Origin of the sequence: Pantoea sp. EKM10T (genome assembly GCF_011800685.1) — a bacterium.
Taxonomy (GTDB): domain Bacteria; phylum Pseudomonadota; class Gammaproteobacteria; order Enterobacterales; family Enterobacteriaceae; genus Pantoea; species Pantoea agglomerans.
Genome location: NZ_JAALEU010000003.1, coordinates 228,190 through 343,532, shown reverse-complemented (window position 1 = coordinate 343,532; position 115,343 = coordinate 228,190). Strand labels below are relative to the sequence as shown.

Here is a 115,343-nt window from a genome sequence, read left to right as displayed (position 1 = left end):
AAAAGCCGCCGGCAGGCGGATAGAGGTTGGTATGTGCCTGCTGTTCAAGATAAATCAGCGTACCGCCTTTGACCGGTGCAGCCACCGCGTTAAAGGTCAGAGTCCCGGCAAGTAAAGTAAAAACCAGCGTTTGTGCGCGTGGTTTAAGGGGAAATAACGTCTTCATGGTGAATTCCTTTGTTATCAATTGCCTCAGCAGGCGGAATCATCATCGAATGACGCAACACACAGATAAAGTAACGATTTGGTCAAAGCTTATCTGAAAAAAATAAATGCGGGATTGGGCGGGATGTAATCTCTTTATTTCAGTTGCAGGATGGCAAATAAATTTCTGCCATCCTGCCGGGTAATATTTTATCAACGGCAAACAGCGGATTAATCAGGGAACGCTATTCCGCGCACAATTTCCGCTGGTCTGCACGCAGAAAAGCGCTGACCAGAACCAGCCACAGCAGACCGCAGATCAGGTTCACCACACTGAAGCCGCCGGTGCCGTAACTAAAATAGGCGGTTTTGGCTGCTTCAATGCCCAGCGCAATAATCAGAATACTCACCATGCCGAGCATCGCTGCCACGCTGCCTTTTCCGGCGCTGCTGGAAAAAAGCGTCATGCGATAAAGTCCGGCGCTGACCAGCCCGGCGCCGAAGCCGTAGAGGCTAATTCCGGCAGTCAGCCACAGATAGCTTTGCGGATTTAGCACGGTAGCGGTTACTGCGATTGCCAGCCCGCAGACCACCGGCCAGGCACCGAGCCGTAACGGCTGTTCAATGGGCAGACGGCTGGATAAGCGTCCCAGCGTCAGGTTGCCCGCAATCATGGCGGCGAAGACCGGCAGCTGTAACAACGCATAGCCGATGCGGCTGAGTCCCGCATCGTGGATTAATATCACCGGCGACAATGCGACCCATGCGATGCAGGGCACGGTGACCAGCCCGATGGCCAGCGAGCCGCGCATCACCTGACGATCCTTCAGCAATGCCGCGTAACCGCTGATAATCGATCGCAGCGACAGCGGTTTCTGCCGGTCACCTGCAGTTTCGGGCATCGCATACCACAGACCTGCCAGCGCCAGCGCCGCAATAGCGCCAATCAGCCAGAACAGGGTGCGCCATTCACCCACAGTAAGAAAAGCCGCGCCCGCCAGCGGACCGGCCAGCGGGGCCAGCAGGGCGACGTTGGCCATCAGCGCCATCATTTTGATACTGAGCGATTCCGTAAATGCCTCCTGCACCGCCGCGTAGCCTACCGCGCCAATAAAACAGAGGCTGACGCCCTGCAGAAAACGCAGCAGGACGAACTGCTCAATGCTTTGCACCCAGTGCGTCGCCACACACGAGAGCATAAAAAAGGCCACGCCGCTAAGTAGCACCGGACGCCGCCCGATACGGTCAGAGAGGGGGCCAAGCAGCCATTGCAGCATAATGCCACCGGCCAGATAGGCGGTGAGCGAAGTAGAGACCCACTCCGGCCCGACCTTAAATTCCTGAGTCACCAGCAGCATGCCGGGCTGGATCATGTCGTGAGCGATATAGGTAGCGAACTCAAACAACACCAGCGACAGCGGGAAGATCAGATGTCGTCGGGTCAGTTGCGCGACCGGTTCGAAAGAAACCATTACGGATACCTGCGATAAAGCCATTAAAAAAGCGGCCACCAGGGTGACCGCATAATTTCAGCGTGACGGTGTAACGCTTATCGCCAGCGGGCAATCGGGTTGTTCAGCGTTCCGGCGAACTTGAGATTCTCAGCGGGATCGGCGAGGTTTATCATCTGCTGGTTATTCGCCAGCTGCAGGCGGTTCAGACAGGAGCGGGTAAACTCCGGCGCGAACATGTCATAGCGCGCGAACTTAGTGGCATGCTCCGGGTGCGCCTGCTGGTAATCCTTCACGCACTGCGCCACCGCCTGCCAGAACTCTTCCTCCGGCAGCGTTCCTGACTGATGCAGAATCGCGCTGATAAAGCGGAAGATGCAGTCAAACACATCGGTGAAGATCGAGAGCAGCTTCAGGTTCTCCGGCACATCCACCGCCAGACGCTGCACGCCTTCCGGCAGCACCGCATCCGGATTCATCACGGCGATCTCTTCGCCAATATCCTTCATGTATGCACTGACCGGCACGTTGTTCTCCAGCAGCATGATGAGGTTTTCACCGTGCGGCATAAACACCAGGTCATGCTGATAGAAGCAGTGCAGCAGCGGGCTGAGATAGCAGGTCAGGTAGCGTTCTATCCACTGCTTCGCGGGCAAACCAGAATCCGCTATCAGCGCTGGCAGCAGTGCCTGCTGATGGTGATCGACGTGCAGGAAAGAGGCCATGGTCATCAGACGCTGGCCGGACTGCAGGCTGGCCGCAGGATTATCCCGCCACAGCGCTGCGAACATCTTTTTATAGGCGGAGTCGCCTTTGATCGCCTGCTCATAGTAGCGGTTGTGATAGCCGACCGCCGCGACTTCGCGCAGGATGCGGAAATCACAGCGATTCAGCCACGCATCGCCAGCAACCAGTTGTTCCAGCCAGCCGTTTATCGCAGGCGTTGTCGCCATATAGTAGGGGGACAGTCCGCGCATAAAGCCCATGTTCAGCACCGACAGGGCGGTTTTCACGTAGCGCTTCGTGGGCTGGCTGCGGTTAAAGAAGGTGCGGATCGACTGCTGCGCCTGGTAAGCATCGTCTCCGGTGCCGAGATAAACAATATCGTGACTGGCGATGTCCGCCGCAAATACGGTCAGCAGTTTGTTCTGCCACTGCCACGGATGCACCGGCATCAGGATATACTCCTCAACCGCCAGCCCTTTATTCACCAGCTGCGCAGTAAACTGCTCCAGGGTGGTGTCGCCCAGTTCATCACGCATCAACTGCTCATAGCTCAGCTCGCTGAGGCTGGAGAAATGGGCGTTGCGGCGATGAACCGCGACCCAGATGAGGTGAACGGGCGCGGCGGCCTCGGGCGCATACGCCAGATAATCATGGGCATCGAAGCCAATACGCCCGTTGTTCGCAACAAAGCAGGGATGGCCTTCGGTCATCGCCGCTTCCACCGTCTGGAAATCGGCTGAGACCAGCGCCTGGCTGTCAGGATTATTCTTCTGCAGCTTATAAACGCTGCTGCACAGCGTGCTGCTGATCTCTTCCATGTAGGTCGCCAGCAGCGCCTGTGTAATACCGATCTCCCCGTTAAACTCCACGATAAACTTCAGCGCATCCAGCGGCAGATCACGACCGTTCTCCTGCTTGCGCAGTGAGCCGGCATCGATTTCCCAGTGATCCAGCGCCAGCCGCGACGCCCGGAAATGGTAGCTCGCTTCACCGCCTGGCACCGCAAGCTGATAGCTGCCGTCGCCCGACTCCTGTGGCGTAATGATTTTCTCATGCGCGAACTCGGCAATCGCTTTACGGATCAGCATGCGGTTTGCCTGCGCCCAGTGGTCGCCCGTCAGATGTGTACCGTTCATCAGCGAAGAGGGGGTGTTCATAGTCTGCGACTCCTGCAGTAACGCGTGTTGATAATCTTCCCGCTGGCAAAAGGCCAGCCAGGCGGTTTTATGACCCATGTCGATGGTGTGCTGATAGCGGAACCCGGCACGCTTATTCAGCACGTGAATCTTCTCATTGCGCACATCTGGCTCTACCACCACGCGGCGCACCTCGGGGCGGCTGAACATGTAGTCCATCACCAGCGTGAAGACCTGCCAGCTGAAGGCTCTGATCGGCTGGCTGGCGGGGGCAATCAGAATATGCATGCCGTAATCATCGGGTGCGGCAGGATAAAATTTGCCGACCTCATCGTCGCAGGCGCGATAGCACTCAATCAGGCAGACCGGCTGGTCGTTGCAGCAACCAATCAGCGCAGCATGGGGATCGGCTGCAGTCAGCGTCTGGTAGAACTCAGCGACCTGATTCAGGCTCTGCTGCTGCATGCCCCAGAAGCGGGCGTAATCGCGGGTGACCCAGCGATGAATCAGCGGCGCATCGCTGGCGAGCATGGGCCTCAGGGTGAACTGGCCTGCGGGGCGGGCGGCGCTGAACAGTGTTTGTGAACTCATCTCAGTGCTCCGATTTAGCCGGGAAGGTCTGGAAGGCAATCTGACGCTCGATCGGGTAGACCTCGCGTCCGGTCAGTTCGCGCAGCAGCACCGAGTTGCGGTAGCAGGCCATGCCGAGATCCGGCGTAACAAAGCCATGGGTGTGCAGTTCGGCGTTCTGCACGAAGATCTGATTGTGATAATCGATGCTGTAGTTGCGCTGCACGTCGTAGCGGCCTTTGTCATCCCAGCGCAGGCGGGCGTTGATGCCCTCTAAAAACATCGGTGGCTGGTAGTGATAGCCGGTCGCCATCACCAGTCCTTCGGTGCGACGGGTGAAGGTGCAATCCTGCTCCTCCTGATGCAGCGTCAGCTCGAACTCTCCCTGTGGCAGCCAGCGCATAGCGGTCAGCGCCGAGTGAGTAAACAGGTTAACGTTCAGATCGCCATCGAGCTGTTTTACATACATCAGGTCATAAATGTCGTTAATCAGGCTGCTGTTGATGCCTTTGTAGAGATTCTTGTGGCGCGCATTCAGTTCGTCACGGGTGCTGGCGGGCAGCGCGTGGAAATAGTCGACCCACTCCGGCGAGGTCATCTCCAGCGTGAGCTTGGTGTACTCCAGCGGATAGAAGCGCGGCGCGCGGGTGATCCAGTTGAGCTGATAGCCAAAGCGGTCGATATCGGTCAGCAGGTCGTAGTAGATTTCTGCCGCGCTCTGGCCGCTGCCCAGCACGGTGATGGAACGCTTCTGCTGCAGTTCCGCTTTGTTGACCAGATAGTGGCTTGAGTGCGTCAGGCGCTGGCGGTGCGGCTGGCTGCACTCCGGCATCCAGGCTTTAGGCCCGGTGCCGAGGATCAGATGTCGTGCCAGATAGTTCTGTTTCTGACCATTCCGGGTGTCGGTCACCTGGAGTTGATAGACGCCAGCCGCCTCATCGTAGCTGACATACTCAACGTGGCTGTTCCAGCGCAGATTAGAGAGCCGTGAACTGGCCCACTGGCAGTACTGATTATACTCTTTGCGCATCAGGAAGAAGTCTTCACGGATATAAAAAGAGTATAATTTCCCCTTTTCCTTCATGTAGTTAAGCAGGCTGTAAGGGCTGGTCGGATCGGCGAGCGTCACCAGATCGGCCATAAACGGCGTCTGCAGATGGGCATTTTCCAGCATCATGCCGGTGTGCCAGTCAAAGCCCGGGTTCTCATCCAGGAAAAGACCGTTCAGTCCCTCAACCGGCTCACTCAGACAGGCCAGACTCAGGTTGAAAGGGCCGATACCGATACCAATAAAATCGTAAACGGAATTATTCATTTCAGAGCTCTCACTGTTTCGCCGCGTTCAGCGCAGACGCACGTACCTGCTCGCGGCCATAGTGCGCGATCAGGCTTAGCACATCTTCGATGTCGGCGATGGTCGTGGTGGGATTTAACAGGGTGAATTTCAGGTACTGACGCCCATCGACTTTGGTTCCTGCAATCACTGCGTTGCCGGAGCGGAAGAGCGCTTTACGGATAGCGGCGTTGATTTCGTCGATCTGTGCGTCGCTGGCGTTTTTGCCGGGCACGTAGCGGAAAATCTGGGTGGTCAGCTCAGGCGCGTGCAGCACTTCGATAGCAGGATGCGCAGTTAACCGCTCATGAGCCGCCTGTGTCAGCTCTATCAGCGTATCGAAAGCGTCTCCCAGCGCCGCCGGACCCATCACGCGCAGGGTCAGCCACATTTTCAACGCATCAAATCGGCGGGTGGTCTGAATGCTTTTGTTGACCAGATTCGGTGTGCCTTCCTGCTGGGCGCTGAGCGGATTCAGGTAATCTGCATGGTGCGTGACATGCTTCAGATTGTGGCTGTCCCGCACAAAGAACGCACCGCAGCTGACGGTCTGGAAGAAAGATTTGTGATAATCGACGGTGACGGAATCAGCCCGTTCAATGCCATTCAGGCGTGAGCGATGATTCTCTGAGACCAGCAGCCCACAGCCGTAAGCGGCGTCAACGTGCATCCACAAACCATAATTGTCACAAAGACGGGCAATCTCCGGCAGCGGATCGATGCTGCCAAAGTCCGTGGTGCCGCTGGTGGCAACCACAGCAATCGGGATCAGCCCTTCACTGCGACATTTCTCGATCTCCTTAGCCAGGCACGCTGCGTCCATACGGTAGTGGGCGTCGTGATCAACGGCGATAACTGCGTCATAGCCCAGCCCTAAAATCGCCATCGATTTCTGGATGCTGAAGTGGCTGAGTTTTGAGGTAAACACTCGCCATTTCGACGCGGTCTCAGGCAGGCCGCGATGCTTAATCAGATGCCCCGGATGATGTGCCGCGCACCAGCTATCACGCGCCAGCAGCATTGCCATCAGGTTGGATTGGGTGCCACCGCTGGTGAAGATCCCATCAGATCCGGCAGGCAGGCCGATGCGGCCAAGCGTCCAGTCGATCACCTTCTGCTCAATCAGCGTACCGCCTGCGCTCTGATCCCAGGTATCGACCGAGCTATTCACCGCCGCCATAATCTGCTCAGCCATCAGAGAGGGCAGCACGACCGGGCAGTTCAGGTGCGCCAGGTATTTAGGGTGGTGAAACCAGACGGCGTCACGAAGATAGAGCTGGCTCAGCTCTGTCAGGGCGTCATCGTTGTTACCCAGCGGACGATCGAGATCGACCTCACTGAATTCCGCCGCCAGTTCATGGGGCAGGATACCGCTGAAAGGCTTCTCAACGCCGGTAACGGTACGGGTCATCAGCGCCAGCACCTCCTGAGTCTGCTGCGACCAGGCCGCCAGTTGCTGATCGTTAAAAATAGCCGTTTCGGCACCGCTGGCGTTGGATGCTGGCGCGAGATCCTGTGCCGCCTGAGTGGATGAGCGTAAAAGCATGTTCAGTTCCTGTGCGTTAATACCAGTGACCCTGCCGACGTAAGGTCAGCAGCGTTGGATGTCCGCTCAACAACTCCAGTAAACATAAAACTAACTAACCAGATAAAAACCCTGACCATTAAGTGGATTAGTGTTTTCACCTTAAAAAGAGTAAATACCGCATATTATTTGTGGATTTGGCAGCGTTAAACGCTTTGTTATATGCGGATGAGAGTGTAAATGTTAATCATTATCATTCAAATGTTTTGTTGTTAAATTTTATTTATTAGTATGTCTAATGTTGAAAATGTGATGTTGATCACTTTTCTGGATCGGAATAGTCCTTTTTTTACTAGGTTTAGCGCCAGCAATTCATTCAGAACTCATCTGCGTGTGTTCCATGTTGGAAACATTAGCTTTGTGGGTTAGAATGTTTCCAACATGGAAAGTTTGAGAGAAAAATGCATATCATCTCAAGAGGGCCGTTCAGGGAAGCGGCAATAATTTATCCAAATCATGCCTCCGCACTGGATGCGGCTTATCTGGTCCTAAGGGACGAAAACTTTGCCACGCCAGATGCGCTGAAAATTCGCTTTCAGAGCCTTGACCGCATGAAGTACCGGGAAAAGTGGTGGGTAATCGATGTGGGCGGAAACAGCCTGAGAATCATGTTTTATGCTGACTTTGATCGCGGCAAAATTTTTATCAAACACATCGTGACGCATGCGGAATATGACAAGCTGGTGAAGAAGTACCGGGAGAGTAAAGAATGATTACCGAAGCAATCCAGGCGACCAATGACCTGGTCAGAATTGTTCCCTTTCTGGGAGGCAGTACCGATAAAAGGGACTACGAGCAGGCGCTGGAACTGGTTGAATATCTGGTTGAGCACCAGCCGGACAGCCCGTTAGTAGAGATACTGTCTGATAAAGTCGCCCGATACGAAAACAGCGCCCCTGAGTTCGCTGCGTTTAACGCGCGTACTGATGCTATTCCGCGCGGAGTAGCACTTTTGCGAGTCATCATGGATCAGCACGGCCTGACTCAATCCTCTTTTGCGGATGAAATAGGGCAGCGCTCTTATGTCAGTCGTATCCTGCGTGGTGATCGTCCTTTGACGGATAAACATAAAGCCCGACTGGCAGCGCGTTTTAACCTGCCGTTTGAAGCATTCGCTGAATAACTTAGCCTGAACTTATATGAGTGCGGTTTTTTTTCTGGAAACTGAATGATGAAGGTATTCCGCAAACAATCAGAAAGCGCTCATTGCCCTTTCTGGTTGCCATTAAGCGTTACTATTACCCTGCATTCGTTTCTACAGGCACCTTCTTTTTAGCCGTAAAGTTATAAATCACTAACAAGCCAAAAATGCCGGTGATAATCATGGTGATGGTTCCCTTATCCATAAAGTGAGCCATATTACCCAGCAGGATGCCGGTGACGCCGAAGTCGGTATCCGAGAAGGTGGTGTTGGTAAGCCCTATCTGTCCGAGTACCGGCAGCAGGGCGACAGGCAGGAAGGTGATTAACAGGCCATGAGCAAAGGCACCGCAAATCGCACCACGCTTGCCGCCGGTCGCATTACCAAACACGCCAGCCGTAGCGCCACAGAAGAAGTGAGGAACCACACCCGGCAGAATTAATACCCAATGCAGCTGACCGAGAACAAACAACCCCACCAGGCCACCGACAAAGCTGGAGATAAAGCCAACCAGCACCGCATTCGGGGCGTAGGGGAAGACAATCGGGCAATCCAGCGCCGGTCTGGCTTCCGGAACCAGTTTTTCTGAAAAGCCGGTAAAGGCAGGGACAATTTCAGCCAGGATTAAGCGCACACCCTGCAGAATGATAAAGACACCCGCCGCGAAGGTAATGGCCTGGATAAAGGAGTAAACAAGGTAGTTCTGACCATTGCTGAAATTAGCCTCTACATAGTCTTTACCGGCAGACACCGACAAGATTAAGTAGATAATCATCATCGTCAGAGAGATCGAGATGGTACTGTCACGCAAAAAACTGAGGTTTTTTGGCATGTTCATCTCTTCGGTGGATTTAGATCCTTTGCCTACCAAAGAGCCGATCCAGCCTGATAAGACATAGCCAATTGTCCCGGTATGCGCCAGCGCGACATGGTCGCCACCAATGATCTTACGCATATAGGGCTGGGCGATCGCCGGGAAGGTGGCCATCAGAATGCCCAACAGCAGTGACCCGGTGTAAATAAGCTGAATACCTTCAAAACCAGCAACCGATAAAATAATCGCGATCATACAGGCCATATAGAACGTCACATGTCCTGAGAGGTAGATATATTTCAGTCGGGTAAAGCGGGCGACTACGATGTTGGCGACCATGCCGAAGGCCATGATCATCGTGGTAGGCGCACCATATTTTGCCAGAGCGATAGAGACCATCGCTTCGTTATTAGGAATGATGCCCTGAACATCAAACGCATGTTTAAAAATGTCGCCCAGTGGCGTCAGTGAACCGACCAGAACGGTCGCACCGCCTGCCAGCACCAGGAAGCCCAGAATAGTTTTTACCGTGCCCTTGATAACATCAGGAAACGGCTTCTTCTGCGCAATCAGTCCGAAAAATGCCACCAGTCCGACTAATATAGAGGGCACTTTCAGCACGTCGACGACGAACTGCAAAAGATTTTGAGTAAACATATTAACCTCGAGGGTAAGGTGTTTATCTAATTATTAGCGTCACTTTTTATCAAAATACTCACGTATTTTCTGCTCCACTTCTTTCAGGTCAATGATGTTATTAATGATGATGACCTTCTGTTCAGGAAGGTTTGCGCTATAAGCAATGTCTTTGGCCATAACAAAAACATCCGCCACATCGGGGGTGACAGAGCCGAGATCCGAATGTTCCACTTCAGCTTCAACACCGATCGTTTTAAGCACTTTCTTGATGTTCATTTCCATCATGAAGCTGCTGCCTAAACCTGAACCACACACCGCCATAATTTTCATATCAAACCTCATTAATTAATGATTAAAAGTCGCGTTTCAACGGGCAGACTAAACGCCTGATAAAATCGTCATGAGCGCTTCTTTACTGCTCGCATTGAATATCTGCGCCATGATCTCTTCATCGGACAGCACTTCCGCCAGTTGGGAGATCATTTCGATATGGCTATTACTGTCCGGTGCGGCAAACATGAAAATAGCCTTCACCGGGTCGTTCTCTTCGGAGTCAAATTTCACTGCTGTACCCAGCAGCACAATCGACAACCCCAGTTTGTGTGCGCCTTGTTCCGGGCGTGCGTGGGGCATGGCAATCTGGGGCGCGATGACAAAAAAGGGGCCGATCTCCTCTTTTTGCTGAATAATCGCATCAATATAATCCTGCGATATTGCGCCCTCACTGAGCAGAGGACGTCCCGCAATAACTAACGCTTCCTGCCAGTCAGTCACGCTTTCGACGTACTGGATTTTCTCGTTATTTAACCACTTAGCCAGGTGTGACATCGTCTTACTCCTCCTGTTTAAATGCGCAATAAAATTTAACTAAACGCATAAACCGTGTGGCGTTTGCCTGCTCCCGGTTGCGCATAACCCATCTCATATAAAATTTTCTCAACCGGAACAGGGCCTGTTATGCATTCCGATTTTTCATAAATTCCTGAGTATCTACAGTCAGTTTCCCTCAAAAACCCCGTTATCACTTTTTTAGATAAACTTTTTGTCAGCAGAGCGATACAAAAATCGAATGTAGTAAAAGGAGGTAACATCCTTAAAAGTCATGATTTTCATGGAGTTATTAAAAAAATATTTTCTCATTGTTCAGATGGGGTTATATTTCACAACGGTCATCACATCTGTACATGTTAAAGGTGTCTAGTCATCCTGATGATGTCCTTCGACGTGTACGGACACAACATGTAAAGTTAAAATATTGCTTATCAGGCTTAACATCAGTGCCAATTTGATAAGTTGATCACATATTCAGCTAGCGGAAGTGGTACTCATCCGGCAATGTCAGGCAGAACTGTACTGACACGGATTAGAGGGAGTCTGTCCTTCACTCAAACGGGAAGAAAGCCAATGGTTGATGGCATTACTGAAAAACAAAAAGAGGTTGTTGATTACATCCTCAATAAAATTAAGGATGATGGCCTTCGACCCGGAGAGAAACTGGATACCGAAATATCAATTGCCAAAAGTATCGGCATTACTCGCGCAACGGTGCGTGAAGCCACACGCATTCTGGTGGAGCAGCAGAGAATTTACCGGGTTAAAGGGTCGGGTATTTTTGTCGGTTCCACGGAAATGAGTAGCCAGGCGAACCGATATCATGTGCTTTCACCTTTTGATTATCAGGCGCAAAGAAATGGTCATAAAGGTGTAAGGAAAATCATATCGGTCAGCATAATCAAGGTTCCTTCTGCTGATATCGCTCAGGCGCTGCGTATTAAAAACAGCGATCAGATCTATAAAATTTTACGCCTGATGTGTTTCGATGACATCCCGGTAGCTCTGGAACATATTCACCTGCCGGTTAATATGTTTAGCAGCATGGAGTTCAGCAAGCTGGAACTGTCAAAATATGCCTACATTGAAGAAGTTACCGGTAAGAAAGTGCAGCTAAGGGACCAGCATTTAACGGCCGTCAATCTTACGGATACACAGTCGCTTACTCTGCTTAATTTAGCTGAAGGGGATGCTGTCATTCAGCTTAATGAAACTGTTTATCTCGACGACGGCGTTCCATGTGAAGTCAATGTGGCGCTTATCAACACCCGATTTTTCCCGTTGAAACAAAACTCGCAACGGCCTTAGAAAAATACGCTTTGGACACCTGTTTTTACGCATATCAACGCTATTACTTTGCGCAGACATCGACAGGCAAGCGATCCTGAATCAGCTGACTCCGGGATGGAGTTTGCGCTTTGGCATGTAAGCAAGTGTGCCAGGCAGCATGCTTTAATCAGCCGCTCTCGGTACCATCAGACAAAATGATCTTTCATCTAAAAATAAAGTTGTTCAATATCATTATGATTTTAATGTACATGAGTAATTACTTGATGGCTTAACTTGTTTTTTCGCTAAAAAACCCAAAGAAATGCCATCACTTGATTGATATCAAAAACCCTTCCAATACTCTCTTGCTAAAAAGATATAACAGATGATTATTACACTGTCTGATAATAAAAGGGAGTTTGTAATGACTATTCCAGTTTATCTATGGCTTATGGATGATAGTGGTAAAACCATAAAAGGAAGCGTTGATGTAAAAGGCAGAGAGGGAAGTATAGAAGTTAGCGAACTAATGCACTCTATTGAACAACCCACAGATACTTTAACCGGAAAAATCACTGCAAAATGCTTACATAGTTCATTCTCATTTATGAAAGAAATTGACAGTTCTTCTCCCTGGCTTTACAAAGCCCTGTGTACAGGGAAGACATTAAAGTCAGCAGTATTTAAATTCTATAGAATAAATAATAACGGACAGGAGGAGGAGTATTTTAGAACCAGCCTTGAGAACATTAAGGTTACAGAAGTAGATTCCCTGATGATGGATGTTAAAAAACACCAGTGGGCCAGGCACAATCATGCTGAGTTTATTGATTTTTCCTATAAAAAAATTACATGGCATTATCTGGACGGCAATGTCATTTATTCTGATTCATGGAACGAGAGGAATGGATAATGGCATGGGAATATGATGTCACAACACACACCTTCAGCCGCAATGGTGAAACATACACCGCAGATTACGCCGGGGCGACAGGTTATAAGAATGATTTTTCTCAGGAGTGCGTAAGCAGCAAAGGCCCACTACCCAGGGGCAGTTATACCATTGGTTCTCCGCATAATTCAGTTCATACCGGAAAATATACTCTCGACCTCACACCCGCTCTGAGCAATGCCATGTGTGGCCGCTCTGCGTTTCGCATTCATGGAGCAAGTAAGAAGCATCCGCTGGATTCATCTGAAGGTTGTATAATCGCTTCACTCAGTGTAAGAAAAAGCATATGGGCAAGTGGTGACAGGGAGTTAAATGTTAAATGAAATCACTTCTTATCATTACAATATTTTCTCCTGCTGTGATGGCTACTCAGATGACTGGCTTCGGCGCCAGTTATTATGATGACAAATCATCCGTCACTTATCACGACACACGCAAAGACTTAGTTCCCGAAGTAATCATTGGTGACAGGCTTTTTGCAATGGAGTTTAGCCGCCTTGAAGACATTGCAAAACAGACCGGAGCTGTGGTTAACCAGGATAATCAGGCATCGTGGCTCTGCCTCACATCCAGAAATGTAAACTTCTGGTTTATTTCGGATAATGAGATGGGGCAGGGAGACTTAACGACGATAGCCATTGCGAGCGAGGGAACGAAAAAAGAGTGTTCTGAATATAAAGGGTATTTGAATGTCTCTGTTACAGGTATCCCTTTACTCAACGCATCTTCAGACACTCTGTTCTCGACGTTCTCCAGTAAGCCAGAAGAGAAAATTAACCAATATTGCAATGATTCACGTCGATACGGAGAATTTACTCAGTTGAATTGCCTTCAATATTATCGTGAAAACAGCACAATCAAGGGCGTAATGATCAGCCAGGTTACGGCCAGTTAACAATATTCCGGAGGCTACATGCTGTGTAGCCTCTGACTTGTACGAATGCTTACAAGACTTATTTGCCAGCCTCATTTTTCTGCCCCGTTAAGAGTCGACTCAGTAATGCTCAATCCCTGATGAATGAAATTCCTGCAGTCGTGGCTAACAACTGTCATCTCTCCATACGTAAGACGATTTTCTGCAAACCTTTGCCATCTAACCGATTTTACTCACATGAATATCAGGCATCGAATAGCGTTATACGCAAAATATCTGCCTGATTTCCCGTTTCAGAGCCCGTTTTCCCTCTTTCACTTCTCACTGTTCTCCATTATGACGAAATCAATAATGCATAAAACAATATGATGTTTTACCAATGATCGACTGCGCAGCACACTGGTCTGCAACCGGAATAAACAAGGACCAGGTGAATGGCATATCGATTAAGTCTGTTAGATAAAGCGCCCGTGCTGCAGGGTGAATCACCCACCGCGGCGCTGCAGCGCACGCTGCAGATGGCGCAGCGGGCAGAGGAGTGGGGTTATCACCGCTTCTGGCTGGCGGAACATCACAACACCGCGCAGCTGGCCAGTCCTTCACCTGAGGTATTGATTGCCTGGATCATTGCCCAGACACGACATATTCGCGTCGGATCGGGCGGCGTGATGTTGCAGCACTACAGCCCTTATAAAGTGGCAGAGAACTTTAATCTGCTCGCTTCGCTGGCGCCGGGCCGCATTGACCTCGGCGTGGGCAAAGCGCCGGGCGGACTTCCACTCTCCACCCATGCGCTGCAACAGGGTGTTGATGCCGCTAAAAAAGGGAGCTTTGCCGAACAGCTTCAGCTGCTGGATAGCTGGCTGAAGCCCGGTCAGGCTGATCCTGACGATGAGGGTTTAGCCGCCACGCCACTGCCGTCACGTCCGGCGAACCGTTTTCTGCTGGGTGCCAGTGAAGAGAGCGCCCGTCTGGCCGCGAGTCTGGGCTGGCAGTTTGTCTTTGCCGCTCACCTCAATGGCGACCGCCAGTTACTGGAGCATGCGCTGAGTACCTACTCCCGCCTGAGCCAGGGTCAGCGCGCCCTGGTGGCCGTGCAGGTGGTGGTAGCCGACTCACCCGCCGGGGCTGACCTGCTGGTAGCCAATCTTCGTCACTACCATGTAGCGGTGAAAGATGGCCCCAGCGTCAACGTCGCCAGTCTGGAACAGGCGGAGCGCTATGTGCGTCAGGGCGGATACCGCGATTATCAGATTGAGCCGCGCACGCCGTCACTTCTGAAAGGCACGGCGGCGCAGGTTCATGCCCAGCTGGACGCGCTGCATCATAATTTTGACATTGATGAGTTTGTTATCGACACGCCGATTACTGAGCCGGTTGCACGTCTGCAGTCACTTGAACTGCTGGCCACGCATCATCTGGTCGCAGCCTGAATCCCCGTCAGTGGAGAGTCATCATGAACCCTGAGTCACAACTGATTGAATGGCGACGCGAACTGCACACCTGGCCGGAGCTGTCGGGTCAGGAGTTCGCCACCACCGCGCGACTGCGGGGCTGGTTGCAGGCGGCGGGCATCCGGCTGCTGGACTATCCACTGGAAACCGGCGTGGTGGCAGAAATTGGCAGCGGAGAGACGGTGATCGCGCTGCGCGCCGACATCGATGCGCTGCCGATCCATGAGGCGAGCGGGGTGCGTTTTCACTCCCGCCATCCTGGCGTGATGCACGCCTGCGGCCATGACCTGCACAGCGCGGTGATGCTGGGTGCGGCGTTACAGCTCAACGCACAAGCCGATCGGTTAGCTGGCCGGGTGCGCATCCTGTTTCAGCCCGCTGAAGAGATAGCGCGCGGGGCGCGTCATTTCATTGAGGCAGGCGTACTGGATGAGGTGCAGGCTATCTTCGGGATGCACAACGAGCCTTCGCTGCCCGTCGGCACCTTTGCCACCCGCAGCGGGGCGTTCTACGCGAATGCTGACAAATTTATTATCCACGTCACCGGCAAAGGCGCACATGCCGCGTATCCGGAGCAGGGTGTCGACAGCATTGTGACGGCCAGCCAGATTATCCAGGCGTTACAGGGGCTCACCAGCCGCAGCTTCAATGCCCTGGACAGTCTGGTACTGAGCATTACCCGCATCGACGGCGGCAAAAGCTGGAATGTATTACCCGGCGGCGTTGAGTTTGGCGGCACGGCCCGAACCCACGATTTACAGGTGCGCGCCGAACTGGAACAGCGGGTGCGCACGCTGGTTGAGCACTTCGCCGAAGCCAATGGCGCGCAGGCAACCCTGAGCTGGCATCCTGGCCCGCCAGTGCTGATCAACGATGCGCACTGGGCGACCTTCAGCAGCGAAGTGGCGCAGCAGGCGGGCTATCGGGTGCAGACCGCCGATCTCCATCTGCTGGGTGAGGATTTTGCCTTCTATCTGCAACAGGTGCCGGGGGCGTTTGTCAGCATCGGCAGCGCCAGTGACTTTGGTCTGCACCATGCCAGCTTTACCCCGGATGAGGCGCTGATTGCGCCCGCCGCCGACTACTTCGCCCGACTGGCTCGCCAGGCGCTGCAACATCTTAACGCGCGATGTCGGGAAGCCATTCTGAACTGAATTCATCTGCAACCCGTTACAGCACGATGGTTCTGACCACCGTCGTCGGGCATCGCTACGACTAAAAAAGAGAGAGCATCATGACCACAAGACAACTTCGGCTGGGTACCATTCTGCATGGCGCATCGGGAAACATGTCTGCCTGGCGCCATCCGGCGGCGCAGGCCGATGCCAGTATTAATCTGGATTACGCCAAAAAAATCGCCCGCAAGGCGGAGCAGGGCAAACTCGATTTTCTGTTTGTCGCCGACGGGTTGTTTATTAACGAAAAGTCGATCCCGCACTTTCTGAATCGCTTTGAGCCGCTGACGCTGCTCTCGGCGCTGGCGGGCGTCACTGAACATCTGGGGCTGGTTGGCACGGTATCGACCTCTTACAGCGAGCCCTTCACCGTGGCGCGTCAGTTTGCCAGCCTTGATCACCTCAGCGGCGGGCGTGCGGGCTGGAACGTGGTGACGTCACCGCTGGAAGGCTCGGCCAAAAACTTCTCGCGTCAGCAGCACCCGGAGCACGCATTGCGTTACCGCATTGCCGATGAGTATCTGCAGGTGGTGAAAGGATTGTGGGATTCGTGGGAGCAGGATGCTTTTGTACGTGATAAGGCCAGCGGACAATTTTTCGATCCGGCGAAGCTGCACACGCTCGATCATCACGGTGATTTCTTCCAGGTGCAGGGGCCGCTGAACATCGCCCGCACGCCGCAGGGTCGTCCGATTATCTTCCAGGCTGGCGCGTCCGACGACGGTAAAAAACTGGCAGCGCGTCATGCTGACGCCATCTTCACCCATCAGCCGACGCGTGAAGAGGCGCAGGCATTTTACCAGGATGTGAAACAGCAACTGGTGGCGAATGGCCGTCAGCCAGACGATTTGCACATCTTCCAGGGTGTCAGCGTGATTGTTGGCGATGATGCCGAGGACGTGGAACGCCAGTATCAGACCACGGCGGCGCTGGTGTCGATTACCGATGCGCTTAACTACCTCGGGCGTTTCTTCGACCATCACGACTTCTCTCAGTACCCGCTGGATCAGCCGTTCCCGGATATCGGTGACATCGGTCAGAACAGCTTCCGCAGCACCACCGACGAGATCAAACGCAAAGCACAGCAGCATGGGCATACCCTGCGCCAAGCCGCACTGGAAGCGGCAACGCCACGCCCGCTGTTTCACGGCACGCCGGAAGAGGTGGCGGATGGCCTGCAGCTCTGGTTTGAAACCCAGGCTACTGACGGCTTCATCATTAATGGCGGCACGCCCGATACCTTTGAACGTTTTGTTGACCGCGTGGGGCCGATTTTGCAGGCTCGCGGTCTGACGCGCCGCGACTATCCGGGCAGCACGCTTCGTGACAGCTTCGCCCTGAAACAACCCGTTAATCAGTTCACCTCACAATAAGAGCACAAGCCATGAACAAAACATCGCGTCTTATCGCCCTGCTTATTCTGGCGGCCAGTAGCCATGCGCTGGCTGAAGATACCAGCGTCTCCTATAACGGCCAGCGCGTCAGCCTTGAAGCTAACAAAGCGCCGATCAATACCGTGAAGAATCCGGAGGCGATCGCGCAACTGCCTGCGGGTCACCATTTTGTGGTGCCGGGTTCTTTTACCGTGGCAGTCGCAGCGCTGAACTCCCCGCCGTTAACGGTGTTTTCCGATGACAATAAAACCCTGCTTGGCAGCGAAGTGGATATTGCCCGGCTGGTGGCTGACAGCCTGGGATTAAAACTCAACGTGGTACCAGCTTCATGGGAAGACTGGCCGCTGGGCGTGGCCTCGGGCAAATATGACGCGGCGATCTCCAACATTACCGTGACCAAAGATCGTAAAGAGAAGTTCGACTTCGCCACCTACCGCAAAGATTCACTGGGCTTTTATGTCAAAACCAGCAGCCCGATAAAGTCACTGACCAAAGCAGAAGATATTGCCGGGCTGAGGATCATTGTGGGATCCGGCACCAATCAGGAGGCGATTCTGCTGGCGTGGGATAAAGAGAATCAGGCAAAGGGACTGAAAGCCTTTACGCCGGTTTATACCAAAGATGATGCCGCTCAGACGCTGGCTCTTCAGGCTGGCCGGGCTGATGCCTACTTTGGTCCCAATGTGATTGGTGCCTGGAAAGCGGCACTGACCGGTAAAACCCGTCTGGTCGGCAGCGTCGATGGCGGCTGGCCCAAAGCGGCGCACATTGCCGTTACCGTGAAGAAAGGCAGCGGCCTGGCGGAACCGATCAGCACCGCGCTGAACGGCGTGATCGGCAACGGTGACTATCAGAAGGTGCTGAACCGCTGGGGTGAAGGTGTTGAGAAGATCGATCGTTCTGAAATCAATCCCGCCGGGCTGGGCGACTAAGGAGCTGACCATGAGTGAATCCACTTTTCGCGAAGTTTCACCCGACGCGCCGGAATTGCAACCGATCCTGGGCGGCCTGTTTGGCGAATATTCCGCACGCTATGGCGACTATTTTTCCCGTCGTAACGAGCTGGAACAGGAGCTGACCGAATGGTATCTGCCGCCGCAGGGGCTGTTTATCGTGCTGGAGCGTGACGGCGAGATCATCGCGATGGGCGCTTATAAACCCTATGACCCGCAGACCGCCGAGCTGAAGCGCATCTGGACCCGCAGCGATCTGCGGCGTCAGGGGCTGGCGCTGGTGGTGTTACAGGAGCTGGAGCGTCGCGCCTTACAGGCGGGATATCAGCGGCTGTTTCTCACCACCGGCTTCCGTCAGCCGGAGGCGGTGCGGCTCTATACCGGTCACGGTTATCAGCCACAGTTCGATCTCAGCGGGGATCTGGAGCGTTATGGCCAGCCGCCGCACGACGGACGACTGCGTTTTATCAAAGTGATCGGCGTCTATAACGTCGCCGCGGCGAGTTAAGGAGTGACCATGAGCAAACATCAACATCTGCAGGTGGTGCCGGCACGCTACCCGGCACGCACGGCAGGGGCTATCGTTGCGCTGTTTATTCTGGCAGGCGTGGTGCAGTCAGTGGCCTTTAATCCGCGCTGGGAATGGAGCGTGTTTGCCCGCTGGTTCTTTGATCCGGTGATCCTCCACGGTCTGGGCCAGACGCTGCTGCTGACGCTGCTGGGTACAATATTCAGTCTGTTTCTGGGCGGTCTGCTGGCGCTGGCACGGCTCTCCTCATCGTGGCTGCTGAGCACGCTGGCATGGGGTTATATCTGGCTGTTCAGGTCACTGCCGCTGATTGTGGTGCTGATCATTCTTTATAACTTCTCCTATCTCTACGACACCCTGTCTGTCGGCATTCCGTTTACCGGCCTCTCCTGGGGGGCGTATCAGACGATTAACGTGCTGGGGCAGTTTCAGGCAGCCGTTATCGGTCTGACGCTGGTGCAGGCGGCCTACAGCGCGGAAATTATTCGCGGCGGGATCCTCGGCGTCGATCACGGTCAGGTAGAGGCCGCGTCCGCGCTGGGTCTCTCTGCCACACGCCGCACCTTCCGCATCATTCTGCCGCAGGCGCTGCGCGCCATTATTCCCACCGCGTTCAACGAGATCATCAGTCTGGCGAAAGGCACATCCGTGGTTTATGTGCTGGCGATGCCGGAGCTGTTCTACACCATCCAGATGATCTACAACCGCAATCAGGAAGTAATCCCACTGCTGATGGTCGGTGCCGCCTGGTATCTGATTATCACCACCGTGTTGTCCGTGATTCAGTACAACGCCGAACGCTGGATGGCCCGCAGTGTCACCCGTGAACCGCAACCGTCGCGCTGGCGACAATGGCGCAACCGCGTCACGCCACTTCATCCGACCGAGGAGATCAGCCATGTCCGAAGCCATTGATTACCGCACCTCACACACTACCGGTGCCATCAGCATCACCGGCGTCAGTAAACGATTTGGTAAACATAAAGCGCTGGATGATGTATCGCTGTCACTGGCACCGGGGTCCGTCACGGTGATCCTCGGGCCGTCCGGCTCCGGTAAATCCACGCTGCTGCGCACCATCAATCATCTGGAACGGGTCGACGAAGGATTTATTCAGATTGATGGCGACTACATCGGCTATCAGCAGCGCGGCAATAAGCTGTATGAACTGAAAGAGAAGGCGATTCTGCGCCAGCGCATCAATGTCGGCTACGTGTTCCAGAACTTCAATCTGTTCCCACACCTCAGCGTGCTGGATAACCTGATTGAAGCGCCGATTGCCCATCGTCAGTTAACGAAACCGGAAGCGATACAGCGTGCAGGCGAACTGCTGGATATTGTGGGCCTGCGGCATAAAGCCGATGCGTGGCCGCGTCACCTGTCGGGCGGGCAGCAACAGCGCATCGCGATTGCGCGTGCGCTGATGCTCAATCCACGGGTCATGTTGTTCGATGAGCCGACCTCTGCGCTGGATCCTGAACTGGTGGGCGAAGTGCTGGATGTAATTAAAAAGCTGGCGCGTTCCGGCACTACGCTGGTGATTGTGACGCATGAGATCGGCTTTGCCCGGGAAGTGGCGGATAACGTGGTCTTTATGGTGGATGGCCGGATTGTGGAACAGGGCAGCACCACCCAGGTGCTCAATAATCCGCGTCATGAGCGCACCCGCCGTTTTCTGGCGCGCGTGTTATGAGGGCATTAACGTTAACGGTTCTGACGCTGCTTCCGGCGCTGGCCTGTTCTGCGGCTGAGAAGCTCGATGTCCTGCAAAACGAGACGCCGATTCATGCCCCGGCCAATCCGCAGGCTATTGCTCAAATTCCGGACAATTACCGCTTTATTGAACCGGGCACCCTGACGGTCGCTACCTCGGCGACCAACTCGCCGCCGCTGTCGCTGCTGGCGTCTGATAACGTCACGCGGATCGGCAGCGATCCCGATATCGCCCGACTCCTTGCTGATAGCCTGGGGCTGAAACTCAGGCTGGTTCCGGCTTCCTGGGAGGACTGGCCGCTGGGCATCAGCGCCGGACGCTATGATGTTGCGATGTTCAATATTGCCGTGACCGAAGAGCGCAAGAAGAAGTTCGATTTTGCAACGTATCGCGCCGACAACCACGCTTTTGCGGTGAAAAGCGACAGTCATATCAGCAAAATTAATAGTCCGGCGGATATTGCCGGTAAGCGGATTATCGTCGCCTCGGGCACCAATCAGGAGCGTATTTTACTGAGCTGGGATGAGCAGAACCGGGCTAAAGGTCTGCCTGCGGTAACGCCGATTTACCTGACTGATGATGCCTCCGCGACGCTGACGCTACTGTCGGGACGGGCAGATGCGATGTTTGGCCCTCACTCGATGGCGGCCTGGAAAGTGGCGTCACGCGGACAGACAAAGCTGGTTGGCAGCGGACCGTTTCGCGCCTGGGTCGCCGTGACCACCAAAAAGGGCAATGGCCTGGCACCCGCGCTGCAGGCTGCGCTGGATGGCACCATCGCAGGCGGGCAGTATCAGCAGGTGCTGGCACGCTGGGGCGAACAGGATGAGGCCATCACTCAGTCCACGGTGAATCCACCCGGCATTGTTTACTGAGTCTGCAGAACCGGCTCGCCTGCTGCGGCCGGTTCTGCGCACTTCAACCTGATGAGCACAGAATTGAACTACACTCTCCAGCGTTAGTGATTTATCCTGCCCGCCTGTTTCCGTAAAATCCTCACTGCGTGGCGGAGTAATTGACCTGGAAGCCCCATGAAAATCAGATTCCTTTCTGCCAATGAGCAAAAGCTGGCGGAGGTGCGCAAAATACTCGAACCTGTCGGGGTCGAAGTTCTGCCCATCGCCCGTCGCATCGAAGAAATTCAGACTGAAAACGAACTCGACCTGGTGCGCGACAAACTGACCAAAGCCTTTTCGCTGATTGGGCGACCGCTGTTTGTGGAGCATACCGGCCTCTATCTGGATGGCCTCAATGGCCTGCCCGCCGGTCTGACCCGCATCTTCTGGAACCGCCTGGACGCTGAGCGCTTTACCGCGCTGGTACAGGGGCTCGACAGCCAGGCCGTGACGGCCAAAACGGTGCTGGGCTACTGCGATGGCCGCAAAATGTACCAGTTTTCGGGTGAACTGCGCGGCACTATCGCCGCGAAACCTGCCGGAACGCGCGGCTTTCAGTGGGACTGCGTCTTTATTCCCGAAGGCTATGAGCAGACGTTTGCTGAAATGGGCGAACTCAAGAATGAGATCTCGATGCGGCGCATCGCGCTGGATCGCTTCGCCACCTTTTTAAAAACCTCGCGGGGCATGGCATGAAACCTGAACTCAAACGCGCCTATGATTCCGGCAAACTGATTCTGTTTGCCGGTGCCGGTATTTCGCGCAATTTTGGCCTGCCCGAGTGGCATGAACTGATTGCGCATCTTGCTAATGAGCTGGGTTACGATCCAAAAATCTTCAATACCTATGGCACGCACCTGTCGCTGGCGGAGTATTACAAACAGAAAAAAGGTTCGCTTGGCCCGCTGCGCAGCTGGATGGATCGCGAATGGCATCGCCCCGATATTGATGTCCGCTCTTCTGAAATTCATACCATGATTACCCAGGGTAACTTTTCGCGTATCTACACCACCAATTACGATCGCTGGCTGGAAGCGGCGCATGAAGCGCACGGCGTACCCTATTATAAAGTGGCAAACGCCGCGGACCTGGTTTCTCTCACTGAAGATAAGCGTCACATCATCAAGCTGCACGGTGATTTTGATGATGACACCTCAATCGTGCTCGATGAGAGCAGCTATTTTGAACGCCTCTATTTTGATTCGCCGCTCGACATCAAACTGACTCACGATGTGATGGGCAACTCAGTACTGTTTGTCGGCTACAGCATCAGTGATTTCAATATTCGCCTGCTGTTTTACCGTCTGACCAAGATGTGGGGCCGCACCGGGCTGGCAACCGCCCGGCCAAAATCGTACCTGTTCACTAACCGGAACAACCCGGTGGCCAAAGAGGTGCTGGGGCAGTGGGGGATTGAGGTGATCGTCTCGGAAGAGGACGATCCCCGTAAGGCATTGGCGATGTTTCTTGAAGAGCTGCTGGTGTAGCCGCCGGCCCTCGCGGCGGAGAATGCGTCAGGAAAAATGAAAAAAGCCTGTGCCAGGTTAAGGTTAGCCCGTGCACAACCGATAAACTCTATTCTCTGCTGGCAAAGCAGGATCGGCATGATATACTGTATGTATACACAGTACCTGAGGGCGAGAAGATGGCTGTTGAAACAAAATTTGTAGTAGTCAGAAAGGGTGAAGAGAAGATGACGTTTGCCAATAAGAAAGAGGCCGATGCCTACGACAAAATGCTCGATATGGCCGAAGCCTTCACCGACTGGCTGTTACAGCATCAACCTGCACTGGAAGAATCTCAGGCGGAAACGCTGGGCCTGCTGATTGCAGAGCAGAAAGATGCCGTTCAGCATATTCTGCGCACCAGCAAACTGCCGGAAGCGGCAGCAGCACCCGTCTCTCAGCCAGAAGCTGTCTCAGACGACAGCGCGGATGAGTCGCAGGAAGAGCCTGCTGCAAAGAAAGTACGCGCCGTTAAAGCTGCGTAATCTCAACAGCGCCGGAAGCGAACCTTCCGGCGTTGCTGTTTCTGAATAGCGGTTTGAGCTGTTCTCCTGCTAAATCCTTTACAGATAGTCTTCCTTCCACTCTTTTACCCTGCATAACGGGCTCTGACGCTCAACAGAACGATTTCACACGTTAAAAACTTTTCGTCCGATAAATCAAAACATTGTGATCAGTGACAAAAGCGTTCAAAGCGGTGTGTTTTTAGTCGCTAAATGGCAGTTAATGAACACTGCAGTCCATTAGTCGCTTTTTCAGACGACCTTCCTCGCATGACCATCTTCCTTCCATAACGTGAGTTTTCATTCCACTGAGCGTCATACCCCTTTTGCTGCCCGGAACCGCACCCTGGGCTTTAATACTGGTCTCGTCCGGCGGGTATCGCCACACGCAGGATGCCTGGGTGACTGAACTCAACACGGTAGTCACTTTTTAAGTTAATAAGAGGATTTCGATCGCTGTCACGCTTTTTGCCCTGACAGATTGAGGTCACGACTAAAACTGATAGAGTTCCCGAACTGGATTGTTACTGCTTAGGCAGGCAAAACCTGACTTCTGGCCTCTGTCGGATGTCAGGTTTTTTTGTTTCTGGGGTTCCGATGAAAATCGCCAAAATTCTTAATAACAACGTGGTGATGGTTCAGGATGAGCAGGGACGCGAACAGGTCGTGATGGGGCGTGGACTGGCTTTCCAGAAGCGCATCGGTGACAGTCTCAACGCTGCGCACATTGAGAAGGTATTTGCGCTGCAAAGTGATCTGCTGGTACGTCGTCTGGAGGAGTTGTTACACCAGATCCCTCCTGAAGTGATGACCACCTGCGACCGCATTATTGATCTGGCAACACAACGTCTGGGGACATTGCAGGAGAGCTTGTATATCACATTGACCGACCACTGCTACTTTGCCATTGAAAGGCAGAATAAAGGTCTGGCGATTAAAAATGTGTTGCTGTGGGATATCAAACGCCTCTACCCCAAAGAGTTCGAACTGGGTCAGGAGGCCAGAGCTATTATTTCCCGTCGTCTGAATGTCGAGCTGGCAGAGGATGAAGCCGGGTTTATCGCGCTGCATCTGGTAACGGCGCAGCTCAATAATGAAATGCCGGAAGTGATGCATGTCACCCGGGTTATGCAGGAAATTCTGCAACTGGTGAAGTATCAATTGCAGCTGGAGTACAACGAATCGTCGCTGAGTTACCAGCGTTTTGTCACTCATCTGAAGTTTTTTGCTCAGCGGATGCTGACGCGTACCGTGGTGGACGATGACGATGTATCGCTGCATACAGCAGTAAAAGATAACTATCCCAAAGCCTGGAAATGTGCGGTGAAAATCGCGCAGCATCTGCAACAAAGCTATCAGCGTGATCTGACCGCAGAAGAGATCATGTTTCTCGCCATTAACATCGAACGGGTGAGAAAAGAGGGGCAATAAGCTCCATAAACCGGATTGTTACTGCTTTACGCAGGCAAAACCTGAGCGCGGCCTCTGAAAGGAGGACGTTCTCAGGTTTTTTTCATTTTTGGCTCAGTTAACTGATGTCCGCAGGCATCGGTTGTAAGGAAATCGAGATGGAATATCACACGCTGGCGCAGGATATCCTCAGCCATATTGGTGGCCGGGAGAACATCGTTAGTCTGGTTCATTGTGCCACCCGGTTACGCTTCAAACTGAAAGACAACCATAAAGCCGATGCTGAAGGACTGAAGAAAAATCCGGGCGTTATTATGGTCGTTGAAAGCGGCGGGCAGTTTCAGGTGGTGATTGGCAACCACGTTCATGATGTCTGGCAGGCTGTGCGTAGTGAAGCTGGGCTTGCTGATGAGCTTTCTGCAGCAACAGAAGGGGAAAAGACCGGGGGTAATGTTTTCAACCATCTGATCGACATTGTGTCAGGCATTTTTACCCCGTTTATCGGCATTCTCGCCGCCTCAGGGATCCTAAAAGGTTTACTGGCGCTGGCCGTGGTCTTTGGCTGGCTTTCTGTTGAAAGTGGAACGTATAAAATCTGGTTTGCAGCCAGTGATGCCCTGTTTTTCTTCTTTCCTCTGGTGCTGGGCTACACCGCCGGGAAGAAATTTGGCGGCAATCCCTTTATTACCATGGTGATTGGCGGGGCGCTGACCCACCCGACGATGATTGCAGCTTTTAATGCCAGCCAGCAGTCCGGTGAAATGACGGACGCGTTTCTCGGCATCCCTGTAACCTGGTTTAATTACAGTGCGTCGGTTATCCCGATTATTCTCGCTGCATGGGTTAGTTGCTGGCTGGAAAAACAGAGCAGCCGGCGACTTCCCGCCTCCATGAAAAACTTCTTTGCGCCACTGATCTGTCTGAGCGTCACCGTGCCGCTGACCTTCCTGGTGATTGGCCCACTGGCCACAGGCTTAAGTCAGATACTGGCAAACGGTTACCAGTGGATTTATGCGCTGGCACCCTGGCTGGCTGGTGCCGCCTTGGGCGCGTTGTGGCAGGTCTGTGTGATTTTTGGTTTGCACTGGGGACTGGTGCCACTGATGATCAACAATCTTGCCGTACTGGGGCATGACTCAATGCTGCCCATGCTGTTGCCTGCTGTCATGGGCCAGGTTGGCGCGGCGCTGGGGGTGTTTCTGCGCAGTCGGGATGCACGACAGAAGATGCTGGCGGGTTCATCCGTGACCGCAGGGATCTTTGGTATCACTGAACCGGCCGTCTATGGCGTTAATCTGCCGCTGCGCCGTCCCTTTATCTTTGGCTGCGTGGCGGGCGCTATTGGCGGTGCCATTGTCGGCCTCAGCAGCACCCACGTTTATTCATTTGGTTTTGCCAACATCTTTACCATCGCACAGATGATCCCACCTGGCGGTGTGGATTCCACGTTATGGGGCGGTATTGCCGGGACGCTACTCGCGCTGACACTGGGTTGCGGCATGACGCTGGTAGCGGGCATGCCCCGAAACACGGCGCCAGACGCAGCGCTCCCGATTACCCCTGGCGAAGATGACATTCTGTCACCGATGACGGGCACCGTTCTGGGGCTTGGTCAGATTCCCGATCCAACCTTTGCCAGTGGCCTGCTGGGACAGGGTGTGGCCATCATCCCTTCTGATAATAAAGTCATTGCGCCTTTTGCGGGAGAGGTGGCCTCCCTGTTTCAGACCCGTCACGCCATAGGGCTGCTGAGTCACAGCGGGATTGAGCTGTTGATCCATGTGGGTATCGATACCGTCAGGCTCGACGGCAAACCTTTCACGGCACATGTAAAAGTGGGCGACACGTTCAGTGCCGGCGATCTGCTGCTGGAGTTCGATCGTCAGGCCATTCTCGATGCCGGATATGACCTGGCAACACCGATCATTATCACTAACAGCGATGAGTATCCTGAGGTGATGACCGTGGCAGGGACTGCGGTCACTGCAGGTACGCCTTTACTCAGCGTCACTCGTCAATAAAAGGAGAACAGGATGAAAACTTTCCCGGATTCATTTTTATGGGGCGGTGCTGTTGCCGCTAATCAGGTTGAAGGCGCATGGCGGGAAGAGGGCAAAGGCCTCTCGACCTCTGACGTTCAGCCACAGGGAATTTTTGGCCCGGTATCGGAGCGCGTTGAGGGCAGCCGAAGCCTCAAAGACATCGCGATCGACTTTTACCACCGCTATCCGGACGATATCAGGCTGTTTGCAGAGATGGGGTTCAGCTGTCTGCGGGTTTCAATCGCATGGACGCGCATATTTCCGAACGGTGACGAGCAACAACCTAACGAGGCCGGTCTGGCCTTTTATGACCGGTTATTCGATGAGCTAGCCGCACATCATATTACCCCACTTGTTACGCTGTCACATTATGAGATGCCCTGGCACCTGGTGAAGCAGTATGGTGGCTGGGGTAACCGTCAGGTGATTGGCTTCTTTGAGCATTATGCCCGTACGGTGTTTGCCCGCTACCGGCAGAAAGTCAGACTCTGGCTGACCTTTAACGAAATTAACATGTCGCTTCACGCACCAATGACCGGTGTGGGTCTGCCGGAAACCAGCAGCAAAGGTGAGGTGTATCAGGCGATTCATCATCAACTGGTCGCCAGTGCGCTGGCGGTGAAAGCCTGCCGCGAGATTAACCCGGACGCCAGCATTGGCAATATGCTGCTGGGAGGGCTGGTCTATCCACTCAGTTGTAAGCCGGATGATGTGCTTGAAGCGCTGCAGGAGAACCGGAAATGGCAATTTTTTGGCGATGTTCAGTGCCGTGGTGTTTATCCGGGTTATATGTTGCGGTTCTTCCGTGAGAATAATATTCAGCTGGATATCACGGATGCCGATCGCCAGATACTTCAGTCGACCGTCGATTTTATCTCGTTCAGCTATTACATGTCCGGCTGCGTGACCGCCGATGAGGCGCTGAATCAGCAGATGCGGGGTAACATTCTGAGCATGGTGCCCAATCCTCACCTGCAGAGTTCTGAATGGGGCTGGCAGATTGATCCGGTGGGTTTGCGGACCTTGCTGAATCTGCTGTGGGATCGTTATCAGAAGCCGCTGTTTATTGTTGAGAACGGACTGGGCGCCAAAGACATACCGGATGCAACGGGCGTCGTGCAGGATGACTATCGCATCAGCTACCTCAACGATCATCTGGTTCAGGTGCGTGAGGCCATTGACGATGGCGTGGAGGTCATGGGTTATACCAGCTGGGGGCCGATCGATCTTGTCAGTGCATCAAAAGCCGAATTGTCTAAGCGTTACGGTTTTATTTATGTTGACCGCGATGATACCGGGGAAGGTTCGCTGGCCCGCAGCCGGAAGAAAAGCTTTTACTGGTATAAAGAGGTCATTGCGACCAACGGGGCTTCACTTAAAGAGTAATTCCCGCACTCAGGAGTACATCACAACGATCGCGATGTACTCCCGGTTAGCAGTCAAAACAGCCCGGCTCAGGGCTTCTCGTGGGTGTTAACCTGATAGCGGGTACTCCTGCCTCCGCCTTCGAGCCGGTAAAGGCAGCCTTTTTCAACCAGATCGGCCAGATGACGGGTCGCGGTGGCTTTACTCACTTTGGCGACCTTCTGATACTGGCTGGCGCTGATCCCCAGTTCGAAACCCTGCTCGCCGCCATCCAGCAGCCGGTTCAGCACTTTCACCTGTTCCGGACTTAATCCCATTCCCTGATGCCGCAGCCAGAAACGCGCTTTCATCTGAGTGCGATCGATGACGTTCATCGCCTGTTGCAGACTCTCATCCAGGATATCAAGAAACCACACCAGCCAGTGGGTGATATCCAGGCCGCCTTTCTGCGTCTGCTCAAGGATGCGGTAATAACCGGCACGCTGAGTCAGAATGGCGGGTGACATGGCATACAGCCGGATGCTCTGACTGTCGGCCTGCGCCAGCGCCAGATCGGTTAACGCACGCGTGATACGACCATTACCATCATCAAAAGGGTGCAGGGTGACAAACCAGAGGTGGCAGATGGCGGCGCGCAGCAACGGGTCCAGCATCACATCATGCTGACTGCTGTTGAACCACTCAATAAACTGCGCCAGCTGCGGCTCCAGTCCCTGTCGCGGCGGCGCTTCAAAATGCACCGTGGGACGATCGATGCGACCTGAGATGACCTGCATCGGCTCACTGCCGCGCAGTGTGCCGACGCTCAGGCGCTGCACCGTCCACTCATCGGCCGGGAAAAGCCAGCGATGCCACTGACAGAGACGCTCAGGCGTCAGCGGCTGGCTGCGGTTGTTGATGGCATCGAGCATCATGGCAGCCAGGCCTTCTGAACGATCGGAGACCGGATAGGGCTGCTCTTCCGTCACGCCTAACCGACGCGCCAGCGATGAGCGGACCGATTGCACGTTGACCCGCTCCTCTTCAATCGCGGAAGAGGAGAGGATATTGCTGAGCAGGGTATCCAGCGTCTGGGTTTCACTGTCTGAATGCAGGCTGGCACGGCCCAGCAGCAATCCGCGCTGCTGCTGCAGATGGCGCAGGCGCGGTAACAGCACGGCGTCCTGCCATTGAAAATGGGGCCAGTCCGGCTGTTGCCAGATCCAGGTAACGCTCATAATCGGCTCACGCTAAGGGTGGATGAGCCGAATAAAGAAGGTTATTCGGCTCACAGAATGAGTCGATAATAGCGAATATTTGGCTCACAGGCTAATCACGCGGAATTATGGGCAAAAAAAAGGACCCGAAGGTCCTGTTTGCTTAGCGGGAGAACTGCATAAAGGTGTCTGAATAGTAGTGAACGATCCAGGCGACATACGCCAGCCAGACAACCATCCCGACAGCTAATCCTGATTTACCGATCATTGTTCTATCTCCACTGCGATAAGGGGGCTACAGCAACTGTTGACATAAACTGACAGTAATGGCGGGCACCAGTATTGTTGCAGATCAAAAAAAGGCCGTTCATTCGCAGCGCCATAATCCCTTTGCGATCAACTTCCCGTAATCACGCGCTGTGAGACCCCCATCACGGCGGGGAAATGGCCATTAAAGTTCAAAAAAACGCCGCCGATAGATGATCTCAGGAGCACCATAACTACAAGGAGGTATTGAGCCAGGTAAATTTCAGGGGAAGCACTATGGTCAGTCAGTTAACACATAAGAAAAGAATGAGTACCCGTGCCCAGATGCTGATCATGGGTGGTTTAACGATAGTGCTGGGATTTACCGTGACAATTGGGGTTCTCAGCTGGCAATCCGGTAAAGAGCAGAAGGCGCTGGCCGAACAATATCTGCAGCAGATTGCGCAGAGCCGTGCCTTACAGGTGCAGCAGGAATTGAGCCATGCACGTGATGTCGCGAGTCACCTTGGACAAAGTCTGATTGCCTTGCCCCACGTTGGTATTACCGATCGCAAAGCGGCCGATAAGGTGATGGAGTATGCGCTGCGTGCTAACCCTGACTATCTGTCGATGTCAGTGATATTTGAACAGAATGCGTTTGATGGCCGGGATGCTGATTTTGCTTCACAGCCAGGTCAGGCACCGCAGGGCCGTTATGCCTTTTTTGTCGATCGTGACGCGTCAGGTACTTACTCGATGCATCCGCTGCTCTCCTATCTGACACCGGGTCAGGGCGATTACTATCTGATCCCGCAAAAAACACAAAAAGATACGCTAACCGAACCCTATAGCTATGCCTACAACGGCGTACCGACGTTGCTCACCTCCGTCGCCGCCGCGATTATCGATCAGGGCACCTTAAAGGCGATTGTTACCTCTGACATTTCACTGGCATCACTGCAACAGAAAGTGAATCAGATTAAACCCTGGCAGGGAAGCGGCTATGCGCTGCTGCTTTCTCACGGCGGGAATGTGGTCTCTTCGCCGGTGAAAGATGAAGCCGGGAAGCCCTGGAAAGGCGAAAAAGAGGGTTTTACGTCAAAAGTCGTCCAGCGATTTGATGCCGTGCTGGGTGAAGACGCTTTGGTCACCTGGCAGCCGGTGGTGATTGGTAACAGCGACAAACCCTGGTATCTGGGCGTGGTGGCACCAGTCAGTCAGGTGATGGCCGCCTCAAACCGGCAGCTGATGTGGGCGGTGATCCTGATGGTCGTGAGCGTTCTGCTGGTCGGGACGGTGCTGGGCATGCTGTTCAGCCGTAAAGTGTTGCGTCCGATTGGCGGTGAGCCGGCTGAAGCGGCGCATATTGCGCTGGCCGTCGCCGATGGCAAGCTGGATAACGCGATTGTGGTGAAAAACGGCGATCGCAGCAGCCTCTTTTTCGCCCTGGATACCATGCAAAGCCAGCTCCGGCAGATTGTCGGGCAGATTAAAGATTCCAGTGAATCAGTACGCCAGGGAGCGGGTGAAATTGCCAGCGGAAACCTCAATCTGGCGTCACGCACCGAACAACAGGCCGCCGCGCTGGAGCAGACCGCAGCCAGCATGGAGCAGATCAGCGCCACGATTCGCCTGAATGCCGATAACGCGCAGCAGGCGACCAGCCTGACTGAAAACGCTACCCACATCGCCAGTCGTGGTGCCTCGCTGGTGGGTGAGGTGGTGCAGACCATGGCGCAGATCGACGACAGTTCGAAAAAGATCGGCGACATTACCACCATGATCAACAGCATCGCCTTCCAGACCAATATTCTGGCGCTGAATGCGGCGGTGGAGGCTGCACGTGCCGGTGAGCAGGGACGCGGTTTTGCCGTGGTGGCTTCTGAAGTGCGTAATCTGGCCCAGCGCAGCGCGAACGCGGTGAAAGAGATCGGCGCACTGATTGAAGAGTCGAGCGTGCGGGTCGAGAGCGGCGTCCGGCTGGTAAACGATGCCGGTAAAACCATGCAGGAGATGATGCAGGCGGTGAATTCGGTGCAGGGGATTATCGGTGAGATTGTTACAGCATCAAGCGAACAGGCGCGTGGCATCAGTCAGGTAACGATTGCCGTCAATGAAATGGATGGCGTCACCCAGCAGAACGCCGCGCTGGTGCAGCAGATGTCGGCTGCCGCCAGTTCGCTGGAAGATCAGGCGCAGCAGCTGTCACAGACGGTGGAGCAGTTTCATCTGGCGTAAGCAGGCGTATGTTTCCTGATCCAGACTCTGCTTCACAAAATAAACCCGCCGCTGGCGTAATGCTGATCAGTTAAGATTAGGTTTGTAAAGGCTGTCACGGTCAAACGTGGCAGCTTTTTTTCCGGGCGAGCGAGCCGCAGTGCGGGCCAGCGCACCTCTGCTGCTGCCGGGCCGTCCTCGCGCCGCTCACGCGGTACCTTCGGCTTTGACGTCGTGCCGACGAACCGTTCGGGGATCGGCCCTCCCTGGCCAGCCCCTGCCCGGTACCAGACTGCGTTATCATCTGTCGCTTAACTGACTGGCATTAGCCGCTGGCGGGTTTATTTTTATCACTGTTCCGTCAGCCGCACACCGCTGCTGGCATCAAACAAGTGCATTTTATCCGGGTTAACAGTCACCGGCAGCGTGCCGCCAGGCACGGCATCGCTGCGGCCTGTCAGTTGCATATGCAGCGGGAAACCCTGCCAGTTCAGATGTAGCAGGGTCGATTCGCCGGTGATCTCAACAATATTGACCGCCGCCGGTTGCCCGCTGGCATCAAAAATCAGATCGTGGGGTCGTACGCCAAGCGTGACCGGCTGATCGGCCTGCTGCTGTGCCGCACTGTGCCAGCGACGCGGCAACGGCAGCCACTGCTCGCCACAGCAGACGCCAGGCAGACCATCGCGTGTCTGGAAACGGGCATCCAGCAGATTCATTGGCGGTGAACCGATAAACCGCGCCACGAAGGTGTTTACCGGGCGGTCATAAATCGCCAGCGGCGCACCCTGTTGCACAATGACCCCTTCTTTCATCACTACAATCTGATCCGCCAGCGTCATCGCCTCAACCTGATCATGGGTAACATAGACCATAGTGGTTTTGAAACGCTGATGCAGCGACTTAATCTCGGCCCGCAGCTCCATGCGTAACTGCGCATCAAGATTAGAAAGCGGCTCATCAAACAGAAACACCTGCGGATTGCGCACCATGGCGCGGCCCATCGCCACGCGCTGCCGCTGTCCACCCGACAACGCTCTTGGATAACGCTGCAGCAGCTGATCGATGCCGAGAATGCCGGCAATGCGGGCGATTTTGCTTTTTTGCTCCTCGCGCTTCACCTTTTTCACCTGCATGTGAAACGCCAGATTCTCCGCGACGGTGAGATGCGGATAGAGCGCATAGCTCTGAAACACCATGGCGATATCCCGGTCAGCAGGATCGAGATCGTTAATCTGTTTTTTATCCAGCATGATCGCCCCGTCAGAGACGGTATCCAGACCGGCAAGCAGCCGCAGCAGGGTTGATTTGCCGCAGCCGGAGGGGCCAACCAGCACAGTGAAACTGCCATCAGGGATGGTTAAATCCAGCGGGTGCAGCACGCTCTGTTTACCGTAGCGCTTCGCCACCTGTACAAGTTCAACACTGGCCATGTTCAGCGCACCTCATTTGATAGTTGGAGTTGTTGCCAGCTGGGATAGCGGCGCGGAGAGCTGCTTATCGCCTGTGATGCCACTTCAATGCCCCAGCGCAGCGCCGTGTGCGATGGCTGGTGATAGAGCAGTGCAGTAAGAAAACCGGCATTAAAACTGTCACCGGCACCAATGGTATCTACCACCGTTACCGGCTGGGCAGCAGCATACTGCACAGAGGCGGCAGACCAGAGACGTGCGCCCTCTGCGCCACACTTAATCACACAGCCGCCGCGACCACTGAGCCGGGCTGCCAGCTGTTTACCGCTTTCATCCAGCAGTTCTGCGCCCGATAAGCCCAGCGCTTCCACCTCATTCAGCAGCAGCCAGTCACAGTCCGCTAACCAGTTGCCAATCTGTAAGCGAAGCGCATCGCTCCAGCCCGCAGGCGGCCAGCCGGTATCCACGGCGACACAGAAGCCACGCTGTTGCAGCGCGGCCAGCAGCGCCGGGTAGTGATCATAGAGTTCCAGACAGAGAAAGGTGCCGCACAGCAGTACGATGTCGCCCGACGTCGCCTGCGACGGCAACTGGGCCAGCACATCGTCCGCGGTCAGCACGGTAATATGGCCGTGATTGCTGAGAAACGAGCGTTCGTTGTCGGGATGGGTCACGCCTACCGTCAGCGAGGTTTCACAGGTATAGCGCGGCCAGTATGCAGCGCTATGAGGAAAGTGACTGGCGAGCCAGTGACTGAAGCCATCGTCGCCCTGATTGGCAATGGCCCGATGCGGCACCTGCATCGCCTCCAGCGCCAGCGCACAGTTACCTGCGGACCCGCCGGGACGTAACTCGCTGTGCTGCAGCATCACTTCCGTGCCGCGCTGCGGCCAGTCGCTGAGCGTACTCATGATTAAATCAACATTTATATTGCCCACCACATAGAGGGTGGGCGTGAGGGTAGTGACCATAATTATCCCTTACTTCCGCCGCTGGTGAGACCGCTGACCAGCGTCTTCTGCAACCAGATGGCAATAAACAGTGGCGGCACCGAAGCCAGAATGCCGATTGCCGCGATCAGTCCGTCATCGGTCGCGCGTCCGGCGGTAAAACCGGCAATCGCGACCGGCAGGGTCTGTGCCGAAATATTGCTGGTGAACAGCAGCGCGTAGAAAAACTCATCCCAGGCGAGCAGCCAGCCGAACAGCGCGGCAGCGCCCAGCACCGGCTTTGCCAGCGGCAGCGTAATGCGCAGCAGAACCTGCCAGAAGCGCAGGCCATCAAGCCGTGCTGCCTGTTCGATATCACGTGGCAGTGAGTCGAACTGGTTCTTCAGCATCCAGGTCAGAAACGGCAGGATCAGCGAACAGTAGACCATCACCAGGCCGGGACGGGTGTTGAGCAGCCCCAGTTGTTGCAGCAGAAAGTAGAGCGGCAGCACAAACGCCACGGGCGGCACCATATAGATTGCCAGAGCGCCGGAAAGCCAGGCATCACGACCACTGTAGCGTGAGAAGCTGAACGCCGCGGGTATCGCCAGCAGCAGCGAGATCGCTGTGGCCACCGTCGCTACCAGCAAACTGTTGCCCAGCGCGTGCAGAAAAACGTTGCCGGGCTGATTCGGTGCCAGCGAAACCAGCCCCTGATAGCGACTGAAATCCCACTGACGCGGCAGCCACTCCAGCGGCACGCGGGAGAGATCGCTGGCAGAACTGACACTCATCAGAAACAGCCAGCCCATCGGGGCCAGAATGCTGACGGCGACCAGCAGCGCAGCCCCGTAACGCAGGACCCGTCGCAGTTTAGTTTTCATAAGCGGTACTCCGGCGGCGCTGATGCCATAACATCAGCAGATAGAGCGTGATCAGAAGGGCGCACATCAGGGTCATCAGTATCGCGTAGGCGGCACCGCTGCCGGCACGCAGATAGCTGAACGACTCCTGATAAACGAAAAAGCTCAGGGTCTTGGTGCTGTCCACCGGGCCGCCGCGCGTCATCACGTAGATGATGTCGAAGATTTTGAAGGCATCGATGGTGCGTAACACCAGCGCGACGCCGAGCGGTGCAACAATCGCCGGGAAGGTAATCGCCCGGAAACGCCGCCAGGCGGAGGCACCGTCCAGTCGTGCCGCTTCAAACAGATCCTCGGGGATCGACTGCAGCGCCGCCAGCACCAGCAGGGTGACCAGCGGATAGTTTTTCCAGATATCCGCAAACATCACTGCATTGAGCGCCGCCTCCGGCGATCCCAGCCAGCTGCGATAACCGTCAATGATACCGAGCTGGCTGAGCAGGGCGTTGATGCTGCCGTAATCAGGGTTGAAGTTGAGCCGCCACATCATGGCGTTGACGATGGTCGGCAGCGCCCACGGCAGAATCACCAGCACCCGCAAAACGTTGCGCCCGGTGAATTTCTGATTCAGCAGCAGCGCCACCAGCACGCCGATAATCCCTTCAACGGTGACAGACACAAGGGTGAAATAGAGTGTGCGCCAGATCGATGCCCGAAAGTCGGGATCGCTAAGCGCATAGAGATAGTTTTCCAGCCCAATCCAGGCAGGCGTTTCACCACTGCCAATCAGCGCAGCATCGGTAAAGCTGAGCCAGATGGTACGCAGCAGAGGCCAGGCGGTTAACAGCAGCATCACCAGCAACATGGGTGCCAGCAGCACCCATGCCTGACGCTGTTCGCGTTGACGCAAACTCAGCATCGTGACTCCTTAACGCAGCCGGGCGGCGCTTTTATCAACCGTCGCCATCGCGTCCTGCGCCGGGGCTTTACCCAGCAACACCTGCTGTAACTGCTGTTGCAGCTGGTTCGACAGACGGGAATAGTCAGCGGTCTCCGGACGTGACAGCATCACGTTTAGTGATTTGTCCGCCGCGGCGATCAGGCTCTCCTGATCCTTTTTCACCGCCTCATCCTGATAAGAGGATTTCCAGATCGGCAGGCTGAGCTTCGCATACTGGTTTTGTACCGGCTGTGAGGTCATGTACTGAATGTACTGCCAGGCCTCGTTGGCATGGGTGCTGCCTTTGGTGATCCCCAGCCCCATTGAGCCGTTTACCGCCCCCACTTTTCCTGGCGCATCGCCGGGCGCAGGCATGATCCCAACGTCGCCCGCCACTTTGCTCTGCTTCGGATCGTTCGCCATGTTGTACATGTAGGTCCAGTTCAGCGCGAAAGCCGCATCGCCATTAGAAAACGATTTACGCACATCCTCTTCCAGATATTCACGCGACGCCGGGTTACTCAGGCCCTCATCGAGCGAGCTTTTCATCAGGTTAAGCGCCTTGAGTGAAGCCGGGCTGGAGAAGTTAAGTTTGCCGTTCTGATAGAACTGACCACCAAAGCCTGAAACAAGCGTGGTGTAGTCACACACCAGCGCCTCAGCCTGGGACCAGCTCCAGACCAGCGGCCAGGTGACAATCTTTTTATCCTTGATGATCTTCGCGTCATCCAGCACCTGCTGCCAGGTCTGTGGCGGCGTGGTGATGCCCGCTTTAGCCAGCATCGCTTTGTTGTAGTAAAGGTATTTGGTGTCGAGGATCCACGGCATACCCAGCGTTTTACCTTTGTAAACCACGGTGTTCATCGCGCCCGGGAAGACCTTCTCTTTATCCTCTGGCGTAATGCGTGCGCTGACATCCTGCAGCAAATCGAAACGGGCGAATTCCGCTGGCCAGATGGCATCGAACAGCACCACATCATAGCCATTGCCGCCCGCGCCACGCGCTGCCACAATCTTGTCGTGCAGCGCCTCATAAGGAACAAACTCCAGATTGACGGTGACATCCGGGTGCTGCTTCTGAAAATTTTGCGTCATCGCGCGGATATCATTTTCGCTGTAAGCCGCCTGGGTCATAAACAGGGCATTGATCTGGCTGGCCGCCGCCGCGCTGCCTGCGCTTAACATCAGTAAGGCGGCAAAACCGGCTTTTAGTTGGGGTGTGTAACGCTGTGACATGGTCTTCTCCACTGTGCAGCAACAGGCTGTCGGTTAATTAAATCAATTTGATTGATTTAATCGGGGGCATAATTTTGGTCAGTGGGTGAACTGACCTGTCTGAATCTAAGCAAACGGCGTGCCACAGTGCCGGAGGGCATTGCAACAAAGCCGTAACAACGCTAAAACTCAGACTGCGCTTTTATGGCAAAATTGCCTATCCTGATGCGCGAGAATTGCGTGCGGCATCAAAGATATTGTTTGCCCGATTGCATTCGGAGACCAATACTGTCGGGTCCCGCTGAAATGGAAAACAACATGAAAACCTCGGGTACCAACCTTGAACATGCGCGGGCGCATAACCGACGTGTGGTGATTGAAGCCATTCGCCTGCACGGTGAACTGACCCGTGCCGAACTGGCCCGCATGACGGCACTGACGCCGCAGACCGTCTCGAATATCGTGGCGGAACTGGAGCAGGCCGAACTGCTGACCAGCCGCCAGCCGCGCCGCAGCGGGCGTGGTCAGCCCTCAATTCCGGTTACGCTCAATCCCACCAGTGCCTGGTCGATCGGCATCCATCTTGATCACCAGACGCTGCTGCTGGTTCTGGTCGATCTCAGCGGCGAAGTGCGTTTCCGCCGCCTCGTTCTGGTGCAAAAGCCTCAGCCTGCTGCCACCCTGGCGTGCATTGCCAGCGTGCTGGAGGAGATGCGCGCCTTCCTGGGTACTCAGTGGCAGAAAGTGCTGGGGATTGGCGTGGTGATGCCAGGGCCTTTTGGTGTGGAGGGCATTTCATCAGTGGGGCCGACCACGCTGAACGGCTGGGAGCAGGTCGATATCGAGGCTGAACTCGCCACCATCAGTGGTCTGCCGGTGACGCTGGAAAATGATGCTACGGTCGCCGCCATAGGCGAACGCTTTCACGGCACAGCGCGCCACCTGAACTCCTTTATCTATCTCTATATCGGCACCGGCCTGGGCGCGGGGATCTTCACCGATGGTCATATCTATACCGGCCACGCTCATAATGCGGGCGAAATCGGACACATTGTGGTCGAGCCGGGCGGTCGCGACTGCTACTGCGGAAATCAGGGCTGTCTGGAGCGTTACGTCTCGCTGCAGGCCGCTTATGAATTCTGCGGTCTCGATCCAATGCGGGCGCTGCCCGAAGATCTGTTGCAGATTGAACCCGCGCGTTTTACCGCATGGATTGAGAATGTGACGACGCCGTTGCGTCAGGCGATCAATATTCTGGAGTCGGTGTTTGATGCTGAGGCGGTAATTATTGGCGGGATGATGCCTGCGCCGTTGCTGGAGCAGATGGTGCAGCGATTGCCGCCGCTTTATCAGTCGGTGCGCGGACGCTATCTTAACGATATGCGACTAAAAATTGGCATGACCGGCAGCGATACAGCCGCTCTCGGCGCCGCCGCTTTACCGATTTTCGATGAATTTAATCCGAAGTTTCAGGTGCTGATGAAGTAGTCAGGGAAAAGGGCGCTGCTGCAGGCAACAGCGCCACAGGCATTAACCCGGGTAGATACCGCGATCTTTACGCGCCATCAGAATACGCTCACAGGCCACGATATAGGCCGCGGTACGCAGCGAGCAATCTTTCTCCTTCGACTTTTCCCAGACGTGTACCATCGCTTCCGTCATGATCTTGTCTGAGCGACGATTGATCTCATCTTCGCTCCAGAAGAAGCTGGCCATGTCCTGAACCCACTCGAAGTAGCTGACGGTCACGCCACCGGCATTACAGACCACGTCCGGCACCACGATAATGCCGCGGGTGGCCAGCATGTCATCGGCATCCGGATAGGTCGGGCCGTTTGCGCCTTCCAGCACGATTTTGCAGCTCAGGACTTCAGCACGCTCGCGGGTAATCTGACCTTCCAGCGCCGCCGGGATCAGAATATCCATCCCTGTGGTCCAGAACGCCTCTTTATCAATGCTCTGCGCACCAGGGAAACCGGCAATCTGCTTATTGGCGATCTGCCATTCGGTCAGGGCAGCCATATTGATGCCATCAGCATTAAACAGCGTCGCGGTGTGATCCTGAATCACTACCACACGAGCACCCGCCTCATCAAACAGACGTGCCGCTTCGCTGCCGACGTTACCGAAGCCCTGGACCGCAACGCGTGCGCCTTCAATTTCAATACCTGCACGGCGTGCCACTTCGCGTCCCGTAATAAAGACGCCGCGACCGGTGGCTTTTTCACGCCCCAGTGAACCGCCCAGATGAATCGGTTTGCCCGTGACAACGCCGGTAATCGTTGTGCCGTGGTTCATGGAGTAGGTATCCATCATCCACGCCATCACTTTGCTGTTGGTCCCGACGTCTGGCGCAGGAATATCTTTTTGCGGGCCGATGATGATGCCGATCTCGCTGGTGTAACGGCGGGTCAGTCGCTCAAGTTCACCGTCGGACAGTTTGAACGGATCAACGCGGATGCCGCCCTTAGCGCCGCCATAAGGCAGGTTAACCGCCGCGCATTTGATGGTCATCCATGCGGAGAGCGCCATCACTTCATTAAGGTCGACATCCGGATGGTAGCGAATACCGCCTTTTCCTGGGCCGCGCGAAAGGTTGTGCTGAACGCGATAGCCTTCGAAATGGCGAATTGAGCCATCATCCATCTGGAGAGGAATATCAACAATCAACGCACGTTTTGGATGACGCAAAGTATCTATCCAACGTGAAAGATCGCCCAGATAGGGCGCAACCCGGTCGATTTGCTGTAAATAGGTGGACCAGGCAGATGTGCTGCTTTCAGACGCATAAGATAACTTATCCATAAAAAACCTTTCTTAATGAAGTTATTTATTGTGTGGAGCCGTGGATGGAGAGCGCATTGCATTGCGCCGACATAATCTAACACTACTGAAACAAATAAGATGTGGCATCAGCCATGACACAACGCAGTAATGCCCTGTTTTGGGGCAGGGTAAGTGAATAGATTAGTATTGCTGGCCCCTTACAGACGAATAAAGATGCGCGTGGAGTGCGTAATTTCTGCATAGGACAGGAAATATCGCTATCTTTCAAATCTTTGAGGGCGTTCAAAAAGTTAAATAATTGATCGTAACCATGTTGACTTTACTGCACCAATTAAGTGCATGAGAATAAGTAATCAAAGGATTACATAAAGTAATGGATTGGACGTTAATAGCGCAGGCTAATCAGGTATTTAGAAAGGAGAGAGGGTCAGGGCTGGGGAAGGGAGAATAACGGGCCAGCGCAGTGGCTGGCCAGAATGAGTTTTACTGATGCAGAGCCTGCTCGGCTTCTTTCAGTTCCTGGCGAGCGTCAGCCAGTTTATCTTCGCGCTTCTGGATCTTGCTGGCGCTGCGGCCTTCTGCTTTCGCTTTAGCCAGTTCCTGTTCGCGTTCCTGTACCTTCAACTTTTTCTCTGCCACTTTTTCCTGACGCTGCTTTAGCAGACTGCTTTCGGTACAGTTCTGATTTACTTCGCTAAGCGCTTTTTCAAGGCCGGCAACCTGATGGGTATTATTGTGCTGGCGGGCAAAAGAGAGCTGGGTCTCAATCTCCTGCTTTTTGGCTGCACAACCGGTCAGGCCAGAGGCCGCGTGAGCAGCAGTAAAAGTGAGTGGTAACAGGAGAAGGCTGAAGGTCAGTAAGGTCTTTTTCATCTTAGTCTCGTCAATGAGTCAGGGTTGTGGCACCAGTATACGGAACCACCTTAAGAGATTCTTAACGAAAAAAATTATTTACTGGCGCGGAAAAACAGGGGTAAAGAAGGTGCTGCCTGCTGTCAGGCAGCGCTGGAGGCGTTGGATTGGGCAAATTGCAGGTTACAATCAGGTCCACTGAGCATTACCGGATGGCCATCCAGACTCTGCTGTTCAAAATAGTCCTGCATCTGCTGGCTGATGCCGGCACCACACCACATCACATGATGCTGATGAAGGTCGGTTTTAACGGCTGGCAGCCCGGTTGCACGCGAGTCAACCTCGACATTAAAGCCCATCGCAGTAAGACGAATGGCTTCAAGCCAGATTTCGGTTTTATCAAGTACGCTCACCGCTTCCAGAAACAGAGGAATAGAAGATTCGTTGCGCGCTGAGGCGCGCATGACTTTATCCGCCTGCTGCTGCACGGTTTGCTCAAAACGGTTGAGGCGACGTGACGCTCCCCGACGGAGATCGGCGTAAAGCCAGGCGCTCAGCGGCCGCAGCAGATTAATGACGAAATCATCACCGCTATAATGGCTGGACATCGTGTGCATCTGGCGTGAAAGCGACAGCGGTGTGCCAAATTCCAGTTGCCAGAGCAGGTCGCCTTTGCGCGCCGCCCAGCCATAGGTGGTGACCGTCGAAGCAGCCTGCTGACCTTGCCAGATTTCGTCGAGCGTCGCGCCAGTCGCTGTTAAGCCAACCAGGGTCTGGATTTCACTGAGGTGATGATCACTCCAGCGTTCCTGATACTGCTGCGGCGTCAGTAATCCCTGCTTCATCCAGCTCTTCAGGTTAGCGGGATGGGTGCCGGTTATGGCGCAAACAGTATCGGTGGTATAAGAATGCATATCGTGCCCTCTGTAGAGGGGAAGGCCGCCGGGATTAACCGGGGATGAACCACCACTATGAACCTTATAACAGTCAATTAATAGAGGCAGAGTTAAGGCAAATCGGCGCTATGTGCCTGTGACGCTACGCTTATTCGTTGTTATTCTCCGATTAAATTTATGCTGATCAGCAGGTTAAAAGCGCTGCGATCAGGCAATAAAAATACTGTGTATTTATTCAGTAAATATTCTTTACGCAAATATACCGGGAAATCGGTACTTTTAAGCCTATTTTAAGAGCATGCCGACTCTTATCCCCCTTACATCCTCCCGCTAAATTGCTAAAATAGCGGGTTCTGATGATCAGGAGAAAGAGTGCCCAATGCGTTATCGTTTTAGTCTCGCCGTTGTAACGGTTGCTGCTGTACTGACTGGCTGTGCAAAACATGCCGCCAGCGATGCGCCAGATGAATTTGCTGCTGGCCCGACGCAGATTGATGTCTCACACATCAAGACCCGCGCAGATGATGGCTCCAGTGTATTCCTGACTGTAGATGGTAAAGACGCCGGCAGATTACCTAACGGCGAAAGCATGCTGCTGCATGTTCCGGCCGGAAAACACCAGGTCGGTGGCTATGTCCCCACTCTGTTTGGTATGGGTCGGGTGACCATTGCACCGGTAGAAGTGACCACGTCACCGGAAGATGTTAAAAAAGTGGCTTATACGGTCACACGCAACAAAGCGACCTTTGTTGAGAACAAGGACGAGCAGGGCTGAGTGGATGACGGCGGAGAGCTGCGCTCTCCGCTGGAAGGGCAGGCGCTATAAGCCCAGTTCGCTCAGTGAAGGATGGTCGTCAGGGCGTCGGCCCTGCGGCCAGTGAAACAGCCGCTGTTCTTCACTGATTTTCAGATCGTTGATGCTGGCATAACGCTGCTGCATTAAACCCTGCTCATCAAAGGCCCAGTTCTCGTTGCCATATGAGCGATACCACTGCCGTTGCTCGTCATGCCATTCATAGGCGAACCGCACCGCAATCCGGTTCTGGTCAAAACTCCACAACTCTTTAATCAGCCGATACTGCTGCTCCCGCTGCCATTTTTGCTGCAGGAAGGCGATGATTTCTGCCCGGCCGGTCAGAAAGGTATCGCGATTGCGCCATTTACTGTCCGCTGAATAGGCCAGAGCGACTCGCTCCGCATCCCGGCTGTTCCAGCCATCCTCAGCCAGCCGGACTTTTTCAATCGCCTGTGCAGCCAGGGTAAATGGCGGTAGAGGCGGACGTGTATTTTCCAACTTTCTCTCCTTAACAGCGCAGGCAAACGCATTGTCAGCATTCGTTACAATCGTATCAGAGTTCCAGGGCGTGAATCTGGCAGACGGCACGCGCCGCTTCCTGACCTTTTTTCACGAAATGCTGAGTATAGAAGTCGATAAACTCGGCCGATGGCTGGAAATTATGCGGCGTGAGTGACACCGAGAAGACGGGCACATTGGTTGCCAGCTGTGCCTGCATCAGACCACTTACCACAGCCTGCGCGACGAAATCATGGCGATAGATGCCGCCATCCACCACCAGTGCTGCACAGACAATCGCATCGTAGTTGCCGGTCTGCGCCAGGCGTTGCGCCAGCAGCGGCATTTCAAAAGCGCCCGGAACATCCCATGTTTTAATCTCGTATGAGGTACCGCGGCTTTCCAGTTCCTGTTCGAATCCTGTCAGAACCTGAGAAACGATTTCGCTGTGCCAGTTAGCTTTAATAAAGGCGACTTTCAACGGCTGCATGACTTACTCCAGTAAAAGGTGACATCCAGTGGTAACGGGCCAGATTGCGCCCCTGCACCCCGAATCAAAATAGTGAGCCCGGCAGGCCAGTAACCTGCTGACAGCCTTCACTATACTGTAATGTAAAGAGTCTGTGTCCATCATTGTGATTATATGTAAATAACTGAGCGATGGATTACCCGCTTATGCTGCCGCAAAAGCCCGCAACGCCTCCTGCAAGGCACTCAACACACACGCTTCAGCCCGCCAAACCGCCTCACACCCTGTTGTTTGCGTAACAGCTTCCAGTTACGTTATTGCTTAAATAAAATACTGGATATTTGAACAGGTGTTTGTATAATTAATCGACTGCCCGCCGGGTATTGGTAGCGTTAGCTAGGGGTGAACCCATGATGATTTCAACTGAAAGCCTCAAATCTCTGGAACAATCGGTCACAATGAGCAGTCGTGAACTGGCTCAGATGACCGGTATTACACACGGAGAAGTGAAGCGGTTAATCAAAAGTCTGGAGACGGCTCAGCGTCTCTCCCAGCCGCTCAGCGTGAATGAGTATGAGCGGGAAGGGGAAGTGCGTCAGGAGTACCGTCTGTGCAAGCGTGACTCGCTGCTGGCCGTGGCACGCCTGTCGCCAGGCTTCACTGCAGAAGTGCTGGATCGCTGGCAGGACCGCGAGAAGACGACCCATCTGCCTGACTTTACCAATCCGGCTGAAGCCGCTCGCGCCTGGGCTGAGCAGTTTGAACAGCGTCAGGCGGCGGAGCAGCAGCTGGCTCTCTCGGCACCCAAGGCGGCGTTCTTTGATAACTTCGTTGAGGTTGATGACTCGCTGGGCTTTCGGCAGCTCTGCAAAATGCTGAAAGTGAAAGAACCGGAGTTTCGCCAGTTTCTGCTGGAGCGCAACATCATGTATCGCGCAAAAGGCACCCTGACGCCGCAGCACTACCATATGCAGGCCGGCTACTTTACGCTGCATACCGGCACGGGCGAAAATCAGCACGCTTTCTCTCAGGCACGTTTTACGTCTAAAGGGGTGAAATGGGTCGCCAGTCTGTGGGCAGGGCACCTCTCTGCTCAGCCAAAAGGCGCAGCTGCGTAACCGTTCCTGTGATCTTGCGGGCTGGCGCGGATTTATAAGTGCTGGCAGATGTGCCTGTAAAAGTGCAGATATAAAAAAGGCCGCAACAGAGTGCGGCCTTTTTTGATCGTTAATGATCGATTATCGGGCAACTCACCAGCCTTTAATCGCATCACCCTTGTAAACTTCTTCGGCTTTGGCCGCCACCTCCGGTGACTGCAGCGCTGACTTCAGCTTCTGAATTTTATCGCTGTCTTTATTATCTTCACGTGATACCAGCGCATTGACGTAAGGCGATGAGGCACTTTCCATAAATAAGCCATCGCGGTGCGCTGATAATCCAGCCTGAGCCGAGAAATTAGTATTAATGATCGACAGGGTCACGTTGGGATCGTCTAAGGTGCGGGTCAGCTGTGGGGTGTCCACTTCAACCAGCTTCAGATTTTTTGGATTTTCGATGATATCCAGTGAGGTCGGTAAATAACCCACATCCGGTTGAAGTTTAATCAAACCCTGCGCCTGCAGCAGCAGCAGGCTGCGTCCCAGCGTGGTGGCTTCGTTAGAGATGGTGATAGTGGCACCATTCTGCAGCTCACTGATGTTCTTGATTTTGTGCGAATAGGCAGCAATCGGGAAGACGAACGTTTTACCCACTACCGCAAACTTATAGCCGCGCTCTTTAGACTGTGATTCCAGATAAGGCAGGCTCTGGAAAGCGTTAGCATCAACTTCTTTGTTATTCAGCGCTTCATTTGGCAGCACATAGTCATTGAAGTTAAGCACTTCGACATCCAGCTTGTATTTATCTTTCGCCACCTGCTTTACCACCTGCCAGATTGCTTCATCAGGCCCGGTATTAATCGCAACTTTAACTTTGTTGTCGTCATCTTTTGAGCAGGCGGATAATAGTAGAACAGAACTGGCGAGTAATGCCGTAAACAGACCTTTCATTATCAGAAATCCCTCAGGTGGTTGATGGCTTCAAAGATAATACAGAACTCACAGGTTGCGTACTGACTGAGGAATATATCTTATAACCACAACGCGAATATTGAACATTAATTAATCAGCAATTCAGCCAGTCCGCTAATGGCCGGTTTTCATCCCTCTGTTCGCTGGCGGAAAATTCCTGTTAACAGGCTTATTAAAACGCAGGCGGGCATCAACACAGTTTTCTTCTAAGCTTAATTATCGGTCACTACTGGCATTCTATTGATTATTAACAGGGATTAACCATGTCGAAGCAAGATAACGGGATTAACGCGGTTGAAGTAATGCGCAGCAGCCAGGCCTGGAACGGTGACGTTCTCGAGGCCTATCCCACCGGCGAACCTGAGCTGACCGTTATGCGGCTCTCGCTACCTGCCCATACGTCATTGCCCTGGCATACCCATCCAATGCCGAATGCGGCGTTTATTCTTTCCGGCACCCTGATTGTTGAGGATAAAGAGAGCGGCGAACAGCGCACCTTCCATGCGGGTGAAGCCCTCAATGAGACGGTCAACAGTGCGCATCGCGGTTACACACTGGATGAGCCAGCCGAACTGGTGATTACCTATGCCGGTGTAAAGGGGCAGGAACTGACCGAGCCACTGCCGGGCGAGCCGGAAGAGTTTTAAGCGCACTTACTTCATGACGCATCACGGTAGTGTCGCCCGCTGCCATTTAAAAACCCTGCTCAGACTTGATTCGGATCAGTAAAGGGTGCGCCTGCACAGACCAGGATTAAACGCTCTCTGCTTCATCCACACCAATTAAAAAGGAATTTTCATGGATAAGAATGTTGCTCTGCTGCTTGCCCCAGGCTTTGAAGAAGCTGAGGCTATTATCACTCTCGACATCCTCTCACGCCTGGGCGTTCAGGTTACAACCCTGGCCTGTCAGCCCTATCGCGAAGTGAACAGTTATCATCATGTGAAGGTTGTCGCCGATGAGCTGCTGGAGGCGAATCGGGAGCGATTATTTGATGCGGTGATTGTGCCGGGTGGTCCTGACGGCAGCAAAAATCTGGCGGCAAATGCGGCAGTGATAGATTTTATTCGCCGCCATGATGAGGCGGGCCGCCTGGTCTGCCCAATCTGCTCCGCAGCGGCCAGAGTGCTGGCGCCACAGGGTCTTTTAAGGGGGCGTCGCTATGTCAGTTCTGGGACGTCATCAGAAGGTGTCACCGATGGCGTTTACGTTAATGCCTCGGTAGTGAAAGATGGCAATCTGCTGAGTGGACAGGATCTGGGCGCGGCGTTTGATTTCGCCTTCGCGATCGCTTTTGTCCTGACTGGCGAGGCTGATAGTGCTACCGAGCAGGCTGAACATATCAGTCATAAGCTTAAGGTGGATTTCGCTAAGCTTTAATGAGCGGTGTTTCGCGCCCTTAAAGCGAGATGCTGGCAGGGCGCAAAGTCATCCGCGACAGAAAAGGCATTTACTCCCCGCCAAACCCCGCTTCCCGCAGTACCTTTTTTGCCTGCTCCGATTCTAAAAAATCCGCCAGCCGACGCGCCTCTGGCGTAATGACTGCACAGGCGTAGCGCGCAACAGGATTGAAAACCGCAGGAATATCAACGACTGTCAGCCCGGCAATCTGACTCAGGGCCGCCCGATAGCTGGCATAACCGATAAACAGATCCGCCTGATCCTCCAGGATAATCCATTCTGCCGCCAGCCTGCCTGCGGGAATGGGTGCAGAGTCACGCCCACCCACCAGTGCCTTTGCACGCTGGCGCACCGCTTCACCGGCTTTGCCCATCCGGGTGAAAAGGGCCTGCGCATAGTCGCCAGAGGGATCGGCTGTGGGTGTAGAGGTTGCGATCCGCAGTGTGTCGCGGGTGAGTAGCTGATACCAGTCGTCTCCCACCTGTAGCCGATCGCTGCGAACCGTGATGCAGAGTTTATTAGTCGTGAACGGTATGACTGCCAGCGCTCGCCCAGCGTTCAGCAATCTTTGCGGATGCTCCTCACTGGCTGAAGCAAAGAGATCGCAGGGCTCACCGGCTTCAATCCGTTCGCGAAGCAGACCGGCGGGGCCAAACCGGGTTTCAACTGGCTCAGGAAAGTACGCCATCAGCGCGGGCCAGACCGCTTTCAGGCTGCCCGCCGCCAGTACGCGCATCACTCTGTTCCCTGATAAGCGGTGCGATAGAAGCGCTGATACCACTTATTGGCCAGCTTATTCATGTCCACATCCTGAAATTTCTGCGGATAGAGTTTTTTCGCCATCCACAATTCGCCAATCCCCATCGCTTCCGGCATTGGATAACCCCATGCTTTGGCGTAGTCCGGCATCAGCCAGACGCGATGATTTTTTACCGCGTCGATAGCCTGCCACTGTGGTGAACTATTGATTTCATTCACGACTGAGGGATAACGGTCCTGCACAAAAATCACCTGTGGATCCCAGGCGACGACCTGCTCCATCGACACGGTTTTAAATCCCTTTACGGTCGCTGCGGCGACATTGACCGCGCCCGCATGCAGCATCATCAGGCCGGTATATTTCCCTGAACCGTAGGTGGTCAGTTCCGGGTTCGCCATATAGGCGCGAATGCGTTTTTCCGCCGGAACATCTTTCAGGCGATCGCTGACGATTTTGCGGCCCTCATCGGTGGCCGTAATCAGCGCTTTTGCTTCTGCCGGTTTATTGATGATCTCGCCGATAAGCGTAATCCCTTCACGCAATCCTTTGTCATAGGCCATTTCCTCATCGCGGATAGACGGGTTCATTTTTGCCTTTTCACCCGGCTCGTCATGACGCAGTGAGATAGCCACCACCGGAATGCCCAGCGCGGTAATGCTGTCGATCATCTCATGCGGCGCATAGTTGGTCACAAACACCACCTGCGGATGCAGCGCCACCAGTTTTTCGGGATCAACATGCGTCAGATCCCCCAGTGTCGCTTTCTGGTTCAGCTCGGGAGCCAGGCGGGCATAGCTGTCGCCAAGCTGCTGCTTCCAGTTCGCCATCACACCGACGATTTTATCGGTCGCGTTCATCTGCACCAGCAGGTTCAGCGTCTGATGCTGAAGCACCACAATACGATCAACACGGTCAGGAATCGTGACCTGGCGGCCAGTCTGATCGGTTATCTGGCGCGATGCCTGGGAAAAGAGCGGAAGGAGTATCAGTAAACCGAGTGTGCATGCCTGCCAGAAGCGCTTCATTAACTATCCTCAAAATACGTTATGCATTGGATTATATAGCGATAAGTGATGGGCGTCACGGTCCGGGTCTGCATTCCGGCATAGATGTGAGTACAAAAAGAGACTGAGCGCGGGTTCTGATAACTCTTGCCTGCCCGGCACTGATAATGTGCAACGCCCGTTACTGACTCACCATCCCGGTGCCTTCTGGATTATGCTCTCTCTATTTCTCTGATTTTACTTAAGTTAATTTCTGGCACGCCATTTGCTGAAGTCTGAACAGTAAGCAGCGTTCGACACAATTGATAGCAAATAGCTGGCTAGGGTTCCGGTTCACGCAGGTGAATGTCTGGTCCGAGAGCTGGCGACCTCTGCGAGGTTACACGGCGGGACAAAAGCCCGGGAGACAGCGGCACCAAATGGTGTCTTGCGCTGCTCCCGTTTTTTTGTGCCAACCAGAGGTCAACCATGAAGAAATCACCCCTCCTGACGCTTATTCTGTCGCTGACGCTGCTGGTCAGCGCGCCATCTTTCGCCGCGGTCAAAAAAGAGTTCAATATCTGCTGGACCATCTATGCGGGCTGGATGCCGTGGGGCACCATCAGCAACGAGAAAATCATCGATAAATGGGCCAGCAAATACGGCATCAAAATTCATATCACCCAGCTCAATGACTATATCGAGTCGATCAACCAGTACACCGCGGGTCAGTTCGACGGCTGCACCATGACCAACATGGATGCGCTGACCATACCTGCGGCGGGGGGCATTGATTCCACGGCGCTGATCACCGGCAGCTTCTCCGATGGCAATGACGGTGTGGTGCTGAAAGGCGCAAATAAAAAACTTAGCGACCTGAAGGGGATGTCTGTCTATCTTCCTGCGCTGTCGGTTTCGCACTACCTGCTGGTTCGCGGTCTGGAGAAGGCCGGTTTACATGAAAAAGACGTTAAGGTCGTGAACACCTCCGATGCCGATATCGTCTCCGCCTTTGGTACCAGCGGCGTGCAGGCGGCGGTTGCCTGGAATCCACAGCTTTCAGTGATCAAGAAAACCCCGCAAACCACAGAGGTGTTCAGCTCTTCGGCCGTGCCGGGCGAACTGATTGACATGATGGTGGTGAACACCGAGACCCTGAAAGATAACCCCGCGCTGGGTAAGGCACTGACCGGGGCCTGGTTTGAGATGATGGCGAAAATGCAGGCCGGAGATGCGCAGGCGCTGAGCGCGATGGCTGCCGATTCCGGTACTGACCTCGCCGGATACAAGGCGCAGCTGAAAACCACCCACCTGTTCTGGACCCCAGCCGAAACCCAGGCATTTGTTTCTTCCCCCGATCTGGCGAAAACCATGCAACGCGTCGCCGCGTTCTCCTTTGATAAGGGATTACTGGGCGAGGGTGCACAAAGCGCTGACTTCATCGGCATGAGCTTCCCTGGCAACATCACCGTCGGTGATACAGCGAACATCAAACTGCGCTTTGACGACAGCTATCTGAAGATGGCCGCTGCGGGCAAGCTGTAATCACCGATCTCAGGAGTATTTGCCATGCGCCACATCAATCGCTATCCCCGGCAGGGAATGCGCCTGACGCTGATGCTATTACCTTTTGTGCTGCTGATCGCCGTCTGGTTTATCAGTTCGGCGGTGCGTCTTGAAGCCAACCCACACGATAAACTGCTGCCCGGACTGTCACAGATGATCGCCGCCATTGACCGGATGGCCTTCACGCCGGACAAGCGCAGCGGCGAATATCTGCTGTGGGCGGATACATGGATTAGCTTAAGCCGTCTGCTGACCGGCCTGGCGATCTCTTCACTGATTGGTCTCTGCATCGGTGTTGCTGCGGGCGTCTTCCCGATGAGTCGCGCGGCGCTGTCACCCTTTATGACCGTGGTGTCGATGATCCCACCGCTGGCGCTCCTGCCGATGCTGTTTATCGTCTTCGGGCTGGATGAGCTGTCAAAAGTGATGCTGATTGTTATCGGGATTACGCCGATGCTGGCGCGCGACCTTGAACATCGGGCGCGGGAAATCCCCGCAGAGCTGTTTATCAAAGCACAAACTCTGGGGGCGAACAGCTGGACGGTGGTGCTGCGGGTTGTGCTGCCGCAGCTCTTGTCGCGGCTGATCACCTCGCTGCGCCTGTTGCTGGGATCCGCATGGCTCTTTCTGATCTCCGCCGAAGCCATTTCCGCAACCGCCGGACTGGGCTATCGCATTTTCCTGGTTCGTCGCTATATGGCGATGGATGTGATCATTCCCTATGTCATCTGGATCACGCTGCTGGCGTGGCTGATGGATCTCGCGCTGCGTCAATTGCACAAAGCCTGTTTCCCCTGGGCGGAAGGAGGCCGGGAATGAGTTTTATCGATATCAACAATATCTGGCAGGAGTATGGCGACCACGTGGTGCTGGAACGCATCAATCTGCAGGTGAAAGAGGGCGAGTTCTGCTCGCTGGTGGGGGCGTCCGGCTGTGGTAAGTCGACGTTTTTACGCCTGCTGCTGGGTCAGGAAAAGCCGACACGGGGATCGATCACACTGGATGGCGAACAGCTGCGCGCGGAACCCGATCGCAGCCGTGGCGTGGTGTTTCAGCGTTATTCGGTTTTTCCCCATCTCAACGTGCTGGATAACGTCGCCATTGGCCTCGAACTTCCGGCTTCACCGTTTACTGGCCGGCTGTTTGGCACCCGAAAACGCCATGCCCGTGAGCAGGCAAAACAGATGCTGGAGAAAGTCGGGCTGGGCCATTCTCTCGATAAATATCCGGCGCAGCTTTCGGGCGGGATGCAGCAGCGGCTGGCGATTGCGCAGGCTTTTGTGATGCAGCCGCGCGTACTGCTGCTGGATGAGCCCTTCGGCGCGCTGGACCCCGGCATCCGCAAAGATATGCATGCGCTGCTGCTCCAGCTCTGGAGCGAAACCCGCATGACGGTGTTTATGGTCACTCACGACCTTGCCGAAGGCTTCAATCTTGGCACCCGGCTGCTGGTTTTCGACAAAGTGCGCATCGATCCTCAGGCCCCCAATGCCTGGGGCGCGCGTATCACTTACGACATCCCGCTTAATGAAACGCGGCTGTCGCAGCTGGCAACCCGCAACAAAAACAACATTTATCCCCTCAAGGAGACCGCTCAATGACCGCACTTTTTCATTCAGCTCCGAGCCTGCGCGAAGAGCAGCTGCCTGGCGGAGGTCACACCTCGCTGATTCTGCGCAAAGGGCAAATCCTGCGCCTGACCGACATCGAGGGCGGCGCGAACGTCAGCATGATGATGCTCAATCCCCACGAGAAAAGTGAACGCCTGAATCTGCCGGATACCCTGAAAGGCCAGCATACGGCTCGCCTGACCACCGGGCACTGTTTCTACTCCGACATGGGACGCGTACTGGCCGCGATTGTGGCGGATAGCTGCGGCTGGCACGACCCGTTTGGCGGCGTACTCAACGCGGCGGAAGCGCACGATAAGTATGGAGCCGGACGCTATCAGGAGCTGCGCAACGGCTTCTACCGCAACGGCACAGATAATCTGCTGGTTGAGATGGGCAAATGGGATCTGGGCCTGGAAGATCTGCTGATGGTCGTCAATTTTTTCAGCAAGGTCACGGTTGATGAGAAGGGCCGCTTCCGGTTCAGCGCGTGCAACAGCCGCGCCGGCGATTTCACTGAACTGTACGCACCCATGGACGTGCTGATGGTGCTGACCGCGCTGCCACATCCGCAGGATCCCGCCGCTGACTATCTCCCGCGACCGGTTCAGCTGAGCTGGTATCAGGCCGACGATATGCAGGCCGTCAGCGAAGCGATGGTCACGCGTGGTGAAAACCAGCGCGCGCTTCATAACACCCAACTTTTTGCCCTGTAAGGAGGCTGCGATGACCCTTATCAACTCTGATCGTCGTCCTGAAGATGCCGTCTATCGCCACGTGATACCGGCAGGCGAGCCGTGGCTGTTCGAAGTGAAAAAAGGGCAGACGCTGCGCTTGCTCGACCTCGAAGGGAATCAGGCAATTGATACCCTGTTCTATAACAGCGATAACCCGCGGGAACGCTACGATCCTCAGCGCACGCTGCGTCGTCAGGGAAACGTCTATCTGACCACCGGCAGCGTGCTCTATTCGAATCTCGGCAATCCGCTGCTGACTATCGTCGCCGACACCTGCGGTCGTCACGATACCCTGGGCGGAGCCTGCTCGCAGGAGAGCAACACCGTGCGCTATGCCCAGGATAAGCGCTACATGCACAGCTGTCGGGATAACTTTCTCTGCGCCTGCCTGCACGATGGCCGCCTTCACAAACGTGATATCGGTGCCAACATCAACTTTTTCATGAACGTTCCGGTCACGCCGGAAGGCGGTCTGACCTTTGAGGATGGGCTATCGGCGCCCGGCAAATACGTTGAGCTGGTAGCCGAATGCAATGTGATGGTGCTGATCTCCAACTGCCCGCAGCTGAATAACCCCTGTAACGGCTGGAACCCGACGCCCGCTGAAGTGCTGGTGTGGAACTGAGTCAGCGTTGCCATGGCGACAAGCGGGACTGAGTTTCTCAGCCTTTTGCGCCAGACCTCTCAACACACCACCGGCGCACGCCTGTTACGTGCCGGTCAGCCCCGGGGACGGCCCCAGGGAATATCGAATTTTGCGGGACGACCCGCATCCCTGAGAGTTCGCTTATGTTTGATACCTTACTGATTGCTAATCGCGGTGCTATCGCCTGTCGCATCCTGCGCACGCTGCGTGCCATGCAGGTGAAAGGGGTCGCCGTTTACTCCGAAGCCGATCTGAGCAGTTTACATATCCGCGAGGCGGATGTGGCGCTAAGCCTTGGCGAAGGCCCGGCTGCACAAACCTATCTGGTGACGGAAAAGATCATCGCCGCCGCGCAGCAGAGCGGGGCGAAAGCGATTCATCCTGGCTACGGTTTCCTTTCGGAAAACGCCGCCTTTGCTGAGGCGTGCGAGGCTGCTGGTCTGATTTTTGTCGGCCCCACACCGCAGCAGTTGCGGACCTTTGGCCTGAAGCACACGGCCCGCGCGCTGGCGGAAGCCGAAGGGGTGCCGTTGCTGGAAGGCAGTGAACTGCTGGCGGATATCAGCAAAGCCCGCCGCGCCGCAGAGAGGGTCGGCTATCCGGTAATGCTCAAAAGCACCGCGGGCGGAGGTGGCATCGGTATGCGCGTCTGTCGTGATGCGAATGCGCTGTCAGAGGCGTTTGAAACGGTCCAGCGCCTCGGCCAGAACAACTTCAGCGATGCCGGGGTATTTCTCGAAAAATATATCGAACGCGCCCGTCATCTTGAAGTGCAGATTTTCGGTGACGGCAAGGGCGAGGTAATCGCGCTGGGCGTACGCGACTGCTCGGTACAGCGGCGTAACCAGAAAGTGATCGAAGAGACGCCAGCGCCGAATCTGCCCGCAGGTATGGCGGAGGCTTTATGCGCGGCGGCTATCGCGCTGGGAAAAGCGGTGAACTATCGCAGCGCCGGAACGGTTGAGTTTGTCTATGACAGCGTGGCGCAGCAGTTCTATTTTCTTGAAGTGAATACCCGTCTGCAGGTTGAACATGGCGTCACGGAGCAGGTGTGGGGCGTTGACCTGGTGCAGTGGATGATTGAGCTGGCAGCAGGCGATCTTCCTCCGCTTCACGCGTTAGCCGCCGCGCTGAATCCTCAGGGCCATGCCGTACAGGCGCGAATTTACGCGGAAGATCCGGGGCGGCAGTTCCAGCCTTCGCCAGGGCTGTTAACCCAGGTCCTCTTTCCGGCAACCGACGGTAAAACCCTGCGTATTGACCGCTGGGTGGAAGCGGGGTGCGAAGTCCCGCCATTCTTCGACCCGATGCTGGCAAAAGTTATCACCTGGCGCCCCACTCGCGAGGAAGCCATCGCCACCCTGGCACAGGCGCTGGCGGAGACCCGTTTCTATGGCGTCGAAACCAATCGCCTCTATCTGTTGCAGATTCTGGCCTTCTCGCCCTTCACGGCTGGCGAACCCTGGACCCGCTGCCTGGAGCAGCTCGCCTATCAGGCGGCAACGGTTGAAGTGGTGAGTGCCGGAACCCAGACCAGCGTTCAGGATTATCCCGGACGTCTGGGATACTGGGCGGTGGGCGTGCCGCCGTCGGGGCCGATGGATGATCGCGCACTGCGTCTGGGCAACCGTCTGCTGGGCAATGAGGAGGGTGACGCCGCGCTGGAAATCACCCTGAATGGACCCACCCTGAAATTTAACACTGAGATTCAGGCGGTGATCTCTGGCGCGCCGCTCACTGTCACACTGGATGGCGTCGGGCAGTCAATGAATTCTGTTTTTACCATTCCGGCCGGGGCAACGCTGAAGCTGGGCGCGATAAGTGGCGCGGGCGTCAGAAGTTATCTCTGTCTGAGCGGCGGTATTCAGGTGCCGGACTATTTAGGCAGCAAAAGCACCTTCACCCTTGGTCAGTTTGGCGGACATGCCGGACGGGCACTGCGTAGCGGTGACGTGCTGCATCTCGCTCCGCGTTCTGCGAGCGCAACCGGATCGGAACTGCCCGTCGGACTGCACACAGAGCTTGCCACGGTGCGCACGCTGCGCGTCATTTATGGTCCGCACGGTGCGCCTGAGTTTTTTGCGCCGGAGTATATCGAGACGTTTTTTGCCACAGAATGGGAAGTGCATTTTAACTCCAGCCGCACCGGCGTTCGCCTGATCGGGCCAAAGCCAATCTGGACCCGCGACAGCGGCGGTGAAGCAGGGCTGCACCCCTCAAACATCCATGACAACCCGTACGCGATCGGCGCGGTCGATTTTACCGGTGATATGCCGGTGATCCTGGGGCCGGATGGCCCGAGCCTTGGCGGGTTCGTCTGCCCGGTGACGGTAATCGAGGCGGACCTCTGGCAACTGGGACAGCTCAAAGCCGGTGACAAAGTGCAGTTTGTCGCGGTGGATATTCCTACCGCCCGCCGACTGGCAGAGGGCCGACGCACCGAGCTGACCACGCTCCAGCCACAGGAAACAGACTGGCAGCCTGCGCCGCTGATTTCGCCCATCGTGATGACCTGCGGCGCAGCGGATAAACGCCTGGTGGCGCGCCTCTCTGGTGATACGCATCTGCTGCTGGAGGCTGGCGAGCCGGAACTGGATCTGGTGTTACGTTTTCGCATTCATGCGTTGATGCAGGCGCTGGAAGCGCAATCCCGCAACGGCATTATTGATATCACGCCGGGGATCCGCTCGCTGCAAATCCACTTTCAGCCGGAGACGCTGACGCCCGACGTGCTGCTGATGTGGGTGCGCGGTGAGTGGGAGAGGGTCTGCACGAGTGATGACCTTCAGGTTCCCACACGCGTGGTGCATCTGCCGCTCTCCTGGGACGATCCGGCCTGTCAGAAGGCCATCGAAAAATATATGACCACCGTGCGGCAGGATGCGCCGTGGTGCCCGAGTAATCTTGAATTTATCCGCCGGATAAACGATCTGCCGGATGAGCAGGCTGTCTGGAACACGGTCTTTGAAGCCAGCTATCTGGTGATGGGGCTGGGCGATGTCTACCTCGGCGCGCCGGTCGCCACGCCGCTGGATCCCCGTCATCGGCTGGTGACGACAAAATATAATCCGGCCCGCACCTGGACGGCGGAAAACTCGGTTGGCATCGGCGGTGCCTATCTGTGTGTGTATGGCATGGAGGGGCCAGGCGGCTATCAGTTTGTCGGCCGCACGCTGCAGATGTGGAACCGGTATCATGAAGTCGCCGATTTTGGCGGTAAACCCTGGCTGCTGCGCTTTTTCGATCAGATCCGTTTTTATCCGGTTTCAGCCAGTGAGCTGTTGCAGATTCGCCGCGATTTTCCCCTCGGTCGCTATCCGCTGCGCATTGAGCACAGCACGCTGCGGCTGGCGGAATATCAGGATTTCCTCGCCCGTGAAGCGCAGAGCATCGGTCTGTTTCGCCATCACCAGCAAGCCGCGTTCCATGCGGAACGTGATCGCTGGATCGCCAGCGGACAGGCCCATTTTGACAGTCAGGAAAGTGTGGCCGATGAAGGCGGCGACGCGCCGCTGCAGCCAGGCGAGCAGGGGGTTGAAAGCCCGGTTTCAGGCAATTTATGGCAGGTGCAGGCGACGGCGGGCAGCCGGGTGCGGGAAGGCGATATCCTGGTGGTGCTGGAGTCGATGAAGATGGAGATCCCGCTTCTGGCGCCGTGCGACGGCATTGTTCAGCAGGTCAGCGTGCAGCCAGGCAGCGCTGTACGTGCAGGGCAACGCGTGGCGGTGATTGTTGAGGATAATGCGGAAGGATGATGACACCTGATCGCCTGGTGGCGCAGTAATAATCTGACCCTGCGCCTGCTGATGGTTCCAGACTGGCGGACGCAGGCGAGTCCGATCACGGCGAAGGGCTATTCGCCGCTCGCGCCCAGTTGGCTTAACCAGCTAATCATCGCCTCACTGCCTGGCTGGCTCAGGGTGCGTTGCGGCCAGACAAGGTAATAGGGTTTGCTCAGCGGCAGGCAAAGATCATCCACTACCACCAGATCGCCCCGTGCCAGTTCCGCCGCGATAAGGCGTCGCTGCCCCAGCAGCACACCAGCACCCGCGACGGCCGCATCAATCGCCAGCGAGGTCAGATTAAAGCTGAACGCGGGCTGCGGCAGAGGTTCGTCCATGCCTTTAGCCTGAAACCAGCTTCGCCAGTCCGGCAGAAAACGGCCTTCATTACCCCAGTCGAGGTGGATCAGCGGCGCCTGGCTTAAGATCGTTTCCGGTGTAAAGCGATGTAACAGAGCAGGACTGGCCACCGGCAGCACGTCATCATGAAACAACTTCAGCTTATCTGACTGCGGGTAACGATCCTCACCAAAGCAGATCACAAAATCGGCGGGCATCGCGGTGAAATCGACCTGAGAATGCGTACCGTGTAACGAGAGATCGATATTCGGGCAATGGTCGCGCCAGCTCGCCAGCTGGGGCAACAGCCATTTGGACGCCAGCGCCGGTAATGTGTAAACCGTGAGTTTTGGCGCGCTGGCCGCATGGCGGATGTTTTGCTGACCGAGATGCAGAATATCAAACGCCTCAGTGACATAGCGCAGATACTCTTTTCCGGTTTCGGTCAGCATCACGCCGCTCTGCGTACGTAAAAAAAGGGCGCTGCCGAGTTGCTCCTCCAGCTGGCGAATCTGCTGACTGACTGCCGCCGGGGTTAAGGCCAGTTGAGCGGCCGCTTTTGCCAGGCTGCCCAGTTCGGCAGCCACTTTAAATGACTGTATGACGCTGATCTTTGGCAACCTTGGCAATTGGGCAGGCATTAACACTTCCTTATCAGGGCATTAAGTTTTTATCGTTACGCAGCGTTGCAGGCGACCGGTAGAGTAACATCACACCTGCTCATCATGAGAATTGTTGCTATGTCTGGTTCCCTTGTCCGTCTCGATCTTCATCCACTGGCCGATCATGGCTGGCGTCAACGTTGTCGTGAGCAGTTAAACCAGTCCGGCGCGCTGGTACTGCGTCAGTTTTTAAAACCACACGCTTTAGAGGCGATCATCGAAGAGGGCAATGCACAACGTCACCAGGCTTATCACACCCGCAGCATGCACAATGTCTATCTGATGAAACCTGATGACGCTTTCAGTGCTGAGCATCCGCGTAATCGGGATGTGATCAGCACCAAAGGCTGCATCACTGATGATGTTATCGCTGCCGACTCGCCGCTGCGCCAGCTTTATAATGATGAGTTGTTCAAACATTTCCTGTGCGATGTACTGGGTGAAAAAGCGCTCTATCCCTATGCTGACCCGCTTTCCTCGATCAACCTGCACTATGCATCACACGGTCAGGAGCTGGGCTGGCACTTCGACAACTCCTCATTTGCCATCACCTTACTGGTACAGAAACCGCTGGCGGGCGGCGTGTTTCAGTATGTGAAAGATCTGCGGGATGCTGATGCCGGTGAGATGAACTTTGCCGGTGTCGACGCAGTGCTGGAAGAACGCCAGACCGTTGACGCGCTGGAGATAGATGCCGGGGATCTGGTGCTGTTTCGTGGCCGTAATTCCCTGCACCGGGTGACCCCAACTGAAGGCGAGGTCACCCGGATGCTGGCCGTGCTGGCTTACAATACGCAGCCGGATATTGCGTTGTCAGAAACCGCGCGTATGACCTTTTACGGCAGACTATGACATCATGGCGTGTCTGCAAGGGCACGCCAGCCGCGCAGAAAGATTTGCTGCGTGCGGAAAGCCACCAATGCACGCCAGTCCGCATCTTCTGGCCAGAACCCCTCGACCAGTTGCTGCTTTATCACCTGGCCGCCCTCACTGGCAGGATCGCCATAGAGGTGCAGCCAGTGATCTTCACGCACCCGCTGATGCATATCCTGACCCTCGTAAGTCCCGCATTCCACCACCAGAGGCAAAATCCGGGTGTCAGCCAGCGACGTCAGCAGATAGTGCGACAGATAGCCGGTTGCCGTTGCTGTAATTCCAGTTACACTGTCACGTCCGGCACCAGTAAACAATAAGGTCAGCCACTCACCGTAAATGACTTTGCCCCAGTCATGCGCCGGATAACGCTGCTCCGCAATAGAGAGCAGCATCGGATGCCCCCATGCGCCAGCCCCGGTATGAAGGTCAAAGCTGATGATGGTTTTCGCTACAGAGAGATGCTGTTCAACGATTGCCGCCATCGTAAGGTGTGACCAGCAGGGCTTCTCACCGCCGAAAAAAAAGCCGTCAGCAAAACTATACTGTCCGGCTTCTGTGACACGTTTAACCGCCTGCCAGCCCGCGCCCTCGAGTGCGTCGGCCAGTTGCCGATCGGCACTGGCACGGTCGCCATGATAAATACCGTGCCACTGTGCATAATCCGGGTTAGCAGGAGGCGGCTGACTGAAATCGATAAAGTTACGGTTCAGATCAATATTGTCTTCGTTCACGCGCCGTAAATGCGCCGCGCCCCATGGATTGAGCAGATGAATCAGCAACAGCGCGGTATCAGCGGGCAACGCTTTTTCATCCAGGGTCTCGAGCCAGGCTATCTGGCAATCGGAACCATAATAGCCTTCAACGCCGTGAGTGCCGGAAACGACCAGCATCAGACGTGATGCGCTGGCCGGTCCTATCCGTGCCACGTCTGTATACAGAGCTTCTCCCAGAGGACCAGGCAGAGGATGCGGATAAGAGGTCGTCTCAGCACCTTTGCTCTGCGTCGCTGCCATAAAGCGCGCGCGCTGAACGTGGTAGTCGGGCAACGCCATAGTCTTCATACTCCTGCGATTCTTCACGTTGTGCGGATCAGGGATAAACATTGAATTTAAAATATTTTTTGGTGAGCTGGTCATAAGTCCCGTTTTTATGAATCTCCGCCAGTGCCGCATTAATCATCTTCAGGTTTGCCTCATCTCCTTTGCGTAGCGCGATACCCACGCCATCACCAAAAATCACTTTATCCACCAGGGTCCCTTTGATGGCGTACGGCTTGCCTTCGGCTGAGGTCAGGAATCCCTGTTCAGCAGAGACCGCATTGGCCAGGCTGCCATCAAGACGCCCGGCGACCAGATCCGGATAAACTTCCATCTGGTTAGGATAGGAGATGACTTTAACGCCCTCCGGCTCCCATTTGGTTTTGGCATAGGTTTCCTGGATGGTGCCCTGTGCCACACCGATCGTCTTACCGCGCAATGAGGCAACATCGGTCGTCAGCGTGCTGGCAGCCGGTGCCAGTAAAGCACTGGGCGTGTTGTACAACATATCGCTGAAAGCCACCTGCTGACGACGCTTATCGGTCATCGACATCGCTGACAGGATGGCATCAAATTTCTTCGCCTGAAGGGCAGGGATGCTGCTATCAAAACCCATTTGCACCCACTGGCACTTCACCTTTGCCTGAACGCAGATGGCATTGCCCAGATCAACATCAAAGCCCTGCAATGATCCATCAGCCGCCTTGAATTCAAACGGTGGGAACGTAGGGTCAACGCCAAAGCGCAGGGTCTGCTGCGCCAGTGCCGCGTGACTAACTGTTGTGAGCGAAAACAGTAATGCGAGGGATAAGCTCTTTTTCATGTTTTAATTCCCGGATGCAAATGAATTTAAGCGCGACATTCAAATTTAATAACATGCGACCTGTTTTCCTGCCAGCGAATAAACCGCAATCATCCAGATTAAAATCTTATGTTATTAAGGTACTGTGCGAATTATTTATACGGCGTTAATTTTTACTTAATACTGTGCATCAAATGACTGAGCCATACCAGGGTGTGGCGCAGGTCCGGGCCTGAAGCCGCAGGCGCTGGGGATGGGATAACAAGACAAGCCCCAGCGCCAGTTTTTAGATTATCGCGCAGCAGTGATTTATCATGACAGGGAATTAAGTAATGCGCCTGCGTTAAACTGAATTGTCATTAGCCAGACAGTAAATATTTACCTTCCCGCCCTGCATAAAATAAAGTTTATGGGATTTAAATCAGTTGAGATAAATTAACGCTTAGCCCATCAGAATAATGTGATGGATGCGCTTATTTTCTGCTGTACAGCGCTAAACGTTCATGCAGGAAATCTATAAACGCGCGTACTTTTTCTGGCACATGACGAGTATTAGGGTAGAGCGCGTAAATTCCCTGACGGGGGAATTGATGATCGGGCAGTAGCCGTACTAATCCACCTTTATCAATCTCATCCTGCACCAGCCAGGCGGGCAGAATCGCCACGCCAGCACCGGCTAAAGCAAAAGCGAGTAAAGAAGAGGCACTGTCAGCCGTGATCATGGCAGGCTGAAATGCGCTCATCAGCACAGACTCGCCTTCGGGCGTGATCACCTGCCAGCTGAGTGGCGTCGATAAACGGCTATGCGCAATCCATTTTGCTGACGCGAGATGTGAAAGATCCCGGATAGACGCTTCATTCAGGCTGTTGAGATAACAAGGTGCAGCGACCGCCAGGATATCAAACTGATCGATAAGGCGGGCGTGATGACTGGAATCGGCAAGATGCCCAAGTCGTATCGCCACATCAAAGCGGCCGGCAATCAGGTCGTCGTTTTTTGATGATGAGACGTGATGTATGCGTAACTGTGGGTGTTGGGCTGCAAAGCCAGCCAGGGCAGGGACGATCACACGAGCGCCATATTCCAGAGTGGTTGTGATCCGGAGTGTCCCGCTTAATCCAGCGTGATCACTTCTCACATCCTCTAATACGCTTTCCGCATCCTGAAGAAGCTGAAGGCAACGATGATAAAATCTTTCACCCGTATCCGTGGCTGAAACACGTCTGGTGCTCCTGATGAGTAACGAGACACCCAGCTCCTCTTCGAGATGTTTAATATTGAAACTCACAACGGCTTTAGTTAACCCGAGTGTCTGAGCTGCACCTGTAAAACTGCCTGCCTCGACAACTGCGACAAAGATCCCCAGCCGTTGCATATTGATCATCCTGAACTCCGTTAGCGACATCTCATTGTCAAAATACCTTTGACAGTGTAACAACGGGAAGTGAATTTATCCCGATAATTTAAGCACCTATACTGCGCGCCTTACGCTGATCTGTCTGGGAAAAAAATGAGCTATCGGGTGCGTGTAGCCAGTGTCTATTTGCTGGGATTTTTTATTGATCTGGTCAACATGTTTATCGCCAATGTTGCTTATCCAGAGATTGGCAGACATTTTGATGCCCCCGTTAGCCAGCTGGCATGGATCAGTAATGGCTACATCTTAGGCCTGACGCTGGTCATACCGCTCAGTAGCTGGCTGGTACGGCGCATGGGCGCAAAACGTCTGTTCATGCTCTCACTTCTTATTTTCATTGCGGGCACCTGTGGTGTGGGGGCATCAACGTCAGTTTCTCAGCTCATCGCCTTCCGATGGATACAGGGCATCGGCGGCGGACTGTTGATCCCCATCGGTCAGACGATGACCTATGCGTTATACAGAAGCAATGAACGTGCGAAGTTATCGTCAGTCGTGATGTTAATTGCATTGCTGGCACCCGCCTTGTCGCCAGCTATTGGTGGAATAGTGGTTGAGAGCCTTAGCTGGCGCTGGGTTTTTCTTGTGAGCCTGCCGCTCGCGGTTGCGGCATTGCTGCTGGCGGGATGCTGGCTCAAAGCAGACAAACCGGCGAACTCATCTGACCCGCTGGACCTGGTGGGTTTAGTCAGTGGTTGTACCGCGCTCACGCTGATCCTTCTCGGGCTGACTTACCTGGGCGATGCTGACAGGCTTTATCAGGGGGCGATGATGCTGCTTGCTGGCGTCCTTACTCTGGCGGGCTATGTGTGGGACGCACTTCGAAAAAGCCATCCACTCATTAACCTGCATCTGATAAAGGATCCGCTCTTACAAACAGCAATGCTGATCTATCAGTTTATACCAGGCGTGTTCACCGGCGTCAGTATGATCACTATGCTATACCTGCAAAATCAATTGGGTATGCATGCCGGCTTTGTTGGCGCGCTCATGCTGCCATGGTCTCTGGCTTCCTTTGCGGCAATTAGTCTGACAGGTAAGACGTTCAACCTCTGGGGACCACGCCCGCTATTTATCACCGGCTGTCTGTTTCAGGCGCTGGGTATTGGCCTGCTGGCGCTGACTGTCCAGACATCGGACACCTTAGTCTTTGCACTTGCTTTCGCCTTGATGGGATTTGGCGGCAGCCTGTGCAGCAGCACGGCTCAGAGTTCTGCTTTTATTCACATCACCGACAGCGAACTTGCTGATGCCAGCGCACTCTGGAATATCAATCGCCAGCTCAGTTTTTGTCTCGGCGTTACGCTGGTCAGCCTGCTGTTCAATCTGATTGCGAATAGCGGCATGCCTGAAGAACACGCTTATCACCTCTGTTTTGTTATAGCGGCATTCAGCGCTGTGATTCCGCTTCTGTGCTGTTTACGCATTTCAAATCAGAAGGTTATTTCTATGCTTAAAAGGGACCAAAAATGAACCGTTATTTTAAGGAAGTACTGGACGCCCACGAATTGATTCGCAACTGGCTGGGTAACATAGAAGCACATGATGAGGTTTGTGAGGAACTTTTAGCGCGTTTTAGTCCTGCATATTCCATGGTGACACCGGGCGGTGCCTTACTGGATTTCACGACACTAAATGGGTTTTTCCGCACTCAGCGCGGTGCACGTCCGGGTTTAGCGATTGATATCTGCGACATGCAGATGGTTGCTGAGAGTGAAGGAAACGCCACTGTGGTATATAAGGAGTTGCAGCAGCTTCCGGGTCAGGAGGTCACGCTGCGGTTTTCTACGGTTGTGTTCGAGGTAAATGATGCTGGCAAGGTTTTGTGGCGACATCTGCACGAGACTTCATTGCCTAAGCCATAGATGCTGTCGATTCGCAGTGTGTCAGGGCGCGACGGATTGAGAGCAACAGCGTGCTCTTAAACCAGCGATCATCGCCACTGTCTATCCTGAACCGATCGCCGTGAGAGATACAGTGGTGGTGAGGTGACGGCTTTATTGATCGTGAAAATTCCTCACCAGAGGCCGTCATACTCATACAAGGGGCTTCAGCAGGTTGTCTGAAGCGCCCGGATAAGGTTAGCTTAGAGCTTTAGCCTCTATGTTACCGCCTCGCCTTAAGTGCGCATAATCTATCTTATGTTAAATTAACGATAACGTAGTCATCCCCTCTTATCCTGTCTGCTGCTAATCAGTTTGATAATGCTGAAATAGTGGCGAAATCTCGCTTTATGGAAGCACCAGCTCCGCATTTGACGCCCCCTGTCAAACAAGACAACCCGCAGGCAATTGTGTAATCATTCAGGAAATTTGCTGCTCTGGTTCTGCACCCATGCTCTCAGTGCCTTTTCCTGTCATTACACTTCTTTCTCTGCTGTTGCTGATGGCAACAATCTATTCCGGAAAACAACGTAACAACGGCACGCTGCGTTTTCTTTCTGCCTGCATCGTTCTTATTTCGATTAATACGATCCGCTGGGAGTATGACTCTGAGATTTTGAGAAATGTGCAGAGTGTGTTGGCAATGCTTTTACCTGCCATTGCATGGCACAGTTTCGTCCCGCTAAGTGAAGAAAGACGTAAACATGACTTACTGATTTTGCTTGTACCCGCAATAGTATCGCTAGTGATCAGGCTGGTATGGGCACCTGCTACTGACTTCATCCTCAGTATGCTTTATTTCAGCTATGGATTCGCCCTGCTAAGAAAAGCAGTGATTAGTGGAAAACCTATAAGGCTCAATACTCTGGGCGCAATAGCTCAGCATCCTACTTTGACTTTTTTCGCAGGCGGCTTTCTGTGTCTCTCCGCGCTGACAGACGTTCTCATTGCAACTGACTTTGGTATCAGCGGTGGAAAACATGCCACTTCGATCATCCTCATCACTCAACTTGCGCTCTTGCCCATTGTCGGCACGATTATTTTCGGCTTTTTAAACTCATCCCAGCGCTTTGAACCTGTTATCGGGCAAAAAACAGACAAGATCGATGATCAAGCTCCAGCGGCAGATATGACTAAGTTATATATGATGCTCGAAAAACAGGTCCATGAAACAGAGCTCTACCTGAATCCCGATTTGACGCTTGCTCTACTGGCAAGGAAAACCGGCATACCCGCCCGTAATTTCTCTGCAGCCGTTAACTCGGTTAAACAGTGTAATGTATCGCAGTGGATCAATGGTTTCAGGGTTGAACGGGCAAAAGAGCTACTGCTTAACACTTCTTTGCCCGTTACTCATATCATGCTGGAGTGCGGATTCATGACTAAGTCTAATTTCAATCGTGAATTCCAGCGCCTTTCAGGCCTATCCCCTAGTCTATTTCGTCAGCAGGCGCGTGATAACTCAATGCAGAATCCAGAAAAAGTGTGATTTTAGTCGTTATCAGTTGATGTAGTTCTGATCGGCTAGCACCCTTGTCGTCCTGACAAACAATGCCATCGCCCGGCGTTTCATCGTCAATAAGTTTCTCTGCACCTGGTTTACATAACTGCATAAAACTGAAATGAGTCGCCCCCTTGATGATACTGAATTGTCGCAATGATCCGCGCATTTTATCAGCAAGATACTCAGATTCCTCAGAAGCAGGCAACTGACCCAGCTTGTCATTACTGGCCGCGAGAATAAGTACGGGTATGTTAATTTTGCTCAGGCTAGCAGGGGTAAAACCTGGCGCTAATCCAGCATCAAGTGACACGACGGCTTTGATTCTTGTATCAAGATTGTCAGATGACAAAAGTTTATGCGCAGTAACGTCATCTATTCCAAGTTTGGTCGTCAGCTTACAGTCACCGCGAAGGACATGCTGCTGACAGTCATTCAGGAACAACGAAGGATCAAAACGCGCTCCAGCCAGCGACATGACTGTCCAGCCTCCAAGAGAATGCCCAATAGCCGCAATGCGCTTATCATCTACTGTGCCAGATAAGTCAGAAGATCGACCGACGAAATCAATTACCCGGGATATTTCACCAGGACGACGCCATAGTTTTCTGGCGTCTTCAGGATTCTGATTAAAGATTGTCGTACCGGGGTGATCAGGCGCAGCCACAATGTATCCCTGAGCGGCCAACGCTGCAGCAAGCCAGGAAAGATTTTTCCAGCTTCCATTAAATCCATGTGAAATCACTACAAGTGGATGCGTTCCCGAAACGGGTGTGGCGTTACGGATAATCTCAACGCCGACAAAAGCGACATTTTCTCCAACAGTTTCACTTACTCCATTCTGAATCGCCGGGTACCACACCGCTACTTTCAGAGGATCTCCCTTGGTGTCTGACACTGTCATCTGGCGAAAACCCGGGGATGCCTGGACCTGCCAGCAGTAAAGTAATACCGATGCTGCTATAAACACTGTTCTGAACATCATTGATGCCTTGCTGTGATAAATGAAGACATATTTGTAATCTGCCACAACGTACGAATGCGTCCTCTTACACGATCCAGGTCTTCAAATTTGCAAAATCAGTGATTATTTATCCGTCTGCTTCAGTTTTATGGTGCCGCTCACGACCAGCAATATCCATGGCGCGGCAGCCTGTAAGTCATAAAATCCGTTCTCAAATCTAAAAAAAATCCCGACACGCGACTTCACGTCATCGGGATTTCATTCATTCCAGTTACTCTTTCGCTATCGGCGTCTCGCTCACATCAATCTTCGTTTCACCCTGAATGCCCTTAATGCGTTTCTCAACGTCATTAACCTGCTCGCTGCTGTGCAGCAAGGTGTAAGTTAGATCAAATGCCGTACTGGCACCCGGCTGCAGCTGCTTCACACGTTTTTGTTCACGTTCAATGGTGACCGGATAGGCGTAACTGGTACCAGGTTCGATGCCGGTCACGTAGCCCTGTTTCAGGGTGTCGGTATTTTTCCATAAGGTCAGCATCGGGAGCTGACGCGTATCGAACTGAATGGATGCGCCTCTGTTGCCCGCTTTATTTATCACCGCAGCGACGGTCTGATGATTGCTGTCTGAAAGTGGCTTGATGTTGAACACCATCTCATCGAAGTCTTTGGTCGGACCTTTATAGGTCTGCCACTCTTTTAACCCGGCTTTCGCGTAGTCATTGAATGGGCTGATGCCGGACATCGGCGCCAGGAAGCGTGCGCCCTCTTCCAGAATCGGTTTGCCGAAGTTGCTGTGATAGATGATCTGGTAATCGTGCGGATAGTCGGCGTGGTTGGTTAACACATCATGCAGGCTGAAACTGTTGCTGCCTGGCACGTAACGCAGCTCGGTCATGGTCTGCAAATCAGCTTTCTTAAAGGTGCTCTCTTTAATCAGGCCGCGAATACGAATTTCGTGTGGTGCCGCATCTGCCACTTCAACTTCCAGCTGAGAAACCGGCGTATTCCCCGCTTTACCGTGCAGCGTATAGATTCGGCCTTCATCGGTGACCGGATGACCGGTCCATTCGTAGCCGCAACGCACCATCATCTCGTTGAAACCATCCAGCCAGCCCAGACCGTTGCGGCTCTCAAGATTGATGTAGGCAGGATTGACGACCTCTTTAACTGGTGAATCCCAGCCCATGCGGGTGCCAAAGCCTTCAACACGCAGTAAGTTCATGCCACGTGTCGGGCTTAGCGTGATGGTCAGGCCATCCTCACTGTGGATCGTCAGAATTTTACTGCCTTCCTGCTTGCCGCCATGCAGGACTTTCTGCTCGATGCTGAACGGTTTGCTCTGAGACTTCAGCTCACTACTCGAAATCTTCCAGTTTCCTTGCTCAGTGCCCTGTTCAGCACTCGTCAGCACCCAGGTTTTTGCCGCTGCAGAGCCTGAAACCAGCACTGCCAGTACCGTTAACGCCAGTTTAATCTTCATCCTTCACCCCATTAGCTGAATCGTTTTTTCTTTCCGTAAGGGAAATTTACTTAATGGGACTGAAGATAAACGTGATGATGCTCACCTGTTGGGAAAAGGCTGCGACTCAGACCTATTATTGTGGGCCAAATCACAGTGATTACAGGCCAGAGAGGAATAACTACAGCGGATCAGGTGAAATTTGCTGACATTAGCTTTATACGATTCAGCTCAAAATGAGGGTTCTGATAAAGGACGGCTGGTGAAGCACCATAAAAAAAACACGAAAAAAATTCCTCAACCGCGCAACTTTTTCCATTTTTAAACGAATCTGTTATCAGGGACGTCAGACAACTCCGTCTGTTCGTCAATGGAGAGAGTAAAGCCAATGAAAAACACCCTGAAAACCCTGGCCGTCGCTACGCTGCTGGCACTGAGTGTTCCGGCAACATCTGCTTTTGCAGCGTTACAGGTCGGTGAAAAAGCACCGGACTTTAAACTGGAAGCCGCGCTGGCCGGTAAATCGACCACCTTCTCATTGCAACAGGCGCTGCAGAAAGGCCCGGTTGTCCTCTACTTCTTCCCTGCTGCTTTCAGTGCAGGCTGTACGCTGGAAGCACACGATTTTGCTGAAGCGACCGATGAATTTAAAAAGCAGGGTGCAACCGTCATTGGCGTGACGGCGGGCAATACCGATCAGATTGCGAAATTCTCGCAGCTTGAATGCCGTGACAAATTTACCGTCGCAGCCGATCCCGGTGCCAAAGTGGCGGCAGAATATAAGAGCACCATGGAGATGAAAGGTCAGAAGCTTTCAGACCGTACCTCTTACGTGATTGCGCCCGATGGCAAAATCCTGCTGAGCTTCACCGATAAAAATCCTGATACGCATATCCAGAAAGCGATGGATGCCGTTAAAAAATACCGTCAGGCCAATCCGGCATAACTTCAACTTCAGAGCAGGTACATCATGCTGACTGCGATTGCAGCCGCCTTCCTGGGCGGCATTATTCTGAACCTCATGCCCTGCGTGTTTCCGGTGATCTCGCTGAAAGCACTAAGCCTGATCCGCCATCACGAATCACCTTCCCACGCCAGAGCCGAAGGCCTGGCCTTTCTGCTGGGCGTAGTCGTGACGATGGTCGCTCTGACCGCAGTTCTGTTGCTGGCCAGAGCGGGCGGTGCCTCGGTGGGCTGGGGATTCCAGCTGCAATCGCCGCTGGTCATCGCCGCGCTGATTCTGGTGATGCTTGGGTCGGCGCTGAACCTGCTCGGTCTGTTTGAAGTAGGATTATCGGTACAGCGGGTTGGCGAAGTGGGAGGCGATCGCGGTGGTTTAGTCGGTTCAGCTCTGACTGGCGCGCTGGCCATCATTGTCGCAACTCCCTGCAGCGCGCCCTTTATGGCCAGCGCGGTAGGCTATGCGCTTACCCAGCCTCCACTGATCAGTCTGGTGATCTTTATTTCACTGGCGCTGGGCTTTGCTGCGCCCTTCACCCTCATCTCATTCTTCCCGGTGCTGGCGCGAATTTTGCCAAAACCGGGTGCCTGGATGATCACCTTAAAGCAGGGGCTGGCGTTTCCCATGCTGGGCGCGGTGGGCTGGCTGATCTGGGTACTTGAACGTCAGGCGGGATCGGCGGCGCTGGCTGCCATTCTGGCCTGCTGTTTACTGTTTAGTTTCGCCGCCTGGCTGTATGGCATGGCGCAGAAACGCCGTATGATGGGACAGCGTCATTGGGTGCTGCATGTGGCGACCGCATTCTTCCTGGCGCTGGTCGTAGTGCCGTTACTGAACCTGAACAGGTTTGCCGAAGCTCCGGCTGAAACGGCAACCGCCTCACAGGCTGCCGCCGCTGTGGCCTGGTCGCCACAGAACGTTGATGCCATCAAAGGTCAGGGCAAACCAATACTGGTGAACTTTACCGCATCATGGTGTATTACCTGCCAGGTTAACGATCGTACTTCGCTTTCGACGCAGGCGGTAAAAGCGGCGATGGCGCGAACCAACACCATTTATATGGTCGCGGATTCCACCAAATACAATCCCGATGTTGAACAGGCGCTGAGCGATTTCGGACGCGGTGGATTACCGCTCTACGTGGTCTATCCGGCTGACGGCGGTAAACCTGAGGTACTGCCCCAGGTGCTGACGCCTGGCATTGTGATTTCAGCGCTGGATCAGGCAACAGAAAAAGGAAATAAATCCTGAGATTACTGATGAAACGATTGCCTGGCGCGTGGTCAGGGCGCGGCGACAGCGTGCTGAACTGCTGATGATCGATGCCAGAAACTGATCAACGCGCACAGCAGTGGCCAGCATTAATGGCCCGGGCACAGGCGGGTGACAGAGCTGCCTATAACCAGTTACTGAAAGCGATGGTTCCTGCCATCCGGGCATTGGTATGCAAAAAAATCCATGACGAGGGACTGGTTGAGGATGTCATTCAGGAGACATTGCTGGCGATTCATCGGGTGCGGCATACCTACGATCCGCAGCGTCCGATACTCCCCTGGGTTGCTGCCATCGCCTCTGCCCGGGCCATAGATGCGCTGCGCCATCGCGGCCGTCGCCAGGAAGTACAGGATGAGGAAGAGCTGCAACGGCAACCCGCTGCAAGTGCAGAGTCCTCAGCCGATACGGATATCCTCTCCGGTTATCTGGATAACCTTCCGCTGCGCCAGCGAGAGATCGTCGAATCCGTGCATCTGCGCGAGCAGAGCCTGGCGCAGGCAGCAGCTGAAACCAATCAGTCGCTCTCTGCGGTTAAATCTCTGTTGCATCGCGCAATGGTCAACCTTCGTAAATATGGACGGGGTCATCATGAGAAATCATGACCAGTTAATTAATCAGCTCAGCGCGTCTGCCCAGCCGGTGCAGCGCGTCTGGCCCACCGCCTGGCGCGTTGCGGGCTGGATTGCCCTTGCCCTGCCCAGTGGCGCGCTGACCAGCTGGGCATTTCACAGCCGTTTCACTGACTGGTCGCAGCCTGGCGCGTTTTTCGCGCTGGTTGCCCTGCTGCTGTCACTCATCATCGCGGGCAGCACGCTGGCGGCAGCCTTTACGCTGAGTATTGCAGGCAGAAAACCGATCAGCCTGCGCTGGCCGCTGCTGATGGCGATGATGTGGCTGGTTCTGAATCTGATCAATATGTCATCTTCAGCACCGCCATCGGGCGCGAACCGGTTGGGTGAAGGGATGCACTGCTATCTGTTTATGCTGTCGGCCAGTGTCCCGATGATGCTGATGTCCGTGTTCGCCCTGCAGCGCACCCGATCCCTCTATCCGGCGCGCAGTCTGGCGCTGAGCGGCTGCGGCAGTGCGTTTACCTCATCGATGCTGCTGTCGTTGTGCCACGATACCCATCTGCACGCCATCGATTTTTCTATGCATCTGGCTGCGGGCATCACCATCGTGGCGCTAACTGTGCTGGCCGGCCGCCGCTGGGTCAGGCTGGGAGAGTAAGGGCACGCCGCTTCCGTTCCTCCTGAAGATGACTTCGCGCCCCGTTCAATCAAATCCTGGCAGGAGCGCGAGCTGAGTGATTTTATGCGTTCTCTCCCGCGCGGCTACGGCCCAGATCCAGAGTCAGAGAGACCGCACCGACGATCAGCATCAGCGCCATAATCAGTGAAAACGAGAAAGCGAGATGCGTGTAATGCGCCACATAGCCAATCACGGCTGGCCCGCTCAGTACCCCCAGGTAACCCAGAGTAGTAATGGCAGGCACGGCGACCGCCTGCGGCATCACCGTCTGACGCCCAGCGGCGGAGAACATTACCGGCACGATATTGGCGCAGCCTGCACCGACCAGGGTGTAGCCCAGCAACGCCAGCGGCCAGGAGGCGATAAAGGTCACCATCGCCATGCCAGCGGCGGCAATCAGTGCGCCGCCCAGCACAACCGGTAAACGTCCCAGCGATGAGATAATCCGGTCCCCCGTCAGACGCGCCACGGTCATCGCAATGGCAAAGCAGGTATAGCCCAGTCCGCCCAGTGACGCCGGAATGGCCCGGATGTCGGTCAGATAGACAGCACTCCAGTCCAGCACGGTGCCTTCGGTCAGGAAGACGGCAAAGCAGATGATGCCGATAATCAGTACGCTGCCGCGCGGAACAGCAAATACCGGGCCTTCAGCGGGGTTCGCGTAGGTCAGTAAGCCCGGTGCGCTGACCAGCGTCATGATAATCACCGCCGCGACCGCCAGCAAACAGCCAGTCAGCACGCTAAAACTCATCGCCAGCAGCAGCGTCATAAAGCCCGCCCCGGCAATGCCGCCCACGCTGTACATGCCGTGAAAGCCTGACATGACTGGCTTTTCCGCCTGCTTCTCCACCAGAATCGCCTGGATGTTCATGGCGCAGTCGGTCACACCGATGCCGACGCCAAAAACCAGCAACGCCAGCGCCAGCAACAGCGGGTTGCTCAGCACCGACAGCCATGGCGTACTGATGATGACCAGCGCGACAGCGACCAGAATCACCCGGCGGCAGCCAAAGCGGCTGGTCAGCCAGCCCGTCACCGGCATCGCAATCAGCGCGCCGACGCCAAGACAAAGCAGCAAGGTGCCGAGTTGCGCCTCATTAACGCCGGTATTGCCGCGGGCGAAAGGCACAATCACCGCCCAGGTCGCGGTGATAAATCCGGCTATAAAAAAGATGATGCGTGTTGCCAGCGTGGAAGAGACGTTATTAGCCATTGCATTCCTTTGAGGGATGTCGGGGAGAGCTGACAGGACCGAGAGATCGCTATTGACTCCCTGCCCGGCAGTGAACGATTATGCTCACTATAGCTCGATTGTGAATATTTTGAGGTTTATATGCTCGATTATGCAGCTTTCCCGCAGCAGCGACAAGCGCTGATTCGTGAGATATTGCAGGACAAAGGACGGGTGGTCTGCGCTGACCTTGCAAGGCAATTGGCCGTGTCAGAGCACACTATCCGCCGCGATCTTCATGAACTCAGTAAAGAGGGTTTATGTAAAAAGGTCTATGGCGGTGCGGTGTTACAGCTTCAGGAGGCGGGCAGCTTTGTCAGCCGGAAAGCTCACGATTACGCAGCAAAAGCCCTGATCGCGCAGCGCTGTGCCAGCCTGGTGAAAACCAATAGCTGCATTTTTATTGATGCCGGTACGACCAATCTGGCGCTGGCACAGGCGCTATCACCAGATTTGAATATCACCGTCGTCACCAATGCACCCGATATTGCTGCGCTACTGATCAACCATCCTGCTGCGGAGGTGATTATGCTGGGCGGGCAGATACAGAAGAGCACCGGCGGCGCGGTCGGGCAAACCGCGATCAACCAGATCCAGGGGATTCTGTTTGATCAGGCGTTTATTGGCGGCTGTGCCATGAGTCCGGAGGCCGGTCTGACCGGGTTTAACTATGCGGATTGCGAATTCAAGAAAGTCGCAATGGCGCAAAGCAATCAGATCATTGTCGGGCTGACAGCGGATAAAATCCCCGCTGTAGCGCGATTCAGCGTGGCGAAATGCCGTGAAATCTCAACGCTCGTCGTGGAAGAGAAGCTCGATAAAGAACTGCTTGAGGCGTTTGAAGCGGAAGAGATGACGCTTTTATCGACCTGATGACCGCGATATCGCATAAGGACTGGCTAAGCCGCCGGCAGCGTCAAAAGCAGGGAATTGAACGGGCACATACGTTGCATAAATACCGGGGAAAGCAGGCCGATCATGCACGGCATCAGAAAGTCCTGTACTACCGGCAGGTCAAGAAACTCAGTATCAGGGAAACAGCGGATGCAACGGGATACAGCCCTTCCCAGATATGCCGCATTCAGGCGCTGTACCGACAATAAGAGGCGAGTGATTTTGGTTAAGTCGTGATTGCTGTATGATACCGATGAGGATAACCACATATATATTGAGGGATTAATAATGGCAAGAGCACTGGCCTGTTTGGGTGATAAAACGAGTTACGGAGATATTATTTCAGCGACTGCGTCCTGGTTTGAAGGAAGTAAAGCAATAGCCCGGACCGGCGACAAGGCATCATGCAGCAAATGCAACGGCTATTTTGAAATTCTGGCCTCCGCACAGGACTGGGCAGAAGAAGGCAAAGCGTATGCGGCCACAGGTGACAGAGTGCTGTGCCGTTGCCCCGATCACTATGTTTACGGTTCAGCCACGCAGTTTACCAGCACAGGCACTGGCTCTCTGGCCTCCCGCAATACCCGTCAGTCGCCTGTCCCGGCGCAGCAGGCACAGGATTCCGGCACACTGAACTGTATTCGCTTTCAGTGCGCCGGTGACGATGGCCAGCTAATGGCTGGTTGTCGCTACACTCTGATGTTCCCGGACGGACGTTCTGAAGCTGGTGTTACTGATGAACACGGGGTTACCGGATGGCATTATGCTGAATCGGCAAACGATATCAGCCTGCATATTCTTACGGACTGAGGAAAACATGTATGTCTGACAACAGATGGAGCGGTGTACACGGTAAAAACTCCGGGCTTGATGGCGATAAAACATCAACAGGAGCAGTCTGCTATGCCGGAAGTCAGGGCTGGTCAGTGAACGGAAGGCGAAAGCTTTACGTGGGTGATAAAACGTCACCCTGCCCTAAATGCGGGCAGCCTGGCGTGATTGCTTCAGGCGATCTCCGGCAGACAAACCCACAGGGGCGGGCTGTCGCCGTGGATGGTTCACCAGTACGCTGTGGGTGTGCGACCGGAACGAACTTCGTTATTGCTGCGGGAAATCCGTCAACGGCAAAAATTATCGGTGCACAGAGCCAGTCCGGGCAACAACCTTCTTCACGTAACACCCTTCGTTTTCAGTGTGCCGATGATGATGGCCGACTGATGGTGGATTGCCGGTATGTTCTGATGTTCCCGGACGGCCATACGGAAACGGGGAATACGGATAACCAGGGGATGACAGCGTGGCATTATGCTGAATCTGCTGAAAGTATTAACCTGCATATATTAATGGATTAATTATGGCTGTTTACCATCTCAGTACCCGTATTAACTCTAATGTCCCGGCTGATACTTTGTTATATGACCTGTGTATTTATCGCATGGACTCCAGCAGGCATAAATCCCCCCTGGTGGATGTGAAGCTACAGCCGTTTCTGGGCAATTATGAAACACAGAGTCACATGACCGGAAATATAAATGAGTCACTCTCGACCATTTATATTATGGAAATGAAGCTTTATCTAAAAACCATGTTGCATACGCACTGTGTAACGCCTGTTCCGTTCACTAAGATGTACACGCTGGAAGAATTTGCGTCAGGCAAAGCCTGGTCTCCGGTGAAGCGGGAGAACCCCTGTTATTTTGAGTCAAAAGGGACAATGAAGCCTGAAAGTCAGGGGGGCGAAACAAAGAAGATAAAAATCACCATCCCTGAACGTCCATTTATAGCGAAAGAATATCCTATCGGAACACCGCAGGATCCGTTTGAAAAAAACAAAATTGATTCTGAGATAAACGACAGATTTTATCATTATTCTTACCCTTATCAGGATAGGGCAAGTGTATGTGGACCTGCTGCATTTTTTTACTGTATTCAAATGGACCGTCCTGATGTATATGCACAAGCTGCCAGGGAACTATGGCGGTATGGAAAGACTAAAATAGGTGCACTGACCATCTCCCCTGGCGAAGGGTGTAAACACCCTTCAGGTATGTTTTATACAGGTAGAGGTCAGCCAAGGATCTTAGGGCTTGACTGGATGACACTGGCTGGGCTCAGGGATTCAGAGAATACCATGCTGAGCTTTGATGCTCTTGATTCGCCAGTGGCTGGTATCACAATGTGGCAAACACTGACTGAATGGTTTGAAAAGGCCGGTTATGAAAAGGTGTTCAGTAATGTAGGAATCACTCAGGCAGGTGTCCAGGGAATCAGAGATTTAAATAAGTATGTAGAGCAAGGCTATAAAGTTGTGACATTAATAAATGATGGACTGCTTGAAGGTAGTACAAACAACACGACATTACCTACGCACTGGATTGTATGGGATGGTTCTGTAACACAGGATAATAATGGGTATGTTAATTTAAAATTATTTTCCTGGGGGCAATCAACTAACTGGATTAAACAGAAAAAAGATTTGCAATTTTTTATCAATAGATTTTTCGGGGGAGTGGTTTTCAAACCATTGAAATAGCCATGAGGATATTTTTTGTTATTTTTATTTCATTTGCAGTATCAGCATGTACTTTACATGCTGATGTTACTCCTGATGGTAATTCACTTAACGATGCTATAGTAGGAACGTCGTATGCCAGTGAAATAAATATAAATGGTGGTGCTGTATCAGCTTTAGATTCTAGTGGAAAAGAAAAATTCGTAGGTGAAATAACTCCATCCGATACAGGATTAACTTTAAGGTATTGTAATGATTCTCCAGCTCACAATTGCGTCAGGGTTCAGGGAGTACCAGTAAAGCCGGGGATCGTCACCGTACGAGTATCAGGCGGATTGTTTGGCACTAATGTAGCGACTGGTGGGGAATTTGATAAAACATATACTATTAAGATCAAAGATTCAGAAGGATCTTTTTAAGATCGTTTGAGCGGTGCTCTCAGCATCGCCCATCAAGATACGAGAATCCGTTAAGAGAGCGGTTTTCTAATATCTGAGTGATTAGAAAACAACCTTAACGTACAATAATTTTCGATATCCAAACTGACCCCAAATAAATCGTGTCGCAGACGAACCCGATGAACGCACCCTGCCCTGGCTGTGCTAATGGTCGACAAATCCGCACCCGATGCTGCCAAATCCCAGGCTTTGGCGTAGGCTGAAAGCTGGCTGGTTTCACTACACAGGAGATCACGATGCAAAATGAAATGACAGCACAATGCCACTGTGGCGCGGTGGCGTACCGGGTGACGCTGAAGGATGGATTTAATACGGTGCGCCGCTGCAACTGCTCGTTTTGCCGGATGCGCGGCGCGGTGGTGGTATTTGCGACAAAAGTGGAGCTGACCCGGGGTGAAGCGCAGCTCACAGAGTATCGTTTCAACAGCAAAGAGGTGGGCCACTACTTCTGTTCCGTTTGCGGCATTTACACCTTTCATCAGAGCCGCTCACAGCCCGATCAGTTCGGGATAAATGTCGCCTGCCTTGAGGGGGTTTCGCCGTTTGATTTCACCGATGTCCCGGTCTCCGATGGTATCAATCATCCAAAAGATGGCGGCGCGGGCGGTGTAGCCGGTCATCTGATCTACACCCCCACGCAATCCTGAACGATCGCAGGCTGAACTACTCCCGTGTGGGCTTGCCACTGAAGCGGGTAATCGGCTTCTGCTCTTCACGGTCAATCTGTTGTGAGAAGACTTCAAGCGCCGCGAAGATGGGGCGAAGTCCGCGCCACAGATCCTCATCATTGAGTAACCGGATAATGCCGCGGATGCCCGGTGCGGCTTTATCCTGACGGGCCTCATCGCGCGCTGGTTTAACGGCCATCGCGGCATCGCGAACGGCCAACAGCAGATGATTAAACCGTTCTGGCGGCACGCTGCCCAGCGTCATCATCAGTAGCGAGAGATTCTGCAGCGCGTTCTGCGTACCCGGCTGATTAAGGCCTGAAACCAGGATTTTCCCCACCTCGCTATTTGATTTAACCAGGTCGTTCGCCAGCCGCAGAAAACCGTGCTGGTGAAGATTTTCGATTAGCTCATCCATCGCCTCCCGGGCGGTCGGCTCAGTGCGTGTTGGCGGGACCTGATATTTCATCCGTTCTGCCATTAGAATTTCTCCGGTTTTTCGACATGTTCAGGCGGTTCCCGATAGCCTGCCTGCTGCCATTTTTGCTCTATCGGCAGGTGATCCAGCGGCGTACGACTGCCGTGACGGAAGTTGTGTAGTGGCACCGGATTAGGCTGCGACTGGCGATCAACGCGCTTCATATTTACGGCAATCTCTTTATAAGCTGGTGTGTTGACGTCGGGATCGTGATGTTCGCCGGTCAGGGCGTTGACGCCATCTTTGCCATGATGAATCGGCATAAACAGCACGTTGCCTGCCACTCGCTCAGTGATCACAACAGGCACATCCAGCGATCCGCGCCGCGAGGTAATGCGCACCCACTCTCCTTCGTTCAGCGCGCGCTCGGCGGCCAGCTCCGGTGAGATCTCAACAAAGGCATTAGGCGACAGCGACATCATGCGGCCACCCTGCCCGGTCTGATTCATCGACTGGAAATGCTCCAGCATCCGGCCATTATTCAGCAGCAGATTATACTGTGAATCCTCCTGCTCGGCGGGCGGCTGCCAGCTCAGCGGATAGAGTCGCGCTTTGCCATCCGGGAAATTAAACCGTTCCGTGTAGAGTCGCGGCGTGCTTTCGCCTGCGGCGCTGACGGGCCAGAACTGGGACTGCCAGCCGACCAGTTGCTCGTAGCTGACACCCGCGAAAATCTCTGCGATGCTTGCCGCTTCCGCCATAATCGCGCCTGGGTTCGGGTAATGCCACGGATGACCGAGACGGGCGGCGAGATCGGTAAAGATCTCCCAGTCGGGCCGACTATCACCCAGCGGCTTCATGGCGGGTGAAAAGTGCTGGATCCGCCGCTCGGTGTTCACAAACGTGCCCTCTTTCTCCACGCTGGGCGCACCGGGCAGCACCACATCGGCAAATTCGGCAGTGCGTGACATGAAAATGTCCTGTACCACCATAAATTCCAGCTTGCTGAAGGCGGCATGCACCGAAGTGGCATCGGCATCCGCAAACGCCGTCTCTTCACCGGTGATATACATCGCGCGAATTTTGCCTTCACCGGCCTGCTGCACCATTTTGAAATTATCAGCACCAGGCTGATCGGAAAGCGCTTCAGGTGAGACGCCCCAGGCACGCGCCCATTTTTCGCGCACCGCTGGGTCAGTGACTTTTTCATAGCCGGGATAGAGATTACTGAGGCAGCCAAAGTCGCTGGCGCCCTGTACGTTGTTGTGTCCGCGCATCGGATAACCGCCGGTGCCAGGCCGGCCATAGTTGCCGGTGACCAGCAGCAGGTTCGACAGCGCCGTACTGGTGTCTGCCCCGTGGCTGTGCTGGGTAATTCCCATCGCCCACAACACACAGGCGCTGCCCGCCTGGCCGATCATTTCCGCTGCTTCAATCAGTTCTGATTCACTCAGTCCACATGTCTCACTGGCAAAGGCCAGCGTAAAGGGAGCGAGTGACGCGCGGTACTCATCAACCTGGTTGACCCGCTGGGCCAGAAAAGCCTCATCCGCATAACCGTGATCGAACATATATTTTGCCATCGCCGAGGCCCAGACCAGGTCAGTACCCGGTCGGATGCGCAGATAGCAGTCAGCACGTTCCGCCATTTCATGACGGCGCGGATCAACGACCAGCAGTTTCTGACCGCGATGTTTGTGGCTCTGTTTGATGTGAGAAGCAATGACCGGATGGTTCTCGGCCAGGTTGCTGCCGACCAGCACGATCAAATCGGTCTGTTGCAGATCCTCAATCGTCCCGGCATCTCCGCCGTAGCCCACCGTGCGGAACAGTCCTTCTGTGGCCGGGTTCTGACAATAGCGCGAGGAGTTATCAACGTTGTTGGTGCCAAAAATTAAACGGGCGATTTTTTGGGTCAGATAGGCTTCTTCATTGCTGGCCTTGCTGGAGCCGATAAAGCCAATCGCATCGCCTCCATAATTCTGAGCGATACCCTGTAAACCTTCGGCTACCCGCTGCAAAGCTTCATCCCAGCTGGCGGGCCGGAAACGACCATTCTCGCGGATCAACGGCGTAGTCAGGCGCTCCGGGCTGTTGACGAAGTCCCAGCCGAACTTACCTTTAACGCAGGTCGAGATGCCGTTGGCTGGGGCTTCGGCGACCGGCTGAACTTTCAGGATATGGCGGTCGCGGGTCCAGATCTCAAAGCTGCAGCCTACACCGCAATAGGTGCAGACGGTTTTGGTGCGTTTGATCTCAGACTGGCGCAGCGCCACATCGATTTTCGAAACGCCGGTAATCGGCTCCATGCCGATGCTGTTTTCAAGCGTTTTAACAAAGTCGATCAGCGGACGCTTCAGCCCTTCATCCATCGCAGTGAACGGACCCGCATCGGGCTGCATGGTTTTTTCGAGCAGCGCATTGCACGGGCAAACTGTGACGCAATGTCCGCAGCTGACGCAACTGGAACCGGCGATTTCCGTTCCGCCATCCCAGAGCACGCGAGGATGCGCCTGGGTGTAGTCAATCGACAGCGTCTCATTGACCTCGACATTCTGACACGCTTCGACACAGCGACCGCATAAGATGCACTGGTCAGGATCGTAGGTGTAAAACGGATTGGAATGATCTTTTGCGTAGGGCTTGGGCTCATGAGGATAGTACTGAATCGGAATGTGCATATCAGCCACGGCATTATGCAGCGTGCAGTCACCGGTATTGTGTTCACAGACGGTACAGTAAAGCTCATGACGATTGAGCAGCCGATCCATTCCCTCCTGCTGCGCGGCCTTAAGCGCACTGCCTTCACTCTGCACCTCCAGCCCCTCTTCAGTGCGGAGCGTGCAGCCGCGAACCCGCTCGCCGTTGGCATCTACCCAGCAGACATCACAACTTTGCAGCGGCGGCAACGCCGGGTGGTAACAGATATGAGGTAGTTTTTTCCCTTGAGCATCCAGAAAATCGATTAGCGGTTGATCAGCTAACCCTTTTAACCGTTCACCATTGTAGATAATGGTGCAGTAATTTTGACTCATATAAGCCTCATGACGACATTGCGACGAGCTACCGAATGGAAAATCTCCCTCTATTTAAAGGGTTGATTCACAAGCTTAGTGAGGATTAGCAGCCACGCCATGAATACCGCTACGCTTATCAAGGTTACTTGATGACAGATAAGGCTTTTTTAAATGTAATGACTTCTTACCGGCTAAATACGGGTCAGGTTTTACCCGGCAGATCGTCAGAATCTGGCACAGAGGCTTCGCGTTGATAAGCATTGGCCGCACAATGGTGAAGTTGAGGGTTAATAACCAAGCATAAAGTATGTTGTAACTATATAATCAACTATACTCTTTCGCTATAAGACGCAGGGTAAAGATCGGCACGCTTATCAATCCGTCGTTTTGCCCTCAGGCAAATTAATTATCAGGACCGCCGCGAGTTAACAGACTACTTCCAAATTAATTACGCACCGCCACTAACTTATTCCAGTACATATCAGGCTGAAACGATTTAATCTGGATAACGGGTTTATGGATTATTTTAGCTATTAAACGGGACTATTCTCCTGCCCGTGAGTGAGCGATCAATTTATGGCATAGCTATGTCGATCAAATGACAGTTATCAGCATTGACGGCCAGAACAGTGGCGCTCCACCCCAGAGTTGACGCTCACATTTTAGTCATACCTATCAGCCATTTATCTTAATTTTAACAAGCTGATAATTATAAGATGATAATGATAACTGTTATGGTAATATCCTGTTAACCCTGCCCGACACTTTCTCATCAGGGCCTCTTTACGCGTCATGCTTAATTAAATTATCAGTAAATACCTGGCTGAAATGAGGTCCCTATGAATCCCATCGTTTATATCGTTGACGACGACGCTGCTGTGACTGCTGCACTGCGTAATCTGCTCACTGCCGACGATTACACGGTTATCTCTTTTTCATCGGCTGATGATTTCCTGGCTCACGCTTTTACTCCCCTTCCCTGTTGCCTGATTCTGGATATTAATCTGCCTGGTGCAGATGGATTTGATGTCGCACAGGCATTGATCGATCGTGGCTACGCCATTCCCACTATTTTCTTAACCGGCTTCGGGACTATTCCGGTCACGGTGCGGGCGATGAAAACCGGTGCTTATGAGTTTCTGACTAAACCTGTCGATCCCGATCGTATTTTGCAGGCGGTTTCAGAAGCCTTACAGATCGCCGGGCAGAATATGGCCTCTTCCGAGGAGCGAAGGGAGATACTGGAGCGACATCAGACCCTGACGCCGCGTGAAAGCGAGGTCATGCTGCTGGCGATTAGCGGCCTGCTGAATAAGCAGATCGCCGCCGAAATGGGCGTCAGTGAGATCACGGCAAAAGTTCACAAGCGGCGGGTGATGGAGAAGATGAAGGCACGGTCGCTCACCGATCTGGTGCGGGCGGCAGAGCGGCTCAATATTGATCATACCCGACGCCGCTAAGGCCAGGCAGACACCTGGCCTCAATACGATTATCCCAGTGGCAGAGTGAACCAGAAACGGCTGCCGCCTTCCGCCCGGTTCTCTGCGCCTAACTCACCACAATGCTTTTTGATAATCCCTTTGCTGATGGTTAATCCCATGCCCATGCCACTTTTCTTCGTGGTGTAAAACGACTCAAAAATCCGTTCACGCACGCCATCCGGCAAGCCGCAACCACTGTCCAGCACATCAAAACGCAGCGTGTCCGGCGTCGGGTTCTCTGACGTCAGCCGCAAAAGCGCCGCGCGCGGTAAATCGTCGGACATGGCATCGATGGCATTGATCACCAGATTCAGCAGCACCTGCTGAATCTGAACGCGGTCGCAATAGATATCCGCCTTTCCGGCCCTCAGTTTCAGCTCCAGCGAAATTCCGCGTCGCTCCAGCTCCACTCTGGAGAGCGCCAGGATATCGCGGGCGATCAGATGGAGGTTTTCCGAGGCAAAGCTCGATTCATGATTGCGGGTCAGCGCCTGCAGGCCACGAATTATCTCTCCGGCACGTTTTCCCTCTTTGATAATTTCATCCAGACTGCTGCTGGCATTTTCCAGCATCACCGGTTCACGCTTTAACCAGCGCAGGCTGGCACCGGCATTGGCCACGATCGACATTAGTGGCTGGTTAATTTCGTGCGCGATTGAGGCAGTCAGTTGCCCGACTGTGGTGGCGCGAGTTACACGGGCCAGATCCGCCTGGGCCATGCGCGCGGCATCTTCTGCCTGGCGCTGCGAGGTGATATCGGAAATGGTGCCGAAGTACTCTTTCACCTCGGGGAAGTTTTCTACCGGCTCTCCGATACCTTTGATGTAACGGCATTCACCATCCGGCCTGAGCACACGGAACTCAGCCTGCATACTACGTCCCTGACTGACGCTGTGCGTCACCAGTTCGCTGATGCATTCATAATCATCGGGATGAACGCGGGTCAGAAAATCTGCCATCGACAACCCTTTTTGATGGGCTGGCAGGCCCAGAATACGGCCATACTCTTCAGACACCATCATCATGTCCTCTGCCACTTCCCAGCGCCAGGTACCGGTATGACTGATCTTCTCGCCGAGCATCAGTGAGGTTTTGCTGGCGCGCAGCTGCTTTTCAACCCGTCGCCGATGGTTGTTCTCCTCCAGCAGTTCAGCGTAGAGGCGCGCCGTCTCCAGCGAAACTGCCGCCTGAGCGCTCAACGTTTTAACAATGTGGGAGTGCTCAGCCGTGAACGCATCGGGCATCAGGCGATTCTCCAGATAGAGCACCCCAACCATATTGGCCTGCCTGAACATCGGAACACATAACACCGCAGCGCCCGAGGCCACCAGGTAAGGATCCTGACTGAACGGACTGAACTCTTCCGGCTTGCCAGTACGTATCTCCTGACCGGTACGGATCACCGCGGCCAGTACCGATAGCGGCAGGTCAGTTGCGACGGGGCGCTCTTTGACAATCTGCACCCGCACGCCATCAGCCGTGCTTTCTGCCCAGGCCTGCGTTTCCGGAAGCGTACCATCCAGAATCCGGATAAGCCGACAGCGCTGGGCACCGGCCCGCTCCAGCAGGATGCGCATCAGGGTATGAATCAACCGATCAAGGTTGATCTCCTCCGTCAGGGCGCGCACGGCGGTCAGCACACTCTCCAGGTCGTAGAACGAGGCATCCTGCGTAAAGGGAATGGTCGCCACTGCACTGTTTTGCATCGGCGTGGTCAGATGCGGATAGTGCTGCTCAAGCTGGCGCACCATCGCCAGCGCGCCCCAGCTCTCCCAGCTTCTCATCGACGCTTTAACGTAGGCATCGGCGGCGGTATCTAGCTGTAATGCTTTGCAGTAGCGGCCAGCCAGCTGATTCGCCAGCGCATGAATGTGCAGATATCCCCCATGGCGGGAGAGACAGATCGCATTTTCATACTGTTTCAGCGCCTCGCCCGTGTTGCCCGCAAGACGGGCACACTCTGCCCTGAGCAGGGCATATTTATCAGCAAAGAGTCCGGGATTGAGGTCGGCCCAGCCCGCAAATTTGTCCAGATCGCAGCGCAGCGTGTTGCTGTTAGCCGCACCGGGCTGCAGACTCAGCGATAGTGCGCTGTAAAAATGCATATCCATCAGGTAGATGTAAGCGGGCACTGCGCTGGTCAGCGGACGAATTTCTGCAAAACAGCGCAGCGCCTCCCGGTATTCTGCCGCAAAGAAATGCGCCATTCCCCGATACAACCCCGCCCAGAACAGCACCATCGCTTTTGGGCCAGAGATCACGCCCGGCTCGCTGCCCGCCACCATCGGCAAAGCGCCATCGCGATCGCCTGCCCTGAACCCGTTGCTGTTCCGCAGTTGCATCACCAGCTGCTTCTGCATGACCAGCACGTTCTCAACATCGGGATAAAAGGTTTTGCGGGTAAAAGCGAGTCCGCGCTCAATGGAGGTCATGACCGACTCCAGATGATCGCCGCGTGTCAGCGTGTTCATGATCTGATGACGCAACGAGAGGCAGGCAAAGGAACGGTCTCCGTGCATCACCGCGACGCGAAAACTTTCACGGGCACTTTCTACGGCGACATCCAGCGGCTGCGTCCAGATCCCCAGCTGATCCAGAGGCAGCAGCGTGCGGGCTTTATAGCGGGTAAAGTCATGCCGCTCCACCAGCTCACGGGCCACCCGACCACAGGCATAGCCAAAATGCCAGGCCTGATAGCGTTCGCTGATCAGCACGCTGAACCAGGCGAGACCAAACGCAGAAGCACCGGTCACGCCGTGATCCAGCGTCATCTCCAGCATCCGGCAGACCAGCAACAGATGCAGCTGCGGGCAGTCGTAGGCGGAGACAAAAATGGTGCTGGCCATCAGGTTCAGCACCGACTCAGTTTCCTGATCGGTGTTGCGTGGCAGTCGGGAAAAAGCCGCTTGCGGGGAATCGCCAATCCGCGCCCTGATCGCCTGCCAGGCGGCGTCAATCTCCGCGTCGTCCGGATCACGCCTGAGATGCACACCAAAGACAGCCAGCCAGGCGAGCGCAGTTTCCAGCGCCAGATGGTTATCGGACTGGCGCATATGAATTTCGGCAGAGAGACAGGCTGCCATCGATTTTTCACTGAGCGTGCCTGGTTCACTCAGCAGTCGGGTACAGAGCTTTTGCGCGGTCGTCAGATTACCGTGCAGAAATTCGCACTCCGCCTCATCGATGCCCAGCATAAAGTCATTGCCGGTCACCATCCACTGGCTGAGTTGCTGGGCGCTGCGCAGATAGCGCAGCGCCGAGAGATAATCTCCGGCACGTTTCGCTCCCTGCGCAGCACGTAAACAGAGGGGATAATAGCGTTCACGATCTGCGACACTAAGCGGCAGTTCAGCAATCATGCCGATGTGATAAGCCGCGCGGAACAGCGTCTCACTGTGATCGGCATTTACAACCGCGGCCGACAGCCATGCCGCCGCCTGATGATGAAGAGAGTGTTGCTGCCGAAGTTCGAGCAGTAAAAACGCCGCGTTATGCACGCGGTCGTGGGTAAAGGCGTAGTTCCCGCCAGTCAGGGTTATAAAACGGCCGCTGACGGCAGGCTCAAGCTGCTGCTGAATCCGCGATACGGACGTCGCGTTGATATGACTTAACAGCGACAGTTCACCGCTGGCCCCCAGACAGGCCAGCGAACCCAGCAGCTGGCGTGTAGCCTCCGGCATCCGCGCCAGCTGATTTAATACCAGCGTCGCCACATTGTCGGTGTACTGACGCGCAATCAGCGCCTGGCTGTCGTAATGCCACTTCAGCGGGTTCTGACGATAGACAATCACCCCATCATCCACCGCCTGACGGAAGAACTCCTGCATCGAGAGCGGGTTACCGCCGGTTTTCTCAAAGATAATCTGTGCCAGCTCACGATTGCCGCTGGGACGGGTATGCAGCATTCCCGCCAGCCAGCGGGTGATGCTTTTAACACTGAGCGGCTGCGGCGTCAGCGCCACGACCCGTGCCGCTGATGCTCTGAGGCGCAGCAGAAACCCGGCAATCATCGGACAGGGCATCGACTCACCCTCCCGGAAGGCGAGCACCAGCATAAAAGGCAGATGCTCATTACGGGTAATCAGATTTTCCAGCAGTTGCAGCGTGGCATTGTCTGCCCAGTGAACATCATCAATCAGCATCACCAGCGGACGGCCCGGCGTGGCAAAGGCCTGGATAAGCGCAGACGCCATCTGATTAAACTGCTCGCGGGCGTCCGGAGCATGGCGCACCACCGGCTGCACTGTCCGGATATTCAGCAGCTGTTTTAGTTCAGGCACCAGTTCAATGGCTAAATCGGTATAGCCTCCCAGCAAGCGCAACAGGCGAACCCGCCATTTGCTTAGCTCCAGGGCTGACAATCCCAGCAGATAAAGCGTGACCGTGCGAAACGCTGAGGCGACTGCGGCATAAGGTGCGGCAGGCGAATGTTGATCGGCCTTGCTGGCGGCCAGCAGAATCTGTCGGTGCTGCAGGGTTTTCAGTGCGGAAGCGATAATGGCGGACTTACCCGAGCCGGGGGAACCGCTCAGCATCACCAGGCTCTGCGTGCCGGTACGGTTGACCGCATCCAGCGTCGTCAGCAGCACGCGAGCCTGCGGATGTTGCGTGAAGAGTGTCTCGGGCCGGAAACTGGTGCTGAACCGCTCCTGCAGACCGGGCGTGAACGGCGCAATGGTGTTTTCTGCGGTCAGCGTCGCCTGACAGCGGCGTAAATCAGCCATCAGCCCCTGCACGGTCTGATACCCGTCAGCAGGTGACTTTGCCAGCAGACGCAGCAGAATCACAGAGAGCATCGGCGGCACATCCTCTCTGACCTGTCCGGCTGGCCGGGGTGCACTGGCGATGTGATGATGAATCCACTCCGCCTCCCCCGCATCCGGTGAGCCAAACGGCAACTTACCGGTGAGATATTCATACAGCACGACACCCAGACTGTAGAGATCGCTGAGGCTACTGACCGGATGCGGCGTGCGGCCGGTATGTTCAGGTGACATATAGGCCAGCGTACCGCCAGAGACGCGCAGGCTGTTTTTTTCCGCCGATTGCGCTGCCAGCGAGGCGAGACCAAACCCGCCCAGCCGGAACCGGCCATCATCACTGATAAAAAAATGGCCTGGCTTGATATCCCCATGCACGATGCCCTGATGATGCGCCTGGCCGAGCGTGTAGCAAAGCTGCAATGCAACCTGCAGGAAGTCAGCGATTTTATCGGGAGGGGTCGCGAGGTTATTCGCCAGGCTGCGAAACGGAAACGTGGGGTAGATCAGCGCATAGCGGTTGAGGTAACGGGTGGTGCCCGTCGCGGTGATGGCCCAGCGGGGCGAAAGATAAGCGGCCAGCGCTCGTTCATTTTTCAGCCGCTGCGTCGCCTGAAACGTGACGTCGTCACTCTGTCCGGTGGCGATTATCAGTGACTCACCTGAGTGACGGCGCGCCAGCATCCAGAGCAGACAGCCATCCTGCGCCAGCGGCGTTAGCGTGTCGAAATCTTCAATCGCGATCCCTGCGTCGTCACTCTCCTGAAAATTCACCGAAAGCATGCTCATCAGCGCACCTTTCCCTGAGATAACTCGCAACGGATCAGTGTCAGCAGCGTATCAACATCAATCGGCTTTCGCAAAAAAGTCACGGCACCTAAGGCAATGGCATACCACAGGGTGGTCTCTTCCAGATCTGCCGAGATAAAAATCACCGGTGGCAGACCTGCCCGCTGTTTCAAAATAGTGAACAGCTCAAAGCCGGACATGCCCTTGAGTCCGACATCGATGATCAGCATGCCCACCTCTGAAAGCGCATCGTCATCGCTCAGCAGCGCCTCACCTGACTCAAATAATCGGGTCGAATAGCCGTCTGAATGCAACAGATTGCTGAGTCCACTGCGGACCGCGCGTTCATCGTCCACAATGACAATACGCTGTGACAGCGCCATGCAGTTATCCTCTGAAACGCCTCATCGTACGGCACGCGAGGACTTAAGGGTGGTCATCGCCATCGGGTGGCGGTGTCCCACTGATTTTTGGCACACACTCATGGCGAAACCACTTCAGCGTCACCGGCTGCCGGCGGAACAGACGCGTACCCAGCGGAATCAACTGCTCGCCCACCAGCATGCCAAACAGCCCCACTAAAGCAATAACCGGCGGTGCCGGAGAGTTCACGTTGATCAGGGCATAGATTACCCCGGCAAGCAGCCCCACCGTGAGAGAAATAATGTAGGATTTCAACATGTTCAGCTTACCCGCGAAACAGGTGTAACAAACGGCGCATCGGATCGCTGCAGGGTGGTCGCATGCTCTGCGGGCAAGACTGCGTGCACCAGCGCCCCACCCAGCAACATCCCCAGCAGCCCCACCAGCGCAATCGCGGGCGGAGCCGGTGAACGCACCTTAAGCACGCCGTAAAGCAGGCCAATCAATATCCCTGCAGCCAGAGAAAGCAGTAAAGGATTCATAACCGGACTCCTGTTATGCCTGCTGACCGGCAGAGGTAAGCCGATCAGCAGGACGCCCCTTAGCGGACCGGTGCGTGAACCGGTGCCAGGGTACGGTGTTCACTTTTCTGACGTGACGGCGCTTTGTGTACCATGGTGTAGGCATAATCCACACCAATGCCATACGCACCTGAATGCTCTTTGGCGATGTTCATCACCGCATCGTAAGTGTCACGGTTGGCCCAGTCACGCTGCCACTCCAGCATGACCTGCTGCCAGGTGACCGGCACCACACCCGCCTGAATCATGCGCTGCATCGCGTAGTCGTGCGCTTCTTTGGTGGTACCGCCTGACGCATCCGCCACCATATAGATCTCGTAATCCCCTTCCAGCATTGCGCACAGTGCAAAGCTGTTGTTACACACTTCCGTCCAGAGACCGGACACCACCACTTTTTTCTTGCCGTTCGCGGCCAGCGCATCACGCACTTTCTGGTCATCCCAGGAGTTCATTGAGCTGCGCTCCAGAATGTCCTGACCCGGAAACACATCCAGCAGTTCAGGATAGGTGTGGCCCGAGAAGCTTTCGGTTTCGACGGTGGTAATGATGGCAGGGATATTGAAGACTTTCGCCGCCTTCGCCAGCGCAACGGTGTTGTTTTTCAGTACCTGGCGGTCAATCGACTGCACGCCAAAGGCCATCTGCGGCTGCTGGTCGATGAAAATAATCTGGCTGTTATGTGGCGTGAGGACTTCAAGCTTAGTGTTGGACATGCGTTCACCCATAGAGGTTATGTAACGGAATTTTCGCCAATTGGCGCGGAGCAAAAGGACGGTCAGTGCAGGTTTAACGTCCTGCTGCTGGCTGTCTGTCTGGTCGCAGTGTAGGGCGACGGGCGAAGGCAAACTATTATCTCTGCGTATAACTATACGAAGGTATAGGTATCCCTCTGTATAACTAGACGACGCATTAACCCGCTCACCATAATCCGGCTTATTCGTGCCCTGTTATCTGCGGCACTTCCTGTCCCGCACTACGTCGGACAACCCCGTTGAGGAGGATCTATGGTTACGCTGGGTAAAGCAGAACTGATACTGACCCATGGCAAATTTCATACTGTTGACCGCAGCAATCCGGTGGCAGAAGCGGTTGCGATTCGTGATGGCAAATTCGTTGCGGTAGGCACACTGGCAGAGGCGATGGAGTATCACTGCGACGGCACCAAAGTGATCGATCTTAAAGGTCACACCGCCGTGCCGGGCCTGAACGATTCCCACCTGCACCTGATACGTGGTGGTCTGAACTACAACCTTGAGCTGCGCTGGGAAGGGGTTCCGTCGGTTGCCGATGCGCTGCGGATGCTGAAAGAGCAGGCGCTGCGCACGCCGTCACCGCAGTGGGTGCGTGTGGTAGGCGGCTGGACCGAGTTCCAGTTTGCCGAGCGCCGGATGCCGACGCTGGATGAGATCAACGAGGCGGCCCCCGACACGCCGGTCTTCGTGCTGCATCTTTATGACCGCGCCCTGCTCAACCGCGCAGCGCTGAAAGTCGTCGGCTACACCAAAGAGACACCGAACCCGCCGGGTGGCGAAATCCAGCGCGACAGCAACGGCAATCCCACCGGCCTGCTGATCGCCCGTCCCAATGCGATGATCCTCTACGCAACCCTGGCCAAAGGACCGAAACTGCCGCTGGAACAGCAGGTCAACTCGACCCGTCAGTTTATGCGCGAGCTGAATCGACTGGGTCTGACCAGCGCCATTGATGCGGGCGGCGGCTTCCAGAACTATCCCGAAGATTACGAAGTGATCGCTGAACTGCATCAGAAAAAGCAGATGACGCTGCGTATCGCCTACAACCTCTTCACTCAGCGTCCGGGGCATGAACTGGAAGATTTTGAGAAGTGGACGGATATGCTAACGCCAGGCCAGGGCAGCGACTATTTCCGTCACAACGGCGCAGGCGAAATGCTGGTGTTCTCGGCCGCCGATTTCGAAGATTTTCTGGAGCCACGTCCGGACTTAGCGCCTGGCATGGAGGATGAACTGGAGCGCGTGGTGCGTCATCTGGTGGAACATCGCTGGCCTTTCCGTCTGCATGCAACCTATGACGAGTCGATCAGCCGGATGCTGGATGTCTTTGAGAAGGTCAACCGCGATATCCCGTTTAATGGTCTGCACTGGTTCTTTGACCACGCGGAAACCGTTACTCAGCGCAATATCGATCGTATCAAAGAGCTGGGCGGTGGTATTGCGGTGCAGCATCGCATGGCATTCCAGGGCGAATACTTTGCTGAACGCTACGGCATTGAAGCCACCCGCCATACCCCACCGGTTCAGAAAATGCTGGAAACCGGCGTTCCGGTCGGACTCGGCACCGATGCAACCCGCGTCGCCAGTTATAACCCCTGGACCGCGCTCTACTGGCTGGTTTCCGGTCGCACCGTAGGCGGCATGCAGATGTATGACGTCAATGCCCGCCTTGACCGTGAAACGGCGCTGATGCTCTGGACACAGGGCAGCGCATGGTTCTCCAGCGAACAAAATAAAAAAGGTCGGATTCAGGTAGGTCTTCTGGCGGATCTGGCCGTGCTGAGCAAAGATTTCTTCAGCGTGCCGGAAGAGGAAATTAAAGGCATTGAGTCAGTGCTGACAGTGGTGGATGGCAATATTGTCTATGCCGCCGGATCGTTCAGCGCGGATGCGCCGCCCGCTATTCCGGTTCTGCCAGAGTGGTCACCGGTGGTGAATGTGCCAGGTCACTATCGCAGCGCTCCGCCGGTTGCGCAGAGCCGTGCGGGTATGATGCCCGCTGTGCACCACTGCAGCGGCCCCTGCGGTGTTCATCGCCACTCGCATGAGATCGCCCGTGGTTCCAGCGTTCCGGTTGCCGAAGATAACGCCTTCTGGGGCGCGCTCGGCTGCAGCTGCTTCGCGTTTTAATCATGAATAACGCTATCACTCAATCGCCCCGCATCAACGCGGGGCTGTTCTTCCTGCGCCTGACCGGCAGCCTGCTGCTGTTACAGGTGCATGGACTGCCGAAAATTCTGCATTTCAGCGAAGAACTGACGCGTATAGAAGACCCGTTTGGTCTGGGACCGATGATGAGCCTGCTGCCAGCGATAGTGGCAGAAGTCATCTGCCCGATCTTTATTATTCTCGGCTGGGGTAGCCGGATTGCCTGCCTGCCGATCATCGCGGTGCTGCTGGTCGCGATGCTGGTGGTACACCCTGGCTGGTCACTGGCGGAAGGCCAGTTCGGCTGGCTGCTGCTGATTATCTTTACCACGCTGGCGCTGACCGGGCCTGGCGGCTGGCGAATCGGCGCGGTGAAACATCAGGGGGTTCGTCATGGCGCAGGTTAATGATATCCACCAGCTGGAGCAGGAGCAGCCTGAGGTCCAGGTCGCTGGCGAGATTTCGCCGTTACAGCCGCTACGCAGGCCGGTGTTCCGCATGCTGTGGATCGCCACCGTCGTCTCCAATATCGGTTCATGGATGAACGATGTGGGTGTGAACTGGAGCATGCTGACGCTGAGTGCCGATCCGCTGGCCGTGGCGCTGGTGCAGGCGGCCAGCAGCCTGCCAATGTTCCTGTTCGCGCTGCCATCAGGCGTGATGGCGGATATCGTTGACCGCCGCAAATATCTGCTGTTTTCCCAGCTATGGACCTTTATCGCCGCCTGCGGACTGACGGTGCTCGCCTGGACCGGCCATGTCACTCCCGAGGTGCTGCTGGTGGCAGCCTTCTTGCTGAGCGCCGGTGCCGCCATGAGTTCACCGCCATTTCAGGCGGTAGTGCCGGATCTGGTGTCGAAACCGGAGCTGGGCGCGGCCATTGCCCTTAACTCACTCGGTATTAATATCAGTCGTGCCGTCGGCCCGGCGCTGGGTGGCCTGATCCTCTCGTTCACCGGTCCCTGGATGGTTTTCCTGCTGAATGCACTCTCAGTGCTGGGCGTCGCCTGGGTGCTCTGGCGCTGGAAGGCGGAGCCAAGCGTGCAGCGCCTCCCGCCCGAGCACTTCTTTCCGGCGGTGCGTGCCGGACTCCGCTACGTTCACGCGGCACCGGTGTTACGTAATGTGCTGGTGCGAACCTTTGCCTTCTTCCTGTTTGGCAGCGCGGGCTGGGCATTGCTGCCGCTGGTGGCGCGTCGTGAACTCGGCCTTGGCCCTGGCGGCTACGGCATCATGCTGGCCTGTATCGGTGTCGGCGCGATTACCGGCGCGGTGCTGCTGCCACGCCTGCGTCGTCGCCTGAGTTCCGATCGCCTGATGGTACTTGCCAGTCTTGTTTTCGCCCTGACCATGCTGGCTCTGGCTTTTGTACGTCACTTCTGGCTACTGAATGCGTGTGAATTTTTTACCGGATTTGCCTGGATTGCCGTGCTCTCGACGCTGAATCTCGGCGCACAGCGCAGCGCCGCGAAATGGGTGAAAGCCCGCGCGCTGGCGGTCTATCTGACGGTGTTCTTCGGCTCCATGACCGCCGGCAGCGCACTCTGGGGACAGCTCGCCTCGCACTTCAGCATTCCGCTGTCGCTCTGCATCGCCGCACTGGGCATGGTGCTGGCCAGCAGCACCGTCTGGCGCTGGCGGCTCGACCAGGATCCCGACCTCAATCTCGATATGATTGGTGATGGCGTCAACACGCCCGCACTGGATATTCGTCATGAACGCGGCCCGGTGATGGTGAATTACGAATACCGTATTACTATTGATGATGCACATGCCTTTACCGTCTGCATGCAGGATATGCGGCGGGTCAGGCGTCGCGGTGGCGCCATCAACTGGTCACTGTATGAAGATATTCTGCAGCCCGGCATTTTCGTTGAGACCTTTGTCGTCGGCTCCTGGGTCGAGCATCTGCGTCAGAAAGAGCGCTACACCATCAACGACAAAAAGATAGAGCGGCGGGTTTTCGCTTTTCATCAGGGTGAACATTCACCCGAGGTTCGCTATCTGGTGGCGCCAGCGTGACTGGCACACCATCTTTTCATCCATCACGTCATACAGAGGGCAATACCATGAGCACCTTTAAAACGACCGACGGCACACAGATCTACTTTAAAGACTGGGGCACCGGTAAGCCGGTTCTGTTCAGCCACGGCTGGCCGCTGGATGCCGATATGTGGGACAGCCAGATGAACTTCCTGGCGGAGCACGGTTATCGGGTTATCGCCTTTGACCGTCGTGGATTTGGTCGTTCTGATCAGCCCTGGACCGGTAATAACTACGATACCTTTGCTTCTGACATCAACGATTTGATCACCCATCTTGACCTGCAGAATGTGACGCTGGTGGGTTTCTCAATGGGTGGCGGCGACGTCACACGCTATATCGGCAGCTATGGCAGCGATCGCGTCGCGGCACTGGTGCTTCTCGGTGCCGTCACGCCAATCTTTGGCAAAACGGCAGACTACCCGCAGGGTGTCGATATGTCGGTGTTTGAAGGGATTCGTGATGGTCTGCTTAAGGATCGCGCGCAGTTTATCAAAGAGTTCGCTACGCCGTTTTATGGTACCAATGCCGGACAGACCGTTTCTGATGGCGTCATGACGCAGACGCTGAACATCGCGCTGCTCGCTTCGCTGAAGAGCACCGTTGATTGCGTCACCGCTTTTGCTGAGACCGATTTCCGTGCTGATGTAGCGAAAGTGAATGTGCCGACGCTGGTGATTCATGGCAGCAACGACCAGATCGTTCCGTTTGAATCCACCGGCAAAGTGGCAGCGGAGATGATTGAAGGTGCTGAACTCAAGGTTTATGACAATGCGCCGCACGGTTTTGCGGTGACGCATCAGGATCAACTGAATCAGGATCTGCTGGCGTTTCTTAACGCGCAGTGATGCAAAAAAACTGCGCGGTGGAAGCCGCGCAGTTTCAGACTGCATCTGACCGCAACAAATAAGCTCAACGCGCAGATAACACGGCCAGAAGAGGAAAGCGTCCCGCGCCAGGGACAAAAACGCCGGGAGCGTTTTTGAACAACGCAAAGCGTTGGCCCGGCTACGGGCGCACCTCAGGGATGAGGTGCGTAATCGCGCGGGTCGAGCAGTCATGGATGACAGCTTTTGCGTCTTTCCGATCTGGCCGTGTTTTCTGCGCAGACTCGATCTCAAAGCTGGCATTGGCAGATTTAGTCAACAATCTTAAACTGCGCGGTGACAGCCGCGCAGTTTTCGCATTAACGGGTTGGATGATTCACTTCGTTGGGACGCAGATCGAATAACAACACCTCCGCTCCTTCACCGTGACTGAACGACAGCGTTTTCTCATTGCGAACCCGCGCACCGTCACCGGCATTAAATTGCAGGCCATTTACCCTGACACTGCCGCGCGCCACATGAATATACGCATAGCGGTCGTCCGGCAGAGTGATTGTCTGCTGCTCATCCCCCTGGAACAGTCCCGCATAGATGCGAATATCCTGGCGCACCCGCAATGCCCCGTTTTCACCTTCCGGCGAAATAATCAGTCGCAGATTACCGCGTTTATCCGCTTCGCTAACGGAGACCTGCTGGTAGCCTGGCGGGCTATTTTTCTCTGCCGGCACCACCCAGATTTGCAGAAAGTGAACACCCTCGGTGCCCGAGTGGTTGAACTCACTGTGAGTCACACCGCTACCGGCACTCATCAGCTGCACATCCCCGGGAACAATCACAGAGCCGGTGCCCATGGAGTCTTTATGCTCCAGCGCGCCCTCCAGGACATAGGAGATAATCTCCATGTTGCTGTGAGGATGGGCGCCAAAACCGCGACCTTTGGCTACCCGATCATCGTTGATCACCAGCAGATCTGAAAAGCCCGCCTGCTTTGGATCCCAGTAGTTTGCAAAAGAGAAGGTGTGACGTGAATTCAGCCAGCCGTGATCGCCCACGCCGCGTTGCTCTGACAATCTTTGCTCAATCATATTCTGCCCCTTCGTTGATTCGGGAAGTGCGAATGCCCTTCGATGGAAACAGCATATAAGTAAACCAGGTAGTCACACAATGGCGTGAACTGGCAATGACTGTCGCGTTTTAGTAGACAATAAAGACGAGGTTATAGCGGGGCCAGGTTTTGCGGATTAATCCTTCAGCTACTTGCTCGCATCACCAGCTCTCCCTGCATGATCACACATTGTGGCGGAGAGTCTGGCCGGATGATTTTTTGCAGCACCAGCTCACAGGCACGACGGCCAATCTCCCTGGAGGGCTGAGCCAGAGTCGTCAGCGGCGGCGATACCATGTCGGCCAGTTCACTGCCGTCAAATCCCACCACGGCAATGTCCTGAGGTATCCGCAGACCCGCCTGCTGTATCGCCGCCATGGCACCCGCTGCCAGCGTATCGGAAACCGCAAACACGGCGTCAGGTCGTGTCTCGCCCGCCAGCAGCTGATTCATCGCGGCTTTTCCGGCGCTGAAGCTTAACTCACTGGCGTAAGCGATGGCCTGCCATGCGAGTTGTTGCTCTTTGAGTTGATATGCGTAGCCCTGCTGACGCAGGCGGGCATATCGGTAGCGGAGGTCGTGATTGATCAGCGCAATGCGCTGACGTCCCTGTCCGGCCAGATAGTGCACCACTGACTGCGCAGCGACGTCATCATCAATCCCGACGCAGGAGATCTGGCCATTATCATCATGTTCGGCGCACTGAACCCAGGGTGCCCTGCCTATCAGCTGGCTCAGCTCCGGCAGCTTGCTGAATGCATCCATGGTGATAATGCCATCCACCATCTTGCCGGAGAGCAGTTGCAGGCTGGATCGCGAACGGGCAATATCGGCGCCCGAGTTACACAACAGGATGCGATAGCCATTTTTCTCCGCCTCCTCCTCAATGCCTTTGACCACCTCTGCGCAGAACGGGTTAGAGATATCGGAAACCAGAACCAGAATCATTGAGCTGCGCGCCGTGCGCAGCTGGCGCGCCAGCAGGTTAGGCTGATAGTTGCTCTCTTCGATCGCCTCAAGGACTTTCTGCCGGTTAGCCGGTTTTACGCTGTCGCTGTTATTCAACACCCGGGAAACAGTGGCAACCGAAACACCCGCCATCCGGGCGATTTTCTGAATAGACATAGCGATCCCTCTGTTTTTAACTCACCCGCAGAAAACTTTTGAATCCATGCCGCCTCAGACGTCGCGATCCAGACCCAGCTGATGGCGCACCGCAGGGGCGTTCTCTGATAAAGCAAAATCATCAAAAGCGCGGTCAGCCACCGGGATGATATGCCGGCGGATGAATTCTGCCCCTTCACGCGCCCCGGTCTCGCCATCCTTCAGACAGCACTCCCACTCCAGCACCGCCCAGCCGTCATAGTCGTACTGGGCAAGTTTGCTGAAAATGCGGCTGAAGTCGATCTGGCCATCGCCCGGCGAGCGGAAGCGTCCGGCGCGCGCCAGCCACGGCTGATAACCGCCATATACTCCGCTGCGTCCATTTAATTGGTACTCCGCATCCTTAACGTGAAAGGCTTTGATACGCGGATGATAGAGGTCGATGAACTGCAGATAGTCGATGTGTTGCAGAAGAAGATGGCTGGGATCGAACAGGATATTGCAGCGCGGGTGGTGATTCACCTCTGACAAAAAGCGCTCAAACGTGACACCGTCATGCAGGTCTTCGCCGGGATGTATCTCATAGCAGAGGTCCACACCGTGATGGTCAAAACTATCCAGCACCGGCAGCCAGCGGCGCGCCAGCTCAGCAAACGCCTCATTAAACAAGGCTTCATGGTGTGGCGGCCAGGGATAGAACCAGGGCCAGGCGAGCGAGCCGGAAAAGGTGGCATGTGCGCGCAGGCCGAGTTTTTCAGACGCGGCAGCCGCACGCTTCAGTGTAGCGATGGCCCATTCGGTGCGCCGGGCAGGATCGCCTCGCAGCGCGGCAGGCGCAAAATTATCAAAAGCGAGATCGTATGCGGGGTTCACGGCAACCAGTTGCCCTTCCAGATGCGTTGAAAGCTCACTGATCTCCAGCCCGAAACTGGCCAGTGTTCCCCGCACCTCGTCGCAGTAAGTCTGGCTGACCGCTGCGTGCTCAAGGTCGAAAATAGCGGGCTGGTGGCAGGGGATCTGCAGTGCCCGGTATCCCAGCCCGGCGGCCCACTCCGCCAGCCCCGCCAGTGAGTTAAAAGGCGGCTGGGTGGTAATGAATTGAGACAGGAAGATGCCGGGTCCCTTAACTGTTTTCATCTGTGACTCCTGAGTTCAGTTACCGCTTAATCACGGTATTTGAATGAGAAGAAGAAAATAATCGCAATCACCGCAGCCGCCACGGCAGGGATCCACCAGAATATCGCCCAGCTCTCTGGGCTGGCGTTACCCGCCACCAGCTGATTGTAGAGCGCACCGGAGATTTGCGATCCCAGCAGCATGCCGATACCGTAGGTGAACATCACCACCATGCTCTGCGCCTGCCCCTTGACCTTTTCACCGGCGATCCGATCGGTGTAGATGAATCCCACCACAAAGAAGAAGTCATAGCAGACGCCATGCAGCAGAATGCCCAGATAAATCAGCGTGCGCGTCTCATCACTCATACCCAGCGCAAACAGTGCATAGCGGACAAACCACGCTGTCATGCCAATCAGCAGCATGACTTTCACGCCAAGACGGCGGAACAGCAGTGGAATGATCAGCATGAAAACAATTTCAGACATCTGACCCAGTGACATCAGGGTGCTGACTTCCCGGATACCGGCATCCGCCAGCCAGGAGGCGGTAAAAGCGTAGTAGGTGCCGAGCGGAATAGAGATCAGGGTGGCACATACAGCGAAGACCAGGAAATGACGCAGTCGCAGCAGTGCGAAGGCATCGGCGCAGAAGAGATCGCGAACTTTTAACGGCAATCCTTTGGCCGGAGCCGGCGTATGTGGCAGCGTCAGGCTGTAGATCGCCAGCAGTACCGAACAGAGCGCCGCCAGCTGGAACACTGCCACGCTGTCAGCAATGCCCGTTACACCGATAAAGATCCCCGCCACGATCCAGCCGATGGTGCCGAAAACTCTGACAATGGGAAAGCTTTTCTCGCTGCTGGCGAGGCTGTGAAAGGCGATGTTATTTGAAAGCGCCAGCGTCGGCATAAAGCAGAGCGTATAGCCAAATAACAGTGCGATCAGCTGCGCCCCGTTCTCCGCGATTAGCGCCTGGGGCACGAACCAGAGAATCGCTGCGCCCGCCAGGTTCATCACCGCCATTACTTTCTGCGAGGGAAAAAAGCGATCCACAAGCATGCCGAGCACAAACGGCGAGAGAATTGAGGCGATGGGCCCGGCCGAAAACGCATCCCCAATCAGCAACGGCATGTTGTGACGAGTCATTACCAGCCCCAGCGTCACCGACCAGCTGCCCCAGATAAAGAACTGCATAAACATCATCAGAGAGAGGCGCGGCACCAGCAGCTTATGCTGCATCTGCTGGCCTGCTCTCTCCTGCACTGTTGCAATCATGGGAATCTCACGAATAAGTAATCGATTACATTCTGATTGCTCACAACGTAAACGAATGCAGCCGAGTGTTCCTTCGCCGCGATCACAAATTATTAACTCTGCGTTATCACTCTGTAAATAACAAGGCGATGCCGGGCGGGCCGATCAGCGACTGGCATTAACTATCCGCGCTTTACGGAAGCGGTAACGCTCATACAGCACCGAGTAAAGGCCGCCTGCCACCACCAGAATCGCACCCATCACCGTGGTGGAGGTTGGCAGATTGCCGAGCAGCAGATAACCCACCGCCACTGACCAGATTAAGGTGGTGTAGTCGAACGGGGCCAGCAAGGACGCTTCAGCATAGCGCAGGCTCAGAGTCATCAGAATCTGAGTAATACCGCCCAGCAGCCCACATCCCACCAGTAACGCCAGCTGATTGCCATGCGGCACTTTCCAGCCGCCTGGCAGCGTGACCAGCGACGTTAAGGCCGTGGTGATAGCGAACCAGAAAGCGATGGCGCCCGGCTTCTCTTTGCCGTTAAGAAAGCGGATCTGCACCAGCGCACAGGCAGTACAGAAGGCCGCCATCAACGCCAGCAGAATACCCACCGATGCAGAAAGGGAAAATGTCGCCTGACGCGCCAGTGTGAGATGCCCGGAGAACATCACCAGAATGCCACTGAAACCGGTAAAGACCGCGACCCAGCGATGGTGACGCACTTTTTCGCGCAGAAATAGCGCCGCCAGCAGCACGGTAAACAGCGGCGCGGCATAGTTGATAGCCGTGGCGTCGGTCAGAGAAATGTAGAGCAGCGACAGATAACTGAAATAGAGTCCACCGGTTCCGGCCAGCCCGCGCACAAAATGCCCCCGAATATTGCGGGTGCGAATGCCGTCCAGCACGCTGCCCTGCAAGCGCAGCCAGATTAACAGCGGCACCAGTGCCAGCAGCGAGCGAAAAAATATTACTTCGCCGACCGGTATCGCCCCATCGAGTTCTTTTACACAGGCCAGCATCAGCGTGCTACTTAATGCAGCGGTGATCTTCATCGCTATGCCAGCGGAAGCGTTCATACGGATTTTGTTCTCTCAAAGGGAAAATAAGCAGGGGACTCAGCACACTCCACATCCATATTGTCATAATGTCCTACACCAATCTGCCGCGATTACTCTGCAGACGGCATTTTATCTTTTTTTGCCGCAGCATCACGGCATGAAGAGGCATGTAGTCCCGTTTCCCGGCTGGTACACTCTGCCTTCTGCCCTGCTTTATGGGCCTCTTCTCTTAAGGAACGGGAGTCACCGATGTCCACGCTGCGTTTACTGTTATCTGAATCCAACGATCCCTGGTTTAACCTGGCGGTAGAAGAGTGCATTTTCCGCCAGATGCCGGCCACCCAGCGGGTGCTGTTTTTGTGGCGTAATGCGGAAACGGTGGTGATCGGGCGGGCACAGAATCCGTGGAAAGAGTGCAATACCCGACGCATGGCGGAAGATGGCATCCGGCTGGCACGTCGCAGCAGCGGCGGTGGCGCGGTGTTTCACGATCTCGGCAATTGCTGTTTTACCTTTATGGCCGGCAAGCCGGAGTATGATAAAAGCGTCTCGACTGAGATCATCCTGCGCGCACTGACTTCGCTTGGCGTACCCGCGGAGGCCTCTGGCCGTAATGACTTAGTGGTGAACACCGCTGACGGGCTGCGCAAAATATCCGGTTCAGCCTACCGTGAAACGCCGGATCGCGGTTTCCATCACGGCACTATTCTGATGGATGCCGACCTCTCCCGCCTGGCGCATTACCTTAATCCGGATGTGAAGAAATTGCAGGCGAAGGGGATTACCTCAGTGCGCGCCAGAGTGACCAATCTGGCGGAGTTAACGCCGGGTATCAGCTATCAGGCGATCTGCTCCGCGGTGACGGACGCATTTTTCAACTATTACGGTGAGCGCTGTGAGCCAGAGAGGATCTCTCCCGACGCCCTGCCCGATCTGCCGGGTTTCAGAGAGCAGTTCGCAAAGCAGAGTAGCTGGGAGTGGAATTTCGGTCAGGCACCCGATTTCTCGCATCTGCTGGACCAGCGTTTTGTCTGGGGTGGTGTGGAGATTCATTTCGATGTAGAACGCGGCGTGATCAGCCGCTGTCAGATTTTCAGCGACAGCCTCAACCCTGCGCCGCTGGAAGCGCTGGCGCAGCGGTTGCAGGGTGTGACCTATCGGCCCGATGCCCTTGAACCGGTGCTGATTCAGCTTATTGCGGATTTCCCGGAGCAACGCGCGGAGCTGACAGAGTTGCAGCAGTGGCTGATCGCCAGCGTGCGCTGAACATTTTTTACTGGCCCGCGCGGATTTCTGGCGCGGGCAAAAAACATCGCGTAAGCATCCGGCAAATCATAAACGCAAAAAACCCGCACAAGGCGGGTTTTAATTAATTATCAATATCAGGCTTATCTGCTCAGGCTATTGCCATCACGCGTTGATAAGCACTATTGATAATTAAGGCTTACATAGGGACAACGTTTGCCGCTGAAGGACCTTTAGCGCCGTTTTCAATAGTGAATTCGACCTGCTGACCTTCGTCCAGAGTTTTATAATCGTTGCTCTGAATTGCAGAGAAATGTACGAATACATCTTTGCTGCCATCCTGAGGAGAGATAAAACCGAAACCTTTACCAGCGTCAAACCATTTTACTAAACCAGTCATTTTATTAGACATCGATAATTCCTTAATTTATGAGCCACAAAGTGGCGAAGATGGCCTGTCTTTCAGAAGGTAACTTACCAGGCTTTTAGGAGGAGACTCATGAATAAGGGTATCTTGTGATATCGCTTGCACTGAGGACTGCTTTACTAAAACTGCTTTGATAAGGTCTGTGTTCCAAACCGATGACGCTATTAAGCCACGCCTCACCGACATTAGCAAACATTATTTTAATTTACTTTTAACATCCAGACGTCCGGAGCGCCCTTGTTGATTTTCCGAGCATTTTGAAATATCAGGGATGACAGAATGATAATTTTCGCTGAACGGTCAGAGAGTAAATAATAGTGCGGTTAATCATTGCTGAAAAATAATACGGCGGCCCTGTACTAATAAAGCGCAGCGATAAACAGTATCGCTGCGCCCTGCTTTATAGAACTCAGGCCAGTTGAGTCTGCTGACGGGCAGCATGTCGCGCCGTGAGCACAAAGACCATCAGACCGGCCACGCCCAGCGCAACACCCACCCACGCGGTGGAGATCCAGCCATAGCCCAGCGACACCGTCAGGCCCCCAAGATACGCGCCCATCGCATTGGCAATGTTCAGCGCCGAGTGGTTCATCGCAGCCGCCAGGGTTTGCGACTCATTGGCGACATCCATCAGGCGAATCTGCAACGACGGCAGCAGCACTGAGCAGGTGCCGATCAGGAACGTGGCCAGCAGGCCGGTTGCCACATGCTGAACCAGCACCGGGAAGGCCAGCATCACCAGCACGTTCCATAACAGCGTCCAGCCAATAATATTCAGCACCGGGCCATCAGCCAGACGGCCACCCACCAGATTACCGATGATCATTCCCAGCCCAAACGCCACCATCGCCCAGGGGATCAGCGAGGGAGAGATGCCAGCAATGTTAATCAGCGTCGGCGCGATATAACTGAAGATAGCGAACATCCCGCCAAATCCTACCGCCCCCACCAGCAGGGTCAGCAGCACCTGCGCGTTTTTCAGCGCGCCCAGTTCCCGCAGCGGATGCGCATCCACATCGCCAGGCGTGTAAGGGACATAGCGGCCAATCAGCAGGCAGGTCAGCAGACCAATTGCGCCCACAAAGGTGAACACCACGTGCCAGCTAAATAATTGACCTATCCAGGAGCCCAGCGGCACACCAATCAGGGTCGCCACCGTCAGTCCCAGCATCAGTGACGCCAGCGCGCGGCCACGACGTTCAATCGGCACCAGCGAGGCGGCTACCAGCGACGCCACACCAAAGTAGGCGCCGTGAGGCAGCCCGGTCAGAAAACGCGCCACGAGCAGGCCGTGATAGCTGTCAGCCATCGCGCTGGCAACATTACCGATACTGAACAGCGCCATCAGGATCAGCAGCAGCGATTTACGTGCCATTCGCGCCGCCAGCACCGCAATAAACGGCGCACCGACCACCACGCCCAGTGCGTAACTGGCGATGGCGTTGCCCGCCTGCGGCTCGGTAATCGCAAGGGAGCGTGAAACATCTGGCAGCAGGCCCATCATGATGAACTCACCGGTACCGATGCCAAAGCCGCCCAGCGCGAGGGCCAGTAATGCCCAGCGGACAAAACCGGCATCGTCGGTTTTATGATTTTTTCTTAACAAAATTGATTCCCAATGGCCAGAACTGAAAAAACTGAAGTGAGCCGGAGAGAGAAAGCAGAGCGTGTTCCCGTCCGGGTGAAGCGGGCAGACTATAAAAAGTCAGGCTGCGCTTAGCAACCCATTTATGTGATCTGGCGCACAGTGAAGGCTGCGGGAACGTGGGCATTTATCCGTGCCACTCTGGCGCATAGCGACCTGTTTAAGATCACAATCCGGGAAGCTACGCAGGCCTGAGTCGTGAATCTCTGTTTAACTGACCTCTCAGCGCTTCTTTTGAATAACAGGATCAGCAGATGACGACCAGAGTTATCCTTCTTACCGGTGCCAGCGGGCGCATCGGGCGCACTTTCTTTGCGGCCAGCCAGAACAACTACCGTTTTATCCTGACCGATTTACGTGAGCCGGATTACGCGATACCCGCACCCCATCGTTTTATTGTGGCGGATCTGTCACAACCTGGTGCGGCGGAGAAATTACTGGCTGAAGAGCCTGTCGATACCGTCATCCACCTCGCCGGTATCCCGGATGCGCAGGCCAGTTTCGACGATCTGCTGCCCGCCAATATTCTCTCTACGACCTGGATACTCAAGGCAGCAGCTGAGCACCGCTGTCGTCGTCTGGTCTTTGCCAGCAGTGCGCAGACCATTGAGGGCTACCCGGCGGATGTCCAGATACATCCCGCCATGGCCGTCTCTCCCGCGAATCTGTATGGCGTCACCAAATGTTATGGTGAAGCACTTTGCGCCTTCTATGCCAGCCAGCACGGGTTGAGCTGTGTGGCGCTGAGAATCGGGGCGTTTGAACCTGCACTGGATAACAGCCTGCATAATGCGAGGGATTACAGCGCATGGCTGAGTCCGGAAGATGCCGTCAGATTGCTGACTGGCGCCGTCGAGGCAGAGAAGATCACCTTCTTTATTGGCTACGGCATTTCCGATAACCGCTTTAAGCGCTTTGATCTGACACAGACGCGAGAAGTGCTGGGCTATACGCCGTCTGATAACGCATTCAGGGCATTTTCGCCAGGTGAACTGGATTATTAACCCCTCCCTGAGCCGTAACCGCTTCCAGTCCCGAGTCGGCCCGTTAATTCTTCACCTCCGTTGCCGCCGGCCCGTCCGGCGGCTGCTTCAGCCCTCAACTGAGACAACGCCGAAAAGAAGTCAGCGGGTGAATCGGCAAAATCAGTGTGTGCCGGTATTCACCCGGCGACCTATGTCTTTCAGCTGGGAATATTTTTCCAGCAGCTGTGGGCCGTCATCCAGGCTCATGGCAAACATCCACATATAGGTCATCACCGAATAGATGTGACCCGCATTGGTCCCGCTACGGTTCGACATTACCGCAATGGTGACAGCAAATAGCAGTGCCGCCACGCTACCGATGGCCAGATAACCCCAGGCTTCCCGATCGGAGAGACGGATCCGCAGGCTGGCCAGCACGCCATAATGACGGTCCAGTGACGCAGCGTTAGCGTTGCTGACAAAGCTCACCTCTTTCTCCAACCGGTTATTCAGACGACCAAACAGCACATCGTTTTTGCGGGTAAATCCCGGCAGGAAACAGGCGAAGAACAGCAGGATCGCCAGACAGCCCGCGCCGGTCCAGAACTCGATAGCCAGCAGCATCACCGCGGCGCCGGTCATGGAGGCCAGCGAGGTAATCAGCACCGGCAGATGTTTCTCAAAAAAGTCGACAAACTCGCGTGACAAGGCCACCCGCGCGGCAATGGTGGACGCGCTCTGGTTTTCGCTACGCTGTGCCACAATCACCGGCACGGCCAGCCCGGCGTAAATACGGGCAAAGGTGCGGGTATCGACGCTGCGTCGTGCCGCTCCGATGGCCCACATGGTAAACACCATCACCGCATAGAGCACCGCATGCCAGGTCCTGCCGGAGAGAATCGCATTAATAGCGAAGCCCGCCAGCAGCGGATAGAGGAGATACATGACATTTTCCGCCACCACCAGCAGCAGCGTGAGGAACAGCTTGCGGCTATGGCGACGGCCGAGCATTTTTAATGTCAGAATAGCGCTGCGGGGTTTTGCTACCGGCAGGATCGTTTTTGAGGAATGCATAGTTTCTGTTTCTGATATCATGAGTCTTGAGCGGTTGCTCAAGAACGAAAAGCAGTCTATTTGAGCAGTTGCTCAAAGTCAACGTGACACTCATTGAGAGAGAGATGAAAGAGTCAGCTGAAGCACTGAGAGCCAAAATCCTGGATGCCGCGATAGTGTTATTTATCGAGAAAGGGATCGAAAAAGTGACCACTCGGGAACTCACTGAGTCGGTGGGCATTTCACGCAGTCATATTTATCACTATTTCAGCAACTGGCAGACGCTCTGCCTGGCAGCGCTTGAACGCTTTATGCACGTGGATTTAGAAAATTTTGCTGACTCCCTGACTCTACTCACACCCCGCCAGAGGTTGCTGACGCTGTTCGAAAGTCATCTGCCGAGCGCACCGGATGCAACCTGGCAACTTTATGCTTCATTCTGGCAGATGGCTGCGCATCACGAAGCCTATGCCGCGCTGGCAGAACAAATGACGGCAGCGTGGCAGGCGCTGGTGGAGGAGATAATTCGTGACGGTGTCACAGATGGAACGCTGCGTTGTGCCGATATCCCACGTACCGCCCGGCAAATCAGTGCGATGCTTAACGGCTATGCCGATTTGCTGACCATCAATCCGTCGGAGAAAAAGGCAAGCGAAGGGATGGCTGACTTAACGCAGTTTATTGATCATCTCCTGTCGTAACGTGGATCTGACGCGTTATAAAGGCTTTAACAACGCCAGATTTTAATTAAATGTTAATAAAAGGTTTATTATTTTAATTGGTCTGCGCTTTTAACCCGCTATAAATGCAGCTTCTTCAGTCAAACTGACTTATGCTTTTTCCATCTGAAAAGGCCCCTTTTTGATAGCGTTTTGCCCCGGAAACAGCTATTTACACAGATTATTATCATTGACTTAGCACGCTCCGCGCCGGGTAAGCTGGTGTTTTTACGCCACTTATTAACAACGGACTAGCGAAGCGGCAATAATGTATACGTTCACAAACTCACCAAATGATTGATTCCTATAGCAAAGAATCTGTTATCTGCCGATAAAATTAAACATTGAGTCGGACCTTAAAAACACCTATATTGGCCGCGCTTAAAACACATACCCCAATTTAAATACATTTATTCAACTGCGACGCTACGCCCGTCCCGGTTGTAGGAGAGATATGATGACGGATAAAGTCCGTATTGATAGTTTGAATGCACAGAACTTAAACGCAACCAATGAAACCTATTTAGCCCGTCAGGCTGAATTTGAATCAAACGTTCGAAGTTATCCTCGCAAATTGCCGTTCGCGATTGCGAAAGCACAGGGTGTCTGGATCACAGACGTCGAGAATAATCAGTATCTCGACTGTCTTGCAGGTGCCGGAACGCTGGCATTGGGTCATAACCATCCAGACGTTCTGCAGAGCATTCAAAATGTCATTACCAGCGGCTTGCCGTTACATACTCTTGATTTAACCACGCCGTTAAAAGATGCGTTTTCTGAGTACCTGCTCTCGTTATTACCGGGTCAGGGCAAAGAGTACTGCCTGCAGTTTACCGGCCCGTCGGGCGCGGATGCCGTTGAAGCGGCGCTGAAACTGGCGAAAAAACACACCGGTCGTTCCGGCATCATCAGCTTCTCTGGTGCGTATCACGGCATGACCCACGGCGCGCTGTCTGTTACCGGCAACCTGTCACCGAAAGAAGCCGTCGACGGCTTGATGCCGGAAGTGCAGTTCATGCCTTATCCGCACCTCTACCGCTGCCCGCTGGGCATTGGCGGTGAAGCGGGCGTGAAAGCGCTGACCTACTACTTCGAAAACCTGATCAACGACGTTGAGAGCGGCATTCGCAAACCGGCAGCCGTCATTCTGGAAGCGGTTCAGGGCGAAGGCGGTGTTAACCCGGCTCCGGCTGAGTGGCTGCAGCGCATCCGTAAAGTGACCAAAGAGCATGGCATTCTGCTGATCATCGACGAAGTGCAGGCGGGCATTGCCCGTACCGGTAAATTCTTCGCCTTTGAGCACGCCGGTATTGAGCCGGACATCATCGTGATGTCAAAAGCGGTCGGCGGCGGTCTGCCACTGGCGGTACTGGGCATTAAGAAAGAGTTCGACGCCTGGTCTCCTGGCCACCACACCGGCACCTTCCGTGGCAACCAGCTCGCAATGGCGACCGGCCTGACTACGCTGAAGCTGCTGAAAGATAACAACATCGCTGACAAAGTCGCTGCACAGGGCGAATGGCTGAAAGGCAAACTGGGCGAGCTGCAGCAGCGCTACCCGGTGATCGGCAACGTGCGTGGTCTGGGTCTGATGATCGGCATTGAGCTGGTGAAACCTGACGAAGCCGCTGATCACATGGGCAGCTTCCCGGCAGACGGCGAGCTCTCCGCGCTGGTACAGAAAAAATGTTTTGAGAACGGCCTGATTCTGGAGCGTGGCGGACGTCACGGCAGCGTATTACGTCTGCTGCCTTCCCTGCTGATCACAGATGCAGAACTGGACGTGTTTATGGATAAATTTGAAAACGCCCTGCTGTCAGCTGGCGTGAAACCAGTTTGAGTGGAGTGAATGCAATGTCCCGGTTAAACCCGATTCTGGCGGCCTCAGCACAGAGTACCGAGGCCTACCAGCAGGCGATTGCCCAGAGTAGCGCGGCCGTCGTGAAGTGGCTGGAACAACCTGAGATGTATCAGGGAAAAACCGTCGCAGAGCTGCGCGAGCGCATTAAGCTGGACTTCAATCCTCAGGGCCTGGGCAACCAGGCCGCGATTGAACGCGCCATTGAGTACTTCCTCAAAGACAGCCTGTCGGTTCATCACCCGCAGTGTGTGGCGCATCTGCACTGCCCGAGCCTGGTTATCAGCCAGGCGGCGGAAGTGCTGATTAACGCCACCAACCAGAGTATGGATTCGTGGGACCAGGCACCTTCAGCCACTCTGATTGAGATGAAGCTGATTGAGTGGCTGCGTTCCCAGGTCGGTTATCAGTCCGGCGACGCGGGTGTCTTCACCAGCGGCGGCACCCAGAGCAACCTGATGGGTCTGATGCTGGCGCGTGATGCCTGGTTTGCCCGCCAGGGTCATTCTGTTCAGCAGGATGGTTTAACCGGCGATCTGAAGAAGATTAAAGTCTTCTGTTCAGAGAATGCGCACTTCTCGGTTCAGAAGAACATGGCGCTGCTGGGTCTGGGCTATCAATCCGTGACGCAGGTGAAATGCGATCGCTTTGCCCGCATGGATATGGATGACCTGCGCCACAAACTGGCAGCCTCCAAAGCCAACGGTGAAAACATTCTGGCGATTGTTGCCACGGCGGGTACTACCGATGCCGGTGCGATCGACCCCCTGCGCGAAATCGCGGCGCTGGCGGCCGAAGAGAACATCTGGGTGCACGTCGATGCGGCCTGGGGCGGCGCGCTGCTGCTCTCAGAAAAGTATCGTGACTATCTGGATGGCATTGAGCTGGTCGATTCCATTACCCTGGACTTCCACAAGCAGTTCTTCCAGACCATCAGCTGTGGTGCTTTCCTGCTGAAGGAAGCACGCCACTATGAGCTGATGCGCTACCAGGCGGCCTATCTGAACTCTGAGTTTGATGAAGCGCAGGGTGTGCCGAATCTGGTGTCCAAATCGCTTCAGACCACCCGCCGTTTCGATGCACTGAAACTGTGGATGGGTCTGGAAGCACTGGGTCAGAAACAGTATGCCGAAATCATCGATCACGGTGTGACACTGGCACAGCAGGTTGCACAGTACGTTGATGAGCAGCCTGCGCTGGAGCTGGTGATGAAACCGCAGCTGGCCAGCGTGCTGTTCCGCTATCGTCCGGCGCATCTGGCGCACTTCAGCAGTGCGGATATTGCGTTGCTGAATCAGCGTATCGGTGATGCCCTGCTGGAATCGGGCCGCGCCAACGTTGGCGTGACCGAGTTCGATGGCGTGACCTGCCTGAAGATGACCCTGCTGAATCCGACAGTGACGCTGGAAGATATCAAAGTGTTGCTGACATTGGTGGAAACCACGGCACAGCAGCTGGTGTAAATACTGGAAATAGTGGCGTTAAGGTCACTATCAGAGGCGCCTCAGGGCGCCTTTTCTTTTTCTGTGTTTATCCCTTTCATTCATCGGTGAGGCTACAGTGCCTGTGCGCTGGTTTGCCGGACACCTCTGCCTCTGACCCTTTTGTGTAGCCCCTATCCGATCTTGTATTGACTCACCCATTCGGCACAAAACTCCAGATACGCGAGTGTGATGGCTGAAGGATGTTTGTGCCGGACATAGACCAGATGTAAAGGCATCGAGTGAGTCGGATAATCGGACAACAACCGCACCAGCTTCCCGCTCTCCACATCAGGTTTCACTAAAAAATCAAACAACAGCGATACTCCGGCACCGCTCAGTGCGTAATGGCGCAGGCCCTGCGTGTTGTTCGAGGAAAAAAACGGCTCAAATTTTACCTTCTCGTCTCCGGATACCCACTCAAAGGAACCACTGTTAAGCCCTTCCCAGCTGGCTATCGGACACGTCGCCAGCGCCGCCAGCGTCTGCGGATGTCCAAAGCGTTCAGCCAGTTCAGGCGTGGCAACAAACCATGCCTCGACATTCATAACCGGTTTGGCAATCACATCTTCGGTATGCAACTCGCCCAGCCTGAGTGCCACGTCAATGCCATCTTCAAACAGATCCACCACTCTTTCCCCTGAGTGGCAAAACACTTTGATATCAGGATAGCGTTGCTGAAACGCATGCAGCAATTCCCACCAGATGGTGAAGTCAGGCGGCACCGATATTCGCAGCTTGCCCGCCAGTTTGTGCGCAGACCTGACCGTTTTGGTGGCCTCTTCCAGCAATTCAAGGCCAGGTCGCGATTGCTCAAAGAACTGTTGTCCTTTATAGGTCGGCCTGACCCCTTTCTTTGATCGCTCCAGCAACTGTACACCCAGTGCCCGCTCCAGCTCGTTCACTTTCCGCACCAGCGTAGAGATGGGGATAGCTGTTCTCTCGCTTGCCGCTGAAAAGCTGCCTGCCTGAACGACTGCAATAAAGAGTTTTGTCGCGTTGAGATCCATTATCTTTCCATATCTGGCAAACATGTACCCAATTCTGACCATTTACATCTTATTTTCAACTATTAAACTCCCTGTTTTGACTAAGAGAATAAAAATAAAACGGCCTGTAAAAAAATTCTTATTTTAACGAATAAGTCTGGCTACACCGTATCCGGATAAGGAAAAAGCGATGAAAAACCGTGTGACAGAAATTCTGAATATTCGCTATCCCATTATTCAGGCACCCATGTACTTTCTGACCAATGCAACGTTTGTTGCCGCAGTATCAAACGCAGGCGGATTAGGCATAATTGGCCCCAACGCCGGGCAGGATACATTGCCGGACTCTCGTTTCATGGCGCTGGAGCGCATGCGTGAGCAAATCAGAAAAACCAAACAGCTGACCGATAAACCTTTTGGGGCAACCCTGATCAATGGGCCGGATATGAGTTTCTGGCGTCCAACAGCTGAAATGTTTGTTGAAGAGAAGGTAGAGGCCGTTTTAGTTAATGAAGTGCTTGATGCCGAAATATTCGAATTTCTGAAACAACATCGCATCAAAATCCTTTATCGTGCGCTGACGCCTGACGTTGCCAATTCACAACAGGCCGAAAAACTTGGCGCCGATATCATTGTCGCCACCGGATTTGATGAAGGCGGCACCGTGCCATCACGCATTATCGGAACGTTCAGCATCGTGCCCATGATCGCTGACAGTGTGAAAATTCCGGTGCTGGCGGCTGGCGGCATTGGGGATGTGCGGGGCGTGCGTGCAGCCATGGCGTTAGGTGCAGAAGGCGTCTGGATAGGCAGCCTGTTTTTAACCGCGCAGGAGAACCCGGCGGATGAGAAGGTCAAGCAGCTGATTGTTTCATCGAGCGCAGAAGATCTGCTACTTTTCCGCACCCTGCCCGCTTATTACCGGACATTGCCAACGCCGCTCAGTCCCAGGCTGGCAGAACTTGATGCGCAGGGCGCTGACCGTGAAACGCTGTTCACTGCAATGAATGGCTACCACTCTTTATGGCAGGCGATGCGACTGGGCAATTTTGACAAAGGCGTCGTTTCGACAGGCACCGGCATCTCAATGATCAAATCGGTGCGAACCGTCGCAGCCATCGTCGCCGATCTGGCACAGGATTTCATCACTCAGCCGGAGAAACAGAAATCTGACGACACCGTTCTCAGTCTGTAATCTGTTTAAAATTAGTGATGACTGCCGCCACCCTCGGGATCCGGTAGTCGGATGAGTCCCGACCGGGTCCAGCGCGCTGCCCGCAGTATTCAACTGTGGGCCGTTATTCAGCTTTTCCTCTTCGCAGCCTGAAGCCATACAGGTTCAACCCTTTTCAGTCAAACAGACACAAGATAAATTAACAGCTTTTATTCCCTCATTTAGATTTCGTTTATTTAAGAATTTGCATGACGCCTTTATTTCAGCAGAGTCTGGAAAACCGCATCGCGATCAATATATAAAGATTTTACTTCAGCCATAATTAATCAACACTCACGTTAAGTCACTGATAAAAGTGAGTAACATATTACAGATAAGAATAGTTTAATTTCACAGGAATTAACGCTTATGCTCCTGCGTAAAATAGTTATCATTCTTCTCGGTATGATTATGGCTGCTGTCATCATTATTGCCGACAACCATGCTCATAAAGTTAATTGCCGCGATCAGGTTTTCAGTTTGCCATCATCGCAAAGTGAATGACCTTGTCTGAATCCTTCTCTCCAGCATCCTCTTTGGCTTCAGACCTGTTGGCGGTGTTGATGACGCGAGAAGGTCAGTGACGTTGATCCGGCTGAATCGCTTACGGAATAAAACCCTGTTACATCGGCCTGAACAGAGCGGCACGTTACGCCAGTGATATTACAGCTGCATTTCTGATAAGCAGGCTTGTTTGTTGCCCTTCCCGGCAGACCTGTCAGTAAAAAAGGCTGCATGGCACTTCAGCAGCCTGAATTTCCCGCTCGGCTCGCTTACCGACACTTAGCGCGACGGTGGCTCATCCAGCAGCCGCAGATGATCATCTTTGTTCAGGGTCATCAGCGCGACAATACTGACCAGCGCAGTCGCCATCACATACCAGGCGGGGATATCGGGATTACCGGTCTGTTTAATCAACCCGGTGATGATCAATCCGGCACAGCCAGAAAACACCGCGTTAGAAAGCGAATAGGCCAGACCCAGTCCGGTATAACGCACCCGCGTCGGGAACATCTCTGCCAGCATCGCAGGTCCCGGTCCGGCCAGCAACCCGACCACTCCGCCCGCGATAAACACCACCAGCGCTTTCAGCAGCAGCCCGGTGCTCTCTGCCTGAAGTATGTTAAGCAGCGGCAGAGAGAGCACCAGCAGCAATACCGCCGCTGTCACCATCACCGCACGGCGGCCAATCCTGTCACTCAGCATGCCGGCCGGGATGATGGTGGCAGCAAAGCCCAGGTTCGATATCACCGCAATCAGCAACGCCTGGTTAAAGCCGGTGTGCAGCGATGCCTGCAGGTACGTCGGCATAATCACCAGCCAGGTGTAACCGGCCGCCGACCAGACCATCAGCCGACAGATACCGAGCAGGATCGTTTTCAGCGTATCGCCAAGGCTGGCGTCAACTTTTGTAACGGGTTTTGCCTGCTGCTGAATAAACGCCGGGGTCTCCTCCATCTGAACCCGCAGCCAGAGCGCGATAACACCCAGTGGCAGGGCAATGAAGAACGGGATGCGCCAGCCCCAGCTCAGCATCTGCTCCGGCGACAGCAGTGAGAGCAGCGCTACGATGCCCGCGCCAGCCAGTAATCCCAGCGCCACAGTAAAAGATTGCCACGCCCCATAAAGGCCCCGCTTACCGCGTGGTGCAAACTCGGTCATCAACGATACCGCCCCGCCATACTCACCCCCCGCGAACAGGCCCTGCAGAATACGCAGACCGGTCACGATCAGCGGCGCCAGGATGCCCAGATGGGCATAGGTGGGTACCAGGCCGATAGCCGCCGTCGCCAGCGTCATCATGATTAACACAAAAATCAGCGTGGGTTTGCGCCCGATGCGATCACCCATCCGGCCGAAAATGATTGCTCCGAGTGGACGGAAGAAAAAGGCGATGGCAAATGACGCATAGGTCAGCAGAAGCCCGGTCAGCGCTGACTCCCCTTCCAGCCGGAAAAAGTTCTGCGCTATCACGGTGGCAAGAAAGCCATAGACGGCAAACTCATACCATTCAATGAAATTACCTACCGAACCGGCAATCAGAGCACGTTTACGGCTGGCGGAGCTGAGCAGATTATCGACGGGCACAGACATGGCAGGGGATCCTTTTTGAGCATCATCAGTCGCTTATGATTAGCACAATCGCCGCACGCCTGCGCACTCTTCTGCCTGTCACGTTAACTCAGACACATAAATCTGCGCTTAACGCGCCACGGCATGCCCTTTTTCACCTTCACGCCTTGCACAACGGCTTTACGATTGTCAGGATGTGCGGCATTGAATGAATCAGGCGGATAGATGATGAACGCACAAACCTCAAAAGATCCTCTGCATGGCGTAACGCTGGAGATGCAGATAAACAGTTTAGTCGCGCAGTATGGCTGGGCGGAGCTGGGAAAACGGATCAACATTAACTGCTTTAAAAGCGATCCGAGTGTTAAATCAAGCCTGAAGTTTTTGCGGCGCACGCCCTGGGCGCGGGCTGAAGTCGAAGCGCTTTATCTCGCCTCGTTAAAAGAGGAACCGGCCTCCCGCGAAGCACCGTCTGAAGAGGCGGATCAAGCACCCGCAGAAGATCCCTGGGGCAACTGGCGCGGTAACCAGCCGGAGTAACGGGCAGAAAACGCAGCAATAAAAAAGCCCGCGCAGGATAACCTGTGCGGGCTTTTTTTACGTCAGTTCGCTGTTACAGCGCCATGTCGTGCTTCGCTGAAGGCGCTGCCTGCTCAGGCTGTGCTGCTGGCGCCTCGGCTGCTTTGCCATCCATGTTGATAACCGGCGGTGTGGTCAGCTGCAGAGTCGCAGCGGTGTCATTCCATACCTGCTGCAGCATCGGCACATTGTCATTCAGTTTCTGACCGTAGCCTGGGATCATCTTGTGGATCTTGGCCTGCCATTCCGCTGACTTAAACTCTTCCGGGAACAGTTTCTGCATCACGCTTAACGCGATAGGCGCAGCGGTCGATGCACCAGGAGAAGCACCCAGCAGTGCCGCCACGGTTTTCTGCTGATCGGTCACAATTTCTGTACCCAGTTTCAGCACGCCACCTTTGTCAGCATCTTTCTTGATGATCTGTACGCGCTGACCGGCCTGAATCAGTTTCCAGTCCTCTTTCTTCGCGTCCGGGTAGTACTCTTTCAGAGCTTCAAAGCGATCTTCTTCTGTCAGCATCACCTGGCCAACCAGGTATTTCACCAAGTCGAAGTTATCCATACCCACATCGGTCATTGGCACGATGTTATGAGTAGTGGTGGTGCTCAGCAGGTCAAACAGTGAACCATTTTTCAGGAACTTGGTTGAGAAGGTCGCAAACGGTCCAAACAGTACGACGCGTTTGCCATCCAGATAACGGGTATCCAGATGCGGAACGGACATCGGTGGTGCACCGGTAGACGCCTGACCATAGACTTTCGCCAGGTGACGATCGGCAATCGCCTTGTTTTCGGTTACCAGGAATGAACC

The 115,343-nt window shown here is 54.6% G+C and carries 106 protein-coding genes, 1 pseudogene and 1 riboswitch (2 of these 108 only partly in view); of the genes and pseudogenes, 60 read left to right on the top strand and 47 right to left on the bottom strand.

Annotated features, from left to right (window positions below):
• The 5 genes from HFD95_RS08080 to HFD95_RS08060 form a co-directional block, all read right to left on the bottom strand.
• A protein-coding gene (locus HFD95_RS08080) for a TIGR04028 family ABC transporter substrate-binding protein (RefSeq protein ID WP_167430079.1) crosses the window boundary here: on the bottom strand, positions 1-166 show its beginning. It extends 1,469 nt beyond the left edge of the window; 166 of the gene's 1,635 nt are visible here — the first part of the coding sequence; its start codon is at positions 164-166; the stop codon falls past the left edge of the window.
• 223 nt (positions 167-389) lie between these two features.
• Complete coding sequence (locus tag HFD95_RS08075; protein WP_124890597.1) at positions 390-1,616, bottom strand: MFS transporter; 1,227 nt, start codon at positions 1,614-1,616, stop codon at positions 390-392.
• Positions 1,617-1,693: 77 nt separating this feature from the next.
• Positions 1,694-4,048: a GNAT family N-acetyltransferase gene (locus HFD95_RS08070; protein ID WP_167430078.1), complete on the bottom strand. Its 2,355-nt coding sequence runs from the start codon at positions 4,046-4,048 to the stop codon at positions 1,694-1,696.
• 1 nt (position 4,049) lies between these two features.
• Positions 4,050-5,342 carry a lysine N(6)-hydroxylase/L-ornithine N(5)-oxygenase family protein gene (locus HFD95_RS08065; RefSeq protein ID WP_010247061.1) on the bottom strand — a complete coding sequence of 431 codons (1,293 nt, stop codon included), beginning with the start codon at positions 5,340-5,342 and terminating at the stop codon, positions 4,050-4,052.
• Between the two features lie 10 nt (positions 5,343-5,352).
• Positions 5,353-6,906 (bottom strand): aspartate aminotransferase family protein, encoded by a 1,554-nt coding sequence (locus HFD95_RS08060; protein WP_010670382.1) that lies wholly within the window; start codon positions 6,904-6,906, stop codon positions 5,353-5,355.
• Between the two features lie 440 nt (positions 6,907-7,346).
• On the opposite strand from HFD95_RS08060, the gene HFD95_RS08055 reads away from it, so the two are divergent.
• Both HFD95_RS08055 and HFD95_RS08050 read left to right on the top strand, forming a co-directional pair.
• On the top strand, positions 7,347-7,658 hold the full coding sequence (locus tag HFD95_RS08055; RefSeq protein WP_010247063.1) for a type II toxin-antitoxin system HigB family toxin: 312 nt from the start codon (positions 7,347-7,349) through the stop codon (positions 7,656-7,658).
• Positions 7,655-8,068, top strand: coding sequence for a type II toxin-antitoxin system HigA family antitoxin (locus HFD95_RS08050; RefSeq protein ID WP_010247064.1), 414 nt, complete (start codon positions 7,655-7,657; stop codon positions 8,066-8,068). The genes HFD95_RS08055 and HFD95_RS08050 overlap by 4 nt, the downstream gene beginning before the upstream one ends.
• Before the next feature lie 115 nt (positions 8,069-8,183).
• Here HFD95_RS08050 and HFD95_RS08045 read toward each other — a convergent pair whose 3' ends face one another.
• From HFD95_RS08045 to HFD95_RS08035, 3 genes are read right to left on the bottom strand one after another with little or no spacing between them, the layout of a single operon-like run.
• Positions 8,184-9,557, bottom strand: coding sequence for a PTS ascorbate transporter subunit IIC (locus HFD95_RS08045; RefSeq protein WP_033773374.1), 1,374 nt, complete (start codon positions 9,555-9,557; stop codon positions 8,184-8,186).
• A 39-nt stretch (positions 9,558-9,596) separates the two neighbouring features.
• Positions 9,597-9,869 carry a PTS sugar transporter subunit IIB gene (locus HFD95_RS08040; protein WP_061703161.1) on the bottom strand — a complete coding sequence of 91 codons (273 nt, stop codon included), beginning with the start codon at positions 9,867-9,869 and terminating at the stop codon, positions 9,597-9,599.
• A gap of 48 nt (positions 9,870-9,917) precedes the next feature.
• Positions 9,918-10,367 (bottom strand): PTS sugar transporter subunit IIA, encoded by a 450-nt coding sequence (locus HFD95_RS08035; RefSeq protein ID WP_010247067.1) that lies wholly within the window; start codon positions 10,365-10,367, stop codon positions 9,918-9,920.
• 576 nt (positions 10,368-10,943) lie between these two features.
• Between HFD95_RS08035 and HFD95_RS08030 the strand changes: the two genes are divergently transcribed.
• The 18 genes from HFD95_RS08030 to HFD95_RS07945 all read left to right on the top strand — a co-directional run bounded on the left by HFD95_RS08030 (position 10,944) and on the right by HFD95_RS07945 (position 28,426).
• Complete coding sequence (locus HFD95_RS08030) at positions 10,944-11,678, top strand: GntR family transcriptional regulator (protein WP_010247068.1); 735 nt, start codon at positions 10,944-10,946, stop codon at positions 11,676-11,678.
• Between the two features lie 385 nt (positions 11,679-12,063).
• Entirely contained in the window at positions 12,064-12,552 is a 489-nt protein-coding gene (gene tssD / locus HFD95_RS08025) for a type VI secretion system tube protein TssD (protein ID WP_064690961.1), read from the top strand.
• The gene (locus HFD95_RS08020; RefSeq protein WP_071941147.1) at positions 12,552-12,914 is read left to right on the top strand and encodes a tlde1 domain-containing protein; all 363 of its coding nucleotides are present in this window, start codon (positions 12,552-12,554) and stop codon (positions 12,912-12,914) included. Before tssD ends, HFD95_RS08020 begins: the two co-directional genes overlap by 1 nt.
• A complete protein-coding gene (locus HFD95_RS08015; protein ID WP_064690796.1) occupies positions 12,911-13,486 on the top strand; it encodes a hypothetical protein in 576 nt (191 codons plus the stop codon). Before HFD95_RS08020 ends, HFD95_RS08015 begins: the two co-directional genes overlap by 4 nt.
• Before the next feature lie 413 nt (positions 13,487-13,899).
• Entirely contained in the window at positions 13,900-14,898 is a 999-nt protein-coding gene (locus HFD95_RS08010; RefSeq protein WP_033780263.1) for an MsnO8 family LLM class oxidoreductase, read from the top strand.
• Positions 14,899-14,921: 23 nt separating this feature from the next.
• Positions 14,922-16,073: an amidohydrolase gene (locus tag HFD95_RS08005; RefSeq protein WP_163641343.1), complete on the top strand. Its 1,152-nt coding sequence runs from the start codon at positions 14,922-14,924 to the stop codon at positions 16,071-16,073.
• 80 nt (positions 16,074-16,153) lie between these two features.
• Complete coding sequence (locus tag HFD95_RS08000; protein ID WP_167430077.1) at positions 16,154-17,467, top strand: LLM class flavin-dependent oxidoreductase; 1,314 nt, start codon at positions 16,154-16,156, stop codon at positions 17,465-17,467.
• An 11-nt stretch (positions 17,468-17,478) separates the two neighbouring features.
• Positions 17,479-18,420 (top strand): ABC transporter substrate-binding protein, encoded by a 942-nt coding sequence (locus HFD95_RS07995; protein ID WP_031590717.1) that lies wholly within the window; start codon positions 17,479-17,481, stop codon positions 18,418-18,420.
• 10 nt (positions 18,421-18,430) lie between these two features.
• Positions 18,431-18,949, top strand: coding sequence for a GNAT family N-acetyltransferase (locus HFD95_RS07990; RefSeq protein ID WP_010247073.1), 519 nt, complete (start codon positions 18,431-18,433; stop codon positions 18,947-18,949).
• Between the two features lie 9 nt (positions 18,950-18,958).
• Positions 18,959-19,885: an amino acid ABC transporter permease gene (locus tag HFD95_RS07985; RefSeq protein WP_010247074.1), complete on the top strand. Its 927-nt coding sequence runs from the start codon at positions 18,959-18,961 to the stop codon at positions 19,883-19,885.
• Positions 19,869-20,663, top strand: coding sequence for an amino acid ABC transporter ATP-binding protein (locus HFD95_RS07980; RefSeq protein WP_010247075.1), 795 nt, complete (start codon positions 19,869-19,871; stop codon positions 20,661-20,663). Before HFD95_RS07985 ends, HFD95_RS07980 begins: the two co-directional genes overlap by 17 nt.
• Positions 20,660-21,559, top strand: a complete 900-nt coding sequence (locus HFD95_RS07975; RefSeq protein ID WP_010670374.1) for an ABC transporter substrate-binding protein — start codon at positions 20,660-20,662, stop codon at positions 21,557-21,559. The genes HFD95_RS07980 and HFD95_RS07975 overlap by 4 nt, the downstream gene beginning before the upstream one ends.
• A 156-nt stretch (positions 21,560-21,715) precedes the next feature.
• Positions 21,716-22,276: a non-canonical purine NTP pyrophosphatase gene (locus HFD95_RS07970; protein ID WP_010247077.1), complete on the top strand. Its 561-nt coding sequence runs from the start codon at positions 21,716-21,718 to the stop codon at positions 22,274-22,276.
• Positions 22,273-23,067 (top strand): SIR2 family protein, encoded by a 795-nt coding sequence (locus tag HFD95_RS07965; RefSeq protein ID WP_010247078.1) that lies wholly within the window; start codon positions 22,273-22,275, stop codon positions 23,065-23,067. The genes HFD95_RS07970 and HFD95_RS07965 overlap by 4 nt, the downstream gene beginning before the upstream one ends.
• A 158-nt stretch (positions 23,068-23,225) precedes the next feature.
• A complete protein-coding gene (locus HFD95_RS07960; RefSeq protein WP_167430076.1) occupies positions 23,226-23,570 on the top strand; it encodes a YebG family protein in 345 nt (114 codons plus the stop codon).
• A gap of 615 nt (positions 23,571-24,185) precedes the next feature.
• Positions 24,186-25,019 carry a BglG family transcription antiterminator LicT gene (licT, locus tag HFD95_RS07955; protein ID WP_167430075.1) on the top strand — a complete coding sequence of 278 codons (834 nt, stop codon included), beginning with the start codon at positions 24,186-24,188 and terminating at the stop codon, positions 25,017-25,019.
• A 137-nt stretch (positions 25,020-25,156) separates the two neighbouring features.
• Positions 25,157-27,019: a PTS beta-glucoside transporter subunit IIABC gene (bglF, locus tag HFD95_RS07950; RefSeq protein ID WP_167430074.1), complete on the top strand. Its 1,863-nt coding sequence runs from the start codon at positions 25,157-25,159 to the stop codon at positions 27,017-27,019.
• 12 nt (positions 27,020-27,031) lie between these two features.
• A complete protein-coding gene (locus HFD95_RS07945) occupies positions 27,032-28,426 on the top strand; it encodes a glycoside hydrolase family 1 protein (RefSeq protein WP_167430073.1) in 1,395 nt (464 codons plus the stop codon).
• Between the two features lie 68 nt (positions 28,427-28,494).
• On the opposite strand, the gene HFD95_RS07940 is transcribed toward HFD95_RS07945, so the two are convergent.
• The gene (locus HFD95_RS07940; protein ID WP_033760478.1) at positions 28,495-29,622 is read right to left on the bottom strand and encodes a Fic family protein; all 1,128 of its coding nucleotides are present in this window, start codon (positions 29,620-29,622) and stop codon (positions 28,495-28,497) included.
• Positions 29,623-30,144: 522 nt separating this feature from the next.
• Here HFD95_RS07940 and HFD95_RS07935 point away from each other — a divergent pair.
• Complete coding sequence (locus HFD95_RS07935) at positions 30,145-32,085, top strand: methyl-accepting chemotaxis protein (protein ID WP_167430072.1); 1,941 nt, start codon at positions 30,145-30,147, stop codon at positions 32,083-32,085.
• Between the two features lie 329 nt (positions 32,086-32,414).
• On the opposite strand, the gene HFD95_RS07930 is transcribed toward HFD95_RS07935, so the two are convergent.
• From HFD95_RS07930 to HFD95_RS07910, 5 genes are read right to left on the bottom strand one after another with little or no spacing between them, the layout of a single operon-like run.
• On the bottom strand, positions 32,415-33,497 hold the full coding sequence (locus HFD95_RS07930) for an ABC transporter ATP-binding protein (protein ID WP_031590703.1): 1,083 nt from the start codon (positions 33,495-33,497) through the stop codon (positions 32,415-32,417).
• 2 nt (positions 33,498-33,499) lie between these two features.
• The gene (locus HFD95_RS07925) at positions 33,500-34,447 is read right to left on the bottom strand and encodes a carbohydrate kinase family protein (RefSeq protein WP_167430071.1); all 948 of its coding nucleotides are present in this window, start codon (positions 34,445-34,447) and stop codon (positions 33,500-33,502) included.
• A gap of 2 nt (positions 34,448-34,449) precedes the next feature.
• Positions 34,450-35,289 carry a carbohydrate ABC transporter permease gene (locus HFD95_RS07920; RefSeq protein ID WP_033760458.1) on the bottom strand — a complete coding sequence of 280 codons (840 nt, stop codon included), beginning with the start codon at positions 35,287-35,289 and terminating at the stop codon, positions 34,450-34,452.
• A complete protein-coding gene (locus HFD95_RS07915) occupies positions 35,279-36,187 on the bottom strand; it encodes a carbohydrate ABC transporter permease (RefSeq protein ID WP_033787031.1) in 909 nt (302 codons plus the stop codon). The genes HFD95_RS07920 and HFD95_RS07915 overlap by 11 nt, the downstream gene beginning before the upstream one ends.
• Positions 36,188-36,196: 9 nt before the next feature.
• Complete coding sequence (locus tag HFD95_RS07910) at positions 36,197-37,444, bottom strand: extracellular solute-binding protein (protein ID WP_033780246.1); 1,248 nt, start codon at positions 37,442-37,444, stop codon at positions 36,197-36,199.
• A 297-nt stretch (positions 37,445-37,741) separates the two neighbouring features.
• On the opposite strand from HFD95_RS07910, the gene HFD95_RS07905 reads away from it, so the two are divergent.
• On the top strand, positions 37,742-38,911 hold the full coding sequence (locus HFD95_RS07905; protein ID WP_010247093.1) for an ROK family transcriptional regulator: 1,170 nt from the start codon (positions 37,742-37,744) through the stop codon (positions 38,909-38,911).
• Between the two features lie 42 nt (positions 38,912-38,953).
• Here HFD95_RS07905 and HFD95_RS07900 read toward each other — a convergent pair whose 3' ends face one another.
• From HFD95_RS07900 to HFD95_RS07890, 3 genes are all read right to left on the bottom strand, one after another.
• Positions 38,954-40,228: a Glu/Leu/Phe/Val dehydrogenase gene (locus HFD95_RS07900; RefSeq protein ID WP_010247095.1), complete on the bottom strand. Its 1,275-nt coding sequence runs from the start codon at positions 40,226-40,228 to the stop codon at positions 38,954-38,956.
• Positions 40,229-40,693: 465 nt separating this feature from the next.
• Entirely contained in the window at positions 40,694-41,083 is a 390-nt protein-coding gene (locus HFD95_RS07895) for a DUF1090 domain-containing protein (RefSeq protein ID WP_010247098.1), read from the bottom strand.
• Between the two features lie 122 nt (positions 41,084-41,205).
• Positions 41,206-41,976, bottom strand: a complete 771-nt coding sequence (locus tag HFD95_RS07890) for a MerR family transcriptional regulator (protein WP_022624330.1) — start codon at positions 41,974-41,976, stop codon at positions 41,206-41,208.
• A gap of 361 nt (positions 41,977-42,337) precedes the next feature.
• Here HFD95_RS07890 and HFD95_RS07885 point away from each other — a divergent pair, with 361 nt between their 5' ends.
• A complete protein-coding gene (locus tag HFD95_RS07885) occupies positions 42,338-42,733 on the top strand; it encodes a hypothetical protein (RefSeq protein WP_010247102.1) in 396 nt (131 codons plus the stop codon).
• Between the two features lie 45 nt (positions 42,734-42,778).
• On the opposite strand, the gene HFD95_RS07880 is transcribed toward HFD95_RS07885, so the two are convergent.
• Both HFD95_RS07880 and HFD95_RS07875 read right to left on the bottom strand, forming a co-directional pair.
• Complete coding sequence (locus HFD95_RS07880) at positions 42,779-43,252, bottom strand: nuclear transport factor 2 family protein (protein WP_010247104.1); 474 nt, start codon at positions 43,250-43,252, stop codon at positions 42,779-42,781.
• 55 nt (positions 43,253-43,307) lie between these two features.
• Positions 43,308-43,742, bottom strand: a complete 435-nt coding sequence (locus HFD95_RS07875) for a 6,7-dimethyl-8-ribityllumazine synthase (protein ID WP_010247107.1) — start codon at positions 43,740-43,742, stop codon at positions 43,308-43,310.
• Positions 43,743-44,131: 389 nt separating this feature from the next.
• On the opposite strand from HFD95_RS07875, the gene HFD95_RS07870 reads away from it, so the two are divergent.
• Entirely contained in the window at positions 44,132-44,839 is a 708-nt protein-coding gene (locus HFD95_RS07870) for a phage antirepressor KilAC domain-containing protein (RefSeq protein WP_010247108.1), read from the top strand.
• Positions 44,840-44,971: 132 nt separating this feature from the next.
• Here the strand turns inward: HFD95_RS07870 and HFD95_RS07865 are convergent, their stop codons facing one another.
• On the bottom strand, positions 44,972-45,769 hold the full coding sequence (locus HFD95_RS07865) for a MetQ/NlpA family ABC transporter substrate-binding protein (RefSeq protein WP_167430070.1): 798 nt from the start codon (positions 45,767-45,769) through the stop codon (positions 44,972-44,974).
• 284 nt (positions 45,770-46,053) lie between these two features.
• Here HFD95_RS07865 and HFD95_RS07860 point away from each other — a divergent pair, with 284 nt between their 5' ends.
• Positions 46,054-46,437: a cupin domain-containing protein gene (locus tag HFD95_RS07860; RefSeq protein ID WP_010247112.1), complete on the top strand. Its 384-nt coding sequence runs from the start codon at positions 46,054-46,056 to the stop codon at positions 46,435-46,437.
• A 151-nt stretch (positions 46,438-46,588) separates the two neighbouring features.
• Positions 46,589-47,170, top strand: a complete 582-nt coding sequence (locus HFD95_RS07855) for a DJ-1/PfpI family protein (protein ID WP_167430069.1) — start codon at positions 46,589-46,591, stop codon at positions 47,168-47,170.
• A 70-nt stretch (positions 47,171-47,240) separates the two neighbouring features.
• On the opposite strand, the gene HFD95_RS07850 is transcribed toward HFD95_RS07855, so the two are convergent.
• Together HFD95_RS07850 and HFD95_RS07845 are read right to left on the bottom strand one after the other, a co-directional pair.
• Positions 47,241-47,927: a molybdate ABC transporter substrate-binding protein gene (locus tag HFD95_RS07850; RefSeq protein WP_167430068.1), complete on the bottom strand. Its 687-nt coding sequence runs from the start codon at positions 47,925-47,927 to the stop codon at positions 47,241-47,243.
• On the bottom strand, positions 47,927-48,976 hold the full coding sequence (locus HFD95_RS07845; protein ID WP_167430067.1) for an ABC transporter substrate-binding protein: 1,050 nt from the start codon (positions 48,974-48,976) through the stop codon (positions 47,927-47,929). The genes HFD95_RS07850 and HFD95_RS07845 overlap by 1 nt, the downstream gene beginning before the upstream one ends.
• Positions 48,977-49,264: 288 nt before the next feature.
• A riboswitch (guanidine-I (ykkC/yxkD leader) is annotated at positions 49,265-49,363 on the top strand.
• A gap of 60 nt (positions 49,364-49,423) precedes the next feature.
• On the opposite strand from HFD95_RS07845, the gene HFD95_RS07840 reads away from it, so the two are divergent.
• The 6 genes from HFD95_RS07840 (at position 49,424) to uca (ending at position 57,248) form a co-directional block, all read left to right on the top strand.
• Complete coding sequence (locus HFD95_RS07840) at positions 49,424-50,479, top strand: putative urea ABC transporter substrate-binding protein (protein ID WP_167430066.1); 1,056 nt, start codon at positions 49,424-49,426, stop codon at positions 50,477-50,479.
• A 24-nt stretch (positions 50,480-50,503) separates the two neighbouring features.
• A complete protein-coding gene (locus tag HFD95_RS07835) occupies positions 50,504-51,319 on the top strand; it encodes an ABC transporter permease (protein ID WP_010247123.1) in 816 nt (271 codons plus the stop codon).
• The gene (locus HFD95_RS07830) at positions 51,316-52,101 is read left to right on the top strand and encodes an ABC transporter ATP-binding protein (RefSeq protein ID WP_167430065.1); all 786 of its coding nucleotides are present in this window, start codon (positions 51,316-51,318) and stop codon (positions 52,099-52,101) included. The genes HFD95_RS07835 and HFD95_RS07830 overlap by 4 nt, the downstream gene beginning before the upstream one ends.
• Positions 52,098-52,826 (top strand): urea amidolyase associated protein UAAP1, encoded by a 729-nt coding sequence (locus tag HFD95_RS07825; RefSeq protein ID WP_167430064.1) that lies wholly within the window; start codon positions 52,098-52,100, stop codon positions 52,824-52,826. The genes HFD95_RS07830 and HFD95_RS07825 overlap by 4 nt, the downstream gene beginning before the upstream one ends.
• Before the next feature lie 10 nt (positions 52,827-52,836).
• The gene (locus HFD95_RS07820; RefSeq protein ID WP_010670353.1) at positions 52,837-53,472 is read left to right on the top strand and encodes an urea amidolyase associated protein UAAP2; all 636 of its coding nucleotides are present in this window, start codon (positions 52,837-52,839) and stop codon (positions 53,470-53,472) included.
• Between the two features lie 164 nt (positions 53,473-53,636).
• Complete coding sequence (gene uca, locus HFD95_RS07815; RefSeq protein ID WP_167430063.1) at positions 53,637-57,248, top strand: urea carboxylase; 3,612 nt, start codon at positions 53,637-53,639, stop codon at positions 57,246-57,248.
• 98 nt (positions 57,249-57,346) lie between these two features.
• On the opposite strand, the gene HFD95_RS07810 is transcribed toward uca, so the two are convergent.
• A complete protein-coding gene (locus HFD95_RS07810) occupies positions 57,347-58,255 on the bottom strand; it encodes a LysR substrate-binding domain-containing protein (protein WP_033760408.1) in 909 nt (302 codons plus the stop codon).
• 99 nt (positions 58,256-58,354) lie between these two features.
• Here HFD95_RS07810 and HFD95_RS07805 point away from each other — a divergent pair, with 99 nt between their 5' ends.
• Positions 58,355-59,128 (top strand): 2OG-Fe(II) oxygenase family protein, encoded by a 774-nt coding sequence (locus HFD95_RS07805; RefSeq protein ID WP_033780229.1) that lies wholly within the window; start codon positions 58,355-58,357, stop codon positions 59,126-59,128.
• 2 nt (positions 59,129-59,130) lie between these two features.
• On the opposite strand, the gene HFD95_RS07800 is transcribed toward HFD95_RS07805, so the two are convergent.
• From HFD95_RS07800 to HFD95_RS07790, 3 genes are all read right to left on the bottom strand, one after another.
• On the bottom strand, positions 59,131-60,204 hold the full coding sequence (locus HFD95_RS07800) for a DUF2817 domain-containing protein (protein ID WP_167430150.1): 1,074 nt from the start codon (positions 60,202-60,204) through the stop codon (positions 59,131-59,133).
• Positions 60,205-60,241: 37 nt separating this feature from the next.
• A complete protein-coding gene (locus HFD95_RS07795; RefSeq protein ID WP_045140108.1) occupies positions 60,242-61,012 on the bottom strand; it encodes an ABC transporter substrate-binding protein in 771 nt (256 codons plus the stop codon).
• Positions 61,013-61,464: 452 nt separating this feature from the next.
• On the bottom strand, positions 61,465-62,376 hold the full coding sequence (locus HFD95_RS07790) for a LysR family transcriptional regulator (RefSeq protein ID WP_122459806.1): 912 nt from the start codon (positions 62,374-62,376) through the stop codon (positions 61,465-61,467).
• Between the two features lie 126 nt (positions 62,377-62,502).
• On the opposite strand from HFD95_RS07790, the gene HFD95_RS07785 reads away from it, so the two are divergent.
• From HFD95_RS07785 to HFD95_RS07775, 3 genes are all read left to right on the top strand, one after another.
• Positions 62,503-63,882 carry an MFS transporter gene (locus HFD95_RS07785; protein WP_167430062.1) on the top strand — a complete coding sequence of 460 codons (1,380 nt, stop codon included), beginning with the start codon at positions 62,503-62,505 and terminating at the stop codon, positions 63,880-63,882.
• Positions 63,879-64,274: a hypothetical protein gene (locus tag HFD95_RS07780; RefSeq protein WP_010670345.1), complete on the top strand. Its 396-nt coding sequence runs from the start codon at positions 63,879-63,881 to the stop codon at positions 64,272-64,274. The genes HFD95_RS07785 and HFD95_RS07780 overlap by 4 nt, the downstream gene beginning before the upstream one ends.
• A 469-nt stretch (positions 64,275-64,743) precedes the next feature.
• Positions 64,744-65,781, top strand: coding sequence for an AraC family transcriptional regulator (locus HFD95_RS07775; RefSeq protein WP_154210093.1), 1,038 nt, complete (start codon positions 64,744-64,746; stop codon positions 65,779-65,781).
• Here the strand turns inward: HFD95_RS07775 and HFD95_RS07770 are convergent.
• Both HFD95_RS07770 and HFD95_RS07765 read right to left on the bottom strand, forming a co-directional pair.
• Positions 65,723-66,778: an alpha/beta fold hydrolase gene (locus HFD95_RS07770; RefSeq protein WP_080701293.1), complete on the bottom strand. Its 1,056-nt coding sequence runs from the start codon at positions 66,776-66,778 to the stop codon at positions 65,723-65,725. The genes HFD95_RS07775 and HFD95_RS07770 overlap by 59 nt on opposite strands.
• A gap of 250 nt (positions 66,779-67,028) precedes the next feature.
• On the bottom strand, positions 67,029-68,237 hold the full coding sequence (locus HFD95_RS07765) for an aldose 1-epimerase family protein (protein WP_167430061.1): 1,209 nt from the start codon (positions 68,235-68,237) through the stop codon (positions 67,029-67,031).
• A 367-nt stretch (positions 68,238-68,604) separates the two neighbouring features.
• Between HFD95_RS07765 and HFD95_RS07760 the strand changes: the two genes are divergently transcribed.
• From HFD95_RS07760 to HFD95_RS07745, 4 genes are all read left to right on the top strand, one after another.
• Positions 68,605-69,162, top strand: a complete 558-nt coding sequence (locus tag HFD95_RS07760; protein ID WP_010670341.1) for a peroxiredoxin — start codon at positions 68,605-68,607, stop codon at positions 69,160-69,162.
• 24 nt (positions 69,163-69,186) lie between these two features.
• Positions 69,187-70,428 (top strand): protein-disulfide reductase DsbD, encoded by a 1,242-nt coding sequence (locus HFD95_RS07755; protein ID WP_033773936.1) that lies wholly within the window; start codon positions 69,187-69,189, stop codon positions 70,426-70,428.
• Between the two features lie 71 nt (positions 70,429-70,499).
• On the top strand, positions 70,500-71,054 hold the full coding sequence (locus HFD95_RS07750; RefSeq protein WP_167430060.1) for a sigma-70 family RNA polymerase sigma factor: 555 nt from the start codon (positions 70,500-70,502) through the stop codon (positions 71,052-71,054).
• Positions 71,041-71,682: an NrsF family protein gene (locus tag HFD95_RS07745; RefSeq protein ID WP_163799905.1), complete on the top strand. Its 642-nt coding sequence runs from the start codon at positions 71,041-71,043 to the stop codon at positions 71,680-71,682. The genes HFD95_RS07750 and HFD95_RS07745 overlap by 14 nt, the downstream gene beginning before the upstream one ends.
• An 82-nt stretch (positions 71,683-71,764) precedes the next feature.
• Here the strand turns inward: HFD95_RS07745 and HFD95_RS07740 are convergent, their stop codons facing one another.
• Positions 71,765-72,916, bottom strand: a complete 1,152-nt coding sequence (locus tag HFD95_RS07740; protein WP_167430059.1) for an MFS transporter — start codon at positions 72,914-72,916, stop codon at positions 71,765-71,767.
• 120 nt (positions 72,917-73,036) lie between these two features.
• Here HFD95_RS07740 and HFD95_RS07735 point away from each other — a divergent pair, with 120 nt between their 5' ends.
• From HFD95_RS07735 to HFD95_RS07710, 7 genes and pseudogenes are all read left to right on the top strand, one after another.
• Positions 73,037-73,807: a DeoR/GlpR family DNA-binding transcription regulator gene (locus HFD95_RS07735; RefSeq protein ID WP_167430058.1), complete on the top strand. Its 771-nt coding sequence runs from the start codon at positions 73,037-73,039 to the stop codon at positions 73,805-73,807.
• Positions 73,786-74,037 (top strand): annotated as a pseudogene (locus HFD95_RS22080) (resolvase); the annotation flags it as partial. The gene HFD95_RS07735 and the pseudogene HFD95_RS22080, both read left to right, overlap by 22 nt.
• 79 nt (positions 74,038-74,116) lie before the next feature.
• Complete coding sequence (locus HFD95_RS07730) at positions 74,117-74,638, top strand: PAAR domain-containing protein (RefSeq protein ID WP_124890570.1); 522 nt, start codon at positions 74,117-74,119, stop codon at positions 74,636-74,638.
• Positions 74,639-74,649: 11 nt separating this feature from the next.
• Positions 74,650-75,180: a PAAR domain-containing protein gene (locus HFD95_RS07725; RefSeq protein ID WP_124890569.1), complete on the top strand. Its 531-nt coding sequence runs from the start codon at positions 74,650-74,652 to the stop codon at positions 75,178-75,180.
• Positions 75,181-75,182: 2 nt separating this feature from the next.
• The gene (locus HFD95_RS07720) at positions 75,183-76,361 is read left to right on the top strand and encodes a hypothetical protein (RefSeq protein ID WP_167430057.1); all 1,179 of its coding nucleotides are present in this window, start codon (positions 75,183-75,185) and stop codon (positions 76,359-76,361) included.
• A gap of 2 nt (positions 76,362-76,363) precedes the next feature.
• A complete protein-coding gene (locus HFD95_RS07715) occupies positions 76,364-76,759 on the top strand; it encodes a hypothetical protein (protein WP_124890567.1) in 396 nt (131 codons plus the stop codon).
• Positions 76,760-77,034: 275 nt separating this feature from the next.
• A complete protein-coding gene (locus tag HFD95_RS07710; RefSeq protein ID WP_010670336.1) occupies positions 77,035-77,445 on the top strand; it encodes a GFA family protein in 411 nt (136 codons plus the stop codon).
• A 16-nt stretch (positions 77,446-77,461) separates the two neighbouring features.
• Here HFD95_RS07710 and HFD95_RS07705 read toward each other — a convergent pair whose 3' ends face one another.
• Positions 77,462-77,947 carry a DUF1641 domain-containing protein gene (locus HFD95_RS07705; RefSeq protein WP_060679143.1) on the bottom strand — a complete coding sequence of 162 codons (486 nt, stop codon included), beginning with the start codon at positions 77,945-77,947 and terminating at the stop codon, positions 77,462-77,464.
• Positions 77,947-80,919 (bottom strand): formate dehydrogenase subunit alpha, encoded by a 2,973-nt coding sequence (gene fdhF, locus HFD95_RS07700; protein WP_167430056.1) that lies wholly within the window; start codon positions 80,917-80,919, stop codon positions 77,947-77,949. Before fdhF ends, HFD95_RS07705 begins: the two co-directional genes overlap by 1 nt.
• A gap of 821 nt (positions 80,920-81,740) precedes the next feature.
• Here fdhF and HFD95_RS07695 point away from each other — a divergent pair.
• Entirely contained in the window at positions 81,741-82,361 is a 621-nt protein-coding gene (locus HFD95_RS07695) for a response regulator transcription factor (RefSeq protein ID WP_010670334.1), read from the top strand.
• A 29-nt stretch (positions 82,362-82,390) separates the two neighbouring features.
• Here HFD95_RS07695 and HFD95_RS07690 read toward each other — a convergent pair whose 3' ends face one another.
• Genes HFD95_RS07690 through HFD95_RS07670 form a run of 5 tightly spaced genes read right to left on the bottom strand, consistent with a single transcriptional unit; the run spans position 82,391 to position 89,588 of the window.
• On the bottom strand, positions 82,391-87,931 hold the full coding sequence (locus tag HFD95_RS07690) for an AAA family ATPase (protein WP_167430055.1): 5,541 nt from the start codon (positions 87,929-87,931) through the stop codon (positions 82,391-82,393).
• Positions 87,931-88,314, bottom strand: coding sequence for a response regulator transcription factor (locus HFD95_RS07685; RefSeq protein WP_010670332.1), 384 nt, complete (start codon positions 88,312-88,314; stop codon positions 87,931-87,933). The genes HFD95_RS07690 and HFD95_RS07685 overlap by 1 nt, the downstream gene beginning before the upstream one ends.
• A gap of 43 nt (positions 88,315-88,357) precedes the next feature.
• A complete protein-coding gene (locus tag HFD95_RS07680; protein WP_010247172.1) occupies positions 88,358-88,612 on the bottom strand; it encodes a XapX domain-containing protein in 255 nt (84 codons plus the stop codon).
• 2 nt (positions 88,613-88,614) lie between these two features.
• Complete coding sequence (locus HFD95_RS07675; protein WP_132499035.1) at positions 88,615-88,836, bottom strand: XapX domain-containing protein; 222 nt, start codon at positions 88,834-88,836, stop codon at positions 88,615-88,617.
• 59 nt (positions 88,837-88,895) lie between these two features.
• Positions 88,896-89,588, bottom strand: coding sequence for a hydrolase (locus HFD95_RS07670; protein WP_167430054.1), 693 nt, complete (start codon positions 89,586-89,588; stop codon positions 88,896-88,898).
• A 291-nt stretch (positions 89,589-89,879) separates the two neighbouring features.
• On the opposite strand from HFD95_RS07670, the gene HFD95_RS07665 reads away from it, so the two are divergent.
• Genes HFD95_RS07665 through HFD95_RS07650 form a run of 4 tightly spaced genes read left to right on the top strand, consistent with a single transcriptional unit; the run spans position 89,880 to position 94,666 of the window.
• The gene (locus HFD95_RS07665) at positions 89,880-91,757 is read left to right on the top strand and encodes an amidohydrolase (protein WP_010247182.1); all 1,878 of its coding nucleotides are present in this window, start codon (positions 89,880-89,882) and stop codon (positions 91,755-91,757) included.
• 2 nt (positions 91,758-91,759) lie between these two features.
• Positions 91,760-92,182 carry a DoxX family protein gene (locus HFD95_RS07660; protein WP_010670329.1) on the top strand — a complete coding sequence of 141 codons (423 nt, stop codon included), beginning with the start codon at positions 91,760-91,762 and terminating at the stop codon, positions 92,180-92,182.
• Positions 92,169-93,797: an MFS transporter gene (locus HFD95_RS07655; protein WP_167430053.1), complete on the top strand. Its 1,629-nt coding sequence runs from the start codon at positions 92,169-92,171 to the stop codon at positions 93,795-93,797. The genes HFD95_RS07660 and HFD95_RS07655 overlap by 14 nt, the downstream gene beginning before the upstream one ends.
• A 47-nt stretch (positions 93,798-93,844) precedes the next feature.
• The gene (locus tag HFD95_RS07650; RefSeq protein ID WP_010247190.1) at positions 93,845-94,666 is read left to right on the top strand and encodes an alpha/beta fold hydrolase; all 822 of its coding nucleotides are present in this window, start codon (positions 93,845-93,847) and stop codon (positions 94,664-94,666) included.
• A 338-nt stretch (positions 94,667-95,004) separates the two neighbouring features.
• Here HFD95_RS07650 and HFD95_RS07645 read toward each other — a convergent pair whose 3' ends face one another.
• The 5 genes from HFD95_RS07645 to HFD95_RS07625 form a co-directional block, all read right to left on the bottom strand.
• A complete protein-coding gene (locus HFD95_RS07645; protein ID WP_031590637.1) occupies positions 95,005-95,730 on the bottom strand; it encodes a pirin family protein in 726 nt (241 codons plus the stop codon).
• A 164-nt stretch (positions 95,731-95,894) separates the two neighbouring features.
• A complete protein-coding gene (locus HFD95_RS07640; RefSeq protein ID WP_167430052.1) occupies positions 95,895-96,875 on the bottom strand; it encodes a LacI family DNA-binding transcriptional regulator in 981 nt (326 codons plus the stop codon).
• Positions 96,876-96,929: 54 nt separating this feature from the next.
• Positions 96,930-97,991, bottom strand: a complete 1,062-nt coding sequence (locus tag HFD95_RS07635; RefSeq protein WP_167430051.1) for a sugar phosphate isomerase/epimerase — start codon at positions 97,989-97,991, stop codon at positions 96,930-96,932.
• A gap of 26 nt (positions 97,992-98,017) precedes the next feature.
• Positions 98,018-99,247 (bottom strand): MFS transporter, encoded by a 1,230-nt coding sequence (locus HFD95_RS07630; RefSeq protein WP_158149912.1) that lies wholly within the window; start codon positions 99,245-99,247, stop codon positions 98,018-98,020.
• Positions 99,248-99,391: 144 nt separating this feature from the next.
• Positions 99,392-100,303 carry a DMT family transporter gene (locus HFD95_RS07625; protein WP_167430050.1) on the bottom strand — a complete coding sequence of 304 codons (912 nt, stop codon included), beginning with the start codon at positions 100,301-100,303 and terminating at the stop codon, positions 99,392-99,394.
• A gap of 231 nt (positions 100,304-100,534) precedes the next feature.
• Here HFD95_RS07625 and HFD95_RS07620 point away from each other — a divergent pair, with 231 nt between their 5' ends.
• Entirely contained in the window at positions 100,535-101,551 is a 1,017-nt protein-coding gene (locus tag HFD95_RS07620; protein WP_167430049.1) for a lipoate--protein ligase A, read from the top strand.
• A 178-nt stretch (positions 101,552-101,729) separates the two neighbouring features.
• On the opposite strand, the gene cspA is transcribed toward HFD95_RS07620, so the two are convergent.
• Together cspA and HFD95_RS07610 are read right to left on the bottom strand one after the other, a co-directional pair.
• The gene (cspA, locus tag HFD95_RS07615; protein WP_003855207.1) at positions 101,730-101,942 is read right to left on the bottom strand and encodes an RNA chaperone/antiterminator CspA; all 213 of its coding nucleotides are present in this window, start codon (positions 101,940-101,942) and stop codon (positions 101,730-101,732) included.
• Between the two features lie 424 nt (positions 101,943-102,366).
• A complete protein-coding gene (locus HFD95_RS07610; RefSeq protein ID WP_033760352.1) occupies positions 102,367-103,563 on the bottom strand; it encodes an MFS transporter in 1,197 nt (398 codons plus the stop codon).
• Between the two features lie 293 nt (positions 103,564-103,856).
• Here HFD95_RS07610 and HFD95_RS07605 point away from each other — a divergent pair, with 293 nt between their 5' ends.
• On the top strand, positions 103,857-104,606 hold the full coding sequence (locus tag HFD95_RS07605) for an NAD(P)-dependent oxidoreductase (protein WP_167430048.1): 750 nt from the start codon (positions 103,857-103,859) through the stop codon (positions 104,604-104,606).
• Positions 104,607-104,747: 141 nt separating this feature from the next.
• On the opposite strand, the gene HFD95_RS07600 is transcribed toward HFD95_RS07605, so the two are convergent.
• Positions 104,748-105,641: an ABC transporter six-transmembrane domain-containing protein gene (locus HFD95_RS07600; protein ID WP_033760348.1), complete on the bottom strand. Its 894-nt coding sequence runs from the start codon at positions 105,639-105,641 to the stop codon at positions 104,748-104,750.
• A 104-nt stretch (positions 105,642-105,745) separates the two neighbouring features.
• On the opposite strand from HFD95_RS07600, the gene HFD95_RS07595 reads away from it, so the two are divergent.
• From HFD95_RS07595 to HFD95_RS07585, 3 genes are all read left to right on the top strand, one after another.
• On the top strand, positions 105,746-106,321 hold the full coding sequence (locus tag HFD95_RS07595) for a TetR/AcrR family transcriptional regulator (protein WP_167430047.1): 576 nt from the start codon (positions 105,746-105,748) through the stop codon (positions 106,319-106,321).
• Positions 106,322-106,793: 472 nt separating this feature from the next.
• Positions 106,794-108,179, top strand: coding sequence for a diaminobutyrate--2-oxoglutarate transaminase (locus HFD95_RS07590; protein ID WP_167430046.1), 1,386 nt, complete (start codon positions 106,794-106,796; stop codon positions 108,177-108,179).
• A 14-nt stretch (positions 108,180-108,193) separates the two neighbouring features.
• The gene (locus tag HFD95_RS07585; protein WP_010247242.1) at positions 108,194-109,660 is read left to right on the top strand and encodes an aspartate aminotransferase family protein; all 1,467 of its coding nucleotides are present in this window, start codon (positions 108,194-108,196) and stop codon (positions 109,658-109,660) included.
• 152 nt (positions 109,661-109,812) lie between these two features.
• Here HFD95_RS07585 and HFD95_RS07580 read toward each other — a convergent pair whose 3' ends face one another.
• Positions 109,813-110,688, bottom strand: coding sequence for a LysR family transcriptional regulator (locus HFD95_RS07580; protein ID WP_033768473.1), 876 nt, complete (start codon positions 110,686-110,688; stop codon positions 109,813-109,815).
• Between the two features lie 169 nt (positions 110,689-110,857).
• Here HFD95_RS07580 and HFD95_RS07575 point away from each other — a divergent pair, with 169 nt between their 5' ends.
• Positions 110,858-111,862, top strand: a complete 1,005-nt coding sequence (locus tag HFD95_RS07575) for a nitronate monooxygenase family protein (RefSeq protein WP_033768475.1) — start codon at positions 110,858-110,860, stop codon at positions 111,860-111,862.
• Positions 111,863-112,249: 387 nt separating this feature from the next.
• Entirely contained in the window at positions 112,250-112,384 is a 135-nt protein-coding gene (locus HFD95_RS22210; protein WP_254920067.1) for a hypothetical protein, read from the top strand.
• Positions 112,385-112,663: 279 nt separating this feature from the next.
• On the opposite strand, the gene HFD95_RS07570 is transcribed toward HFD95_RS22210, so the two are convergent.
• Positions 112,664-113,974 (bottom strand): MFS transporter, encoded by a 1,311-nt coding sequence (locus HFD95_RS07570; protein ID WP_167430045.1) that lies wholly within the window; start codon positions 113,972-113,974, stop codon positions 112,664-112,666.
• Between the two features lie 207 nt (positions 113,975-114,181).
• On the opposite strand from HFD95_RS07570, the gene HFD95_RS07565 reads away from it, so the two are divergent.
• The gene (locus tag HFD95_RS07565) at positions 114,182-114,493 is read left to right on the top strand and encodes a VF530 family DNA-binding protein (protein ID WP_010247254.1); all 312 of its coding nucleotides are present in this window, start codon (positions 114,182-114,184) and stop codon (positions 114,491-114,493) included.
• Between the two features lie 73 nt (positions 114,494-114,566).
• On the opposite strand, the gene mqo is transcribed toward HFD95_RS07565, so the two are convergent.
• On the bottom strand, positions 114,567-115,343 hold the final stretch of the coding sequence (gene mqo, locus HFD95_RS07560) for a malate dehydrogenase (quinone) (protein WP_029519609.1). It continues 873 nt past the right edge of the window; only the last 777 of its 1,650 coding nucleotides appear in the window; its start codon lies off the right edge, out of view — the gene reads right to left on this strand; the stop codon is at positions 114,567-114,569.

Coding starts and splice junctions, on each gene's coding strand:
- HFD95_RS07715 (WP_124890567.1), top strand. CDS start 76,364: ATGAGGATATTTTTTGTTATTTTTATTTCATTTGCAGTATCAGCATGT.
- HFD95_RS08045 (WP_033773374.1), bottom strand. CDS start 9,557: ATGTTTACTCAAAATCTTTTGCAGTTCGTCGTCGACGTGCTGAAAGTG.
- HFD95_RS07795 (WP_045140108.1), bottom strand. CDS start 61,012: ATGAAAAAGAGCTTATCCCTCGCATTACTGTTTTCGCTCACAACAGTT.
- fdhF (WP_167430056.1), bottom strand. CDS start 80,919: ATGAGTCAAAATTACTGCACCATTATCTACAATGGTGAACGGTTAAAA.
- HFD95_RS07780 (WP_010670345.1), top strand. CDS start 63,879: ATGAACCGTTATTTTAAGGAAGTACTGGACGCCCACGAATTGATTCGC.
- HFD95_RS08030 (WP_010247068.1), top strand. CDS start 10,944: ATGGTTGATGGCATTACTGAAAAACAAAAAGAGGTTGTTGATTACATC.
- HFD95_RS08010 (WP_033780263.1), top strand. CDS start 13,900: ATGGCATATCGATTAAGTCTGTTAGATAAAGCGCCCGTGCTGCAGGGT.
- HFD95_RS07575 (WP_033768475.1), top strand. CDS start 110,858: ATGAAAAACCGTGTGACAGAAATTCTGAATATTCGCTATCCCATTATT.
- HFD95_RS07945 (WP_167430073.1), top strand. CDS start 27,032: ATGAAAACTTTCCCGGATTCATTTTTATGGGGCGGTGCTGTTGCCGCT.
- HFD95_RS07845 (WP_167430067.1), bottom strand. CDS start 48,976: ATGAAGCGCTTCTGGCAGGCATGCACACTCGGTTTACTGATACTCCTT.
- HFD95_RS08035 (WP_010247067.1), bottom strand. CDS start 10,367: ATGTCACACCTGGCTAAGTGGTTAAATAACGAGAAAATCCAGTACGTC.
- HFD95_RS07765 (WP_167430061.1), bottom strand. CDS start 68,237: ATGAAGATTAAACTGGCGTTAACGGTACTGGCAGTGCTGGTTTCAGGC.
- HFD95_RS07905 (WP_010247093.1), top strand. CDS start 37,742: ATGAAAACCTCGGGTACCAACCTTGAACATGCGCGGGCGCATAACCGA.
- HFD95_RS07745 (WP_163799905.1), top strand. CDS start 71,041: ATGAGAAATCATGACCAGTTAATTAATCAGCTCAGCGCGTCTGCCCAG.
- HFD95_RS07725 (WP_124890569.1), top strand. CDS start 74,650: ATGTCTGACAACAGATGGAGCGGTGTACACGGTAAAAACTCCGGGCTT.
- HFD95_RS07695 (WP_010670334.1), top strand. CDS start 81,741: ATGAATCCCATCGTTTATATCGTTGACGACGACGCTGCTGTGACTGCT.
- HFD95_RS07940 (WP_033760478.1), bottom strand. CDS start 29,622: ATGAGCGTTACCTGGATCTGGCAACAGCCGGACTGGCCCCATTTTCAA.
- HFD95_RS07785 (WP_167430062.1), top strand. CDS start 62,503: ATGAGCTATCGGGTGCGTGTAGCCAGTGTCTATTTGCTGGGATTTTTT.
- HFD95_RS07645 (WP_031590637.1), bottom strand. CDS start 95,730: ATGATTGAGCAAAGATTGTCAGAGCAACGCGGCGTGGGCGATCACGGC.
- HFD95_RS07755 (WP_033773936.1), top strand. CDS start 69,187: ATGCTGACTGCGATTGCAGCCGCCTTCCTGGGCGGCATTATTCTGAAC.
- HFD95_RS08000 (WP_167430077.1), top strand. CDS start 16,154: ATGACCACAAGACAACTTCGGCTGGGTACCATTCTGCATGGCGCATCG.
- HFD95_RS07750 (WP_167430060.1), top strand. CDS start 70,500: ATGCCAGAAACTGATCAACGCGCACAGCAGTGGCCAGCATTAATGGCC.
- tssD (WP_064690961.1), top strand. CDS start 12,064: ATGACTATTCCAGTTTATCTATGGCTTATGGATGATAGTGGTAAAACC.
- HFD95_RS07640 (WP_167430052.1), bottom strand. CDS start 96,875: ATGTCTATTCAGAAAATCGCCCGGATGGCGGGTGTTTCGGTTGCCACT.
- HFD95_RS08060 (WP_010670382.1), bottom strand. CDS start 6,906: ATGCTTTTACGCTCATCCACTCAGGCGGCACAGGATCTCGCGCCAGCA.
- HFD95_RS07800 (WP_167430150.1), bottom strand. CDS start 60,204: ATGGCGTTGCCCGACTACCACGTTCAGCGCGCGCGCTTTATGGCAGCG.
- HFD95_RS07710 (WP_010670336.1), top strand. CDS start 77,035: ATGCAAAATGAAATGACAGCACAATGCCACTGTGGCGCGGTGGCGTAC.
- HFD95_RS07625 (WP_167430050.1), bottom strand. CDS start 100,303: ATGAACGCTTCCGCTGGCATAGCGATGAAGATCACCGCTGCATTAAGT.
- HFD95_RS08020 (WP_071941147.1), top strand. CDS start 12,552: ATGGCATGGGAATATGATGTCACAACACACACCTTCAGCCGCAATGGT.
- HFD95_RS07680 (WP_010247172.1), bottom strand. CDS start 88,612: ATGTTGAAATCCTACATTATTTCTCTCACGGTGGGGCTGCTTGCCGGG.
- HFD95_RS07865 (WP_167430070.1), bottom strand. CDS start 45,769: ATGAAAGGTCTGTTTACGGCATTACTCGCCAGTTCTGTTCTACTATTA.
- HFD95_RS07995 (WP_031590717.1), top strand. CDS start 17,479: ATGAACAAAACATCGCGTCTTATCGCCCTGCTTATTCTGGCGGCCAGT.
- HFD95_RS07675 (WP_132499035.1), bottom strand. CDS start 88,836: ATGAATCCTTTACTGCTTTCTCTGGCTGCAGGGATATTGATTGGCCTG.
- HFD95_RS07990 (WP_010247073.1), top strand. CDS start 18,431: ATGAGTGAATCCACTTTTCGCGAAGTTTCACCCGACGCGCCGGAATTG.
- HFD95_RS08055 (WP_010247063.1), top strand. CDS start 7,347: ATGCATATCATCTCAAGAGGGCCGTTCAGGGAAGCGGCAATAATTTAT.
- HFD95_RS07655 (WP_167430053.1), top strand. CDS start 92,169: ATGGCGCAGGTTAATGATATCCACCAGCTGGAGCAGGAGCAGCCTGAG.
- HFD95_RS07885 (WP_010247102.1), top strand. CDS start 42,338: ATGCGTTATCGTTTTAGTCTCGCCGTTGTAACGGTTGCTGCTGTACTG.
- HFD95_RS07620 (WP_167430049.1), top strand. CDS start 100,535: ATGTCCACGCTGCGTTTACTGTTATCTGAATCCAACGATCCCTGGTTT.
- HFD95_RS07920 (WP_033760458.1), bottom strand. CDS start 35,289: ATGAAAACTAAACTGCGACGGGTCCTGCGTTACGGGGCTGCGCTGCTG.
- HFD95_RS07690 (WP_167430055.1), bottom strand. CDS start 87,931: ATGAGCATGCTTTCGGTGAATTTTCAGGAGAGTGACGACGCAGGGATC.
- HFD95_RS07735 (WP_167430058.1), top strand. CDS start 73,037: ATGCTCGATTATGCAGCTTTCCCGCAGCAGCGACAAGCGCTGATTCGT.
- HFD95_RS07635 (WP_167430051.1), bottom strand. CDS start 97,991: ATGAAAACAGTTAAGGGACCCGGCATCTTCCTGTCTCAATTCATTACC.
- HFD95_RS07775 (WP_154210093.1), top strand. CDS start 64,744: ATGCTCTCAGTGCCTTTTCCTGTCATTACACTTCTTTCTCTGCTGTTG.
- HFD95_RS07835 (WP_010247123.1), top strand. CDS start 50,504: ATGCGCCACATCAATCGCTATCCCCGGCAGGGAATGCGCCTGACGCTG.
- HFD95_RS08070 (WP_167430078.1), bottom strand. CDS start 4,048: ATGAGTTCACAAACACTGTTCAGCGCCGCCCGCCCCGCAGGCCAGTTC.
- HFD95_RS07810 (WP_033760408.1), bottom strand. CDS start 58,255: ATGCCTGCCCAATTGCCAAGGTTGCCAAAGATCAGCGTCATACAGTCA.
- HFD95_RS07900 (WP_010247095.1), bottom strand. CDS start 40,228: ATGGATAAGTTATCTTATGCGTCTGAAAGCAGCACATCTGCCTGGTCC.
- HFD95_RS07830 (WP_167430065.1), top strand. CDS start 51,316: ATGAGTTTTATCGATATCAACAATATCTGGCAGGAGTATGGCGACCAC.
- HFD95_RS07595 (WP_167430047.1), top strand. CDS start 105,746: ATGAAAGAGTCAGCTGAAGCACTGAGAGCCAAAATCCTGGATGCCGCG.
- HFD95_RS07825 (WP_167430064.1), top strand. CDS start 52,098: ATGACCGCACTTTTTCATTCAGCTCCGAGCCTGCGCGAAGAGCAGCTG.
- HFD95_RS07870 (WP_010247108.1), top strand. CDS start 44,132: ATGATGATTTCAACTGAAAGCCTCAAATCTCTGGAACAATCGGTCACA.
- HFD95_RS07670 (WP_167430054.1), bottom strand. CDS start 89,588: ATGTCCAACACTAAGCTTGAAGTCCTCACGCCACATAACAGCCAGATT.
- HFD95_RS08015 (WP_064690796.1), top strand. CDS start 12,911: ATGAAATCACTTCTTATCATTACAATATTTTCTCCTGCTGTGATGGCT.
- cspA (WP_003855207.1), bottom strand. CDS start 101,942: ATGTCTAATAAAATGACTGGTTTAGTAAAATGGTTTGACGCTGGTAAA.
- HFD95_RS07965 (WP_010247078.1), top strand. CDS start 22,273: ATGAAACCTGAACTCAAACGCGCCTATGATTCCGGCAAACTGATTCTG.
- HFD95_RS07770 (WP_080701293.1), bottom strand. CDS start 66,778: ATGATGTTCAGAACAGTGTTTATAGCAGCATCGGTATTACTTTACTGC.
- HFD95_RS07605 (WP_167430048.1), top strand. CDS start 103,857: ATGACGACCAGAGTTATCCTTCTTACCGGTGCCAGCGGGCGCATCGGG.
- bglF (WP_167430074.1), top strand. CDS start 25,157: ATGGAATATCACACGCTGGCGCAGGATATCCTCAGCCATATTGGTGGC.
- HFD95_RS07580 (WP_033768473.1), bottom strand. CDS start 110,688: ATGGATCTCAACGCGACAAAACTCTTTATTGCAGTCGTTCAGGCAGGC.
- HFD95_RS07925 (WP_167430071.1), bottom strand. CDS start 34,447: ATGGTCACTACCCTCACGCCCACCCTCTATGTGGTGGGCAATATAAAT.
- HFD95_RS07960 (WP_167430076.1), top strand. CDS start 23,226: ATGGCTGTTGAAACAAAATTTGTAGTAGTCAGAAAGGGTGAAGAGAAG.
- HFD95_RS07720 (WP_167430057.1), top strand. CDS start 75,183: ATGGCTGTTTACCATCTCAGTACCCGTATTAACTCTAATGTCCCGGCT.
- HFD95_RS07740 (WP_167430059.1), bottom strand. CDS start 72,916: ATGGCTAATAACGTCTCTTCCACGCTGGCAACACGCATCATCTTTTTT.
- HFD95_RS07665 (WP_010247182.1), top strand. CDS start 89,880: ATGGTTACGCTGGGTAAAGCAGAACTGATACTGACCCATGGCAAATTT.
- HFD95_RS07930 (WP_031590703.1), bottom strand. CDS start 33,497: ATGGCCAGTGTTGAACTTGTACAGGTGGCGAAGCGCTACGGTAAACAG.
- licT (WP_167430075.1), top strand. CDS start 24,186: ATGAAAATCGCCAAAATTCTTAATAACAACGTGGTGATGGTTCAGGAT.
- HFD95_RS07685 (WP_010670332.1), bottom strand. CDS start 88,314: ATGGCGCTGTCACAGCGTATTGTCATTGTGGACGATGAACGCGCGGTC.
- HFD95_RS07975 (WP_010670374.1), top strand. CDS start 20,660: ATGAGGGCATTAACGTTAACGGTTCTGACGCTGCTTCCGGCGCTGGCC.
- HFD95_RS07630 (WP_158149912.1), bottom strand. CDS start 99,247: ATGATTGCAACAGTGCAGGAGAGAGCAGGCCAGCAGATGCAGCATAAG.
- HFD95_RS07805 (WP_033780229.1), top strand. CDS start 58,355: ATGTCTGGTTCCCTTGTCCGTCTCGATCTTCATCCACTGGCCGATCAT.
- HFD95_RS07910 (WP_033780246.1), bottom strand. CDS start 37,444: ATGTCACAGCGTTACACACCCCAACTAAAAGCCGGTTTTGCCGCCTTA.
- HFD95_RS07915 (WP_033787031.1), bottom strand. CDS start 36,187: ATGCTGAGTTTGCGTCAACGCGAACAGCGTCAGGCATGGGTGCTGCTG.
- HFD95_RS07570 (WP_167430045.1), bottom strand. CDS start 113,974: ATGTCTGTGCCCGTCGATAATCTGCTCAGCTCCGCCAGCCGTAAACGT.
- HFD95_RS08005 (WP_163641343.1), top strand. CDS start 14,922: ATGAACCCTGAGTCACAACTGATTGAATGGCGACGCGAACTGCACACC.
- HFD95_RS22210 (WP_254920067.1), top strand. CDS start 112,250: ATGCTCCTGCGTAAAATAGTTATCATTCTTCTCGGTATGATTATGGCT.
- HFD95_RS07985 (WP_010247074.1), top strand. CDS start 18,959: ATGAGCAAACATCAACATCTGCAGGTGGTGCCGGCACGCTACCCGGCA.
- HFD95_RS07590 (WP_167430046.1), top strand. CDS start 106,794: ATGATGACGGATAAAGTCCGTATTGATAGTTTGAATGCACAGAACTTA.
- uca (WP_167430063.1), top strand. CDS start 53,637: ATGTTTGATACCTTACTGATTGCTAATCGCGGTGCTATCGCCTGTCGC.
- HFD95_RS07850 (WP_167430068.1), bottom strand. CDS start 47,927: ATGCGCGTACTGGCGGCGGGCAGCCTGAAAGCGGTCTGGCCCGCGCTG.
- HFD95_RS07600 (WP_033760348.1), bottom strand. CDS start 105,641: ATGCATTCCTCAAAAACGATCCTGCCGGTAGCAAAACCCCGCAGCGCT.
- HFD95_RS07660 (WP_010670329.1), top strand. CDS start 91,760: ATGAATAACGCTATCACTCAATCGCCCCGCATCAACGCGGGGCTGTTC.
- HFD95_RS08075 (WP_124890597.1), bottom strand. CDS start 1,616: ATGGTTTCTTTCGAACCGGTCGCGCAACTGACCCGACGACATCTGATC.
- HFD95_RS07760 (WP_010670341.1), top strand. CDS start 68,605: ATGAAAAACACCCTGAAAACCCTGGCCGTCGCTACGCTGCTGGCACTG.
- HFD95_RS07935 (WP_167430072.1), top strand. CDS start 30,145: ATGGTCAGTCAGTTAACACATAAGAAAAGAATGAGTACCCGTGCCCAG.
- HFD95_RS07820 (WP_010670353.1), top strand. CDS start 52,837: ATGACCCTTATCAACTCTGATCGTCGTCCTGAAGATGCCGTCTATCGC.
- HFD95_RS07705 (WP_060679143.1), bottom strand. CDS start 77,947: ATGGCAGAACGGATGAAATATCAGGTCCCGCCAACACGCACTGAGCCG.
- HFD95_RS07840 (WP_167430066.1), top strand. CDS start 49,424: ATGAAGAAATCACCCCTCCTGACGCTTATTCTGTCGCTGACGCTGCTG.
- HFD95_RS07585 (WP_010247242.1), top strand. CDS start 108,194: ATGTCCCGGTTAAACCCGATTCTGGCGGCCTCAGCACAGAGTACCGAG.
- HFD95_RS08050 (WP_010247064.1), top strand. CDS start 7,655: ATGATTACCGAAGCAATCCAGGCGACCAATGACCTGGTCAGAATTGTT.
- HFD95_RS07855 (WP_167430069.1), top strand. CDS start 46,589: ATGGATAAGAATGTTGCTCTGCTGCTTGCCCCAGGCTTTGAAGAAGCT.
- HFD95_RS07895 (WP_010247098.1), bottom strand. CDS start 41,083: ATGAAAAAGACCTTACTGACCTTCAGCCTTCTCCTGTTACCACTCACT.
- HFD95_RS07980 (WP_010247075.1), top strand. CDS start 19,869: ATGTCCGAAGCCATTGATTACCGCACCTCACACACTACCGGTGCCATC.
- HFD95_RS08065 (WP_010247061.1), bottom strand. CDS start 5,342: ATGAATAATTCCGTTTACGATTTTATTGGTATCGGTATCGGCCCTTTC.
- HFD95_RS07890 (WP_022624330.1), bottom strand. CDS start 41,976: ATGCATTCTTATACCACCGATACTGTTTGCGCCATAACCGGCACCCAT.
- HFD95_RS07565 (WP_010247254.1), top strand. CDS start 114,182: ATGAACGCACAAACCTCAAAAGATCCTCTGCATGGCGTAACGCTGGAG.
- HFD95_RS07650 (WP_010247190.1), top strand. CDS start 93,845: ATGAGCACCTTTAAAACGACCGACGGCACACAGATCTACTTTAAAGAC.
- HFD95_RS07860 (WP_010247112.1), top strand. CDS start 46,054: ATGTCGAAGCAAGATAACGGGATTAACGCGGTTGAAGTAATGCGCAGC.
- HFD95_RS07730 (WP_124890570.1), top strand. CDS start 74,117: ATGGCAAGAGCACTGGCCTGTTTGGGTGATAAAACGAGTTACGGAGAT.
- HFD95_RS07970 (WP_010247077.1), top strand. CDS start 21,716: ATGAAAATCAGATTCCTTTCTGCCAATGAGCAAAAGCTGGCGGAGGTG.
- HFD95_RS07875 (WP_010247107.1), bottom strand. CDS start 43,742: ATGCAGCCGTTGAAAGTCGCCTTTATTAAAGCTAACTGGCACAGCGAA.
- HFD95_RS07790 (WP_122459806.1), bottom strand. CDS start 62,376: ATGATCAATATGCAACGGCTGGGGATCTTTGTCGCAGTTGTCGAGGCA.
- HFD95_RS08040 (WP_061703161.1), bottom strand. CDS start 9,869: ATGAAAATTATGGCGGTGTGTGGTTCAGGTTTAGGCAGCAGCTTCATG.